The following is a 113,472-nucleotide window of genomic DNA, read 5'->3' on the forward strand; positions in this document are numbered from 1 at the left end:
GGGTTTTCTCCCTCCCTCCCCCCTTTCAAGAGGCCGGTTTCCAGCTATCCCCAACTCCGGGGGGTGGCCCCTCCCTTCCCAACCGGCCTCCCCCCCTCCCGAGGCCCTACAGCACCTTCTGCAGGAAGGCCTGGGCGCGAGGATTCGCGTTGCTCTCGGAGAAGAACTCCGACGGCGGCAGGTCGGCGGCGATCTTCCCGCCGTCGACGAACACCACGCGGTCGGCGACCTTGCGGGCGAAGCCCATCTCGTGCGTGACGACAAGCATCGTCATGCCGTCCTTCGCCAGCTCGGACATGATGTCGAGGACGTCCTGGACCACTTCGGGGTCCAGCGCCGACGTCGGCTCGTCGAACAGCATCAGCTTCGGGTCCATCGCGGCCGCACGGACGATCGCGACGCGCTGTTTCTGGCCGCCGGACAGCCGGTTCGGATACGCGCCGGCGCGCTCCAGCATGCCGACGCGCTCCAGCAGAGCACGCGCCTTCGCCTCGGCCTCTTCCTTGCTCCGCTTGAGCACATTCATCTGCGGCAGCACGACATTGCGCAGCGCGGTCATGTTCGGGAACAGGTTGAAGTGCTGGAACACCATGCCCATCCGGGACCGCAGCCGGTCGAGGTCGACGCCGCGGCCGGTCAGTTCTTCGCCGTCGAAGGACACGCTGCCCGACGTCGGCGTCTCCAGCAGGTTGAGACAGCGCAGGAAGGTGGACTTCCCGCCGCCGCTGGGCCCGATCACCGCGACCACCTGGCCGGGTTCGATCGCGAAGTCGATGCCGTCGAGCACCTTGACGTCGCCGTAGGACTTGGTCAGCCCGTGGACTTCCAGGAGCGCCATCAGATGTACACCGCCATCTTCTTCTCGAGGGTGCGCGTCGTGAAGCTGATCAGGTTGGTGAGCAGGTAATACAGCAGGCCGATGAACAGGTACACGGTCAGCGCGTCGAAGGTGCGGGAGATGATGGTCTGCCCCACCAGGAACAGCTCGTGAATGGTCACGAAGGACACCAGCGCCGAGTTCTTCGTCAGCGACACGAATTCGTTGCCCAGCGGCGGAAGCATCCGCAGGAACGCCTGCGGGATGATCACGTGCCGCATCGCCGACACCTGCGACATGCCGCACGACCGCGCCGCTTCCAGCTGTCCGCGATCGATCGATTGCACCGCGCCGCGGAAGATCTCGGTGACGTACGAGCCGCTGTAGAGGCCGAGCGAGATGATTCCCGCTGTCATCGGCGGAAGCTGCACGCCGAGCTGCGGCAGTCCGAAGTAGATGAAGAACAGCTGCACCACGAACGGCGTCCCGCGGATCACCGACACGTAGACGTTGCCGATCCACCTGATCGGCGCGATCTTGCTGAGCTTGGCGAATCCGCCGAGCGTGCCGAGCAGCAGGCTCAGCGCCAGCGCCAGCAGAATCACCTGGAGGCTGACCAGCAGGCCCTGCCAGAGCTGTCCCGAGGAATCGACGATGGTGGAGAAGTTGAACAGCGAGTGCCCGCCCGGCTTCGCCGCGGTGCTCTCCGCGCCGAACCATTTTTCGGTGGCCTGCTTGTACGAACCGTCGTCGTGCATCTGCTTGAGCGAGGTGTTGAACGCGGTCCGCAGTTCGGTGTCGGCCTTCTGGAAGGCGTAGCCGTAGTTCTCCTCGGTCAGCCGGTCGCCGACCTGCTTGAGCCCGCCCTGCTGCGCGATGAAGTACTTGCCCGCCGGAGCCCCGGTCACGACCGCGTCCGCCTGGCCCAGCTTCACCGACGAGAACATCTGCTCGTTGGTCTGCGCCGTGATCAGCTGCGCGGCGGGCTGGTGCTGGGCGAGCCAGTCGACGGACTTCGTGCCCACCTGGACCGCGACCCGCTTGCCGGCCAGATCCTTGAGGGAGCCGACGGAATTGTCCTTGTCGCTGACGAAAACCGCGAGACCGCCCGGATAGTAGATGTCCGAGAAGTCGACGGCTTTCTGCCGTGCGGGGCTGATGTAGATCGCCGACGCGCCGACGTCGATCTGGTTCGCCTGCAGCGCCGGGACGATGTTGCCGAACGGCATCTGGACGAAGTCGACCTTCTTGATGCCCGCCCGCTGCGCGAGGTCCCGGACCAGGTCGATGTCGAAGCCGAGCTGGCCGCCCTTGGCGTCGGTGAACTCGAACGGCGGGAACGTGGCGTCGGTGCCGACCCGGAGCGAGGTCTGCCCCGACCGCAGCGCGGCGAGCTTCCCGTTCTGCGGTTCGGCCGCGTTCGCCGTGCTCGCCGCGCTCGTCGGCAAGAACGCGAGCAGACAGGCCAGCAGCACGGCGCCGAGCCGCGGCCAGATTCGCTGAGGGGGCATTTCAGTGTCCTTCCGGGACCGGACGGCTCGTCACGAGCGTGTGCGCGAGGCGGGCCGCGATCCGGGCTGTGCGGGTGTCGACGTCGTAGACGGGGTTCAGTTCGGTGATGTCGGCGAGGGCGAGCTTCGGGTCTCTCGCGACCAGCCGGCACACCTCGAGGACGACCGCGGCGGGTACGCCGAGAGTCGAAGGAGCGCTGACCCCTGGCGCCTGCGCGGCGGGGAGCACGTCGAGATCGATCGACAGGTACAGCGCGTCGACGTCCGCGACGAAGGCCCGGACGAAGTCGAGAACTTGCTCGAGATGGCGTTCCTGGCAATCGACGTCCAGGAGGTGGCGGACGTTCAGCTCGGCGGCTGTCTCGAACAGCGCGGCGGTATTGCCCGGCTCGCTGATTCCGACCACGGCGTAGGCGAATTCCGCGCCGCGTTCGGCTTCCCGGGCGGCGATCTGCCGGAACGGGGTGCCCGAGGACGCGCGGTCGGCGGTCCGCAGGTCGAAATGCGCGTCGAGGTTGAGGATGCCTAGGCGGCGGCCGTCCAGCAGGCCGCTGCGGGCGAGGCCGAGGTAGGAGCCGTACGCCGTTTCGTGGCCGCCGCCGAGCACGAGCGGGAGATGCCCGTCGGCGAGCTGCTTCGCGACCAGCTCGCCGAGGTTCTCCTGCCCCGCTTCCAGCTCATCGCCCTCTACGGAGACGTCCCCCGCGTCGCTTACTACGACGTCGGGCTGGATCGCGAACGACGCCAGTGCTTTGCGGATCGCGTCCGGCCCGGCCTGCGCTCCCGGCCGTCCGCCGTTGCGCCGGACCCCGGCGTCGCTGGCGAACCCGAGCAGCGAAACGCCTGGGGCACTGGAGAATTCGTTGACGGCGTGGTGCCAGCGGCGATGTTCGGGACCGCGGCCGTCCTCGCGTCCGGTCCATGGGGTGGTGCTCACACGTGCTCCTGCAATCGGCTGATGTCCTGCGCGGCGGCGTGGGTGAGCGTGACGAGGGAATCGCGGCGCGGCCGCACGCGGAAATCTGGGGCCATCGTGCTCACCGTGCCGACGAGGTTCCGGTGCCGGTCCAGCACCGGCACGCTCACGCCCCACACCCCCGGGTCGACCTGGCCGACGCTCTCCGCGAAGCCCTGGTCCCGCACCCGGCGCAGCTCGCTCTCGAGCTTCCCGACCTGCTCGCCGTTCAGCCCGTGCACCTCGGCCGTCGCCGCGACCCGGTCCTCCGGCAGGTACGCCAGCAAGGCCTGCGCACTCGCCCCGAAGACGAGCGGTTTGCTGAGCCCCGGCGAGAAACTGCATCGGATGACCCGGGTCCCCTCGGCCGCTTCGACGCAGAGCACGTCGTTGTCGCGAGCGATGAGGAACGCGGCGAGTTCGTCGGTGTCGGCCGCGAGCTGCCGCAGCCGCCGCTTGACGCCGCCCTGGCCGAGCGCCTCGCGGCGGTAGTTCTCGGCCATCTGGACGGTCAGCGAGCCCGCGCAGTACCGGCCGCGGGTGCGGGCCTGATGCACGAGGCCGATCTCGACGAACGTCGTCAGGTAGCGGTAGACGGCGCTGGAGGGAATGCCCGTGCCGACGGAGATCTCCTCCGCCGTGGCGCTCTCCCGCTCGGCGAACACCGCCAGGATCCGCGCCGCCCTGGTCCCGGCCTTCCGGTTGGCATCCGCGCTTGTCATGGCGGGCACGCTACGTCGCGGCCGGGCGGGTTCCTAGCGGGTATTCCCAGTTAATGGGAAGTTTATTCCCGGTGATTGGCTGTGTGCGGAGCGTCCGGAGCGCCGGGACCCGTCAGGGGGAGCGTTCTCCGCTGGGCGGGCACGTCGGGTCCCGATAGCCCGGGCCGGTGATCCTGCTGCGGAAGTCGGTGTCGTCTCTGACTTTCCGGGCCTCGGGGAACTGGACTCGGAGCTGCTCGGCGATGCCTTCGATGTCGGTCTGGTCCTTGGGCACCACGGTCACCGAGGCCGGTGCCGCGTCCTCCGACATCAGCTCACGCAGCTCCGGCTCGTTCGCGAACATCTCCCGGAACCTCGCGTAGCCGTCTTTCCGGGTCTGGGTATAGGACCGCAGGAGCCGGGGATCGCCGCGCAGCGCCCGGGCGACAGCCGCCATCTCGGTATCGGTGCGGAGCAGGACGGTCACAGTGTTGGCGCAGACGTCACGGTCGCCGATCGGTATCGCTCGGTCCGGCAACGCATACCCGTCCACGTCGCGTCCGCCGAGCAGCCACCAGGCGGGACCGCCCAGCACCGCGAGGGCAACCACTACGACCGCCGCCGTCCCCAGCCGATACCGGCGAGCCGAACGCGGCGTCGCGGACAATAGCGGGGCCGGTCTTTCGGGTTCACGTTCCGCACCGAGATCCCGGTCACTCATCACGTTCCTGCTTCTGCGTTCGCCTGAATACGGTTGTCAGCCCCTGGTGATCGGGCACGGGGACACCGCCGTTACGGAGAAAAACCTCAATGCGGCGTTCGGCACATTTCGTGCACGCCACGCCGAAACTCCCGCGACACGGGCAAAAGCCGTACGGAATACTCCCCTGGTGTTCCTGACCGTCACCACCACTCACCATCCCGCCTCCGACCTGGGATTCCTGCTGCACAAGCACCCAGGCCGGGTGCAGTCGTTCGAGCTTTCCGCCGGGCAGGCGCACGTCTTCTACCCCGAGGCGTCCGACGAGCGGTGCACCGCCGCGCTGCTGCTCGAAGTCGACCCGGTCGCCCTGGTTCGCGGCAAGGCAGGCGCCGGCGACGGGTTCACCCTCGGCCAGTACGTGAACGACCGCCCCTACGCGGCGTCGAGCCTGCTTTCGGTGGCGATGAAGGAAGTCTTCCGCACCGCGCTCACCGGCCGCTGCAAATCGCATCCGGAGCTGGCGGCCCGACCGATCCCGCTGGACATCCGGGTGCCCGCCTGCCCGGGCGGCGAGGAATTGGCGCGCCGGATGTTCGAGCCCCTCGGCTGGACGGTCGAGGCGACGGTGCTCCCGCTGGATCCGCACTTCCCGCAGTGGGGCGATTCACGCTATGTCGACCTCCGGCTCACCGGCGAGTTCCGGCTTGCCGACGCCCTCAACCACGTCTACGTGCTGCTGCCGGTCCTCGACAACGCGAAGCACTACTGGGTCGGCGAAGAGGAAATCGACAAGCTGCTGCGGGCCGGCGGCGACTGGCTCGCCGGGCATCCGGAGAAGGAGCTCATCACCCGCCGCTATCTCGCGCACCGTCGCGCCTTGACGACCGCCGCGCTGACCCGGCTGGCCGAAGTGGACGATTCGGAGCCCGAGGAGATCGACAACGCGCTCGCCGCGCCCGCCGTCCTCGAGGCGCCGGACCGTCCGGTGCCGCTGGCCGAGCAGCGGCGCGGCACGATCATGGCCGTGCTCCGGTCGCTGGATGTGCGCTCGGTCGGCGACTTCGGCTGCGGCGAGGGCGCGCTGGTGCGCGACCTGCTGGCCGAGCGGTCGGTGGAGCGGATCGTGGCCGCGGACGTCTCGGCTCGCGCGCTGCAGGTCGCGGCGCGGAAGCTGCGGCTGGAGCGGATGCCCGAAAGGGACCGGGCCAGGCTGGAACTGCTGCAGTCCTCGCTCACCTATCGCGACGACCGGCTCGCCGGGCTCGACGCGGCCGTGCTGATGGAGGTCGTCGAGCACGTCGACCCGCCGCGGCTCGAAGCGCTGGAGCGGACGGTGTTCGAGTTCGCCGCCCCGCGCGCGGTCGTCGTGACCACGCCCAACCGCGAGTACAACGTGCGGTTCGAATCGCTGCCCGAGGGCAAGCTGCGGCACCGGGACCACCGTTTCGAGTGGACGCGCGCCGAGTTCCGCGCGTGGGCGGACCGGGTCGCGAACAGCTACGGCTACGGCGTGCGGATGCTGCCCGTCGGCTCTGACGACCCCGAAGTCGGCCCGGCGACGCAGCTGGCCCTGTTCACGAAAGGCGGTGCGGCATGAGCACGCTTGAGATTCCCGATCTGTGCCTCGTCGTGCTCGTCGGCGCGAGCGGGTCGGGCAAATCAACTTTCGGCCGCGAGCGGTTCAAGGCCACCGAAGTGATCTCGTCAGACTTCTGCCGGGGGCTGGTGTCCGACGACGAGAACGACCAGTCGGCGACCAAGGACGCCTTCGACGTCCTGCACTACATCGTCGGCAAACGGCTCGCCGCCGGGCGGCTGACCGTGATCGACGCGACCAACGTGCAGCCCGACGCGCGCAAATCGCTGGTCGCGCTGGCCAAGGAACACGACGTGCTGCCGGTGGCGATCGTGCTGGACATGGCGGAGTCGCTGTGCGCCGCGCGCAACGAAAGCCGCGCGGACCGGACCTTCGGCGCGCAGGTGATCCGGCGCCAGCGAGACCAGCTGCGCCGCGGGTTGCGGAGCCTGCCGAAGGAGGGCTTCCGGACGGTGCACGTGCTGCGCACCCCGGAGGAGGCCGCCGAGGCGACGATTACGCGCGTCCCGCTGTACAACGATTTGCGGCACGAGACCGGACCGTTCGACATCGTCGGCGACATCCACGGCTGCCGTGTCGAGCTCGAGGCGCTGCTCACCGAGCTCGGCTACACCGTCGACCGCGACGACCAGGGCCGCGCGATCGGGGCGCGGCATCCGGGGCGGCGGGCGGTGTTCGTCGGCGATCTCGTCGACCGCGGCCCGGACACGCCGGGCGTGCTGCGGCTCGTGATGGGCATGGTGCGCGCCGGGAATGCCTTCTGTGTCACCGGAAACCACGAGCACAAGCTGCTGCGCGCGTTGCGCGGACGGAATGTGCAAGTCACGCACGGGCTCGCGGAGTCGCTGGAGCAGCTCGCCGCCGAACCGGCCGAATTCCGTGCCGAGGCACAGGAATTCATGGACGGACTGATCAGCCACTACGTCCTCGACGGCGGACGGCTGGTCGTCGCGCACGCCGGCCTCACCGAACGTTTCCAGGGCCGCGCGTCCGGGCGCGTGCGGAGCTTCTGCATGTACGGGGAGAGCACCGGCGAGACCGACGAATTCGGCCTGCCTGTGCGCTATCCGTGGGCGAACGAGTACCGGGGCCGCGCCATGGTCGTCTACGGCCACACCCCGGTGCCTTCGCCGGAGTGGGTGAACAACACCCTGTGCCTGGACACCGGCTGCGTCTTCGGCGGAACCCTGACCGCGTTGCGCTACCCGGAAAAGGAGATCGTCTCCGTCCCGGCGGCCGAGGTCTATTACGAGCCGGCCAAACCGTTCCCCGCCAACCCGGCGGCGGAACCGGTCGCGCACCGCGACCCGGGCGTGCTGGACGTCACCGACGTCCTGGGCCGCCGGGTGATCGAGACCGCCTACCAGAAGCGGATCGGCGTCCGCGAGGAGAACGCCGCCGCGGCGCTGGAGGTGATGTCGCGGTTCGCGATCGATCCGCGCTGGCTGGTCTACCTGCCGCCGACCATGTCGCCGGTCGCCACCGCGACGGCCGACGGGCTGCTGGAGCATCCGAGCCAAGCGTTCGACTACTTCCGCGCGGAAGGCGTGGATTCCGTGGTGTGCGAGGAAAAGCACATGGGTTCGCGCGCGGTCGCACTCGTGTGCCGCTCGCTCGACGCGGCCCGCGCCCGCTTCGGCGCGCCCGGCGACGCGCTCGGCGCGGTGTGGACCCGGACCGGACGCCACTTCTTCGACGAAACGCTGACCGCCGAAGCGGTCGACCGGATCCGTGCTGCCGCGGAAAAAGCCGGCCTGTTCGACGAGCTCGGCTCGGACTGGTTGCTGCTCGACGGCGAACTGTTGCCGTGGAGCGTCAAAGCCGAGCAGTTGCTGCGCGAGCAGTACGCGGCTGTCGGCGCCGCTGCCCGGTCCGCGCTTCCGGCCGCCGCGAGCGCGCTGGCCGCCGCTGACGCCTCCGGCCTCGACGTGTCCGCTTTGCTGGAGCGCACGACTTCCCGCGCGGCCAACGCGGATGCGTTCGCCCAGTCGTACCGCCGCTATTGCTGGCCGACCGACGGCCTCGACGGTGTGCGCTTCGCGCCCTTCCAGGTGCTGGCGTCGGCTGGTCGCGCTCATCACAAGCAAAGCCACGACTGGCACCTGGCGCTGGCCGACCGGCTCGTCGAAAGCAGCGACGGTTTCCTCGCCCCGACCGGGCGGATTTCGGTCAGCACCACCGATCCCGCCTCGGTCGAGGCGGCCGTCGGCTGGTGGACCGGACTCACCGCTCGGGGCGGCGAGGGCATGGTGGTCAAACCGGCCGCCAACCTGGTGCGGGGGTCGCGCGGCCTGGTTCAGCCGGGCCTGAAGGTCCGCGGGCGCGAGTACCTGCGGATCATCTACGGCCCCGACTACACCGAGGAACGCCACCTGTCCCGGCTGCGGCAACGAGGCCTCGGGCACAAGCGCTCCCTGGCGCTGCGCGAGTACAGCCTCGGCCTCGAAGCACTGGACCGGCTCGCGCGCGACGAGCCGATGTGGCGCGTGCACGAGTGCGTTTTCGCCGTGCTGGCACTGGAATCCGAGCCGGTCGACCCTCGCTTGTAGACAGTCGAGGCTCGCAAAACCGGTGCGTTTTCGCCGATACCGCGAAAACGCACCGGTTTCACCCGCTCACGCCGTATACGGCGACCGCTGCTCCAGCGACGGGCTCACGTCCGGACGCCGGCCCTCCTGACCGGGCACCGGCGTGACCGTCGGAGCCTGCAAATCCGTCTCCGACCTCCGCGCCAGCCGCTCGTCGCGGTGCGCGATCGCGTCCGCCACGTCCTGCTCGCCGCGGATCCGCGCCAGCGCGCCCAGCGTCGCCGCGTGCGCCAGCGCCAGGATCAACAGCAGCACGCCCACCCGTCCGACGACGCCGGGCAGGTCGCTCCCGCCGATGTCGATCGTCGAGATCAGGGCGAGGATGCCCAGTGTCCCGAGGTGGAACAACACGGTCACCAGGCGGGTCATCGAGGCGCCGGCTCCGGGGTCCCCGTAGGCGTTCGCGAGGTAACGGCGGCCGCTGCGGTAGATGATCTGGCCGTCCACCAGGACCAGCGCGATCCCGATCGCGAGGAACGAGAGGTAGGCGTTGGTGCTCATGCCGGGTGCTCCTTTCCCTGCCGTGCTCCAGTTCCCTGGTTACCCGCCGCGCGGCGCCGGAAACGGGCCTTTCGGGTGCCGCCCGCTGCCGCCCGCGCGTCCGGCGGGCGATGATTGGCCCGGCGCCGCGCCGGGTAACCAGAAGCGCATGGTTCAGCGCGAAGCGGACGAAAAAGGCATGCTCACCGCGGCTGCGCCAGTGGTCGAGCTGCGCCTGCCGGCGAACGGGGAACTGCTGTTCCTCGCCAGGCTGGTGGCCGAGGACCTCGCTTCCTCGGCGGGATTCCGGCTCGACGAGGCCGCCGACCTTCGGCTGGCGGTCGACGAAGCGGTCGCGGCGCAGGCGCGGCGGGCGGACGACGGCGCGGTCCTGGAATGCGCGTTCCGCTGCGGCAGCCGGATAACCGTCACCGTCACCACCACGTCGTCGTCGGCGTTCCCGCCCGGACCGGACGAGGTCGGCTGGCTTGTCCTGCGCGCGCTCACCGATTCGCTCGACGCCTGGACCGAACCCGCGCCAGGCGCGGACGGCTGGCGGCTGTGCGTCGAATTCGCCAAGGAGCCGTACCCCGCGATGCCCTGAGTTTCGCTTCCGTCCGAACGGGAAATCCGTCCCGCATGCGCCGAGTGGACGAACTTCTCGCCGAACACGGCACCACTTTCGCCGAAGAGGCGGGCATCAAGCTGTCCGACAAACCCCAGCCGCTGTACCGATTGCTGGTCCTCGCCACATTGCTGTCCACGCGAATCAGCGCCGACCTGGCCGTAGCCGCCGCGCGGGAACTCTCGCGTTCGGGCTGGCGTTCCCCGGCGGCGATGCGCGATTCCACGTGGCAGCAACGCGTTGACGCGCTCGGCCGCGCGCACTACGTCCGGTACGACGAAAGCACCTCGCACCATCTCGGGGAAGGCGCCGATTTCCTCCGCGACCGTTACGGCGACGACCTGCGCCGGATGGCCGACGCCGCCGACAGAGATCCGCGACGGCTGGAGAAACTCCTCGCCGAGTTCCCGCGGATCGGCCCGACCGGCGCGCAGATCTTTTGCCGGGAAGCACAGGCTGTCTGGCCGTGGCTGCGCCCGTATTTCGACCGCAAAGCCTTGGCCGGCGCGAAGAAAGCCGGTCTGCCCGACGATCCGCGACGACTGGCGAAGCTGGTTCCCGGCGACGATCTCGCCCGGCTCGCGGCAGCGTTGGTACGGCGAAGCCTGCAGCGTTAGCCCGGGTGCTCTTCGACGCCTTCCCGCACGATCGCCACCGGGCAGGGCGCGTGGTACGCCATCGCGTGACTCACCGATCCGAGGAACGCGCCCCGCAGCGCGCCGCGGCCATGCCCGCCGACCACGAGCAGCGTCGCCGCCTCCGCGTGGTCCAGGAGCACCTCGGCCACGCTTCCCAGCGCCACTTCCCGTTGCACCACGACGTCCGGATGCAGCTCGCCGAGACCGGTCAGCGATTCCGCGAGCAGCCGCTGCCCCTCGTCCTGCGGGCTCTGCTGCCCCTCGCCGCCGGAGCGGGCGGGGCCGAAGACGTCCTCCGGCGGCTCCGACCACACATGCACCGCGTGCAAGCCGCAGCCATGCCGGTCGGCGAAGTCGTACGCGTACCGCACTGCCGCGACGCTGGCCGGCGATCCGTCCACCCCGACGACGACCCGCCGGGCTTTCTCCCTCCCCGGACGCACCACGACGACCGGGCGCGCGCTCGTGTGCACCACCTGCGAGGCCGTGGACCCGAGCAGCAGCCGGGGCAGCCCGCCGCGCCCGGACGCGCCGACGACGATCAGCTCCGCCTGCCGCCCGATGTCGGCCAGCTCCCAGCTCGCGCGCCCGAACCGCACCCGGGTGCGCACCGGCAGCCCCGGCCGCTTCCGGACGACCTCGGCGGCGACGCCGGCCAATTCCTTCTCCGCGTAGTCCACCACGGACTGGTCCGCCACGATCTCGCCCGCGACCGGCGTGATCACGCCGGGAACGAAGTCCACGTTCGGCATCGGCAACGTCATCGTCCGCACGAGGACCAGGCACGTCCCGAGCGCGTCGGCCTCGGCGGCAGCCCAGTCCACGGCCAGCCGGGCGCCTTCGGAACCGTCGTCCCCGACGACGACTCCCGGCTCGGCCCGGTTCTCCTCGTCCATCACCCGCCTCCGTTCGCGCGCTTGTGCGCTAGGTACCCGGTCGCCCGGCGCGGCAATCGGGCTCCGCCCGGCCCGGCTGCTTCCACACTGGTCAGCGAGGCGCGGGAGGCACGGGCGGTTCCGGCGGCGGCAGCGGACCCGGCCCCGGACGCGGCGGCGGGGCGGGCTCCGGAGGGAAGGGCGGCACCGGTGGCGGCGGCGACGGGACAGGCTCCGGTCCGGGCGGCACGGGGTGCACCATGACGGGCTCCTTCCTCAGTCGGCTCGAATCCCCGGGTTACCCGGTGCGGTGCTACCGGACACGTCGGATCCCGGCGAAAGGCGCCGAAAGGCGAGCCAGTGCTCCGTTTCGCGCCCCCGGCGCGGCAATTCGCTGCTCAGCAGGCAAAGACCTGCGCACGCGATGCGGTCCGGACTCGCTCGGTTCGGGCTCCTCCTCGCCGGGCACAAGCCTTAGCGGCGGGGCCTGAACTTCGCCGGCTCAGCCGTCCCTCAGACGGGTCCCCATCTACTCCACCGGGCACAAGCCTGAGCGGCGCGGCCTGGACCTCGCCGATTCAGCCGCCCCTCACACCGGGTCCGGCTCCCCCATCTGCTCCACCGGCACGTCCAGCTCCTCGTGCCGAGACGCGAGCGTCCCCGCCAAATGCACCAGCTTCACGTTCAGCTGCTGCGAAGTCCGCCGCAACACGTCGAACGCCGCTTCGGCGTCCAGCCCCCGGCGCGCCATGATGATGCCCTTCGCCTGGCCGATCACGTCCCGGCTGTCCAGCGCGCGCCGCAGCTGCGCCTGGTGCAGTTCGCTTCGGGTCACCGCGTCCGTTTCGGCCACCGCGAGGGTCGCGTGGCTGGCCAGGAGCAGCACGACGTCGCGGTCGGCGTCCGTCAGGCCGCCGGGAGTGCGGGAGTAGAGGTTGAGCGCGCCGGAGAACCGCGCCGCGGCGTCGTCGGCCAGCGCCGTCGCCAGCACCGCGCGCCAGCCCGCCTCGGCCACCGCCGGGGCCCATCGCGGCCACTGCTCGTCGCTGCGCAGGTCGGCGCTTTCGATGAATTCGGGCCGGCCGGGGACCGCGGCGTCGTGGCACGGGCCTTCGCCCAGTTCGTACTGCAGCAGGTCCAGGTCGGCAGCCGCCGAATCGGTGTAGGCGGCGGTGTGGAAATGCCCGTCCGGCGCGCGCAGCGTGATCGACACCAGTTCGGCGGCGGGCACCAGCGACGCGGTCGCGTCCACGATCACCTGCAGGACCTCGCCGACGGTCCGCGCGGCCAGGAGCATCTCGGTGAGCGTCCGGAACTGTTCTCCGGAAGGCCGCGACTCGTCCTCGAAAGCCAGCGCCGCCGACGCGGAATCGGCGACCGGCACGCCCTCCTCTTCGAGCACCCGGCGGGCAACTCCGCCCTCCCGGCAGGCGAACACCGCTTGGCTCGGCTGGGCCGTCTTGCGCAGCGCGGCGAGGTCCTGGCTCGAGAACGAGGTCAGCTCGCTCAGCTCGAAGACCACCGTCCGCGGCCCCGCGGACAGCACCTCGCCCACCTCGGCGCGCACTTCGGCCGGGTCGCCGCTCAGCCGCACCACGGCCGCATAGTCGATCGACGCTTCCACGCTTCCCTCCCGGCCGACCCGGTTCGCCAGCAGTCGTCCCCGCCTAGCTACTCGGATCCCGGACTGGACAAGCACCAGTGCCGCCAGGTGCACGTGCTGGGGAACAACCGCCGCGACCTGGCCCGACGGCGCACTTTTCGCCCGGCTCCCCGGAGACCGCGGGAGCTGGGCGCAAAGCGGATCGCTAGCCGATCCCGGCCGCCAGGTCCCGCGCGGCGGAGCCTCCTCCGACGGCGTCGGCAAGGCGTTCGACCACCCGCATCTCCCGGTCGAGCCCGAGGACTCGCAGCGGTCGCAGCATCGCGCGCTGCCGGGCGACCACGACGAACGCGACGCCCGCCGCTTCCGCCTCCCGCGCGGCCTCGGCCAGCACCTCGAGCCCGCTGACCGAGCAGAACGTCACTTCGGCGACGTCGACGATCAAGGCGGGCGGACGCAGCGCCGTTTCGTCGGCCAGCGCCTCGCGCAGCCGGCCGGTGGAGCGCAGGTCCAGTTCGGCGGAGACCGCGACGACGGTTTCGCTCGCGGTGGTGGTGATCAGGGTTCTCGCCGGTGTCCCCGGCAGATACGAAAGCGTTTCATGCACGATGGAGCCCTCCTCGCAGACGCGAGACCGGGCCGCCGTTCGCGGCCCGGCCCTGGGCCCGAAACGAACGGGCCCCTGGGATCAGGCGACGGCACGTGGGCTGAACCGCTCCTGGCAAGACCCTACCGCAGCACGGAGGCAGCCGCACTGCCCGCGGCCCGCCGAGGGCATCGAGCTCGCCGGAGGAACTGTGGACAATGGACAATCTCGCCCACCAGGACCGGAATGAAACCGTTCCATGCCAACAACTATTGAAAGTCCATAATGGACCCTAAGAACCACGTCGCCGGAGCGGACACGCGGACTCCCCTGTCCGCCCAGGTTTCGCCCGAACCGGCCCGGGTACCCGAACAGCATGGCGACCACCCGCGCGACCGCGAGCCCGGACTTGTCCGATCTGCCCCCGGCCGACGTCCGCCCGCAGCGGGCGTCGGTCCGTGACACCGGGCGCATCGTCGCGCGGGTGGTCGCCCCCACGGTCGGCAACGGACTGGTCAAACGCCGTCCGCGCGCGATGGCCGCGGCACAGAAACTGGGGTTCGACCGCTCGGCGATCGGCCTGCTGCACGACCTGCGCGAACGCTACGGCCCCGGCCCGCTCGACCTGCCGATCCCCGGCCGGTCGTTCCGCCTGGTGCTCAACGCGGACCACGTCGGCGCGCTGCTGGCGGGCACCCCCAGTCCGTTCAGCCCGGACACCGCCGAAAAAGCCGCGGCCCTGCGCCATTTCCAGCCGCACGGGGTCCTGATCTCCAGCGGGGCCACCCGCGCCCGGCGGCGAAACTCGCCGACACCGTCCTCGAACCCGGCCGCGCCGCGCACGAACTCGCCGGCTGCTGGGCGGAAACCGTCCGCACCGAAGCGCACGAAATGCTCTCCGGTTTTCCCGATCTGGACGCGGCCCAGTTCATCGAGCATTTCCGGACGATCATCCGCAAGATCGTGCTCGGCGGCGACACCACCGCCGACCGGCGCGTCACCGATCTCCTCGACCAGCTGCGGCTCGACGCGAACTGGGCGTTCGCGCACCCGCACCGGGAGGAGCGGCGCCGCCAGTTCCAGTCCCTTCTCGACCGTCAGCTCGGCTTAAACCGCCCCGGCAGCCTCGGCGCGGCGATGGCGCATCAACCAGCCGGTCCGGAAGCCGACCCGACTGGCCAAGTCCCGCATTGGCTGTTCGCTTTCGACGCCGCCGCGATCGCCGCTCTTCGCGCACTCGCCTTGCTCGCAACGCATCCCGACGAATTGACCGAAGCCCGCCGCGAAGTCGCCGAAGCGGATCTCTCGAAGCCACAAGAGCTTCCGTACCTCCGCGCCTGCGTTCTGGAGTCCGTCCGGCTCTGGCCGACGACGCCCGCGCTGCTGCGCGAAAGCACCGAGGACACCGCCTGGGGCCCGGCAGGCACGGCATTCCTGATCTATACGCCGTTCTTCCACCGCGACCCGGAAACGTTGCCGTACGCGGACTCCTTCGTCCCGGACCTCTGGCTCGACGGCCGCGCGCAAGCAAACCCTGCGCTCGTGCCGTTCAGCGCTGGACCCGGCGTGTGCCCGGGCCGAGACGTCGTGCTGTTCACGGCCTCGACACTGCTCGCCTCATTGCTGCAGCAAGCGGGCTTCGCGCCGCGGGGCACCGCCGCCGACCTTCAGCCGGGACGGCTCCCCGCGACGCTGAACCACTTCGGTATCCGGTTCGCGCTCTCCTGAGGCTTACTACTTCAACCGCTCGAGGAGCGCGTCGCAGAACGCGGGCAGGTCGTCGGGATTGCGCGACGTGATGACTCCGTCGTCCGTCACGACCTCGCGATCGACCCATTCCGCGCCGGCGTTGCGCAAATCGGTCCGCAGCGACGGCCACGAGGTCACTGTCCGGCCGCGCGCCAGCCCGGACTCCGCGAGCAGCCAAGGGCCGTGGCACACCGCCGCGACCGGCTTGCCCGCGGCGGCCGTTTCCCGGACCAGCGCGACCATCGGCTCGCTGGTGCGGATCTTGTCCGGCGAATACCCGCCGGGCACCACGACCGCGTCGAAGTCCGCCGCGGCCACGTCGTCCACGGCCTGGTCGGTGGTGATTTCGGTGCCGTGCAACGCGGTGAGCTTCTTGCCCCGCGCCAGGCCGACGACCACCGCCTCGTGCCCGGCGGCGCGCAGCCGTTCGCACGGCACCAGGAATTCGTCGTCCTCGGTCATTTCGTCCACGAGCACTGCCACGCGGGCCATGCCGGTCTCCTCTCTGAACGGGTCCGTTGCCGCCCGGTTACCCGCCGTCCGGCCGGGCCATGCCCGCCTGTGCGGTGTCCCACGACAACGCTTCCCGCGGTTGCGCGACGCCCTCGCGCAACCGCGGAAACCGCGTCAGCCCGGGCTTTCGACGTCGCCGCGCCACGACCCCGTTTCGCGTCCGCGCTGTTCGATGAACTGCTTGAACCGCAGCATGTCCCCCTTCACGCGCCGGTCCAGGATGCCGAGCTTGTCGGCGGCGTTCTCGGCGAACCCCTCCGGGTCGATCTCCATCTGCGCGGTGACCCGTGTCTTGGCGTCCGCCAGCCGGTGGAACGTGATCACCCCGGCGTGGTCCGGCCCGGAATCCGAGCGCCACGCGACCCGTTCGTCCGGGTGCTGTTCGGTGATGGTCGCGTCGAACTCCCGGCCGACGCCGCCGAACCGGGTGGTCCAGTGCACGTGCGTCGCGTCGAGCTGGCGGATCTCCTCCACGCCCTCCATGAACTCGGGGAACGATTCGAACTGCGTCCACTGGTTGTACGCGGTCGACACCGGGACGTCGACGTCCACGATTTCGGTGATCGTGCTGCTCATCCACTCCTCCTCGCAGTGCGGGTACCGGACCCGGGTGCCCGGGGCGCGGAGGGGCGAAACCGGCACGATTGCCCGGCCGGGCACCGGGTACCCGTTCAGCGGAAAGGAGGCGCCCATGCGAGTCGTGATCGTCGGCGGCGGGTTCGCCGGATACCACGCCGCGCGGAAACTGCTGCGCACCCTCGGCGACCGCGCCGAGATCGTCGTGCTGAACCCGACCGACTACTTCCTGTACCTGCCGCTGCTGCCGGAGGTGGCCAGCGGGATCCTCGACCCCCGGCACGTCGCGGTGTCCATTCCGGACACTCTGCGCGGCGTGCGGCTGGTGCTGGGCACCGCGGAGTCGGTCGACTTCGACGCCCGCACCGTCGCTTTCGCCGACCCGGAGTACCAGGAGCGGAAGCTGCACTACGACCGGCTGATCCTCGCGGCGGGCAGCGTCAACAAGCTGCTGCCGATCCCCGGGGTCGCCGAACGCGCGCACGGTTTCCGAGGCCTGCCCGAAGCTTTGTACCTGCGCGACCACGTGACCCGGCAGATCGAACTGGCCGCCGCGACCGACGACCGGGCCGAACGCGACGCCCGGTGCACGTTCGTCGTCGTCGGCGCGGGCTACACCGGCACCGAGGTCGCCGCGCAGGGACCGGAGTTCACCGCCGCCCTCGCGCGCCGCCACCCCGAACTCGACGGGCAGCCGATTCGCTGGCTGCTGCTGGACGTCGCCGACCGCGTGCTGCCCGAATTGGACCCCCGGCTCGGCGCCACCGCCGACCGGGTGCTGCGCGAGCGCGGCGTCGAGGTCCGGATGAAGACGTCGGTGGACCAAGCGGACGTCGAAGGCGTGACGCTGACCACCGGCGACGCGGTGCCGACGCACACGCTCGTCTGGTGCGTGGGCGTCCGTCCCGATCCGCTGGTCTCCGACCTCGGCCTGGAAACCGTGAAGGGCAGGCTGGTCGTCACGCCGGAGCTGAACGTGCCCGGCCGCGACGACGTGTTCGCCTGCGGCGACGCGGCCGCGGTACCGGACCTGACCCGTCCCGGCGAGACCACTCCGATGACCGCGCAACACGCGCAGCGGCAAGGAAAACTCGCCGGGAACAACGTCGCCGCTTCGCTCGGCGTCGGCACCCGGCGCCGGTACCGGCACCACGATCTCGGCTTCGCGGTCGACCTCGGCTCGGGCCAGGGCGCGGCGAATCCGCTGCACGTCCCGCTGGCCGGGCTTCCCGCCCGGCTGGTGACCCGCGGCTACCACCTGCTGTCCCTGCCGGGGAACCGGCTGCGCACGGCCGCCGACTGGGCGCTGGAGAAGGCCGGCCGGCGGCAGACCGTGCAACTGGGGCTGGTCCGTTCCGGCGAGGTGCCGCTCGACACCGCGTCGCCCGAGCTGCCTCGGACCAGGTGAGAAGTTCCCGAACGTGGGGAGGAAGAATCCATAATGGACACACACGAACTGCGCGCGCTGCTGACCGACGGACCGTTCGTCTCGGTGCACTTCGACGAATCGCACGACACCGAGGACGCGGCCAAGCAATTGCGGTTGCGGCTCAAGGAAATCGAGGCCGCGCTCGGAGACCAGGGCGCCGACCGGCCGACCGTCGAGGAAGTTCTCCGCACCGTGGAGGAAAGCCCTCCGCCGGTCGGGCGGGCCGGACGCACCATCGTGGCCGCGCACGGCACCGTCCTGCTCGACCGGCGGCTCGCCGCTCCGCCGCCGGCGCAGGAGGCGCGCTACTCGGACCTGCCGTACTTCCTGCCGACGGTGAGCCATCTCGAAGAAGCCCCCGCACATCTCGTGGTGCTCGTCGACCGCACCGGCGCCGACATCGAGGTGCACCGACCGGACGGCAGCGTGGAAACCGAAACCGTGCGCGGACAGGAACACCCGGTGCACAAGGTCCGCGGCGGCGGTCCCGCGCACCGCGACATCCAGTCGCACGCCGAGCAGACCGCGCACCGCAACATCTCGGAAGTCGCCGGCCACGTCGCGAAGGCCGCCGAACGCGTGCACCCGCGAGCGATCGTCCTGGCCGGCGAAGTCCAGGCCCGCACCGAACTGCGCGAGCGCCTGCCGGAACCGGCGCGCTCGCTTGCTGCGGAGGTCGACGCGGGCGGCCGGGCCTCCGGCGCCGACCGCTCCGAACTGGACCGGGCCGTCCACGAACTGCTTACCGGGCAACGGTTGCGCGAACTGGACGACCTCGCCGACCGCTTCCGTGCCGAAGCCGCACGCGAATCGGCGCTGGCGGTGAGCGGGTTGTCCGCCGTGACCGCCGCGCTCGCGGAGGCGAACGTGGCGACGCTGCTGGTCGGAGACTCCGGAGAAGCCAGCGTGTACACCGGCACGGAACCGACCCAGGTCGGCGTGGCCCGGCCGCGGCTGGACGCACTCGGCGCCGACGATCCGGCCCGCCACCGCGCGGACGAAGCACTGCCGTACGCGGCGGTGGCAGTCGGTGCGGACGTCGTGGTGATGGACGAGCGGCTTGATCTGGCCGACGGATTCGGTGCGCTGCTGCGGCATCCGTGACGCACACAGCTGGGCCCGGGTGCCTCGACACCCGGGCCCAGCGTTCTGTCCACAGCGGACGGTCACCGCAACGCAGGCAACAACTCCCGCTCCGCGAACTCCGTAAACCCCGGCTGATGCTCCGCCCCGCCGATCTGCACCAACGCCAGATCAGTGAAACCGGCCTGCGCGAACTCCTTCACCGCGTCCACAATGGGCCCCGCGTCCGGACCGCACGGAATCCCCGCCGCCACATCATCCTCGCGGACATACTGCGTCGCCGCGTCGAACGCCCGCGTCCCCGGCAACTCGGCGTTCACCGGCCACCCCGAGCCGAACCACCGGAACTGCTCGTGCGCCCGGCGGATCGCCGCGCCGCGGTCCGGGTCCCAGCTGACCGGCAGCTGGCCGATCTTGCGCGTCGGCGGCCCGAGCCGGGCGTGGTCCCATTCCGTGCACAGCTCCGCGTTCGGCTCGACCGCGACCATCGCGTCGGCCACCGGCGCGAACCGCTGCACCGATTTCGGGCCGGACACCGCGATCGCGATCGGCACGCGCGTCGGAGACAGGTCCCACAGTTTCGCCCCGTCGGCGCGGTAGTGCTGGCCGGTGTAGGTGAAGGTCCCGCCGTCGAACAGGCCGCCGATGATCTGCACTGCCTCGGCGAGCCGGTCGTGCCGCACCGACACCGACGGCCAGCCCTGCCCCACGACGTGCTCGTTCAGGTTCTCCCCCGAGCCGAGCCCGAGGGTGAACCGGCCTTCGGACAGCAGCTGCACGGTCGCGGCCTTCTGCGCCACCACCACCGGGTGGTAGCGCATCGTCGGGCAGGTCACGAGCGTCATGAGTTCTATTCGCTCGGTCGCCTGGGCCACCGCGCCGAGCACGCTCCACGCGTACGGCGCGTGGCCTTGTTCGGCCAGCCACGGCGAATAGTGGTCGCTGCAGGCCGCGAAATCGAATCCGGCCTGTTCGGCGGCGGTCGCGCAGCCGACCAGCTCGCGCGGTCCGGTCTGTTCAGTCATCAAGGTGTAGCCGATGCGCATGTTCTCCCCGTTCAACGGGCTCTTCTCGGGGCGGCCGCGACCGCCCCGGAACCTCTTTCTCCCCGCCCGGTTACCCTGTCCCGGCCCGGTTCACCCGTCCCGTCCGTTCGAAAGAGACTTTGCCGGTCAGGACCCGGCGAGCGCCGCCGCGACCGTCGGGTACAGCGGGAGGCTCTGCTCCAGGCCGGTGAGCTGAATCGGCCGCATCGTCGCCCGGCCGGACGCGACGATCCGCAGGACGGCGTGCGAAGCCCGGTCCTGCGTGAGGGTCACCAGCGCGGTCAGCCCGGCCGAAGCCAGGAATTCCACCGCGGCGAGATCCAGCACCAGCACCTGCGGAGCCATGGCCAGCACCTCGTCGACCGCCGCGGTCAGCAGCGGCGCGGTGACCATGTCGACCTCGCCGTACACCGTCAGCACCGCGGCCGGGGGCCGATCGTCGCGCTCGACACGGAATTCGCGCACCGGGTCGCTGCCGGGGTCGATCGGCTCGTCCATCGTCATGGTCCCGTCGTCGGTCGCCCTGCCCGGCCGGGCAGGCGGGAGGCGCGCGCGGCCGGGATGCCCGGCCGCCCCACCATGATGCCCGTCCTCCCGCCGCGACGCAGGCGAGCGGCGATCGATCCGCTTCGTCCGGTTCCGCCGCGGCAGTGACGCCGGCGCTCTTCCTTACGCCATTTGCCTGATCTCTTGCCTTCGAATCGATCAATGCGGTGATAAATTCACGTCGCGGGACCGGGAAATGCCCGCCGCCCGGTCCGCGGCCTTCCGGAATTCCCCGCGGATCCCATGTTTCACTCGACCGAGTGAGGGTATCCGAGAGCAAGCACGTCTCATTCCCCACCGAGAGAAGGAAGACGAGGTTCTCCCCGTGATTGTTCTCGGCGTCATTCTGCTCGTGATCGGGTTCATCTCCTCGATCCAGATTTTGTGGAGCATCGGGATCGCCCTCGTGGTGATCGGCGCGATCCTGGCGGTGCTCGGCGGGACCGGGCGCCGAATCGGCGGCCGCGCGCATTGGTACTGATCCCGCGGAAACGGAAAAAGGCGGTTGAGGCTCCGGGACTCGTCCCGGAGCCTCAACCGGTTTCGGTCAGACAAGCGGCCAGTTCCCGCGCGGCCCGCACCGTCGTCAACCCCCGTTCGCGGGCGCGCGACAGGACCGCGCTCGTCGTGTCCGCGATCGCGTCGACCTTCGCCTTCGCCGCCGCCTCGTCCCACCCGAGTTCCTCGCGGCCGACCGCGTGGATGATGCCGCCGGCGCTCGCGACCACATCCGGAATCCACGTGATTCCCCGGTCCCGCAACACCATCGCGACCTCCTCGGCGACGAGCTGGTTGTTCGCCGGACCCACGATCAGCGCTGCCCCGCAGGCCGCCGCCGACTCCGCCGTCAGGAGTCCGCCCGTCGCGGCAGGCATGAGAATGTCCAGTTGCTCCCGCACCAGATCCGCCGTGGTCCAGGTCGCCCCGAGTCGTTCCGCGACCGGCCGCGGAGCGCGCTGTCGACGTCCGTCACGACGACGTCCGCGCCCTGCTCGAGCAACGATTCGCAGATGAGCCGCCCGACACTCCCGAACCCGATCACGCCCACCCGCAACCCCGCGACCGAACCCGGCGCGACCCCGGCCCGAAGCGCCGCCAAGACTCCCCGCGCAGTGGCCGCGCTCGACGTCCCGCTGCCGCCTTGCGCCTCCGGACGGCAGAACGCCCAGCCGTGCGCGAGGCGGTGGATCTCGGCCATGTCCTCAGAGGTCGACCCGATGTCCGGACCGGTGCGATATCGCCCGCCCAGCGCGGAAATCGCGTCGGCGATGTCGGCGATCAAGTCGCGCCGCGGCACTACGTCCGCAGGCAGCACCGCGACAGTTTTGCCGCCCCCGTAAGGAAGCCCCGCCAGGGCGCACTTCATCGTCATCGCCTCCGACAACCGCAGCGCGTCGTCCGCTCCGTCGCGCCACGACGGATACGGCTTGATCCGGCACCCGCCGATCGCGGGCCCCCGCTCCGTCGAATGAATCGCGACGGCGATCGCGACCCCCGACCGGGCGCCGCGAACAACTTGCAGTGCTTCCCCAGCGAAACTCCCTGTTCGGTTCATGGCCGCCAGCCTGCCCCTTCCGTCCCCAGTCCTGGGATACTGACAGTGATATGTTCGGCAAATGCCCGAACTTCCGAACCTGGATCGGATCGACAGCCTCATCGTCCACGAACTCCAGCAGGACGCCCGGATCCCGATGCGCGACCTCGCCGAACGCGTCGGCGTCGCCGCGTCCACCTGTTCCGAGCGCATCGGCAGGCTGCAGGCCCGCCACGTGCTGACCGGTTTCCACGCCGAGGTCGACCTGCCCGCGCTGGGCAGGTCGGTGCAGGCCATGGTCTTCGCCCAGATCCGCCCGCTCAGCCAGCCGATCATCGACCGCTTCCGCCGCGACGCGCTCGCGATGCCGGAGGTCATGGCGGTCTTCGTCCTCGCAGGCGGCGACGATTTCCTGCTGCACGTCGCGGTCCCGGACGTCGCGCGGCTGCACACGTTCCTCGTCGAGGATCTCAGCAGCCGCAAGGAGGTCGTGCAGTTCCGCAGTTCGATCGTGTTCGACCACAGCGGGAAGCGGGCGATCGAAAACCTCGCCGGGGAGCAGTGACCGGGGCGCGCCCCGACCTCCCCGGCCGAACTCGCCAATCCGGTCGCCAGCCTTTCGTAAAGACCAATTAATCCGCCGCGCCACAAGAAACCTGCCTCGCGGAACCGCTTTCCCCATAAGAAAACCTTAGAGCTTTCCCGACCATTAGGTCGCGTGCGCTTCTTTACCTGTTTCCCCATGCCGAAGTGCGCCCGTTCGGACGTTGGAAGGCCAATCCGGCCGCTGCTAGTGTCGCCAGCACGGGCAGGGGGCCGCCGTCGCGCGGAATTGCCCGGAACAGCCACTGGCGCAATCGAGCCTCCGAGGGAGTCGGCATGACCGCTGTCACCGTGCCCGAACATCGCTATCTCATTCCGTCCCAGCCCCGCCGCAAGACACTTCGAGAACTTCTGGACATCGCCCTGCGAGTGGAGTTCGCCACCATTCCGCCCTACCTCACCGCGATGTACTCGATCAAAGACAAAGCTTCCCCGGCCTATCAATTCGTGCGCGGAGTCGCACTCGAGGAAATGCTCCACCTCAATCTGGCCGCGAATCTGCTCAATGCCGTCGGCGGCACACCGACCCTGGTCGCCGAGGCAGGAGCGGCGCATCCGTTTCCGCCGAGCTATCCCACCTACCTTTCGGAAGACGCCGAGGACGGCGGACCGTATCTGCAGCTGATGGCGGCGTCGCCGGAGCTGTTCCGCGGCACCTTCATGCGGATCGAGCAGCCGGCCCAGCCGGACGCGGTCGCGCAGGAGGAGGATTTCTCGACCATCGGCCAGCTGTACTCGGCGATCCTGAAGAAACTCGAGGAATACGACCGCACGCCCGGGCGCACCTACGACGTCTCCCGGCAAAGCGAACAGTGGAACTTCGGCAACAGCGGCGGAACGGTGGTCCTCGTGAAAGATCTCGCGTCCGCGAAAAAGGCGGTCAACGAGATCGTCGAACAGGGCGAGGGCGCCGACATGAGCGGCGAACTGAACGATCCGAAATACCGGGTCCGCGAGCCGTGGGGCCAGTACGAGTACTACGGCCCGCGCGCCGACGGCACCTACGGTCCGGTATTGGGCACTCCGCTGGAAATGTCGCATTACTTCAAGTTCAAGGCGATAGCCGACGGCACCGTCCCGCTGCCCCCGACGTATCCGATGATCGCCAATCCGGCCAAGGCGAAGTACGAAAACCAGACGGCCGCCGCGCTCAGCGACCTGTTCGACCACGCCTACAGCGCGATGGTCGACGATCTGCAGAAAGCGCTGCGCGGCGACCGGGATCTCTTCTTCACCGGCGTCGTGCCCGCGATGCGGGTGAGCCTTCCGTCGCTCGCCGCGCAGCTGATGCAGACCCCGATCGCCGCCGAAAGCCACACCTCCGACGATCCGACCGCCGGGCCGGCTTTCCGCTATCTCCCGGTGAAAGACCGCCGGAAACCTCAGGAACTCGACCAGCTCGTCGAGGATCTTGCCCAAGGCGGGTCGCCGACGCTCGCCGCCACCCTGCGCCGGATCCAGGAGAACCGGCCCGGGACGAGCACGGAGGCGGACCATGTCTGAAGCGTCGGCCCAGCTCGGCCGCACGGTGTCGATCTTCCCGGCGATCGGCGTCGCGAGGCTCGGCAACACCGGTCCGGGCGACAGCACCGAGGACTACTACCTGCCGCCGGACGGGATCGGCCGGCTGCCCCGCGAAAGCACGGGCGACCTGCCCTTCGAACCGGCCGGCTTCCGGGACCGGCACGGCCGCCTCCGCAAACAGGCCGCGACCTTCGCCCTCTACGCCGCCGACCGCCAGGAACCCCTCACGATCGGCACCCGGCTGCCGCTGTCCGACGGCAGCACCGCGACGATCGTCGACATCGTCTGGACAGCGCATCTGGCGAACAAAAAGCCCTCCTGGTACCAGATCCAGGACCGAATCGGCGAGACCGGCTATCCGGCCGGGCACCCGCTGCGCAACGAGGACGTCCAGGGCGAGGCGCGCAAGAAGCTCATCATCGACCCCGGCCCGCGCACGGTGAGCAGCCGCGGGGCCAGGATCGGCGAGTTCGACCGGAACGACGGCCACGGCCGCAGCACGTTCCCGCCGGACAGCCCGGATCCGGCGAGGCAGCGGATCACCACGCTCGGCCGGATCACCGCCGAACCCGACGGCAGCCTTCTTCTCCTCGGCGGCTCAGGAATCTCCTACTCCACCGCCGCCGAGCCGAGCATCCCCGACGACGACAACAACGACGGCTGGTGGGACGACGTCTCCGACGGCCCGGTGTCCGCGACGATCGTCGTGCGCGTGCTCGATCAGCACGGCACGGTGCTCGGCTCGGACCAGGAGATCCGCCTGGACGACAAGGCGTGGGCGATCGTCGCGCCGCCCGCGTACGCCCCGGAGATCGTCAACGTGGTCACCCTCTACGACACGATCTTCGACATGGCCGTCCGGTTCACCGGCCTTCGCCCGGACCTCTACGACAACGGCCAGTGGCAGGAGACGTACCAGCCGCACTACCCGACGGAAATCGAACCGATCCTGCGCCGCGCGGTCGTGCTCCCGTGGGTCGTGGCGGTCCCGCCCAAGGTGCACACCTTCGACCTGGCCCAGCTAGGCGCCAAAGACCCGCGCTACGACCAGATCCGCAGGCGGCTTTTCGAGGTCCTGCGCCCGCCCACCGCTCCCAACACGCTTGCCTCGGCCAAAACCGGCTACCGGATGATGCCCTACATCGTCGGGGAAGACGCCGCCGGCGACAGCCAGCTGACCGCGAAGTTCCACTCCCTCACCGCGACCCAGTACTTCCTGCTCGGCCAATGGGCCGACGGCAATTTCCGGACGGCCGACCAGCCCCCGAACCCCGGCTCCGCGGCGGAACGCCGGCCCGGCCACCACCTGACCGAAGCCGCACTGGGCAACTGCTGCGGCCCGCCGTTCGCGCCCGGAATCGAGATGTCGTGGCTCTCCCGCGTCCCGGCGGTCTACGCCGCGCCGTTCCGGCTCCGCCCGGTCCCGCACCTGCCGGTCGAAGCAGGCCGGCTGAGCCTGATCGCCGACCCCGCGCGCGGACTCGAACCCGGCGACGTCACGAAGTACCTTTCCGTTCCGTGGCAAGGGGATTTCAACACCTGCTCGGTCCTTCGGGTCGACGAACACTACCTCTGGTGGTGGCCGGCGCACCGCCCGATGTTCGTCTACGCCCGGCGCGACAAGCCCGACCCAGCCGACTGGAACCACGTCGGCTGGGTAGGCACGGTCCGCGACCAGACGATGAAGGGCTATGTGGCTTTCGCCGACAACCTGGGCATGGCCCAGCACTGGCACGAACTCGGCTTCGTCGCCCGCAACACCCGCCCCCGGCCGTCCGACGACACCCAGCCGCCGGAACCGCAATTCATCGAGGTACGGCGGACGTTGCCTCGCCCCGGGTACGTTCTCGACGACCACAACCAGCCGCATGCCTAGGGTTTTCAAGGCGGCGGTGCTGGGGGCGGGACCGGCTGGGTCGAGCGCTGCGATCGCGTTGAGACGGGTTGGGTGCGAAGTCGTGCTGATCGACCCGGACGGTTCCTCGTGGGCGGGTGGGGCGGTTTGCGTCGACGGTTCGCGGGCGGGGGTTCGCCACCGGACCAGCGAGTTCGGTCCTGCTGCAGCCGGATCACTTTGCCCGGCGACCGACGCCTCCGTTCGGCCTGTTGCGAACGGCCCGCTCGGCAATCGCGAAACCACCGATACGTCCCGCAGCACGTCGTTCGGGACCGGGTCGCTGGGCGCGTCCGGAAAATCCGTACCGTCCACGGTCTCCCGGCCGCCCTTCGACCTCGACCGCACCGGTTCCCCCCTTGCCGCCGGAGCCCCCACGATCGCCGGACCACCCTTCCGCCCCGGCGCCCCGCACGCACCCGGAGAATCCGTCCCGCCCTCGATCGCCGGAGCCCTCGCCCGGCTCGGCCTCAGCACCGCCGCCCTCGACCGCGACCACCTGCGCTCGCTCGGCACCGCCTCGGCCTGGGGAACTCCCGAACTCGAGTACCGCGACTACCTCCGCGACGGGCTCGGCCCCGGCTGGCACCTCGACCGCACCCGGTTCGACCGGATGTTGCGCACCGCCGCGGTCGCCGCCGGAGCCGTCTTGCTCCTGGACCGCTGGTCCTCCGCCCGCCGCACCGCGACGGGCTGGTCGCTCACCTGCCACGAAACCCGCCTGACCGCCGACGTCGTGGTCGACGCCACCGGCCGCCGCGCCCCGTTCAGCACCGCGCAAGGGGCCCGACGCTGTTTCGCCGACCGGTTAGTCGGCATCGCCGCAACGGTTCCGGATCCAGCCGCCCGCGGGCACGTCATCCTCGAAGCGGCGGACAACGGCTGGTGGTACGCCTCCCCACAACCCGGCGACCAGCTCACGCTCGCCCTGCTTTCCGACGCCGACCTCGTCCGCCGCGAAGGCTGGGCCAGGCCAGCAGGCTGGCTGACGGCCCTCGGCGAAACCCGCCACCTCGACGTCCCGCCGGACGAACCGTCCCTGACCGTCCGCGACGCCCGCTCCCACTTGCTCACCCCGAGCGCCGGGCGGGGCTGGGTGGCCGCCGGGGACGCGGCGATGGCGCTCGATCCGCTCAGCAGCGCCGGAGTCACGCTGGCAATCGAGTCCGGGCTGGCCGTCGCGGACCTGATCGCGGCCGGGCACGTCGACTCGCTCCGGCACCAGCGCCAGCTGCGCCGCCGGTTCGACGCCTACCTTCGGCAACGACGCGAGGTCTATCGGGCGGAGCAGCGATGGGACAGTCCATTTTGGACCCGACGCCGAGAGGGGGCCGCCGACGCTCGACACCTCGTCCTCCGCTGACCACGGCGCGGTCGCCACCGCGTCACGCGAGCCTGGTCCGGCCCGCCGCCGGAGGTTTGCCGGGCAGCCCCTCGGCGACCAGCCGGAGCCTGCCGGGCGACCTCTCAGCGGTCGGCAGAGCCTGCCCCACAACCCCTCCGCAGCCAGACCGCCCCACAACCCCTCAGCAGCCAGCCCGAGCCTGCCCCACAACCCTTCAGCGGTCAGCCCAAGCCCGCCGCACAACCCCTCAGCCGTCAGCCCAGCTCCGCCTCCGGACGGATCTCGATCCCCGACCCCGGCTGGTGCAACTCCAGCACCACCAGCTCATTCTTCCCCTTCCGCCACAACGACTTCGGCGCATAGAGCGTCTTCTGCGGCCCGATCTTCCAATACCGGCCCAGATTGAAGCCGTTCAGCCACACGACCCCCTTCTCCCAGCCGGGCAGGGCCACGAAACCGTCGGCCGGATCGGCGACCACAGCACTCGCGCGATGGAACGCCGGGCCGGCGCCAGGCGGTCCGGGCGAGAACCTCAGCCGGGACAGGTCGTCCAGCGGCAGCGGCCGGATCTCCCATCCGAACAGTTTCTGCTGGGCGTTCATCGCGACCCAGCCGTCGATGCCCTTGCGATCCGCCAGATACGGCCCGTAATTCACCCGGCCCATGGCGTCGACCAGGATGTCCAGGCGCGTCCGCGGTTGGGTCAGTTTCAGGTTCAGCGTCGCGTCCGGACGGTTGCGGTCCAGGACACCCAGCTGCACACCGTCGACAAACACCAGCGCCCGGTCCGCCAGCCCGTGAATGCTCAGCGGACCGGAATGCGGTCCCTGCACGGTCGTGCGGTAGTGGATCAGGCCGGTCGACTGGCCCAGCCGTTCCATGGATACCGGTTGCACCGACCGGGCCACTGTGGACAGTGCGGGCAGAGAGTCCAAAAGGGACACTGACTCGGACGGACTCACGGTTTGCGCGGGCAGGCGCGGCGATCGAGCGGGCGGCGGAACGACCGGTTGCTTAGTGTATTTCGTGAGCACAGCCTGCAGCGCGGTGAACTTCGCGCCGACGTCGCCCGCCTCGCCGACCGGGGAATCGTAGTCGTAGCTGGTCACAGTGGGCTGGTATTGCAGACCAGCCGTGTTGGCGCCAGCAGTGAAGCCGTAGTTGGTACCGCCGCAAGCCATGTACAGGTTCACCGACGCACCAGTCGCCAGCAGCTGGTCGATGTGAGCAGCAGTTTGCTGCGGATCGGTGGTGTGGTGCGGTTCGCCCCAGTGGTCGAACCAGCCGTCCCAGTATTCGGCCATCATCACCGGCGCTCCGGGGCGGAAGGCCTTGAGCGCGGCAATGCTCGGAGCCGGGTCGCCGTCGCCGGTTCCGACTTCCAAAGTACCCGGCAGTTCGCCGAAGCGCATGAAGAACTCGGAAGCACCGTCGGCGACGAAAAGAAGGCTGGTCATTCCGCGCGAACGCAAGCTGTCCCGCAAGTGCGCGAGATAGCTCGTGTCATTGCCGTAGCTGCCGTATTCGTTTTCGATCTGCACGGCGACGATCGGCCCGCCGTGCTGTGCTTCCAGCGGGGCGAGCTGCGGGATCAGCTGGTCGTACCACGCGTCGACAGCCTTGAGGTAAGCCGGATCGGCGCAACGCAGTTCCATGTTCCGGTCCGCGAGCAGCCAAGCGGGAAGGCCGCCGAATTCCCATTCCGCGCAGATGTAGGGACTCGGGCGGACGATGACCTGGAAGCCTAGTTCCCCGGCAAGGCGGATGAACGCCGCGAGGTCGCGAGGGCCGCGGAAATCGGCTCGGCCCGGCGTCGGCTGGTGGAAATTCCAGGCCACATAGGTTTCGACGGTGTTGAGGCCGAGCGCTTTGAGCCGCGACAGGCGGTCGTGCCACTGGTCCGGCCGCAGCCGGAAATAGTGGATCGCGCCGGACACGACCTGGAATGGCTTGCCGTCCAACAGGAAGTGGTCGCCGGACACGGTCAGGCCGCGACGGCCTGCCGCGCCCGCCGGTTCGGCGAACACCGTGCTCGCGGCGACTGCGGCCGCGCCGCCTAGGAAGGTCCTCCTGCTCACGTCCATCGCTCCTCCGCTCAGCCGACCGTCGCCGCGCGGACCTGGACGAGGAACGCATCGAGCACGCCGTCGCCGACAAGAGCCTGCCGCACGCCCCACCGGTTGCTGTCGCCCGTCTTCACTGCCTCCGCACGCGTGACCAGCGCGTCCGCGGCAGCCGTCAGTTGCTCGGCTTTGGCGTCGTCTCCGCGGGTCGCTGCGGCGAGCGCGTCCAGCCGGGTCACCATCGCGTCGCCCCACAACGCGGTCGCGTCCAGCCAGGGACCCGCCTCGCTGACGAAAGCGCTCTGAACCTGTCCGGCCCGGATTACCGTGGGAGCGTTACGGATCTGTTCAGCATACGCACGCAGCTTGTCCAGTGCACGACGATCGCCAGCGTTCCAATGTTGCCAGAAGTCGGCCACCTTAGCCGCGAGAACCGGTGCCTGCGGCTGCCACGGTGTCGGCCCGAAGACCGGTGCCAGGTGTTCGAGGTCCGCGAACACCTTCAGCGCCGCCGTCGCACGGGAGTCGCCGCCCGCGAGCCGAGCCAACGCCTGCGGCCACGACCGGTCCGGCGAGTATCCCGCGTCGTTCCAGGAGAAATCGGCGACACCGAACTCGGCGACCTCGCTGGCTGCTTCCTGGTTCATCGGATTCGAGACGATCCCGTTGAGATATTTCGACAGTCCCGCTTCGCGATGCGCGTACGGCGCGAGCAGCAACCGTCCGGCCGACTGCTCGTAGTCGTTGACCGGGTAGTTGTCCCAGAGGAACACTTTCCGTCCGTACACTGTGGACACCTGCTGGGCTTCGTCGTTCGTCACGCTCGGCGGCACTACCGCGGTTCCGGTCCATTGCACGACGACCGACGGGTCGAGATTCTCCCGCAACTGAGTCTTGTACGGCGAATCCTTGAGGTCGCTGTATTCCGTCGGCACTGTCTGCAAAGGACGGACACCGTCGTGGTTCTTGACGAAATTCTTGGTGATCTCATTGAGCAGCGAGACCTGCGCCTTGCCCGCGGCAGCCTGCCCGGGAGCCCCGAACGCCGTCTGGTCGCCAGCGCAGTTCCACTTGGTGTACGAGATGTCGTCGAACGGCAGCGAGAACGACCGCACGCCGAGGTCGTAGACAGCCTGGAATTTCGCTTTCACCGCCGCGACATCCTGCGGCGACGAGAAGCAGATCGACACACCGGGCGACAACGCGTAGGTGAAGTCGACGTGGTTCGCGTTCGCCGTGCGCACGAGCTGGCCGAGCGCTTCCAGCTCCTGCTGCGGATACGGATCCCGCCACCGATCGCGCAGATACGCGTCGTCTTTCGCGCTGTAAATATAGGTGTTCGCCTTGGTCTCGCCGAGGAACTTGATCTGCCGAACCCGGTCGGCGTTAGTCCACGGTGGACCGTAGAAGCCTTCGATCGACCCGCGCAGCGCCATGTTCGGCCAGTCCTGCACCGCAACACCGCTCACCGCCCAGCCGTGTCCACTTCGGACAAACAGCTGCCGCAAGGTCTGCACGCCGTAGTACTGTCCGGCACCGTCACGGCCGTTGATCGTCACCCCGCCGCGCCGCACGGCGAGCGAATAGCCCTCCGCCTGCGTCGGCGCGTCCCCGCCATTGGCGAGACGGACGACGAACCCGCCGGCGCCGATCTTCTTCACCCCGTGCTGTTTCAGCAGGGAGATCAGGAGATCCTTGGCCGGACCGTCAGTGGTGCTGTCCGTTACGAGCGTCACCGAGGACGGCAACGGCACGTCGGCGGCGGCGCGGGTGATCTGTTGCGGCGTCGGGGAAACGACCGGCACCGAGCCCGGCCTGGCGGCAGCCGGCTGGACGACGGTGAGGACACTCGTCGCGACGACAGCGGCGAGCCAGGCTCTGCGGCGTAGAGTCATGACTTCCTCTCAGGCGGCGGGGACAGTGCGGTACAACGCGAAGGTAGCCAGATACGGCGTCGCCCGCGACTGCGTGACGACGACGCGCAGGTGCCGGGCAGTGATCGGCGATGGAAGGGTGACGAGACGGTTGGCGCCGATCGTGGTGACGGTCGCGATTGTGCGCCAGGAACCGTCCACTTCGGCCTGCACGGTCGCGCCTTCGACGTGCTGACCGCGGGTGATGTCCTCCCCCAGCCGGATCTGGTCGAAGGCGACCTCCGAAGGCAGCACGACGTCCATCGTCCCGGCGAGCGCACCGCGCGGCGGCGACCACGACGTGGTGAGCGAGGAATCCGTGACCGCGTTCAGGCCCCGCGCACCGGCGGCAAGGTTCTGCGCCTGCGTCCTCGCGATCGCCTGCCCGAACGACGCCAACGCCGCACTGTCCGCCGGAGCGACGCGGCCGTCCGGTCCTGGCGGAACGTTCAGCAGCAGCGAGGCGTTGCGTCCCACCGAGGCGCGATAGAGATCGACGAGTTGCGCGGGCGTCTTCGGCTGTTCGTCCGGGTGGTAGAACCAGCCCGGCCGGATTGATACGTCAGCTTCGGCCGGCGCCCATTCCAGGTACCGCACGGACGGGTCGGCGAGCACCTGCCGCGAACCGAGGTCGGCGCCCTCCGCACCGCCGACGAACAACTCCTCGTTGTGCGCGGTGTTCGGATCGCCGGTGGCAGGCAGGGAACTCCATTCCGTCTGGCGGGCCTGGCCTTGCTCGTTGCCGACCCAGCGGACGCCCGCCGGTCCGGCGAACGTGACCGTGTCCGGCGACAACGCGTGAATCGTCCGGAACCAGGTCGTGAAGTCGTAGTTCTCGCTGATTCCGTTGCCCCGCCAGGGATTCGCCCCGTCCAGCCACAGCTCGTCGATGGGACCGTACTGCGTGAACAACTCGTATATCTGATTCAGGTAGTAGGTATTGTAATCGTCCTCGGAGACCGTGAACTTCGGCAGTTTTCCGGCCGCGAGCGCCGCCGCCCGGTCGTCGTTCGGGACCAGCGACGGGATCGTGCGGACCTTCGCCGCGCTGCCGGTGCCGTATCGACCCTGGCCAGCAGGCGTATTCGCCCGGTCGTCGTAGGTCGCCTGCTCCTCGATGCTCAACGGCTGCCCTGCGGCCACCTTCGCCTCGACCCGCTTCACCTGGTCAGCGAAGAACTGCGCGGGCAACTCGGCACCGTCGGCTGGCGACAGGTACACGCCGACTTTCAGCCCGGCTTTCCGCGCTGAATCAACGTAATCGCGCAGAATGTCCCCTCTCGGATTCGCGCATCCGGAGGCACGGACCTGCCAATACGCGGACGGATCCTGCGCCCGGCTGCCCTGCGCGGACGCACGGGCCTTTGCCACCGCGTCGTCGGCGCACCCGGGCGTGACCCACCACGGGCTCGCGACGACGGAGTGGTTCGTGTAGCGCGTCGGGTAGAGGACGAAACCGTCGTGATGCTTCGCGGTCAGCATCACCTGCGTGACGCCGGCCGCCTTCATCGACCGCATCCACTGGTCGGTGTCGACTGCGGGCGGCGCGAACGTCGACTCCTTTTCCGCGCCTGAGCCCCATTCCCGGTCGGTGAAGGTGTTCATGCCGAAATGCGTGAATGCGGTGACCGGCCGCTGCTGCCAGGCGACCTGCCCGGCGCGCGGCACGGTCGCGGCGGCCTTGGCGAGGATCCGGTCCATGCCGTCGCACGACTGCACGGCCTGGATCGCCGCCGGGCGGACCGGTCCGTGGCAGCCAGCGGGGTCCGCGGCGGCGGGAGCGGCCGTTCCCCCGGCCGCCAGTACCGCGGCAAGCGCCAGGCTCGCGGGAATCGACACGGCGGTCCTCCTGTCGGATCCGTGACCGAACAGTGACGGCGGGGAGCGTAAGTCGGGCATCCATCGGATGTCTAGACCTGATCGGCGGAGGCGGTCCAGCTTTCACCCAGGCGTCGAGGCTTGGATCAGCGCTGTTCCAAGCCCTCTGCCTGGATCTCGGCGGCGGCTGCAACGAAGGCCCAGTGATCTGATGGATCTCCGTGTAGTACCACGGTCACCTAGACAAGGGAGAAGGTATGGCAGCAGCTTCGGGTGAGATCTCAGTTCCGGCGGCACTGACCAGCACCATCAACCGCTGGAGGGAGCAGGGCGCGCCGGACCAGCCGCCGATCCGCTGGTCCCGGGAGGCCTGGCGCAGGCATTTCCCGAGCCACCGCGCGTTCCTCGACGCTCTGCCCGACCGCATCGACCGAGCCGAAGCCACCCGCCACGCGGCGCACGCGATGACTCCGGAGGGTGCTGAACGGGCGTTCCTGGCCGCGATGATCTGGGGATACGGACGCGTCGGCTACGGCCCTTGGCGCACCGCCCGCGTGCTGACCGAAAACCCGCACGCGCTCGATCGGCTGGCGGAGGCGGCTGCCGTCGCGCGTGAGCACGGCGGATTGGCGGCGTTCCGCGACCTGTCGGAGAAGCCGCTGCGCTACCTTGGCGTCGCCTTCGGCACCAAGTACCTGCGGTTCGTCACCGCCGCTCATTCCCCGGACAGGGCCCCGATCCTGGACGCCGTAGTCCGCCGCTGGCTGGCGACGCACACCGGCCTGCACCTGATGATCGACGAGTGGCGGCCCGCGGTCTACGAAAGGTATGTCGGGTTGCTGACGTCCTGGGCGGCTGAACTCGGGCTGACCACGGACACTGTGGAAGAGCTGATCTTCCGGTCCGCGGTCAGCCGCGAGGGGTCCGGCCAGTGGAGCGAATCGTGGGCGGGCGGATCGGTTTCGCCGGAGCAGCGGGCACAAGCCTCGCTCCTCGAACTGGAGCGGGTGTTCGACACGGCCGATGCTGCGGCTGCGCAGGAGGCCCGGCCGCATCTGGACGCACTGGAACGCATCATCCGGCAGGGCTGGACCGGTTGAGATCTCACGCGGGGGAGCTGAAACGGCCACCTCGGGCACGCCCGCGACAGCGACACGCTCAGAGACCCGATCGAACCTCAGCCGACAAACCGCGGTCAACGGCTCAAGAAGCGCTCCAACTCCCCGCTCACGAACTGCGGATTCTCCTCGACCAGCCAATGCCCCGCATGCGGCACATCCGCCGCCTGGACGATGTCGGTCACTCGCGGAGCCACGGTCGCCCGGATGGCGTCGAGCTGGCCTTGGGCGGTCAGAAGCAACGTCGGCACCTTCACCGGTGCCGCGGCGACCGTGTCGCGGACGTCCTTGTCCAGCGCCCGGTAGAGCTCAAAGCCACCGGACAGGACCGCGGGCTGGCTATAGGTCCGCGTGTACTCATTGACTTCGGCGTCGGTGAACGGAGACTTCTCGGAGGTGCCGCCGAATGCTGTCCCGCCAAAGGAAACCTGCGGATAGAACAGCGAGAGATACTCCCGGACATCATCCCCGACCACCGCCTCGGGAACCCGGCGCTGGGAATGGAAGGCGATGTGCCAGCTCAACGTCCGATAAGCAGCCGCATTGATCGCGGGACCAGGCAGCGGCAGATCGAAATAGCCGAGCCGGGAAGTGTCGCCGGGGAATTGACTCGCGTACTGGAATGCCACCGCAGCACCGAAATCGTGCCCGATGACGGCGGCGTCCCGGATCTTCAGCCGCTCGGCGATCAGGGTGTGCACGTACCGCGCCAGCGTGGCTTTGTCGTATCCGCTCGGCGTGCCGGTGCTGTCGCCCAGCCCGGGAAGGTCGATCGCGTAGACGGTGTGGTGCTTCGCGAGCGCGGGCATGACCGGCCACCAGCCGTACCAGGTCTGCGGCCAGCCGTGGATCAGGACGACCGGGCTTCCGCTCCCGCCGGTGACGTAGTGCATGCGGACGCCGTCGACGTCGGCGAATTCGTGCCGGAAGGCGCCCTGGAACGCGGGGTCGTTCTGGGTGGCGACGGCATAGGGAGCGGCGGCGGGCGGCGCGGAACAGCCGACGGTGCCGATCGTGAGCACAAGGGACAGAGCAAGCGCCGCGACAGAGCGAGGCACCAGCCGGGATGCGGTGATCATGCGGCCCAGTTTCGCCAGGCCGCCCCGGCGATGGCACGGAAACTTGCCGTTCCGGCAAGGGGTTGCGTCCGGTGCCCGTTCGATCAATTCCTTTTAGCCGAACAGGCAAGAACCGGTTCGGCGCACATCCGGGCGGGTAGGGATGGTGCTGAGGGCGGTCGGCACGATCGCCGCAACCGGAGGGATTGCTCGAAATGACCATGCGGAAATTCTGGGCCACCGCTGCCGTCTGCGTCGCCGCCACCGGCGGTTCTCTGCTGCTCAGCGGCACCGCGTTCGCCAGCCACCTCGAGTACAAAGGGCCGTATGAAACCCCGGACGATTGCGTCCATGCCCTGCGCGCGCTGCCGCCGGACCCGACGGTCGACGGCGCCGAGTGCATTCCCATGAACGGCAAGCACTACATCGAAATCTCGCACACGAACTGAGCCGGAAAGGGTTTCCCCGGCCGGAAAGGCCGGGGAAACCACCTCAGCCGGACGAAACCGAAGCCAAAACCGCGCTCGCCGCCTCCACGTGGTGGCAAGCCGCGCCCGATGCGGGAGCGGGCACTTCTTCCCGGCACAACCGCTGCTGCTCCTCCCCCAGCCCCGCATAGACCGGGCACCGGGTCCGGAAGACACAGCCGCTCGGCGGGTCCGAGGGGCTCGGCAAGTCGCCGGCCAGCCGGATCCGACCAGAGCGGTCCGCGCCCGGCGACGGAGAAGGCACGGCCGACAGCAGCGCCCGCGTGTACGGATGCCGAGGAGCCGCGAAAACGTCCGAAGTCGGGCCGTGTTCCGCCATGTGCCCCAGGTACATCACCGCCACCTGGTCCGCGAAGTGGCGCACCACGGACAGGTCGTGCGAGATGAACAGATACGCCACCCCGGTCTCCTGCTGGATGTCCTGCAGCAGGTTGATCACCTGAGCCTGCACCGAAACGTCCAAAGCGGACACCGGCTCGTCACAGACGATCAGCCGCGGATCCAGCGCCAGCGCACGCGCGATGCCCACCCGCTGCTTCTGCCCGCCGGAGAACTCGTGCGGGAACCGGTTGTAGTGGTCCGGCCGCAGGCCCACCCGGTCCATCAGGTCCCGCACCCGCGCCTTCACCCCGCCGGGCGGCGCGATGCCCTGCGCGAGCATCGGCGCGGCGATCGCGGCGCCCACGGACTGGCGCGGGTTCAGCGCGGAGGCCGGGTTCTGGAAGACGATCTGCACTCGTCGCCGGTATTCCTGCAGAGCAGCCCCGCGCAGGGTCCCGATTTCCTCCCCGGCCAGCCGGATGCTGCCCGACGTCGGGTCCAGCAGGCGCATCACGAGCCTGCCGGTCGTGGACTTGCCGCAGCCTGATTCGCCGACCAGGCCGAGCGTCTGCCCGACCCCGATCGAGAAGCTGATCCCGTCCACGGCCTTCAGCGCGCCCGCCGAACGGAACAGCCCGGAGCGCACCGGGAAATGCTTCACGAGGTCGCGGACCTCCAGCAGCTCGGTCACGCCGCCTCCCCGAGCCGACCGAGATGGCACCGCGACAGATGTCCGGAGCCGGACAGCGACGGCACCTCGGTACGGCACCGGTCGTCGGCGACCGAAGACGCTTGCGGGCACCGGTCCGCGAACAGGCACCCCGCGGGGAGCTCGAGCAGCGCGGGCGGGAAGCCGGGGATCGGCCGCAGCCGTCCGGTTTCCTCGGCCAGCGACGGCATCGACGCCAGCAACCCCTGGGTGTAAGGGTGGCCCGGCTCGGCGAAGAGGTCGCCGACGGACGCGACTTCCATGCACATCCCGCCGTACATCACCGCGACGCGGTGGCATACCTGTGCCACCACACCGAGATCGTGCGTCACCATGATCACCGCGGCGCCGGTCTCGGCCTGCAGTTCGCCGATCAGGTCCAGGATCTGCGCCTGCACGGTCACGTCCAGCGCCGTGGTCGGCTCGTCCGCGACGAGCAGCTCCGGCTCGCACACCAGCGCCATGGCGATCATCGCCCGCTGCCGCATCCCGCCGGAGAACTCGTGCGGGTAGCCGGCCGCACGACGGCGCGGGTCGGGGATGCCGACCCGCCCCAGCATGTCGACGGCGACCTCGGCCGCGGCCTTGCGCGACACGCGGTTGTGCGTCCGGTACACCTCGGCGATCTGCGAGCCGACCGGATAGAACGGATGCATCGCCGACAGCGGATCTTGGAAGATCATCGAGATCCTCTTGCCCCGGTAGGCCAGCATCGCGGGTTCGGAGAGAGCGTTGAGGTCGGTCCCGTCGAGCAGGATCTCCCCGGTCACCTTCGCCGGAGTCCCCTTGAACAGGCCCAGCAGCGCCTGGCTGGTCACGGTCTTGCCGGACCCCGACTCCCCGACCAGCCCGATCGTCTCGCCCTTGCCCAGCGTCAGGTCCATCCCGTTGACCGCGTGCACCACGCCGTCGTCGGTCGGGAAGCTGACGCGCAGGTCGCGGACCGCCAGCAGCGGCGGCGTTTCGGTTGCAGACACGTGCCCTCAGACTCTCACTCGGGGGTCGATCACCGCGTAGCACAGGTCGACGACCACGTTGGCCACGATGATGAAGAACGCGGCCATCATGGTGATAGCCATCGTCACCGGCAGATCGCCGGACTGCGCCGCGTGCACCGCGGTGAATCCGACGCCCGGCACGGAGAAGATCTGCTCGGTCAGCACCGCGCCGCCCAGCAGGCTGCCGATGTCGAGGCCGAGCATCGTGACGATCGGGGTGATGCCCGCCCGCACGCCGTGCTTGAACACGACGCGCCGGCGCGGCAGCCCCATCGCCCTGGCTGTGCGCATGAAGTCCTCGCCGAAGGTCTCCAGCATCGCGGTCCGGGTGACGCGGATGTACTGCGCGCTGAACAGCAGCGCCAGCGCCACCCACGGCAGCAGGTAGTTGCCGAACCAGCCGAGCGGTCCGGCCGGGCCGAACGGCGACGAGATCTCGTTGCTGGTGAACGGAAGCAGGTGCAGCGTGCTCACGAACACGAGCAGCAGCAACAACCCCGTCACCGGGATCGGCAGCGACACCCCGCCCGAGGCGGCGCCGACGATCAGCTTGTCGGCGGCCCGCCCTTTGCGCAGCGCCGCGAGGAGACCCAGCGACACCCCGGCGACCGTCCACAACAGAACCGCGCCGACCGCGATCGACACTGTGTACGGCAGCGCGCGGGCGAGCACGTCGGTCACCGCTTCGTTGGTCTGGAAAGACTTTCCGAGGCACGGCCACGCGCACACCGTCAACGCGCCGGGAGCGCCGATCATCCGGCTGTGCACGAAACCGGACAGGTAATCCAGGTACTGCACGAAGAACGGCTTGTCCATGCCCAGCGCGATCCGGGCCTGGTCGATCCGCTCCGGCGTGCACTCCTGCCCGCACGCGGCGGCAGCCGGGTCGGCCGGGCCGATCTGGAACAGCGCGAACGTGACGAAGCTGATCACGACCAGCAGGACGATCATCGCGGCCACGCGCCGCGCCAGGAATCCGGTCACGTCCGCACCCGCCTGGTCCACTGTGGACACCGCATCGCCGGGGAATCCTCTCTCCTGCTCGAGTGCTGCCGAGGTACTCGCTGGGGTGCTACTGCCCGACGCCGACGGCCGACAGGTCGATCGACCCGAAGAAGTAGCCGACCTGCGCGTTGCGCACCTTCGAACCGACCACGCTGTAGGTGTAGTTGCGCACCAGCGGCACGAGCGGGTACTGCTGCATGATCTGGTCCATCGCGGTGGCCCACTTGCGGCCGAGTTCCTCGGCGGACCCGTTCTGCCCGCGCAGCTGGTACAGGTCGCCCGACAGCTTGGCGTCGTAGTACCGCGGGATGTTCGAGAAGCCGTACGTCTTGCCGTCGAGGCTCGGGCCGATGTTCGGGTCGACCGTGAAGCGCACCGACGCGCTGTCCGCGCCGCCGCACCAGCCGGAGCGCGCGATGTCGGGCATCTGGTCGCCGGCGAGCACGGTGTAGTAGTTGGCGGTCGGGATCGGGCGCAGCTGCACGTCGACACCCAGCGCCTTCAGGTTCTGCTGCAGGACGGTGCCGACGCCCTTGTACTTCGAGGACGCCTCGGCGTAGCCGTACACCAGCGACTTGGGATAGTTCTTGCCCTGCAACAGCTTCTTCGCCTCGTCGAGCTTCGGCTGGCCCTTCGGGTCCAGTGCGGTGTGCTGCTCGACATATCCCTTCTGCGCGTCGTTGATATACGACTGCGGGATATTGCCGAACCGCTCGCCGCCGTACTGCAGCAGGATCGCGTTGCGGTCCAGCGCCAACGCGAACGCCTTGCGGACGTCCGGGTCGGTGATGGTCGTCGTGTTGAAGTTCAGCACGTCAGTGCAACCGAGCAGACCGGCGGCGGTGCGCTGGGAGATGTCCGCGGCGGACAGTTTCGCGATGTCCGACGGCTGCAGCGCGCCCTGGGTGTCCAAGGTGAGCGCGGTCGGGTCCGCGTTCGACAGCAGCTGCTGGCTGATCGTCGCCTGCGCGGTCGACAACGTGAAGGTGAAGGTGTCGGGCAGCGCCGGGCGATTCGGGTCGGTCGCCGCGTCCCAGTTCGGGTTGCGGACCAGTTTCAGGCTGCGGCCGCGGTCGTAGGACGCGATCTTGTACGGACCGCTCGACACCGGATGGTTGGTGTAGTCGAGCTTGGTGTCCTTCGCCTGCGGCACCGGCGCGGTGTTCGACCGCGACACCAGCGCCGGGAACTCGGCGAACGGCTGCTTCAGGTGGAAGACGACCGTGTGCTCGTCCGGAGTGTCGATGGCCTTGAAGTCTCCGCCCTTGTACGGGCCTTTGTAGCCGTCGTCGGTCAGCGCGGAGTCGAGTTCCTGCGGAGCCTGGGTGTAGACGTCGCGGGCGTAGGTGCGCTCGACGCCGTACTTGACGTCCTGCGCGGTGATCGGCGCGCCGTCCTCGTACTTCAGGCCCTGGCGCAGGGTGTAGGTCCAGGTCAGGCCGTCCGCCGACGCTTTGCCGAGGTCCGTCGCCAGGTCGGGCACGATCGTCGGCGGCTTGCCGGAGGTCTCCTTCGCCATGGTCAGCGTGCGGTAGTACAGCTGGCCCACGTTGGCGGTCTGGACGTAGTTGCTGTTGCCCGGGTCAAGAGTCTGGAAGTCCGACGACATCAGGACGTGGATGTCGCCGCCCTTGGCGCTCGAGCCCTCAGCCACCTTGACGGCGGCGCGTTTGGTCACGTCCTGCTGCCCGTTGCCCGCGCCCGCGGCGGGTTTCGGGCCGCCGCACGCGGTGAGGGCGAGCCCGGCGGCGAGCGCCAGCACTCCCGCCGCAGTGGTGCTCTTCTTCACGAAATACTCCTTATGCAGAAGGGAAATCAGCGACGGGACGCTTTGGGGTCGAGTGCGTCCCGGACAGCGTCGCCGAGCAGGTTGAAAGCCAGCACCGTGATCGCGAGCGCGCCCGCGGGCACCGCCAGGAACCAGGGGTCGGAGAGATACCAGTTGCCCGCCTGTGCCGCGTTGAGCATCTGGCCCCACGACGGCGTCGGGTCTTTCACGCCGACGCCGAGGAACGACAACGCGGCCTCGGCGGTGATGTTGATCGGGATCAGCATGGTCGCGTACACGAGCACGACGCCCAGCACGTTCGGGATGATCTGCTTCAGGATGATCGAGCGACGGCTCGCGCCGAACGCCTTCGCCGCCTCGACGTACTCCTGCTCGCGGATCGAGAGCACTTGGCCGCGCACGACCCGTGCCAGGTACGCCCAGCCGAAGAAGCCGAGGATGATCACCAGCGAGGAGATCGGGATCAGGCTGCCCGAATCGAGCGCGGTGCCGCGCAGCCGGGACTGCAGGATCGGCGTCAGCGACAGCACCAGCAGCAGGTGCGGGAACGCGAGGAACAGGTCCATGATCCGGCTGATGACCATGTCGGTCTTGCCGCCGAAGTAGCCGGCCGCCGCGCCGAGCACGGTGCCCAGCACGACCGAGACGACGGTGGCCAGCAGCGCGATGGTCAGCGAAACCCGCGCGCCGTAAGCCATCCGCGCGAAGATGTCCCGGCCGAGTCCCGGTTCGAGGCCCAGCCAGTGCTCGGATGACGGGTAGCGGTAGTAGTCCAGCGGCAGGCCGGGCGTGGTGAAGCCGTCGAGGAAGTCAGGGCCGGTGTGCGCGGCGAACGGGTCGGAGCCCTCGATGCCGGTCAGCACCGGGGCGAGGATCGCGAACAGCACGATCAGGCACACCGCGACGAGCGCCGCCATCGCGACGCGGCCGCGCCGGATCCGCAGCCAGGCCGTGCCCACGAGGGTGCGGCCGGTGCGGACAGCCGCGACCGGAGCGGGCGCGGCGGCGGCCGTGTCGACACCTTGCACGGGGTTCTCCTCAGCGAGAGCGAAACGATGGCGTTTGGTATACCAAGTGCTCGCCCAAGATCACAAGAGTGTCTTCGAGGATTGTTGCCGTGCTGTGTACTTCTTGGCGCAGCGCGAAATGGCCGCACGTCGCCGGGGCGACGTGCGGCCTACCAAATAAGAGTTTCGAAGCGTCGGCCGAGAAGGAGGCGCGCGGCCACTCGATCGCCGGAGATGCCGGGAGCCGGACTATGGCGTCCGAAAAGGACAGTGCGGCGAGATGCACCGGCAACGCCGCCGCGCACGCTGGGAATGCGGTGGGCGCGGTGGGCCGGAACCGGGTTTCCGGCCGTCGCCTTCGCGCCCGAGTACCGGCCCCGCGACCGGATTCACCCCGGTAGCCGCCCGGATTCCCTGCGCTGCCTCACTACCGCGCAGACCGGACGTCTTCGCGCCTGAGGCGGGACACGCCCACCTCAGTTCAGGCCGACGGCCGCCCAGCTTCCCCGGCGACCCGGGCGCCTCCGCGTCCGGCAGTCCAGCTTCCGTTGCCCGCCAGCGCCGGGACCGTCAGCCCTCGCCGCGCCCCAGCCCGCGCAAATGCCGACCGCTCTCCATGTGCTCCAGCAGCAGCGATTCCACGGTGTCCACGTCCCGCCGGGCGATCGCCTCGTACAGCGCCCGGTGCTCCCCCGCCACCCGCTCCAGATCCTCGTGCTGTCCGAGCAGCCATCGCATCCGGCTGCGCAGCGTCAGCTCCAGTTCATTGAGCAGTTCGTTCCCGGCCATCGCCGTCACGGCCTCGTGGAAGTCCGCCGCCGCGCGGTGCGCGGTGACCGCGTCCCCGGCGGCGGCAGCGGCCGTCTCCTCTTCCAGCGCGGAACGGAGCTGGTCCAGTCCGGCGCGCGAATGCCGGGTCGCGGCGAGCTTGAACGTCAGGACTTCCAGCGCGGCGCGCACTTCCTGCAGGTCCGCGATGTCGCTCGCGGTGAACTCCCGCACCACCGCCCACGTCCGGGGCCGCGGCGTGACCAGCCCTTCCGCGACCAGCGTCTTCAACGCGTCCCGCACCGGCACGCGGCTCACGCCGAGATCCGCGGCGAGATCCCGTTCGACGAGCTTGCTGCCCGGTGCGCGCGCCCCGTCCAGGATCTCGTCCCGGAGCTGCCGGACGACCCGGTCCGTCTCGGATTCGACGCCCTGTTCCGCTGCCATCCGGCCATTCTCGCACCACCGCCCGGACCGTCCACTGTGGCCGGTGCCGCTCAGCGAGGATTCTCCTTCCGCCACGCCGCGTAATCCGCCACCGCCGCCCGCACGTCGAACTCCGGCGCGAAGCCCGTTTCCTCCCTGAGCCGCGAAATATCCAGATACGGCCCGGTCTCCCCGCCGGGCTGCAGCCGGTCCGGCACGCCCGGCACCAGCTCGGCCAGCGCCTCGGCGAACTGCCGGTTCGTCACCGGCTGTCCGCTCGACACGTTGTACGTCTGATATCTCAACGAAGGCGCCGTCGTCAGCAACGCGATCGCGCGGCCGGCATCCGGTGCGTAGCAGCAGTCGAATCCCTCGTCGGCGACCAGCGAGCGCGGCGTGGCGCCGCACAGCCCCGCGTTGAGATATGACGGAATCGGGAAGAACGGAGATTCCGGGTCCACGAGCGGTCCCCACACGGTCCCGATCCGCAGCACCACCGGCTCGACGCCGCTCCCCTGCAGGCTGTGCGTCGTCAGCGGTTCGACGGCCTTCTTGAACGCCACGATCAGATGCGGCAGTTCCGCGGTCGGCAGCGGCAGCTCCTCATGCCAGGACGGCTCGTCGCGTCCGATGTACACGCCGAGGCTGCTCGCGACCGCGAACCGCCGCACCTGCCACGTCAGGGCGGCGTCCAGGGCGTTGGTCAGGCCGGCCAAGTCCGTCCGGAAGAACGCGACCGGGTCGTCGCCCGGGATGCTGCCCGCCAGGTGGACTATCGCGCTGATGTCGTACCGGTCGCCGAGCGCGAGGAAGGCGTCCCGGTCGGTCACGTCCAGCGTCTCCACGGCGACCCGGCCCTCCAGGAACGACGGGACGTCCGTCCGCCGGTGCCCGGTGACCAGCACGTCTTGTCCGAGATCGGCGAGCGCCTTGGCCGTGTGCGCGCCGATCATGCCGAGCCCGCCAGTCACGAGGATCACCGCGGCACCTCGCAGCACGCGGTCGAAAACTTTGTCATGCCGCGACGCTACGGCCCGGCCACCCGCTGATTCTTGAACAAATCGCGCATCAGAAGTGCGTGCCGCCGTCGATGCGGACCTCGGTGCCGGTGATGAACGCCGCGTCCTCGCTGGCGAGCATCGCGACGACCGACGCGACCGTCTCCGGACCGGCGAACCCCTGGCCCAGCGCGGGAAGCAGCTTGCCGAGCAGGGTGAAATCGGCGTCCTCGGGGAAGCCGGGGCCGACGCTCTGCTTGCTCTTGCCGCTGCCGTCGGTCATCCCGGAGGAGATCGAACCGGGCTGCACGGCGGTGAAGCGGATGCCGTCCTTCGCGTACTCGGACGCCAGCGCGTGCGTCATCGACTGGATGCCGCCCTTGCTCGCCGCGTACGCCGCCATGTACGGGTGCGCGAACATCGCGGACGTCGAACTGAAGTTCACCACCGCGGGCGCGGAACCCTCGCGCAGCGCCGGGATCGACTCGCGGATCACCAGGAACGTGCCGACCAGGTTGACGCGCAGCACCTGCTCGAACGCCTCCAGCGGCATCTCGTGCGTGTGCGCCGACCGCAGGATGCCCGCGGCGTTGACGACCGCGTCCAGCCCGCCGAGCTGCTCGACGGCCGACGCGACCCCGGCCTTGACCGACGCTTCGTCGGCGACGTTCACGACCACCGTGCCGAGCCGGTCCGCCGCGTCGCCCGCCTTCTCGACGGTGTCCGCCAGGCCCGCTTCGCTCACGTCAGCGGCGACGACGCGCCCGCCCTCGGCCAGCATCCGCAGGACCGTCGCCTGCCCGATGCCCGAGCCGGCTCCGGTGACCAGCACCCGGCGTCCTTCGTAACGGTTCATGGTCCGCTCCTTTCCTCATCCGTCACTCTACGCCTAGGTGGCACAATGTGCCACTCTGGCGAGACGGGCACCATTGGCAGGAGTCGGGTAGCGTGGCCGTGGTGAGCGGAAAGACCCCGACCCTGACCGAACGGCGCAAAGCGGCGACGCAACTCGACATCGCCCGCGCCGCCGCGCGCCTGTTCACCGAGCATGGCGCACAGGGGACGACCGCGGAAGCGATCGCCGCCGCGGCGGGCGTCGCACCGCGCACGTTCTACCGCTACTTCCGCACCAAAGAGGACGCAGTCGCACCGCTGCTGGTCGTCGGAGCCGATTCGTGGCGGGAACACCTCGCGTCGACGCCCGAGGGCACGCCGCTGCTGAAGGCGGTCGAGGACGCGATCCACAAGACGATCTCCGCCGCGGACGCCACCCGGGAGTTCTCCTGGACGCGCGGCCTGCTGCGAGCCGCGAGCGGCGACGATTCGGCCTTGGCGGCCGTGTGGCACCGGGTGAACGGCGAATCCGAAACCCGGCTGCGGCCGGTGCTGGCACGGCTGGCGCCGGACACGGACGAGGTGACGGTGCACCTGGTCGCGGCGGCGGCGACGGACGCGATCCGGATTTCGCTGGAGATCTGGGCCGGGACTGACGAGAAGGCGGCGCCCGTCGAACTGGCGGTCCGGTGCTTCCGCGGGCTGTCCGCCGGGCTCGCGAGCGGCTAGCACCGCGCTCGCGAGCCGCCGGTCAGCGGAATTCGTGCACGACCTCGATCTCCCCGATCAGATGCGCGTTGAACTCCGCCAGCTCCTCGGCCGGAACCCCCAGCTCCAGGATCGTTTCGCCGCCCGCCTTGCCGTACCGGATAGCGGTCCAGGAACGCCGTTTCGACGCGGAACCGGGTCACGTAACCCGCGCCGTCGTGCCGGACATTCCAGTCCCGCGCGATCTTCACCGCGCAATCCTCGTTCAGCACCGGATAGAAGATCGGCCGCTCCGGAAGCCGCGGCGGCCACGCGCGCCAGCCGGACTGGCGCACCAGCTCCAGTTCGGCCGGGCCGGTCGGACGCCACAGCTCCGTCGTCGGGTTGTCCATCACGTCCCCCTCTCGACGGCGCGGTAACCGCCGAGAGGAAGCGCGAGCGAGCGGTTTACGCGGCAGTCCGGTCTACCAAAGCGATCCACGGGCACCGGCGCTCGGCGGACAGCGTCCAAATAGGACAAGCAGCCAAGAGCCTGCGCGCACCTCACCGGACCGCTTTCCGCCATCACCAGCTGCCGCCCCACGGCCCGGAACGGTCGCGAGCCCGCATCGTTCCCGCCCGCGCCCTTGACAACCCGCCACCCGCCGCGCTTATGGTATACCAAACAACGAAGGGTGTGCGATGAAGCGTTCCGCAGTGGTGGCCGCGGTGGCCTTCACCCCTTACGTGGCGATGATCGGCGGCCTGCCCTGGTTCAGCGGCGACGGCCGGATCTGGTTCCTGCCCGAGATCGGGTTCTGGATCCTCCTCTGGGTGGCCCTCACGCCCGTGTTCCTCGGCGTCGCCGACCGCATCCGGCGCCCGAGCGCCGCCGAAACCGAGCAGGAGCAGCGATGAACGCGGGCGCGGTGGTAGCGCTGGCCGTAGTGGCGCTGGCGGTGGTCATCGGACTGGCCGCGCGCGGCCGGAAGCAGATGAACCTCGAACAGTGGACAGTCGCCGGCCGGTCGTACGGGACGCTGCTGTTCTGGGTGCTCGCCGCGGGCGAGACCTATTCGACCTTCACCTATCTCGGTGCCTCCGGGTTCGCCTACGCCAACGGCGGCGCGGCGTTCTACATCGCCGGTTACGGCACGTGCGCCTTCGTCCTGTCCTACTTCTTCCTCCCTCCATTGTGGAGGTACGCGAAGAAGCACAACCTCGTCACGCAAGCGGACTTCTTCACCCACCGGTTCCGCAGCCCGTGGTTCGGCGCGCTGACCGCGATCGTCGGCGTGGCGTTCATGATCCCCTACATCGAGGCGCAGCTGCTCGGCCTCGGCCAGATCGTCGAGACGACCACCGGCATCAACCGGGTCACCAGCATGGTGCTGGCGGTCGTGCTGATCGCGGTGTTCGTCTACGCGTCCGGCATGAAGGCCGCCGCGTGGGTGTCGGTGCTCAAGGACATCCTGCTGATCGGCACCGTGCTGATCGTCGGCATCGCGATTCCGGTGCACTACTTCGGCGGCTTCGGACATCTCATCGACACCGTGCAGGCACAGCACCCCGGCTTCCTCGGCGTACCGGCGCCGGGCAGTCCGCTCGGCGTGCCGTGGATGATGTCGACCCTGCTCGTCACGAGCGCGGCGTTCTTCATGTTTCCGCACGCGCTGGCCGCGATGTACACCGCGAAGTCCGAGCAGACGATCCGCCGCAACGCGATTTACCTTCCCTTGTACCAAATTCTGATCGCGCTGACGCTGTTTGTCGGCTTCGCCGCGGTGCTGGTCGTGCCGGGTCTGAAGGGCAGCGCCACCAACGGCGCGCTGCTTTCGCTGACAGTGAAGACCATGCCGTCGTGGGTGGTCGGGCTCGTCGGCGGCGCGGGCGCGCTGGCCGCGATCGTGCCGATCAGCCTGCTGCTCCTGCAGTCCGCGACGCTGCTGGCCCGCAACGTCTACCAAGGCGTCCTGCGGCCGAAAACCTCTGAGCTGGGCGTGTTCCGGCTGTCGCGCGGCCTGGTCGTCGTGGTGACCGCGGTGGCGCTGCTGTTCGCGATCTTCCAGCCCGCTCTCCTGGTGAACCTGCTGCTGACCGGCCAGAACGGCGTGTCCCAGTTCTTCCCGGCCATCGTGCTGGGGCTGGTGTGGCGGCGGCTGACCAAAGCGGGCGCGGCGACCGGTCTCGTGGTCGGCGTTGCGATCGTCGCGTGGACGGTCCTTGCTTCAAAGAACACGTTGTGGGGCCTCAATCCCGGACTTCTCGCCATCATCGTCAACGTCGTGCTCACCGTCGGCGTCAGCCTCGCCACTTCCGAGCGGCGCGAGCCGACCGTCCGCGCCGAGGCCGTGGAGGGTGTCGCGTGAATCTGTTGCTGCGCAACGTCCGGCCCGGCGGCGGCGATCCGACGGACGTGCTGGTGCGCGACGGGCGGATCGCCGGGTTCGGGCCCGCCGACTTGCCGACCGGATTCCCGGTCGAGGACGGCGGCGGCGCACTGCTGCTGCCCGGTCTCGTCGACGCCCACTGTCACATCGACAAGACCCTGTGGGGCCTCCCCTGGGTGCCGAACACCTCGGGTTCGGTCCTCGCCGACCGGATCTCGAACGAACAGCGGCGCCGCAAGGAATTCGGGCTTCCCTCGCCCGAACCCGCCGCCGCGCTGCTCGACGCGATGATCGCGAACGGCACTTCATTCGTCCGCACGCACACCGATGTCGACCCCGAACTGGGGCTGTCCGGCATCGAGGCGGTGCGGGAGGCGGCGGCGCGGCATCGCGGCCGGGTCACCGTCGAGCAGGTCGCCTTCCCCCAGGGCGGCCTGCTCACCCGGCCCGGCACGCTCGAGCTGCTGGAGCGGGCCGTGGCATCCGGCGTGGAGAACGTCGGCGGCATCGACCCGGCCGGCTACGACCGCGATCCTCGCGGGCACCTCGACGCGATCTTCGACATCGCCGCACGGCACGGCTGCGGCGTCGACCTGCATCTGCACGACGAAGGTCCGCTCGGGGCGTGGGAAATCGAGCTGATCATCGAGCGGACGAAGGCGCTCGGCCTCGCCGGGAAAGTCGCGATCGGACACGCGTTCGGCATCTGCGGCATCCCGGACGCGCACCAGGACCGGCTGATCGAGGGCCTCGCGGAGCAGCAGATCACGCTCACCACCGCGGCGGTGTACGACCGGCCGGTGCCGCCGCTGGCCAAAATGCGGGCAGCGGGCGCGAACGTCGCGTGCGGCAACGACGGCATCCGCGACCTGTGGGGCCCCTACGGCGACGGCGACATGCTGACGCGCACGATGCATCTGGCGTACCGCAGCTCGTTCCGGACCGACCCGGAGATCGAACTCGCGCTGCACGCGGCGACGTACGGCGGCGCGAAAGCGTTACGGCTCAAGGATTACGGCCTCAAGATCGGCGACCACGCTGATTTCTTCTTGATAGACACAGCGTACCCGGCCGAGGCCGTCGTGTCCCATCCTCCGCGGCGGCTCGTGGTGAAAGGCGGGGCTGTCGTCTCGCGGCGATAGCCCCGCCCCCTCGTTACTCCTGGAACGCCGGGAAGGTCGGAGGGAACAACTCCCCCGCCTCCCGGCGTTCGACATCCCGCTCCGAATACGCGGCGCGCATCTCCTCGAACAACTCCTGCGCACGACGGCGGAGGCCCTGCTCGTCGACGCCGGGCACGTGTCCGTCGACCAGCACCGGCCGCCCCGCGACGACGGAATGCGTTGCCTGACGGGCGGTTCCGCTGAGCAGGAACGTCCGGATCGGGTCGTCCCGCACACCGTCGCGAAGGTCGCCGACATGGAACGCGACGAGGTCCGCCTGCGCACCCGGAGCCAGCTTTCCGAGGTCGTCGCGACGGAGCGCGCGGGCACCCCCGAGCGTCGCGGCTTCGATGTACCACTCCGCCGGAGCGGCGTCGGCGCGGTCGTCCATGACCTTCGCCAGGTGCACGCCGACGTCCATGCCGCGCACCAGGTCCGGCGGGAAGGAATCGGTGCCCAGACACAGGTTCAGGCCTGCTTCGCGGTAGTCGCGGAACGAGCGCAGGGCGTGGCCGTAGCGGAAAGACGTGAGCGGGCAGTGGATGACCGACGCGCCGGCTGCGGCGAGCGTCGCGACATCACCGCGGTCCTCGCCGTAGACGTCGGGATGGCGGTCGAGGACCTGGCCGTGCGGGATCAGCAGCCGGTCGCCGAGAAGGCCGGTGCGGTTGAGCATTTCCAGCGGCGTTGCGCCGTAACGGTCCAGAATCAGTTCCCGCTCCAGCACGCCTTGCAGGCAATGGAGCCGAACCAGGACGTCACGCTGCCGCGCGGCGTCTGCGGTGGCGCGCATGAGGTCTTCGGTGAGGGTTTCGATCCGGCACGGCAACAGAACTCCGTTGACGAGCGGATCCGCCAACTCCGTTACGTGGTCGAGGAACCGCAACGCGTCGGCTAGTCCCTCTTCCCCCCGTGGCTCGTCAAAGGCAACCGTGCGCGTACCGTCCACAGTGGCCACATTGATGCCGGAACGGTAAGCAGGGCCGAGATATCCGCGCAGCCCGAGGTTCCGCGAGAAGTCCGCCATCGCGACAAGTTCCTCGTACGGCTCGGCCCACGACGAGTGGACCTCCGACGCGATCGGCATGAATGTCGTGATGCCGTGCAGCGCCAACTGAACGAGCGCATACTCGCGAATGGTCTGCCGTTCTTCCGGAGTGAAGACGTCGTGACGGCGGTGCGCGAAATAGTCCTCGGACCACTGCAGCCCAGTCGCACGGTCCGCGGCGGCCCAGGAATCGAGGACGAGATGGTCCACATCGGTCAGCGCGTCGAGGTCGATCAGGCCCGGAAGGACGAGCGCTTCGCCGAGGTCGACGTCCAGATCGGTCGTTCCGGCACACCGCGGGCCGACGTAGGTGACGACGTCGTCCTCCCAGACGACCTCGCCGTTTTCGAGCAGGGCGTGCTGTCCGTTCTGGTGGGCCAGCACATGGCGCGCGCGCCAGCGAGTACGCATCGGGTTCCTTCCGTCGGTGCATTTAGGTATACCAAACGGCGGAACCTGGCTACCAGACCTTGCCGGGTACGGGTTTTTCCGGGAACCTGGGGGAAGGTTCGCCGATACTGTCGGTGACGGCGGCGGGAGGGCATCGGATGGAGCCGGGTTTCGCCTCGGAATCGGAGCGCGTCACGGAACGGCTGCGCAACGAAATCCTCGACGGCACGCGGGCTCCCGGCAGCAAGCTGGTCGAACGGGATCTGGCCGCCGAGATGGGCGTGAGCCGGGTGCCGGTGCGGGATGCGTTGCGCGCACTGGGAAACGAGGGCCTGGTGACGCCGCGGCCGCGGTCGTGGTCGGTGGTGCGGGAGTTCACCGCGTCGGATGTCGCGGATCTCAACGAGGTGCGCACGGCCTTCGAGGGCCTCACTTTCCGGCTCGCCGCGCAGCGCCGGACGCGCGAGGGCCTGGCGCGGCTGCGGGAGGTTCTCGACACGGAACTGCGCGCCGCCCGAGCAGGCGACGCGGTTTCGGCTCGCCGCGCGGCCGCGGACTTCCACGAGGTCGTAACGTCGCTGTCGGCGAACGAACTGCTCGGCGAACTGGAGCGGACGCTGCGCAGCCGGATGCGATGGCTGCTCGGCCAACACGACGACCTGGAAGCCATGGCGGCGGAGCACGAGCTTCTGTACGAGGCGATCGTGGACCGGGATGTCGAACGGGTGGAACGCCTTGTGCTGGCCCACCTCGCGACGGGCACCAGCGAGGCGGCGCGGCGGCATCCGGCGGAGGAAGCCGCTTCGGCGGGGTGAATTTGCGTCGCTCGCTGGATCTCGGGGTTTGACGAGTTGCGGGGCATTGCGGCGCGGTGGGGCGGGCGATGCACTCTGCCGGGGTCTCGACGCTGCTGTGCGGGGATGCGCAGGTTGGTGAGATATCAGGAGCTGCTGGGTGCGGCGGGGCTGGTCGCGATATCCCACGTCCTATCGCGATTCGATCAACCTGCGCCGGTGAGATATCAGTCGCGCTCCGTTGTGGACGGTCTGACATTGGTGAGATCTCAACGCCATCCAGTCCGGCGGCGTTGAGATCTCAGGGGCGGTACCGCGCGTGCCCTGTGAGATCTCCAGGGACCCGGCATCAGTCCAGCAGGCTCTCCCGCCCCCGCCGGACCCCCGCCCCGTCAGAGGTCGACAACCGCCAACCCATCGGCCACCACGATCCCGTCGTGCAGCACCGTCCGGTCCTTGCCGCGGTCCATCACGGCGCTCGTCGGAGTTTCGCCGTCCACCAGGACCAGGTCCGCACGGTCGCCGATCGCCACCCCGGGCCGGTCGGCGATGCCCGCCAGCCGCGGGACGTCGTGGCTCATGATCGACGCCCCGCCTATCGTCGCGACCGCCAGGGCCATCTCGATCAGCTCGTCGCGGCGGAAGCCGTGGGTGAAGGCCAGCTGCCAAGTACGGTCGAGGAGGTCGCAGTTGCCGTACGGACTCCAGTAGTCGCGCTGGCCGTCCTCCCCCAGCCCGACGCGCACGCCCGCGGTCGTCAGGTCCGCGAGCGACAACTGCCGATCGACGGACGGCGCGACGGTCGCCATCGCGATGTCCAGCTCCGCGAACGTGTCGATCAGACGACGGCTCACCGCCTCCGAAACCGAACCCAGCTCGTAGGCGTGCGACATGGTCACCTTGCCGCGCATGTCCAGCGCGCGGACCCGCTCGATCACCAAGTCCGTCGAGAACACGCCGAGATGCCCCGGCTCGTGGAGATGGATGTCCACCTCGACGCCGTACTTCTCGGCCAGCCCGAAGACGACGTCCAAGTGCCCCTTGGGATCCTTGTCCAGCGAGCACGGATCGATCCCGCCGACGACCGACGCGCCCGAGCGCAGCGATGCCTCCAGCACGTCGACCGTGCCGGGCTCGCGCAGGATCCCGGCCTGCGGAAACGCCATCACCTCGACATCCGCGTGCCCGGCGAAGCGCTCCTTGGCCGCGAGGACGGCGTCGAGCTTCTCGAGCTGACAGTCCACGTCGACCTGCGCGTAAGTGCGCACGCGGGTGGTCCCGTTCGCGATCATCCGCTCCAACGTGCCCGCGACGCGTTCCGGCAGCGGGACTTCGGCGTTCCGCCAGTTCTCGCGGTCGTTCAGCATCATCACCCACACCCCCGGCGCGCCGGTGTGCGGCCGGAACGGCAGCCCGATCCGCGTCGAGTCGAGGTGGACGTGCACGTCGCTGAACGACGGGAACAGCAATCGCCCGCGCCCCTCGACCACATCCTGACCGGGCACCGCCGCCGGATCATGCGGCCGGACCGCGGCGATCCGGCCGCCGGCCACCTCGACGTCGCTGCGCTGACCGCCCCAGGGACGGACGTCACGGATCAACACGGAGAGCACCTTTCTCAGCGGGAGCACTTTGGTATACCAAGAGTACCGGACGTCTCAGCGGCGCACCCCAAAGCACTGTCGTCCGGACGCCGAACCCGGCACGGGTGCGCCGCCGCGCTCACGCCCGACCGGGAACAGATCCGCCGGACGCCAATCGACGACCACCACCTCGATTAGCAGCGAGACAAACGCGGACTCTTTCCACTCGCCAGCAAAACTGTCATGTGATGCGCGACACAAGTAATACCGGTAAGAAATCGCATCGCTTTCCCGATAGGTGCAGTGCCGCCCGACCGCCGCTCGGCACTCGATTACTGCATTCAGCCCAGTCACACCCGTTCAAGACGTGCATTGCTTCGAGTTCCGCGGGAAAAGATTTCACAAGGAGAAGTTCGATCGTGATCGTCCAGCCGGACATTGCCGGGCCCGTTGACAACGTCGGCTCTCCCCGCGCTGAACTCCCTCGCCGCCGGCCTTGGCGCACCGGAGCCTTGTGCGCCGCCTGGCTGCTGGCGGCGACCTGGCTGCAGCTGATCCGCGGCCCCGGGCATCGCGCACCGGACGTGCCGTGGGCCGAGGACGCCAGCGTTTTCGTCAACCAGGCGCTGCGGCATTCGTTCTGGGACAACCTCTTCGCGCAGCACGCCGGATATCTCCAGGTCGTCGCCCGGCTGCTCGCCCAGCCGGTCCGGCATCTCCCCGTCGAATGGTTCGCGGTCTGGCTCGCGTCGAGCGCGGCGTTCGTCGTGGCGCTGGTCTCCCTGCTGGTCTGGTTCCGCAGCGGCAAGGTGGTCCAGACCTTGTGGGCGCGCGCATTGCTGACCGCGCTGGTGCCGCTTCTGCCGCAGGCCGGATTCGAAGTGAACGGCGCGATCTGCGACCTGCACTGGCATCTCGCGTACGCCGCTTTCTGGGTGCTGCTGGTTCCGCCGAAGTCGCTTCGGGGCCAGCTCGGAGCAGCGGCGGTGGTCGTCCTGGCCGCGCTCTCGGATCCGTTGACGGCACTGGTCCTGCCGATCGCGATCATCGGCGTGCTCCGGACCTCGCGCCGCCGCCTCGCCTTGCTCGCCCCCGCGGCGATGTGCGCCGCGCTGGCAGTCCAGGCCTGGGTGCACTTCACGCAATCAGTGCCGTTCCGCGCGAGCCCGACGAATGTGTGGGACCTCCCCAAGATCTACGGGCTCCGCGTCGTCCTGAGCGCAGTCGTCGGCGACCGCGAGCTCACGTCCGTGTACGTGCCCCTTGGCTTGCCGATCGTCGTGGCCGTCTGCGTTCTCGTGCTCGCCGGGCTGGCGCTCCTCCTGCGCACCGCCGCCCCGCCGGCGCGGGTCGTCGCCATCGCGTCCCTCCTGGCGTCCGTCGCCTATCTGGTCGTCTCGGTCGGGCTTCGCGGCACCGGCGGCGTTCTCCCCCGGGAATCCTTCGGGCTGGGCGATTCCCGGTACACGATCGTCCCGCTTCTGCTGTTGTGGACCGCGGTGATCGTCCTCCTCGACCAGGCGGCGGCCCGATTCGATCCCGCCCGATCCGATCCCGTCCGGAATGTTCGCGGGGCCGGACCGTCCGCGCTGATCGGGATCGTGACGGCCGCCTTCCTCGGCGTCCAGTTGCTCAGCGACTGGACTATGCCCACGGTCCGGTCGTTCGGGCCTTCCTGGAGCGCCAGCCTGCGGTCCGCCGAAGCTGTCTGCGAGAAGCCGCCCGGAGAGCGTGCCCCGCAGCCGGCGCCTCTCGTCGCCGAGAGACACGGAAAGACCTCCGCCCCGATTTTCCCCGGGCCCGACGACGTCACCATCGTTGTGGCGCCTGAACCGCCGCCCGGCGAACCGCTCTTGTTCGGAGTCGTCCTCCCCTGTTCCGCGCTCCGGAAATAGCATCGCGGCGCGCACCGTGTCGAACAGGTGCGCGCCGCAATGCCGGGCGATCCGATAGCCAGGTCAGGTCACAACCACCCGCGCTGGCTCGTTTCAGTGAACACGAAGTGCGTCCCAGGCCCGACGCAGCTCCGCTGTCAATCGATCGATTTCGCGTCGCTGCGCAGAAACAGTCTCAGCCAATTGGTCGGCGTGTCCGGCCTGCGCCGCCGCCTCGTACTGCATTTGCAACACGCGGGTATAGAGCGCGATGCGGTTGTTTTCCATCATGGCGAGCAGGTTCGAATTCGTGTACGGGCGCAACGCGTCCTCTAGCCGCTGGTCAGCGTCCGGAGTCGCGCGATACAGCACGCCCATCCCGAAGACGGCGGGCACCAGCCCGAACCGCCACTGCTCGTTCCCTTTTCTGGCAAGGACATCCTCGACCGCGGTAGCCACGCCGTTGCGCTCGCCGCCGGCGTGCTGCGCGACCGTGAACGCTCCCGCTCCCACGAACCCGGCAGGCGTCAGCTCGTCGTGCCAAGCGGTCGGGCCGTCCGAGCTCGACGCGTGCTTGTCCGCCGGGGCGAGCGGCGAGGGCTCGTAGTACAGGTCCCTCCGCGCGCACGGCCACATCAGGTCGTGCATGACGACGACAGCACCGGGCGCGTTCTCGAAAATCCAGGTCAGCTCGCGCTCGACGACCGCGTAGTTGTGGTCGCCGTCGAGCACGTAGAGGTCGGCGACGGGCAGTTCCGGCAACACCTCCGGCGAAGGCGTCGTCACCAGGTGCAAAGCGGGATTCTCGGCCAGCGTGGCGCGGAGCTGCCCGGTGGCGCCGGGATCGACGCAGTGGACGGTCGTCGCTCCCAGTTCCGCATACATGCCGCTGACCTGTCCCGATTCGACGCCGACCTCGACGACGGAACGGATCTCGCGATGCGCGAACACGACCTCGAAAATCTCCCGGAACACCGCCATCGAATGCAGCAGCAACGGCTGCTTCCGGGCTTCCCGCGTCTGGGCGTACGGATCGTTCCTCGTTCCGGCACGCCGGGCGAGCGACGACGGGCCGTCCATCAGTGCCTCCTCAGCCGACGCGCGGCGATCCGGGCGGCGCCCGCGGTCACGCCCATGACGCCGCGTTCGCGGAACTCGTCCCGCACCTTCGCGGAAAGCCGGGCCGTCCGGTCGGCGGCCGGCATCCGGTAGCCGAGCCCCGACCGGGACCGCGGCAGCATCGCGAACGCGACGGTCACCTGAAGGGAGCTGACAGCCGCCCCCGCCTGTTCCGCGAGCGGAAGCCAGATCGCGGCGAGCGGCGAATGGAACTCGACCATGTTCGCGCCCAGCCAGGCACAGTCTTCGTAGTGCAGCCGGGCGAAGTCGTCCGTGCTGTTCCAGCGCAAGGTCCGAGGGCGTCCGCCCGCGATGGCCCTGACTTCGATCCAGTCCACCCGCACGAGCGCGGGCCTGCCCGGGACCGCCAGCGAGACCAGCTCGATGTCCGTGTCGTAGACCTCCATCCGGGCGAACGAAAGACCGTTGTGGTTGATCCGCACGCGACGGCTCGTCCCGTCGTGCCACTGCCCGTCCGCGGTCCGGTAGCGCAGGGTCGTGGCCGACGACTCCCCCGAGGGCTCGAACATGGCCGGGTCGACGAGTCCATTGTGGATCGCCCGGGCCGCGGCTCCGAGGTGCGGGTCCGCCGCCGCGAGCAACGCGGGCCAGAAGGAATCGCGCATCTGCAGGTCGTCGAGGTCGCTCGGCGAAAGGTACGGAATCGCGGGGACGAGGTCGTCCGGCAGGACCCGGGTGACCACCTCCGAACCGAAGTTGTCCTCGTGTTCCCAGTTGCCGAACACCGAGGCCTCTTCGGCGGTGGGCAGCTTCAGCGAGGAGACGAGGATGTTGGCCAAGCGCTCCTTCGCGGTGTCCACGAGAGCGGGCCACGTCGTGTCGTTCATTGCGACGTAACGGTTCCACTGCTGCTGGAACGCCCGGATTCCGTTCTGCACGGCGGTCCGTTCCAGGTTCTGGGCCTCCCGGCCCGCCGCGACGCCCAGCACCGGCGAACCGTCCTCGGCGAAGTCGACGAGCGAACCGCACAGGGCGTTGACCGACTGTTCCAGGACCTCGGGGCTGCGGACCACCGCGCCGACCGCGTCCGCCGGATGCCCGGACTGGCCGAGATAGCCTTCGGCGCGCAGCCCGGCGAGCAGGACCTGGACGGACCGGTCGTCGGTGGCGAGATAGAGGCCGGCCGGTTCGATGCCGATTCCGGCGAGCCGCAGCACCCGGGCGAGCTGCAGCTGGATCGTGCCGCCCCAGCCGAGATCGACCAGCGTCAGGTCCGGCCGGTCCAGGGCCCCGGCGTCGCGCAACGACCGGACAAGCCGCTCGCGCGACGCCGTCGCGGTCACCGCGAGCCGGTTGACCAGGTGCGGCATCTCGGTCAGCGCGACTCCCAGCCGCTCCGCGATCTCGTCGTTGTCCAGCACGGTGTCGAGGTCCTCGGCCAGGTGCGGCACGTCCCCGACTCGCAGGTGCAGCATCGCCAGCAGCTGTCGGACGGTCAGCTCGTGGCGCTTTCTCACGAACTTGACGATCTCGTCCCGGTCCGCACTCTCCAGCGCCGCGATCGAGGTGACCTGGCGCGAAAGCCAGACCGGCTTCGCGGTCACGTCCCATCCGCGAGCCCGCGCCGCGTTGTTGACCAGCTCGGACAGCAGTTCGCCTTCGCGCATCGGGCACCACACGACGGGAGTGCCCGCCTGGTGCGCCTTGAACGCGACCCATTCGGCGAATCCCGTCAGGACCGGCCCGACGATCGACGCGCCGTAGCGCCAGGCGGTCTTCGTCCCGCCGGTGCCCTCCGGCGAAAAGCTCTGCAGCGTCTTCGCCCGCAGGCTCGTGATGCCGAAGTCGCCGCGATCAGGGTCGAAGTGCGGGGCGTACGCGCCGAACGGGTCGACGGGTTCCTGCTCCCGCTCGAGGATCCGCGCGTAGGCATCGTCGACCCGTTCGTAGTGAACGGTCCGGATGCCGAGCTTCTCCGGAACTTCGCAGTCGGCGATCTCGTTGTCTCCGACGTGCACCACCTGCTCCGGGCTGACGCCGAGTTCGGCCAGGACGATCTCCCACAGGCCGGACGCCTTGTCCTTGCCGTGCTGGTGGGACCGGAAGACCTGGGCGCCTTTCAGCGCTTCGAGCCCCGGCCGGTCGAGCAGGTGCGCCAGCTGGTCCTCGGTGAAATACGTGTCGGAAACGAGGACGACAGAGATGCCGTTGTCCCGCGCCGATTCGATGACGGCCGCGACGTCGAGGTCGACAACCGTGAAGTCCCGCTCTGCGTCGACCTCGGCCTGGACCAGTTCTTTCAGCGAGGCGCCCCGGAACTGCCGAAGCGGCATCGCGCGCCAGATGTCGAAGAGCGACACCTCGCCGCCGGAGGCCTCGCGCCGGGCGTCCCGCTCCGCGACGATCCGCATCCGCCGGAAGGCGGCGTCGGAGATCCAGTCCTCGCACTGTCCTCCGCGGCGGAGGCGGGAGCCCAGGACGCCGAAAAGGTCGGCGGGGCGCGGCGTGCGCCGCCAGAGAATGGTGTCGAAAACATCGAACGAAACAACCGAACAAGAACCGTCCGCGATGACCTGGGCCACCTGCCGGAGTCTTCGGTGCTCGATCTGGTTGTGGTCAGGCATGATTCCCCCTCTTCGAAGCTGTCTTTCTTCGAAGAAAGGTATCGCAGCCCTTTGTGCGCGATTCACCCGGACGGGTTAGTTATCTTGCCGTGACCGCCTCTTCGGCAGCACTCGGCCGCACCGCGAACACCGTGCCCCGCATGGGCGACCGATCGGCGGATCCCGCTGGGCTAAACGACGTAAACTATTCTGAAGTAACCCAGGTCCGCCCGGTTCCGGCCAGCATCAGTCCGCAAATCTTTGACCGGGGGATCGCATTTCTGGTTACAGCATTACAAGTCAACCGGCAAGCAGGCGGAGGAGCCGGGCAGTCTCCGACGCCACCGCGGTCCTCCCCAGCCGGACGTACTTCCTCGGATCCACCGCCTCCGGCTGTTCCTCCAGGAACTGCCGGACCGAGCGCGTGAACAGGCCGTTCAGGTGCGTTGAGATATTAACCTTCGTCATCCCGCTCACCACCGCACCGCGCAGTTCTTCGTCGGACAGCCCGGACGAGCCGTGCAATACCAGCGGGACCGGGATGGTATCTCGCAATCGGGCTACCAGCGAACGGTCCACCTGAGCGGTCCGTTCCACCATCGCGTGGGATGTCCCCACGGCCACCGCCAGTGCGTCGACACCAGTTGCGGCCACGAAGTCCGCCGCCTCGGCCGGATCGGTGCGGGCGCCGGGGGCGTGCACGCCGTCCTTGCCGCCGACCTCGCCTAGTTCCGCTTCCACTGCCACGCCCGCGTCGTGGCACAGGTCGGCGATTTCGCGGGTCGTGCGCAGGTTTTCCGCGTAGGGCAGGCGTGATCCGTCGTACATCACGCTGTCGACGCCCAGCGCGATTCCCTCGTGGATCAGCTCGGGGTCTTCGATGTGGTCCAGGTGCACCAGCACGTCGACGGACGCGCGGCGGGCGATTTCCAGCGACGCCACGGTGATCGGGGCCAGGCCGCCGTGGTAGCGGACGCAGTTCTCGCTGATCTGCAGCACCACCGGCAATCCGGCCTGCTCCGCGCCTTCGGCGATGGCCTCGGCGTGTTCCAGCATGATCACGTTGAAAGCGCCCACGGCGGAACCGCGCTCGCGGGCGGCGGCGAGTAGCCGGGGCAGGTCGGGGCGGGTGATCATGCGGGGGCTCCGTTCAGGAATCGGTGGTAGGCGGGCAGGTCGACCTCGCCGGCGACGGGGCGGAGGACGGCTGCGGCGCCCAATGCGGCGGCGGCGCGCAGGGCTTCGATCAGGGGACGGCCGGCGGCGAGGGCGGCGGCAAGTCCGGCGGTTGCGGCGTCTCCGGCACCGGTTGGGTTGCCGTGCACGTCGGGGATGGCAGGGACCGTGAAGACACCGCCCGGGGTATAGGCGGCAATACCGTCCGCCCCGCGCGAAACGACGACCAACTTCGCGCCAAGGCGGAGAAGCATTCCCGCACCGGCAGCCTCGTCGGCGGCAGAGGTCGCAGCGAGCAGTTCGGCCTGGTTCGGTTTCACCACAGCACCAGCCCGCGCTGCGGCCAGCAACGCCGGGCCGGACGCATCGACCAGTGTCCGCACCCCGGCTTTCTGGGCGATGCGGACCCACTCAGCGACCAGCTCCGGCGAGGCACCGCGCGGCAGGGAGCCAGAAATTACCAGGAACCTCGCACCAGACAAACATTCGGCCAGGCGCCTGCCGAAAGCTGCCCATTCCACTTCGGACACTTCCGGGCCGGGTTCCGTGTAGACAGTCGGGTGACCGTCCCCGGTCACCGTCACGGTGGTGCGGTTCTCGCCGGAAATCGGGACGCCGTCGAACGGAACGTCCACAGTGGAACCGAGCCACCGGCCCGCATCGCCGCCCAGCGGGAGCACCGCCCGGACCGGGACGTCCAGTGCGGCGAGCACGCGGGCGACGTTCACGCCCTTGCCGCCCGGGCGTCGCTGCACCTCGAGCACCCGGTTCGTCTCGCCGGGAGCGTGGACGCCGATCCGGTAGGTGACGTCGATGGCCGGGTTCGGCGTCACGGCGACGATCATCAGACGAGGATGACCGAGCGCGTCAGCGAGCGCGGGCGGTCGGGGTCCAGGCCGCGCCGGGCCGCCAGCGCCACCGCGAAGCGTTGCGCGACAACGAGTGCGGCGAGCGGGTCCAAGTCGTGGTGCACGAATCGCGCGCCGGTGCGGGCTACGTCCTCGGCCAGGCCGGCGGGCGGCGAGCCCAGCGACCAGACGAGACGGCCCGGCTGGGCGATCGCGATCGGGCCGTGGCGGTAGTCCATGGCGGGATAGGACTCGGCCCAGAATTGGGCGGCCTCGCGGGTTTTCAACGCGGCTTCGCAGGCAAGGCCGACGGCGGGGCCGCGGCCGACGAAGGTGACCTGTTCGGCGTCGAGCAGGTCGTCGATCGGTTCGGCCAACGCCTCCGAGCAGGCCGTCGCGAGCTGGTCGATGTCGTCGCCGAGACCGGCGCGCAGCAGGGCGAGTGCGGTGGTGGCGAAACGCGTCTGCACGACGGATTGCTCGTCGGCGAAGGAAAGTTCGACGACCTCGTCCGCGTGTTCGGCGGCGGGGCTCTCGCCGACCGCGGTGATCAGCACGGTCCGCTGCGCAGGCAGGGCGGCGAGCAGGTCGACGATCTCGGTCGTGGTGCCGGAGCGGGAGATCGCCACGACGCGGTCGTATTCGCGCGACGCCGGGTATTCGGAGCCGGCGAAGGCGTCGGTGCTCCCGTGGCCGCGTTGTTCGCGGGCGACGGCGTAGCTCATCGCGATGAACCAGCTGGTGCCGCAGCCGACGACTGCCACTCGTTCGCCCGGCCGGGGCAGAGCGGCGGACGGGGCGAGGGCGGCTGCCGCGCGCCACATTTCGGGCTGGGAAGCCAGTTCGGCGGCCACGAAGGAGCCGGGGGCATCCGGAAGGGAGGACACGGGATGGAGGCCTTTCGATCCAGGGCGGGAAGCGTGATCGCAGTCGGCACTCTACTTGAGTGTTTTTGATTGGTCCATGCGCTACAGAGCAGATTCAATCATCCAGTTGCGCGGGACCGGCCTTTAGGATGAGCGCCGACCCGCCTCCGACCAGGAACGAGAGACCTGGCATGACGCCCCAGCAACGCCTCAACGCCCTGCTCGAATTGGTGAGCGAACAGGGCAACGTCACGATCGCGGAGATCGGCGACGCGCTCGGCGTCTCCCCCGCGACCGCGCGGCGGGACCTCTCGATCCTCGCCGACCAGCGGCTGATCACCCGGACGCACGGCGGGGCCGCCGCGCTCGGCACCGGCTACGAGCTGCCGCTGCAGTACAAGATCGCCCGGCAGGCCGAGGCCAAGACCGCGATCGCCGTCTGCGCCGCGGATCTGGTGCGGCCAGGCGAAACTGTCGGCATCAACGGCGGCACCACGACCACCGAGGTCGCCCGCGCGCTGGGCAAGAGCGAGCGGTTCGTCCGCGCCGACGGCGAAACCGGGCTGACCGTCGTCACCAACGCGCTCAACATCGCCTACGAGCTGTCCGTCCGCGCGCAGGTCAAGATCGTCGTGACCGGCGGCGTCGCGCGGCGGCAGTCCTACGAGCTGGTCGGCTCGCTCGTCTCGGACGCGCTCTCGGCGTTCGCGCTCGACACGGTCATCCTCGGCGTCGACGGCCTGAGCGCCCAGTACGGCGCGACCACGCTGCACGAGGGAGAAGCCGAGGTCAGCAGGCAATTCAGCCAGGTCGCGCGGCGCGTGATCGTAGTCGCGGACTCGACGAAGCTGGCCAAGGCCACATTCGCCCGCATCTGCCGCCTCGACGCGATCGACGTCCTGGTCACCGACGCCGAGGTGCCCGCCTCGTTCGCCGCCGACCTGGCCGCGGCCTCCGTGAAGCTCGTCGTCGCCGGATAATCAGGCAGCCCGTTGCGCATTTCTGATTGATTTGCCATCATGCAGATCAATATCACGCAGAGGTGAGGTGGCGACGTGGTGAACCGCGGGGTGCTGCGGGTCGGTGTGGCCGGAGTCGGCCTGCGGGCCGAGATCGCCCGGCACGTGGCGGAATCCGGGGTCGCGGCGGAGATCGTGGCCGCTTCGGATCCCGACGAGCGCGGCCGGGCACGAGCACGCGAGATGTTCGGCGCCGTCGAGATCGTGTCCGGGCACCGAGAACTCGCGAACCTGGTCGACGCCGCGATCGTGACCTCGCCGGACTGGACACACGCCGAGATCGCCGTCGACCTGCTCCGCGCCGGAGTGGCGGTGTACCTCGAAAAGCCGCTCGCCACAACGCTTCCCGACGCGGACGCGGTCCTCGCCGCCGCGCAGGAGACCGGCACCCCGCTCTACATCGGACACAACTTCCGGCACGCAGGCGTCGTCCGCACACTGCGCGACGTCGTGGCGCGCGGCGAGATCGGCGAGGTGAAAGCCGTGTGGTGCCGCCATTTCGTCGGCAACGGCGGCGACTACTACTTCAAGGACTGGCACGCCGACCGCAGCCGCGTGAACTCGTTGCTGCTGCAGAAAGCCAGCCACGACCTCGACGTCATCCACTACCTCGCCGGCGGCTTCACCCGCCGCGTCACCGCGATGGGCGACCTGGCCGTCTACGGCGAGATCGCCGACCGAAGCGGCCAGGGCGACCGGCTGGCCGACGACTGGTTTTCCTTCGACAATTGGCCCCCCGCCGCGCAAACCGGCCTGAACCCGGTCGTAGACGTCGAAGACCTCTCGATGGTCCACATGCGACTCGACAACGGCGTCCTCGCCAGCTACGAACAGTGCCATTTCACGCCTGATTACTGGCGCAACTACACCGTGATCGGCACCGAAGGCCGCGCGGAGAACTTCGGCGACACCGGCGGCGGCGTGGTGAAGGTGTGGAATCGCCGCCGCGAATGGTCGCTGGACGGAGACCGCGAGCACCCGATCGACGGTGTCGCATCAGGACACGAGGACGCGGATCTCCGTACCATGACTGAATTCCTGCGTTACGTCGTGCACGGCGACCCGCCGGAACTGTCGCCGATCGCCGCCCGCGAAGCCGTGGCGGCGGGCGCACTCGCCACGCAATCCCTGCGCTCCGGCTCCGTGCCGATCGATATTCCGCCTCTCCCCCCAACGGTAGCCGCCTATTTCTCCCCGCCGGAAGGAAACCGCAGATGACCTCGCCCTCCCGCCGTCCCCGCCCGCGCCGCTAGCGCGAGGGAAGGAAAGAAGACCCCATGCGCGTGCGAACCCTGACCCGGCGCGGGTTTCTCCGCGGCGCGGCAGCCATGGCACTGGTGCCCGCCGCCGCGGCCTGCGCCGAAGCCCCCGCCGCCACGTCCGGACCGGTCACCGTCGAAATGTGGCACGGCCAGAACGACACCGGCCTCAAAGTCCTCAAGCAGCTGGTCGCCTCGTTCCAGCGCGAGCACCCCGACATCCGGATCGACCTCGGCGGCGGCGTGCTCGCCGACGCAATGCTGCAGAAGGTGACCGCGGCACTCGCGTCCGGCTCCTACCCCGACATCGCCTACGTCTTCGGCTCCGACCTCGCCAGCATCGCCCGCAGCCCGCGCGTAGCCGACATGGACGACGTCGTGCACGGCCAGTTCTGGAAGCCCGCCCTCGAAGCGGTCACCGTGAACGAACGCGTCCGCGCGGTCCCCGCGATGCTCGACTCGCTCGCCGTCGCCTGCAACAAGAAACTGTTCCAGGACCGCGGCGTCCCGCTCCCGGACGAAAGCTGGCGATGGCCGGATTTCGCGGCTGCCGCGAAGAAACTGACCAATCGCGACCAGGGGCAGTTCGGCACCGCCTGGCCCGGCGCGGGCGACGAGGACACGGTCTGGCGGCTGTGGCCGATGATCTGGGACCTCGGCGGCACCATCGTCGGCCAGGACGGCCGCAGCATCGGTTTCGCCGACAGCGGGGTGCGGGCGCTGGACGTGCTCCGGCAGCTGTCCGCCGACCGCAGCGTCTACATCGACCCGAAACCCGGCTCCGAGCAGATGTACCAGGCCTTCGCCTCGGGCCGGATCGCGATGGTGCCGACCGGGCCGTGGCAGCTGCCCGACATCGTCGACGCGGGGCTCGACTACCACATCGTCCCGCTGCCCACCTTCACCGGAAAGCCGATCACCATCTCCGGACCGGACACCTGGACGGTGTTCGACAACGGCGACCGGCGCCTCGCCGCGGCCAAGACGTTCCTGCGGTGGCTGACCGCCCCGGCGCAAGACGTCGTCTGGGACGTCGGCGCGGGCAGCCTCCCGCTGAGCGCCGAATCGCAGCGCCTTCCGGAATGGCAGCGCAAAACCCAGGACACCGCGGGCCTTTCCGTGTTCGTCAAGTCGCTCGAGAACTCGCACGTCCGCGCCAACCACCCCGCCTACCCGCAGGTTTCGCAGGCCGTCGCCGCGGCGATCGTCTCCGTGCTGCTCGGGCGCGCCACCCCCGCCGACGCCATGCGCGACTGCGCTTCCGCGGCCAACGCCGCCCTCATCATCCCCCGTTAGGACCCCCGCTCATGTCCGTACATCCCGGCCCGATCACCGTCGCTCCGGCCGCCGCGGCGAAGACCCGGCGCCGCCGCGAGACCGCCGCCGCCTGGGCCTACCTGAGTCCCTCGGTCGTCGTCATCATCGGCCTCGGGCTGGTGCCCGTGGTGTGGTCGCTGGTCCTGTCGTTCCAGGCCGACGACCTCGTCACGCCGTCCCGGTTCGTCGGCGTCGACAACTACGCGGCGCTCGCGCAAGACCCGCACTTCGGCCAAGCGGTCGGCAATACGCTGCTGTACACGGCGTTATACGTCCCGCTGAGCATCGTGCTCGGCCTCGCGCTGGCGCTCGCGCTGAACCGGCGGGTGCGCTTCATCGGCGTGTACCGGACGCTGATGTTCGTTCCGTTCGTGTTGTCGGCGACCGCGCAGGGCGTGCTGTTCTCGTTCATCCTCGACCCCGAATTCGGCGTCGCCAATTCGCTGCTGCACCGGATCGGCCTGAGCCCGCAAGGGTTTCTGACCGATCCGTCGCAGGCGCTGCTCATCCTGGTCGCCATCACGCTGTGGAGCGGCACCGGATTCTGCATGGTGGTCTTCCTGGCCGCGCTGCAGGACGTGCCGCCGTCGCTCGTCGAGGCAGCGCGGCTGGACGGAGCCGGTCCGTTCCGGATCCTTCGGCACGTCACCCTTCCCGCGGTGCTGCCGGTGACCACGTTCCTGACGCTGTGGCAGCTGATCCAATCGCTGCAGGTGTTCGACCTGACTTACGTCACCACCAAAGGCGGGCCGCTCGGCTCGACCACGGTGATCGTCTACTTCATCTGGCAGCAGGCGTTCCAGAACTTCACCGCCGGATACGGCGCCGCCGCCGCGTACGTGCTCGCCGTCGTGCTGCTGGCGCTCGGGCTGGGCGTCCGGCTGCTGCGCCGCAACAAGGAGGTCCGATGACGACCCGCGCGCACGTTGCCCCGGTTTCCGCGTCTCATCTGCCCGAGGTGATCCGCGAGCGCAGGCGCTGGCGGCTTCCGTTCAGCCCGTGGCATCTGCTGCTGGCCCCGCTGGCGCTGGTGTTCGCGGCCCCGCTGGTGTGGCTGCTGCTCAGTTCGGTCATGAGCAACGCGGAGATCAACCGGTTCCCGCCGTCGCTGTGGCCGTCCGGGATCGATTTCTCCGGCTACCGGTACGTGCTGGAGAACGCGCTGTTCCTGCGGTGGTTCTCCAACTCGCTGATCGTCTCGTTCGTGACGGTGGCGGCCAACCTCGTCTTCGGCTCGCTCGGCGGGTACGCGTTCGCGCGCATGCGGTTCCGCGGTTCGAAGGTGATGCTCGGGCTGATGATGGCGACCATGGCGGTGCCCTTCCAGCTCACCATGATCCCGACGTTCCTGGTGATGAAGAAGCTCGGCCTCATCGACTCGCTCGGCGCGCTGATCGTCCCGTCGCTGGTCACGCCGTTCGCGGTGTTCCTGCTGCGGCAGTTCTTCCTGTCGCTCCCGCGCGAGCTGGAGGAAGCGGCCTGGATCGACGGCTGCTCGCGGCTGCGAGTGCTGGTGCGGATCGTGCTCCCGCTGTCGCGGCCGGCGCTGAGCACCGTCGCCGTGCTGACCTTCCTGAGCACCTGGAACGACCTGACCTGGCCGTTGATCGCGATCAACCACGACACCCAGTACACGCTGCAGCTCGGCCTGACCACCTTCCAGGGACAGCACCACACCAACTGGGCGGCGGTGATGGCCGGGAACGTCATCACCGTGCTGCCGGTGCTGCTGGCGTTCCTGGGCGCGCAGAAGACGTTCATCCAGTCCATCACCTCCAGCGGCCTCAAAGGCTGAACCGCACTCCTCCAGAGGAACCACGCATGCCGCACCGCTTCGACCTGCTCGTGCTCGGCGACGCCAACCCCGACGTCGTCCTCGGGCCGCTGACCGAGGATCTCGACTTCCGGCAACGGGAGAACCTCGTCGGCCACGGTTCGCTCACCCTCGGCGGGTCCGCCGCGATCACCGCCGCCGGGGCCGCCCGGCTGGGGCTGAAAGTCGCCTTCGCCGGGCGGATCGGCGACGACGCCGCCGGTCGCTTCGTCCGCGACATCCTCGCCGACCGCGGCGTCGACACGCGGGCCCTCACGGTGGATCCGACGTTGCCGACCCCGCTCACCGCGATCCTGACCCGCGACGACAGCCGGGCCATCATCACCAGTTCCGGAGTGCTCGACGCGGTGTCGGCGGCGGACGTCCCCGCTGAGTTGCTGGCGAACGCCCGGCACGTGCACGCCTCGTCGTACTTCCTGATGCCCAAGCTGGCCGCCGGGCTGCCGGAGCTGTTCCGCACCGCCCGCGCACACGGCGCGACGACCTCTTTGGACACGAACGACGACCCTGCGCGGCAGTGGGATCCCAGCGGCATCCCGCTGGTACTTCAGGAGACCGACTTCCTCCTCCCCAACGCCGCCGAAGCGCTGCAGCTGTCCGGGAAATCCAGCCTGCTCGACGCCGCGGCGCACCTCGCCGCACAGGGTCCGACCGTCGTCGTCAAGAACGGCGCCGACGGCGCGATCGCCCACCGCCGCGGCGAAACCGTCACGGCTCCCGCGTCCCCGATCACCCCGCTCGACACCGTCGGTGCCGGCGACAGCTTCAACGCCGCATTCCTCGCCGCGACGCTGCGCGGTCTGCCGCTGTCCGACGCGCTGCGGGCCGGGGTCTACGGCGGCGGCCGTTCGACGCTCGCGCGCGGCGGCATCGACGGCCAGCCGACCTGGAACGACCTCAATCTCGCCGAAACCACTGAAACGGAAACCGCATGACCACCAAGATCACCTTCATCGGCGCCGGAAGCGTCGTGTTCACCCAGGGCCTGCTCGCGGACCTGTTCGCCTACCCCGAACTGGCCGAGGTGCACGTCGCGCTGCACGACATCGACCCGGAACGCCTGCGGATCGCGCACGCGGCGGCCGGTCGCATCGCCGAAGCCCGCGGGGCCAAGCCCGTCCTCACCGCGCACGCGGACCGCCGCGAAGCCCTGGAAGGCGCGGACTTCGTCGTCAACATGGTCCAAATCGGAATGGGCGAGGCCACCCGCGTCGACTTCGACATTCCCGCTCGCTTCGGCGTGAAGCAGACCATCGGCGACACGCTCGGCGTCGGCGGGATTTTCCGCGCCTTGCGCACTTTCCCGTTCCTGCGCGAACTCGGCGAGGACATCGCGCAGGTCTGCCCGCAGGCATGGCTGCTGAACTACACGAACCCGATGGCGATGAACGTGCAGTACCTTTCCGAGACGCTCGGCTCGGACCGCGTCGTCGGCCTCTGCCATTCGGTGTACTGGACCGTGCACGACCTGGCCGCCCTGCTGGAAGTCCCGCTGTCCGAGGTCACCTACCACGCCGCGGGCATCAACCACCAGGCGTGGATCCTGCGGCTGGAACACCAGGGCGCGGACCTGTACCCGCGACTCGCGGAACTCGCCGAGGACCCGCAGCTGCGGCGGCGCGTGCGGTTCGACATGTTCCGGCGGCTCGGCTACTACCCCACCGAAACCAGCGAGCATTCCTCCGAATACGTGCCGTGGTATCTCGGCCACCCCGGCGAAATCGAACGACTGCGGCTGCCGATCGGCGCGTATCTGGACGTCGTGGCGGAGAACGAGGCCGAATACGAACGCACGCGCCAGGCCGTCGAACACGACGAACCGCTCACCGTCGAAGGCACCAACGAATACGCGCCGCAGATCATCCACAGTGTCGTCACCGGCACGCCGCGCACCGTTTACGGCAACGTGCTCAACCGCGGGCTGATCCCGAATCTCCCGGCGACCGGAGCCGTCGAGGTGCCGTGCCTCGCCGACGCCACCGGCATCCGTCCCACGCGGGTCGCTCCCCTGCCGCCGCAGCTCGCCGCGCTCAACCGCACCTACCTGAGCACCACCGAACTCGTGGTGCGCGCGGCGGTCGAGGACGATCCCCGGCACATCCGCCACGCCGCGATGGCCGACCCCGCCACCGCGGCCGCGCTTCCGGTCGAACGCATCTGGGAACTGTGCGACGAAATGGTGCTCGCGCACGGCGACGCGCTCCAGCCGGGATTGCGGAAAACACTGGGCAGCTAACGACTCTTGACGGCGCGGCGCGGTGATCCGCTAAACTTCTGGTGCCTGCCGGACGGGCAGGCGCCAGAAGTACGCCCAGCCGGTAATGCGGATGTTCCCGCGAGCCCGGACCCAGTCGCCAGGATGTCTTCGGCATATCCGAGGCGGGGCCGTACTCACCAACGCTGGAGTCACCAGATGCATTCGCTTCCTGGTCGGATTTCTCGCGGAACCGTGGCCGCCGCCCTGCTGATCGGCAGTTCGGCGTGCGCGCTCGGGGCGGGCGGCACCGCGGAAAGCGCGCCGCTGCCCTCGCCGCACAGCCAGGTCGAGGACGTTCCGCTGCCGGCCCCGCACGCCGGGTTCGACTACCAGATCGGCGGCCCCTACCAGCCGCCGGCGGGCGTCCAGGTCGTCAGCCGCGACCACAGCGCCCCGGCGGCCGCCGGGCTGTACAACATCTGCTACGTCAACGCTTTCCAGGCCCAGCCCGGGGCCGAAAAGGACTGGGGCGACCTGGTTCTGCGCGACGGCGACGGCAAGGTCGTCATGGATCCCGACTGGAACGAGGCGCTGCTCGACCTGCGCACCGCGGACAAGCGGGGCCGGATCGCGGACAAGGTCGGCACGTGGATCGACGAGTGCGCCGGCAAGGGCTACCAGGCTATTGAGCCGGACAACTACGACAGCTACACCCGGTCCCAGGGCCTGCTCAGCGCGCGCAACGCTCAGGACCTCGTCAAGCTGCTTTCCCAGCGCGCGCACGGAAAAGGCCTCGCGATCGGCCAGAAGAACACGTCGGAGCTCGCTTCGTCGCGAGTGGACAACGGTCTTGACTTCGCCGTCGCCGAGGAATGCGGCGAGCAGGACAATTGCGCGGAGTACACCCCGTATTTCGGCGACCGGGTGATCGTCATCGAATACTCCGAGGACGGTCTGCGCAACGCGTGCGCCAAGTGGGGAGACACCCTGAGCGTCGTCCGCCGCGACCGGGACGTCACGCCGAAGGGCGATTCCGCCTACGTCCGCGAAACCTGCTGAGACTTCCGTCATCCTGCCAGCGCCGCCGCGCGAGTGCTGGCAGGGTGGCGGAATGGACGACGAGTACCCGTTCGACAACGCGAGCGCCCCGGCGAGCGACCGGATGTCCGCCCTGGAGGCCAGCTACGACGCGACAACCGTCCGGCACCTGGGAAATCTCGGGGTCGGCGCGGGCTGGTCCTGCTGGGAGATCGGGGCGGGCGGCGGATCGATCGCCCGATGGATGGCCGAGCGGGCCGGACCGGACGGCCACGTCCTGGCCACCGACCTCGACACGCGGCTGCTCGCCGACCTGCCCGCGAACGCGTCGGCGGTGCACCACGACGTGCGCGAGGAGCCGTTGCCGGACCGGACATTCGACCTGATCCACGCCCGGCTGGTGCTGATCCACTTCCCGGAACGCGACGAACTGGTGGCGAAACTCGCCGGAGCCCTCGCCCCCGGCGGCTGGCTGGTCCTCGAGGAGATCGAGCCGCGCGGGCAGACCGTGCTCGCCACGCCCGACGACGAGAGCGCGGCGGTTTTCGGGTCTGTGCAAGGCCGGATCCTGGATCTGCTCGAACGAGCGGGCAGCGACGTCGAGTGGGCCGGGCGGCTGCCGGACGTGCTCGCCGGGGCCGGTTTGCGCGAGGTCGGCAGCGCGCGGGTGACGACCCGGTGGCCGGGCGGCGGGCCGGAAATCCGGTTGCTGGCCGCGAATTCGGTGGAACTGGCCGAAAAGCTGGCCGCGGACGGCATGCGACCGGAGGAGCTTGAGCAATTCCGCCGGGTGCTCGCCGATCCGCGGTTCACTGTGTCGTCCTATCCCCTCGTGTCGGTGTGGGGACGCCGTTAACGACGACGCGAGATCGCGACACCCGCCAAGCACAGCACCCCGCCGATGAGCCCGTACGCGCTCGGGGTTTCGGCGAGCAGCAGCCACGACAGCAGCACGGCCACCGCTGGCACGGCGTAGGTCACCATCGTCAGGCGACCGGCGTCCGTGCGGCGCAGCGCGTACGCCCACGCGGTGAAGCCGACCGCGGTGGGGAACACTCCCAAGTAGACGCTGCCGAGCACCGCGCCCGTGGGCGCCACCTGCACTTCGCTGATCAGCTGCGGTGCCCAGGGCAGCAGCACCACGGTCCCGACGACACAGCCGAGCCAGATCGCGGTCAGCCCGTCGACGTGGCGCAGCGTGATCTTCTGGACCATGACTCCGGCGGCGTAGAGCACGGCAGCCAGCAGGCACAGCAGGACGCCGGCCCAGTCGTTGCTTCCGGTGGCTCCGGTCGCGATCAGCGCGGCTCCGCCCAGCGCGACGAGCGAACCGATGACGAGCGAACGCGAGAAGCCTTCGCCGAGGAACTTCCCGGCGGCGACGGCGACCATCAACGGCGCGAGGTTCACCAGCAACGCCGCCGTCCCGGCGTCAACGTGCCGCTCCCCCGCGTTCAGGACGACGGTGTACGCGGCCAGCCACAGCACGGCGTACGCCGCAACCAGCAGAAACGCCTTACGCGACAGCCGGACTCGAACCGCGCCCTTGGCCACGGCGAACACGGTGAGCGTCACGGCCGCGACGGCGAGCCGCAGCAGCGCCAGCGGTGCCGGCGACAGCGCGTGCCCCACGCTGCGGATGGCGACGAACGACGAGGCCCACAGCACCACGGCGAGCCCGGCGGCGGCCGCGATCTTGCCGAGGTCGTTCTTGACTGCGGGCTGGGCGGTTTCCACGAGATCGGTCACCTGGCCATCGTCACCTCGCCCGTACGTACAGCACAAGCGATTAGTTCTGTACCTCCGTTAAGGGCCGCTGTACATTCGAACCATGCTGGACCTCCCCCGCCTCCGCGTGCTGCGCGCAGTCGTCGCCTCCGGTTCGATCCGCGCGAGCGCCGCCGCGCTCGGCTACACGCCGTCCGCGGTGAGCCAGCAAATCACCACGCTGCAACGGGAGACCGGGCTGCAGCTGTTCGAACGGTCCGGCCGCGGCATCGAGCCCACCGAGGCCGGCCGGACCCTCGCCGCCGAAGCCGAGGCGCTGTTCGAGTCCTTCAGCCGGGTTGAGCAGGTCGTCGCCGAACTGCGCGCCGGACGCGTCGGCAGGCTGTCGATCGGCTACTTCGGCTCGGCCGGCTCGACGTGGCTCGCCCCGACCGTCGCCGCGCTGCGCGCCGAGTTCCCCGGCCTGCGGCTGGACCTGATGCTGACCGAGTTCGCGCCGGGCGACCCGGACATCGACATCTTCGTGGAGGAAACCGGGGCCGAGCACCCCGGGTCGGTCGTCGTGCACCGGCTGGCCGAGGACCCGTACCTGGCGGTCGTCCGCCTCGACGACCCGCTCGCCGGGCTGCCGGAAGTCCCGCTGGCCGCGCTCGCGCAGCGGCATTGGGTCGACAACGACCTGCGCGAGGGCCCGTGCCGGCAGGTGCTGCTCAACGCCTGCACGCAAGCCGGGTTCTCGCCGAGTTTCGTCGTCGAAACGCACGACTACCGGACCGCGATGTCTTTCGTGGCAACGGGAATCGGGCTGACCGTGGTGCCCGCGCTGGGAATCGGCGAACTGCCGGACGGCCTCGCCACCGTCGCGCTGTCCTCCCCCGCGCCGGTCCGGCACCTCAGTCTCGCGGTGAAGAAGCCGATCGCGGACCACCCGGCCGCCCGGCGCGCGGTGGAACTGCTGAAAAGCCTGGTGTGCCCGGAGAAAACCAGCGTCGGCTGACCTCCCGGGCCTGACCCGATGCCCGGCGTGCCGCCGAAGTCCGTGAAGGACTCCTTGAGGGAATCAGAGTCCGTGAGGGGCCCCTTCACGGACAGCCAGGCTCGCCAGATCGCCGAGACTTCTCCCCCGCCGCCCGAAAGCCGTGAGGGGAACCCCGAGGGAATCAGCGTCTGTGAAGGTGGCCCTCACGGACGGCCGAGTCGCGAACGCCGAGGGTTCCGCCCGCCCCTCCGGGGAATCTGCTGCCGAGGGAGTCGTGAAGGGCCCCTTGAGGGAATCTGATTCCTTCAAGGGGCCCTTCACGGCACCGTGACCGGGGCGCGAATCGGGCAACCGGGCTTTCCCTGGTAACGAATGCACCACATTCCCGACGCGAATGCGCGACCGTGACCCCGAACGGACCAGCCGGTACCGGGTTCGCGCCGGACGACGGGTGGAAGAGGGCTCACCGGAACGGGTTGATGGCCTTCCGCCAATTTCTCCGGCTCTTTCCGCGCCGACCTGGGCGGCCGACCGGAAACCGACATCGTTACACCCCGATCGGGTAGGGATAACTCACGCGCAGTCCTCGTTAACGCGGCCCAAACCCGCCTCCGTCACCCTGACGAGGAGCGGCGAACCCCCGGGTTGGCGGATTGGCCGGGGGACCCCCTCCGTGCGGGAATGGTGTCACCGTCCGACATCGAAGTCGCCCGGTTTTCCTCAGGGAAAGGGAAGGGTTCGCTTTCATGGACGTCCGGTACGAGGCTTTTTGCTTCGCCGATCCGCTGTTCTTCGACGAACCGCGGGAAACCCCGGGCGCGGCAGGAGACCTGGCCGCGAGCCTGCCGCTGCCGGGACCCGAGTGGACGGCCGAGCAGCACGGGATCTGGCGTTCGCTGCGCCCGGCGGGCCGGGAACTTCCCGCCCAGGGCTGGAAAATCCACGTCTCCGCAGGTCTGGACAACGCCGGGCGCGTACTGGCCAAGGTGCATCAGTACTGTGTGGAGCGCCGGGTCGCGTACAAGCACCTGCGCTCCCGGGCGATCCTGATCAGCCGCAATTCGAAATACGCGCCGCGCGAAGGAAGCGGCAAGCTGATCACGATTTACCCGGAGTCCGATGAGGCGCTAGCCCGGATACTGCGCAACCTTTCCGCCGAGTTGGAAGGCGAGCACGGCGCGTATATTCTGAGCGATCTCCGCTACCGCGAAGGCCCGCTTTACGTCCGGTACGGCGGATTCGCCGAACAGTGGACCGAACACGCCGGAACCCGGGTGCTCGCAATCCGCCATCCGGATGGCACGCTCGTGCCCGACCGGCGGGAACCGTCCTTTTCCGTGCCGGACTGGGTGTCCATTCCGGCCTGTTTGTCCGACAGCCTGGCCGCGCGCAAGAACGGCGCCCGGTTCCCGTACCGGGTGACCGGTTCCCTGCACTTTTCTAACGGCGGCGGCGTTTATCTGGCCGAACGAGGGGTCGACCGGAAAACCGTCGTGCTGAAGGAGGCGCGCCCGCACGCCGGGCTGGACCGGGACGGCACCGACGCGGTCGCCCGGCTGAACCACGAGCGCGAGGTGCTCGAACGGCTGGCGGACGTTCCGGGGATCCCCCGGGTGTACGAACAGTTCACCGTGTGGGAGCACCATTACCTGGCGATGGAGCACCTGCCCGGCATCGCGCTGAGCAGCTGGCTCGCCCGGCACTACCCGCTCACCAGCGGTTCGCGCGGCGAGGCCGATCTCGCGGCTTACCGCGAACGCGCTTTGGCCGTGCTGGCGCAGGTCGAGCGCATCCTCGCCGACATTCACCGGCACGGGATCGTCTTCGGCGACCTGCACGGGAAGAACGTCCTCGTGGACGAGCAGGACCGGGTGTCGCTGGTCGACTTCGAGCTGGCCGTCGACGCCGATTCCGGCGACCGCCCGGGGCTCGGCGCGCCCGGCTTCCGCGCCCCCGCCGACCGGCACGGGTTCGAGATCGACGAGCACGCGCTGGCCGCGCTCCGGCTGTGGCTTTTCCTGCCGCTGGTGATGCTGCTGGAACTCGCGCCGAGCAAACTGCGCGGGATCGCGGACTTCGCCCAGCGGCGGTTCGGCCTTCCCGAGGAGTACGCCGACCGCGTGGTCGCCACGTTGGCCCCGCGCGCCGAACCGCCCGCCGCGACGCACACCGCGCTGGACGAGCCGCGGCCGGACTGGTCGCTGGTGCGCAAGCAGATCGCGGAAGCCATCCTCGCGAGCGCCACGCCGGACCGCGTCGACCGGCTGTTCCCCGGCGACATCGAACAGTTCCGCTCCGGCGGCGCGGGATTCGGCGTCGGAGCCGCGGGCGTGCTGCACTCGCTGCACGTCGCCGGAGCAGGCCGTTATCCCGAATACGAGCAATGGCTGCTGGCCGCGGTCCGGCGACAACCGCCCTCTCGGCCCGGTTTCTTCGACGGCAGCCACGGCATCGCGTACGTCCTGGAGGAATTCGGCTACGCGGCGGAGGCCGACGAACTGCTCGCCGCGTCGCAGTCGCTGGCCGGCCAGACCACCGACCACGGCCTGGAAAGCGGGCTGGCCGGGATCGGCCTCGCCCGCCTGCACTTCGCGACGGCCCGGGGCGACAACGAGTTCGGCCGCCAAGCCCTGGACATCGCCGTCCGGCTCGCGACCGCATTCGAGACCGCCGAACCGCCCGGCCGCTTCGCCAGAGCCGGACTGCTGAGCGGCTGGTCCGGACCGGCGTTGCTGTTCCTGCGCCTGTACGAGCACACCGGCGAGCCGTCCTGGCTCACCCTCGCCGACCGGGTGCTGGCCCGCGACCTGGAGGAATGCGCCCCGGCGTCCGACGGATCGCTGCAGGTCCGCGACGGCGCCCTGCGCACGCTCCCCTACGCCGCGATCGGCAGCGCCGGAATCCTGCTGGTCGCCGAGCAGGTCGCCCGGCACCTCCCGGATTCGGCGACGGCCCGGAGCCTGCCCGGTTTGCGGGCGGCGTGCCGCGGCGAGTTCGTGATCCACCCCGGCCTGCTGTACGGCCGGTGCGGACTCGCCGCCGCGCTGTCCTTCGCCGACGAGCCGGACCGGGAAGCCATCGACCTGCACCTGTCCCGGCTGTCCTGGCACGGCATCCCGTACCACGGCGGGCTGGCCTTCCCCGGGAACCAGCTGCTTCGCCTGTCGACCGACGTCAGCACCGGCAGCGCGGGGGTCCTCCGCACGCTCGCCGCACTACTGGACCGCGCGGAACTGCTGCCCTTCCTGGGCACCGCGCCGTCCCCGCACACCTCCGGCCGATGAGCGCCGGCGGACCCCGAGAGAAGGGAACACCCATGGAACACGTCCTGGAGCTGCAGGCGTTGGAGGCCCCGGAAGCCCTCGAAGGCCAGGGACTGGACCACCACGGCCACAGCCACTACAGCGCGTACTGCGGCGACAGCACGCTCAGCCTGCTTCTCTGCTACTGACCGCGGGCGGGGCGGGAACGGCGCAGGCCAAGTGCGCCGTTCCCGCCCCGTTCATTCTGCCCCGACGGCCCGCGGCGGTCGCGTCGAGGCGGACGTCGACGGTCCGGCAGCGCGGGTGCGGCTGGTTCGCCTCGCGCGTCTGGCCGACCACGGGCCCGGCGGGGCCCAACGAAGATCACCACGCGAGCGGACCTTCGACGGCAATCACGCCAGCCACCTCGACACGTTCACCGCCGCAGCCCTGGCCCACCACAAGCCCGACGACACCCACGCGAGCGGACTTTCAACGGCAACCACGCGAGAGGAGCGACATGGCCGGATCCGCCGATCGCCTGCTGCTCTCCGCCGCCCTGCTGGACCGCCCCCGGCTGGCCGCAGTCGTCCTGACGTCGCTGATCTCCGCCGGAGCCGGACTGCTCCTGCCCGGAGCACTGGCCGCCGCGACCGACGCGGTGCTCGGCGGACGAAGCAGCACCGGCGCGGTGGTGTGGCTGCTTGTCGTGGGCGTCGCGGAGATCGCCGCCGATGCCGTCGCCATGCTTCTTCCCGCCCGGCTGACCAGCAACGCGAGCGCCTGGCTGCGCCGCAGGGTGACCGACCGGCTGCTCGCCCTCGGCACCCATTCGCCGTTCGCCCCCGGCGACGCGGTCAGCCGGGTGAGCGGCGATTGCGCGGCGGCAGGCGGCATCGCCGCGGTCATGGTGCAGCTGATCGCGACCGGGCTGATGTCCTCCGGCGCGGTCGTCCTGCTCGCGCTTCTGGACTGGCGGCTGGCGCTGGTGTTCCTCGGCAGCCTCCCGTTCGCCTTGTTTCTGGCGCGGTCGCACCTGCGCGGAACAGCCAAGGACGTTCTCGCCTACCAACAGGTTTCCGGCGAACTGTCCGCCCGGCTGCTCGACGCGGTCGCCGGACTACGGACGATCGCCGCGTCCGGCACCGCCGACGCCGAGGCCGCCCGGGTGCTGCGACCGCTGCCGCGGCTGAATCTCGCCGGCCAGGGCATGTGGCGGACCCAAGCCCGGATGGTGTGGCGGGCCGGCCTGCTGCTTCCCACGGTCGAGATCGTCACCCTCGCCGCCGCCGGTTTCGGTGTCCTGGACGGACGGTTGAGCGCCGGGGACGTCCTCGCCGCACTCGGCTACGTCGCTCTCGGCCTCGGCCTGGTGACGCAGATTCCTTTGCTCACCACCCTTTCCCGGATCCGCTCGGCCGCATACCGGATCACCGAGGTCCTCGACACCGAGCCACCGCCTCGCGGCGCCCTCGGACTGTTGCCCGGAAACGGCACGCTGGAACTTCGCGGCGCCACGGTGCACGGTGCGCTGGCCGACGTCGACCTCACTATTCCCGGTGGTTGTTTCGCCGCCGTGGTAGGGAGTTCCGGCTCGGGAAAGTCCACTGTGGTCAGTCTGCTGGCCGGTCTCCGCCGCCCCGACGCCGGACAGGCCCTGCTGGACGGTCGCGACCTCGCCGTGCTGCGTCCCGACGAACTCCGGGCCGTTGTCGGGTATGCCTCTGCTGAGCCCGCGCTGCTTGGTGTCACCGTTTCCGATGCGGTCGGCTACGGATCCTGGGCCAGCGTCCCGGCGGTGGACGCGGCCTGCCGGACTGCGCGTATTCACGACGTCCTTGTGCGGTTGCCCAGGGGTTACGACACGCTGCTCTCCGAAACTCCGTTGTCCGGCGGGGAAAGCGCCCGGGTGGGCCTCGCTCGTGCGCTCGCGCGGAACCCTCGGGTGCTCCTGCTCGACGACGCCACCGCCAGTCTGGACACGATCACCGAACGCGCCGTGACGGCGGAGCTGGGCCGCCGGACCCGGGTGGTGGTCACGCATCGGGCCGCGATGGCCGCGCGGGCGGATGTGGTGGTGTGGCTTGCGGCGGGGCAGGTCCGCGCGGTCGGGCCGCATGCGCGGTTGTGGCAGATGCCGGGGTATCGCGCGGTGTTCACGGAGGAGACGTGATGCTGCGGAATAGCGTCGCAGGGCAATGCTGCGACGACGCAGAACCCAAGCTGCGGAGTTTCCCCAAACCAAGCGCTGCGCGGCGATTCGCTGACGTCACGTCGACAGACGAAGCGTGCATGATCCGCCCGCACCTGCCGCAGCGTCACCACAGCGTGCTCGCGGAGCAGCCATGACTGTCGGCCGCCTCTACTGGAACGCCCTCGCCGGGCAATGGCGCGGCGGGCTGGTTCTCCTCGCTTGCTCCGTCCTCGAAGGACTGCCCGCGTTCTTCTCCGGACGCCTCGTCGAACTGGCCGTCAACAGCGGGTTCGCCGCGGGCAAACCCGGCGTCGGCCTGGTCTGGCTCGGAGTGTTCGGCCTCGCCGCTCTCGCGGGCGCGTTCGGGTCCCGGCTGGTGTGGCGGCAGCTCGGCAAGGTCGTCGAGCCTCTTCGCGACGCGCTGGTGACCGCCGTCGTCCGCGGAGTGCTGCACGATCCCGCACCGCCGCGGAGCGGGCCGGACGCGCGCGGGGTCGCCCGGATCACCCAGCACGTCGAGGTCGTGCGCGACGCCACCGGCGGGCTCCTGGTGCAGGCCCGCGGCATGATCGTCACCACCGCGGCGGCGATCGCGGGACTGATCACAGTCGCGGGGTCGCTGGCGCTGCCGGTCGTAGTCCCGGTGGTGCTCGCGCTGGCCGGGTTCGCCGCGCTGCTGCCTTCCCTTGCCCGGAGGCAACGCGCGCTCACGCTGGCCGACGAAGGCACTGCGGCCGCGACCGGTTCGATCTTCGCCGGGATGCGGGACGTCGTCGCCTGCGGAGCCGAACCGGTCGCCGCGCTGACTGCCGACCAGGCGGTGGACCGTCAAGCCGCCGCGGCGGTACGGGTAGCTCGGTCGGCGGCGCTGCGGTCGCTGATCGTGGCGCTCGGCGGGTTCGTCCCGCTGGTGCTCGCGCTCGCTCTCGCGCCGTCGATGGTCGCCCGGGGCGAGCTGACCGCCGGGGCCGCACTGGGCGCGCTCGTTTATCTGGCCACCACTCTGCAACCCGCGTTGCGCGGGCTCGCCGCCACTGCGTCCACGGTCGTCCTTCGCCTGCTCGTCGCGCTGCGGCGGCTCGCCGAAACCACCGCCCCGCCGGAACGCCCTCCGGCGACCGAGAGCCCCGCCGGAATCGGCCTCACCGTGCGCGACCTGACGTTCCGTTGGGGTGCGGCTCCGGAACCGGTCGTCCGAGGCCTGAACCTCGATCTGCGCCCGGGCGAACATCTGGCGGTGGTCGGTCCGAGCGGCATCGGGAAGTCGACGCTGGCCGGTCTGCTCACCGGCCTGCTGGTGCCGCAACACGGCGAAGTCCGGCTGGGCGGCGTGCGAGCCGGAGAACTGGCCGACCGGCCTCGGCATCTGGTGTTAGTGCCGCAGCAGGCTTACGTCTTCGCCGGGACGCTGCGCGAAAACCTGTCGCTGTTCCACCCAGAAGCCTCCGACCGGCGTCTCGTCGCAGCCGCCGAAGCCGTCGGCGCCGCCCCGCTGCTGGCCCGCCTCGGCGGCCTGGACGCCGAACTCGGCCACGGCGCGGAGGGCCTGTCCGCCGGGGAGGCACAGCTCCTCGCCCTGGCGAGAGCCTATGCGTCGCCGGCCGGAGTCGTCGTCCTGGACGAGGCGACGTCCACTTTGGACCCAGCGGCGGAGGTCCACGCGGAACGCGCTTTCGCCGCCAGGGGAGGCACCCTGGTGGTCATCGCACACCGGTTGTCGTCCGCGGTCCGGGCGCGGCGGGTGCTGCTGATGGACGGGCGGGACACGCTGCTGGGCCGCCACGACGAACTTCTCGCCGCAGCACCGAGGTATGCGGAGATGATGCGGGCTTGGTTGCCGGAACAGGCTGGGTCACGGCTCGAGGCCAGCTGAGTGGGCGGCGTTGAGTGGGGGCGTTGAGCGGGGGCATTCGCGGATATGCCAGCAGCCGATTGAATGTCTGCTCCGCCGCCTCTGCTGTTAGGCCATGGCCGCGGCCCAGGCTCAGGGACTCGACGCTGTGCACGGTGCCAGACCTCGCCGGAGTCAGGGTGAAGCCATGGCAGCAGCCGAGGTCCGGCAAAGGCAGCACATCCCGCTGAGCGCGACGACCGAAGTCCGGCAAAGCCAGCACTCCAGCTGAGCGCGACGGCCGAGGTCCAGCAAAGCAGCGCGCCTCACCGGGCGCGACAACCGAGGTCCGGCATAGCCAACGCTATCCGGCCGGGCGCGACAGTCGAGATTCAGCAAAGCCAACGCATCCGACCGGGCGTGACAGTCGAGGTCCTGATGTTCCTCGCCAACGGCAGGTCCCGACACCGCACGGCCTGCCGTCGCTCACCGTTTCGCCTGTCCCCCAGCGCATACCGCATCACCGGCACGCGGCTGGTCGCGAACCTCCCCCGCGACCAGCCGCCGACGGAACCCCGCTCAGACCTTGCGCGGCACCGACGCGATGAGGGTCTTGCTGCCGTTGCGGCCGAGGTAGATGTCGACCTTGCCGAAGCCGCCGGACGGGCCGGGTTCGGTCCAGCCGAAGGTTTTCGGGGCGTCGGACGCGGTGCGGGTCTGGACGTCGAACAGCGTGCCCGCCTGCCGGAACTCGAAGGTGACCGTGGTGCTGCCCGCCGTCGGGTCGTCGATGACGAATCCGCTGACGCCGACGGCGCGGTTGTACCAGGTCAGCGTGCCGCCGGTGCGGCCGCCGCTGATGCTGCCGCCGAAGTCCGACGTCGGGTAGCCCGCTGCGTTCGCGGCGCCCGCGCCGCCGAGTGCGGCGACTGCGGACAGGACAAGACCGATGGCGATGCGTTTCATGGCGTTTCCCCCAGGGATGGTCGATTCTGGGCGGAATCGTACGTGGCCGCAGCGTGCAGCGCGGGATTATGCGTGAAGTCCCCGGGGCGGCGCCGGTCTCGTACCGGCGACGCGGTCCTGTGCGGGTCAGACCACTCCGGCCGCGATCAGCTGTTCCCAGATCACCCCCTGGTCCACTACCTCGACGCCGAGTTTTTCGGCCTTCGTGAGTTTGCTGGCGCCGACGTCCGCGCCGGTGATGAGCAGGTCCGTGCTCGCCGAGACTGACGACGCGGTGGTCGCGCCCGCGGTCTCGCACAGGCGCTGGAACGTGGGGCGCGGCACCTTCTCCCCCGATCGCGGGTCGCTGATCGCGCCGGTGACCACCACGGTCTTGCCCTCCAGCGGCGCTCCCGCGACGACCGCGGGCGGGAGGTCTTCCTCCAGCACGTCGAGGGACACCCCGCGTTCGCGCAGGCGCTCGAGTTCCGGGCGCAGCCGGGTGAGGTGTTCCACCAGCGAGGCGGCGACCTTCGGTCCGATGTCCTCCACCGCGACCAGCCCGTCGACGCCCGCGTCGAGGACCGCTTCCAGCGAAGCGAATCCGGCCCGGCACAGCCGCGCGGCGGTGCCTTCCGACGCCATCGGGATCGCGAGCCCGATCAGCGCCCGGCGCAGCCCGACCTGGCGGCTGGCGTCGATCGACTCGATCATCCGCGTCGCCGAGACCTCGCCAATGCGGTCGAATTCCAGCAGGCGTTCCTTGGTCAGCCGGTAGAAGTCCGACGGGTGTTCCAGGATTCCGGCCTCGGCCAGCCGTTCGATCCACACGCCGCCGATCGCGTCGATGTCCGCGGCCGCCCTGGACGCCCAATGGATCAGCCGGCGCACGGTCTGGGCCGGGCAGGAAACGTTGGTGCAGAACAGTTCCCGGCTGTTGCCCTGTTCGGTGAGCGGCTGCTCGCACGACGGGCACGTCGAGGGCGGCACGATCTCCTGCTCCGCGCCGGTCCGCTTCGACTCGTCGAGCACCCCGGCGACGAACGGGATGACGTCGCCGGCGCGCCGCACCAGCACGGTGTCGCCGATCTTGATGCCGCGGGCGCGGATGACCTCCTGGTTGGCCAGGGTCGCGCGCGTGACCGTGGTCCCGCCCACGAACACCGGCTCCAGCCACGCGACCGGCGCGATCTTGCCGGTCTTGCCGACGTCCCAGACCACATCGGACAGTACGGTCGTCTTCTCCTCGGCGGCGAACTTGTACGCCAGCGCCCCGCGCGGCGAGCTCGAACGGGTGCCCGCGGCGGCGTACGCGGCGCGGTCGGCGAGGCGCAGGACGGCGCCGTCGATGTCGTAGTCCAGGTCGTTGCGCTGCTGTTCGATCGTGGTGATCACCTCCTGCGCGGAGGCCGCGTCGGCGCAGCGGCGCATGTCCGCGGCGGTGAACCCGAGCGCCAGCAGGCCGCTGCCCAGGTCGGTCTCCGCGCTGCCGGGCTCGGTGTCCAGGTCGAAGGCGAAAAACCGCAGCCGGCGCTCGGCGACCGCGGCCGGGTCTTTCGCGCGCAGGGTGCCCGCCGCGGCGTTGCGGGGGTTGATCAGCGGTTTGTCGGGGTGCGCGGTGTTGTAGGCGGCGAACGTCGAGCGCAGCATCACCGCCTCGCCGCGGACCTCGACCCGTCCCGGGGCGCCGACCTGATGCGGGATGCCGTCCGCCAGCGCCCGGACCAGCATGGTCACGTCGTCGCCGGTGGTCCCGTCGCCGCGGGTGACCGCTCGGGCCAGGCGGCCGTCCTCGTACACCAGGGCCAGCGAGAGGCCGTCGAGCTTGGGCATCACGACCACCGGCTGGCCGGGGAACCGGCCGAAAAACGCCTCGACCTGCTCCGGCTTCGTCGCCTTCTCCAGCGACAGCATCGGCCGCGAATGCCGGATCGGCGCGTGCAGCACCGCGGGCCCGCCCACCTGGTCCAGCGGATTCGGGTCCGGGGCCAGCTCCGGGCTCGCCTCGATCAACCCGCGCAGCTCGTCCTCGATCGCGTCGTACTCCGCGTCCGCCACCACCGGCGAACCCCGGTAGTACGCGTCGCGCAGCACTACGACCTGATCAGCGAGCTCCTGAATACGTTCCCGAACGTCCACGACCCGGAACGCTACCTGGCCCCACCGACAAAACCCGGCTCCGACTCAAACCGGGAGGTCAGGACGACAGGGGGACGGCGGGCGGTTCAGGTCCGCCGCTCGGGCCTCGCCGGAGCGGCGCGGCGGTTGTTCCGGATGGTCTGCGCGGCCTCGGCGCCACCTCGCCAGTGCAGCCGGGAATATTCTCCACGTGCTTTTCCGGAATGCTCGCTCCAGCCGTCGGCAATTCGGTTCCGCGAATCCGCCGACGCGCCGTGTCGCGAAAAGGGAAGATCGGGCGATGAAGCGCCAAGCAGGCAGCGGACTGTTGGAGGAGCTGGCGCGACTCGCCGGGCGAGCGTGAGCGTCGGTGTGCCCGCAGCTGATTCCGGACGAGTCCTGATCGTCTGTGGAATCCGAAGAGATTTGCGCAATGCGTGCCGGTTGAATGCTGCCGTCTCGCACCGTGGCGGAAATAGAGATTGCCGCTTCCGGGCGCGAATTCGTCAAGGCCCGGGGCAGGGGTGCGGCGTTCGATTACAGCGAGCGGCGGGCGGCGAACCTGGCCAGCGCGAGTCTCGCGCGGTTGCCGTCCGACGGGTCTGTGCGGCCTCAACCCGCTCGGCTGACGCCGCCGGCAAAGACAAGACTGTTCTTTCGACGGATTGCCGCGCACCCTCGATGCCATCGTTCGCCCGACAGCGGGGAGTTCAGGGGTGCCGACCGAAAATGACGTCGATCGTGAGCTTGTTCTCGAGCAGGAGTACGTGACCGCCTTGTACGGGAGGCTCGACGCGCTGCGCGAGCAGGCGGCAAACGGTCTCGAAAGCTCAGACCCGGAGGCGGCAGAGCTCTGGCGGGCTGAACTGGCTCGTCTGGAGGCCGTCGAGGAGGGGCTTTGCTTCGGACGGCTGGAGATGCACGACGGGAGCCGGAGGTACATCGGCCGGGTGGGGTTGTTCCGCGACGGGGCGGACGAGCCGTTGCTGCTCGACTGGCGGGCTCCGGCGGCGCAGCCGTTCTACACCGCGACGATGGCGGAGGCAGACGGGGTTCGGAGGCGGCGGCGCATCACGACCCGGGGGCGGGCGGTTTCCGCGCTGGACGACGAGTTGCTCGATCCCGACGCCGCCGGCGCCGGGACGCTGGTCGGCGAGGCCGCGTTGATGGCGGCGCTCACCGCGGAGCGGACCGGGCGGATGGGCGACATCGTCACGACGCTGCAGGTCGAGCAGGACCGGATCGTCCGCGACGGGTGCGCGGGGGTGCTGGTGGTGCAGGGCGGGCCGGGGACCGGGAAGACCGCGGTGGCGCTGCATCGGCTGGCGTATCTGATGTACACCCGGCCGCCGTTGCGCACGCGAGGGGTGCTGGTGATCGGGCCCAGCGACGTCTTTCTCGACTACATCGGGCAGGTGCTGCCGGGGTTGGGCGAGCAGGCCGTGGCGACCGCGACGATCGCCCGGTTGCGGCCGGACGCCGAGGTCAGCCGGGTGGATCCGGCCGAGGTCGCGGAGGCCAAAGGGCGGGCGGAGGCGGCGGATCGGATCGTCGCGGCGGTGTGGGGCCGGGCGGGGGCGACCGGCGAGGCGGTGGAGGTGGAGTTCGAGCAGCAGGTGGTGCGGCTGGAGCCCGCCGAATGGCGAGAGGCGGTGGAGTTCGCTTCCGGCAAGGGGCTGCCGTACCACCCGGCGCGGTTGGTATTTCAGCAGCGGATGGTGGAACTTCTCGCGCGGCGGTTGGCCGATCAGATGGAGGACGTGGTGTTCACCGAGAGCGGTCAGGCCCTCGACGGCGGGAGCGCGGACGGTCGGCTCAGCGCGGCCGACCTGCGGGCGCTGGCTGCGGCGGGGGTGGTGCTCGGGCCGGATCAGGACGACGGGCCTCGGCGGTTGCTGGACGAGGTCGATCTGGCTGACCTGCGCAAGGCGTTGCTGGCCGACGTCGCGGTGTGCGGGGTGCTGGACGAGCTGTGGCCCGCGCTGACGGCGGAGGGGGTGGTGGCTGAGGTGTTCGGCGAGCTGAGCGACGTCCGGCCTGCGGACGAGGCGGCGGGAGAAACCAGTGCGGGAAACGATGAGGCGCCGAAAACGGGCGAGCCGGGCGGGGGCTGGAGTGCGGCGGATATTCCGTTGCTGGACGAGGCTTCCGCGGTGCTCGGCGAATCCGCGGGGACGTTCGGGCATGTGGTGGTCGATGAGGCGCAGGAACTGTCCGCGATGGCGTGGCGGATGGTGATGCGGCGCTGTCCCGCGAAGTCGATGACTGTCGTCGGAGATCTTGCGCAGACCAGCGATCCGGCGGGAGCCACGTCGTGGGAGCAGGTGCTGGAGCCGCATGTGGCGGATCGCTGGCGGTTGGCGGAGTTGAGCGTCAACTACCGGACTCCGCAGGAGATCATGGCAGCTGCGAGCGAGTTGTTCGCGGCGCAGCACCCTGGGCTCCAGCCGCCGCGGTCGGTGCGGTCTGCTGGTGAATCGCCGTGGCGCCAGCAGAGCACGCTTGCTGAGATGGCAGGGGTCATCCGTGATATTGCAGGTGCGCGTCGTGGCGGGCAGTTGGCGGTCATTGCTCCGGCGTGCCATCTCGCCGCACTGCGGGACGAGTGCGGCGCGACGGTGCTGACACCTGGGGAGGCCAAGGGGCTGGAGTTCGATTCGGTGCTGATCGTCGATCCGGGGCGGATTCTCGACGCTCCCCTGGGGCGCAACGATCTCTACGTCGCGATGACGCGCGCGACCCGGCGGCTGGGGATCGTCCATCTTGGACCGGTGCCTGCCGAGCTGGCGCGGATCCGGGAGCGGTAATTCAGGAAGCAGTGCCCGTTTCGAGTTCCTTCAGGGCGCGGGCCAGGCGCTTGATCATGGAGCGTCCGTCGTCGACCTGGAGGCGGGCGAATTCGTAGCCGAGGACGCCTTCGCCGGTGATGCCGATCTGGCCCCGGAGCGCCTGCGCGACCCCGGAATTCAGCTCGGGTTCGGAGACCCAGGCGAGCTGGTCGAGAGTCCAGGAGTGCACCGGCTTCCCGGGAGCGGCGCGGACGATGCCGCCGACGGTGAACAGGGCGACCCGGTGCGAGGTGAGGGAGAAGACGAACCGGCCCGGCGTCGGGATCGGGACTTGCGGGGCTTCGGCTTGCCCGCGCCGCGCGGCAAGCGCCATGCCGGCCGCGCCCGCGAGTCCGGCGATGCCCGCCGCGCCGCCGATCATCGTCTTCCGCACGCCGCCGACACGGAAGGCGATGAGCGCGTTCAGCACGCGCTCCCCCGGCGCGAACTCTCCGGCCAGGCGGCTCTCGACCTTTTCCCGCAGCGTCACGATCCGCAGCCTTTCCCTACTCGTCAATGGGTTCCGCTGTCGATCACGACCTGGCGGTGCCAGGAGATTATGCGTGCGGGGGCGCTGTGGGTGACGGGATTTTCGCCGACAGGCGGGCGGTTGTCGAGACGGGGGATTTCGCCGGTGCGGGGTCGGTATTGCGCGGCTATCCGCACCGGCTAGGTCAACGACGTCTTCGTTCGCCCACGGCGACTGTTGACCGGGACGCGAGATCTCCGCCACTCACCGCTCCAGCAAGATTTCCGCCGGTGCGGCAGGACCCCCGTCATCCGAGCGCGGTACGACGTCTGGGCTGCGGGGCACCTCGTACGAGTCGTCCAACCCCGATGAAGTGGTCGATCTCGCCTCGCCTTCGCCTAAGACCCTTCGGGTCACGGACCGCGCAGGTTTCCAGTGGGATGTCGGCAAAGACCTCGACGAACCGCGAGCCCGCTTCCTCGTGGCCGAGGCGGCCAGAGGGAAATCGGCCGTCTCAGTCCTGCCGTGCGGAGTGGGCGCGTTCCCGGGCTTCGAGGATTTCCGGGACGTGGGTTTCCGCCCATTCGCGGACCGCGCGCAGCGGTCCGAGCAGGGACAGGCCGAGGCCGGTGAGCCCGTATTCGACGCGGGGCGGCTGTTCCGCGTAGTCGACGCGGGCGAGCAGGCCGTCCTCTTCCATCGCGCGCAGCGTTTCGGTCAGGACCTTCGGGGTGACGCCCTGGATTTTCTCCGCCAGGGCGGTGAAGCGCAGCGGGCCGTCCTCGAGCGCGTTGACCACGAAGACCGTCCACCGCGCCCCGATCCGGTGCAGCACCACCCGCGACGGGCAGCTGGCGGACATGACGTTGTAGCCCACGGCGATCCTCCGGGTCCGGTTACGTTGAAGTACCTGGTTACTTTTCCATAGCCTACGTCGGCCACGACAACCGAGGAAACGGAGAAGGACCATGGGCAACGGGCTGGCCGGGCAAACGGTGCTGGTGCTGGGCGGACGGCATCTGGGCACGGCGATCGCCGAGGCCGCGACGGCCGAGGGCGCGCAGGTGCGCGTCGCGTCCCATCGGCCCGGCGGGCTGCACGTCGACCTGCGCGACGAGGCGACCATCGCCGCCGCGGCGGCCGAACTCGGGGCGGTCGATCACGTCGTCAACACGGCCGCGGCGCCCCACGCCGTTCCGGTTCGCGAACTCGACCGGGACAAGACCGTCGACGCCTTCGCCGCCAAGGTCATCGGGCCTCTGCTGCTCGCGAAGCACTTCACGATCCGGCGGTCGCTCCTGCTGTTCTCCGGGCAGGTCGGCTGGCGTCCGGCGCGCAGGAGCGTCGTGACGGGCGTGACCAACGGCGCCGCCTCGTTCGCCGCGCGGCACCTCGCCGCCGAACTCGCGCCGGTCCGGGTCAACGCGTTGTCGCCGGGAATCGTCGACTCCGGAGCCTGGGACGCCAAGGGCGACGCCAAACCGGACTTCCTCGCGAACGCCGCCGGGCGAACCCTCGTCGGCCGCACCGGCACGGTTGCCGACGTGACCGAAACGGTGCTCTGGATGCTGCGGGCCGAATTCCTCACCGGCGAAACGATCCACCTCGAAGGCGGCCGCCCCTGAGCGCGATGCCGGAATGCCGGAAGAACCGGTACCGGCAGGCGGAAGCCCGCCGGTACCGGCACATCGTCAAGGCCGGACGAACGGCGACAACGGGTTCCACAGCCCGTCGCACCGGTGCTGCCGCGGGATCTCAGTCGTGAGCTGGCTGTCCCCCGCCGCGTTCAGGGACATCACGACCGGATTGCTCTCGGTGAAGGGATCCCACCGCGGAGTGCCGTCCACGGTGGGGTTGCCGGTGCGGGCGAAGCCGGTCCATTGCGCCACCAGCTGGTCGGAGAGCACCTTCTGGTTGGGGGTGAGCTTCATTCCCGGCGGCGGCGTCAGCAGCATCCCCTCGGCCACGTGGTAAGCGCCGTTCGGCTTGGTGGGGTCGAGGAAGAACACGGGCGGCACGTCGGTGTCGTCCATCTCGTAGGCGAAAACCGGGATGTGCCGCGACAGCCGCTCGTCGTTGAGCACCGCGGGGCAGACCGAGTTGGAGTCGGCCACGACGGTCCGGAAGGCGAGGAACGGTGCCGGGTTCGGGAATCGTTTCAGCGGATAGAGTTCGCTGACCTCCTTGGCGTGCTCGCCGTACTGCTGCGCCACCAGTCTGCGGTAGTCCTCCGGGGTCGAGGCGGACGGCAGCTGGACCTCGTCGCGGGCCACGCCGTGCATCAGCGTCACCTTGTTGACCCGGCCCTTGGCGAACGCCTCACCCGGCGACAGCGTCAGCGTCGTCCCGTTCACGATCGGCGCGATCGTCCCGCTGTCCGGTTTCATCCCGTTGCCCGCCTGCTTCAGCAGAGCCGCCACCGGGGCCTTGCGCAAACACGCACCGGCGTCGGCCTCGCAGCCGAGCGCTTTCGCGAACCGCGCCCCGGCCTGCTGGGCCTGCTCCTCGTCGGGCAGGTCCGCCTTGCAGTCCTGCGGCTGCCACTGGATGTCCGTGCCCAGCAACGAGTTGTACTCGCCGTTCTGGCTGATGCCGCGCTGGAACAACCCCGCCGCGGTCGGCGAGACGGTGTGGTCGCAGACGCTCGACCCGCCCGCGGAAGCGCCGTAAATCGTGACGTTGTGCGGATCCCCGCCGAATTTCGCGATGTTGCGCTGCACCCAGCGCAGCGCGGCCTGCTGGTCCTGCAGCCCGTAATCGCCCGAGTGCTCGCCGTACGCCGCGTGCGCCAGGAACCCGAAAATCCCGAGCCGGTAGTTGACCTCGACGCTGATCACGCGCCCCTCGGTCACGAGCCGGCTCGCGTTCTGCGCCTGCAGCAACAGGAATCCGCCGCCGTGCAGCTGCACCATCACCGGAAGCTTCCCGTGCCCGGCGTCGGCGGGCGCCCGGACGTTCAGGTTCAGGCAGTCCTCGGTCTCCGATCCCGGGCCGAGGCCGGCCGGCTGCGGGCACGCGTTGCCCGGCGCGGTCGCCGCGAACGGCTTGGTCCACTTGGCCGGCCGCTGCGGCGGAGCCCAGCGCAGGGCGCCCACCGGAGGCGCGCCGAACCGGATTCCTTCCCACGACCGGACGTCCGGGCCGGCGATCCCGCACACCGGGCCGTCGTCGGTCGCCACCGTCGTGTTCGGCGAGCACGACGGCGCCGGTGGCGGCGCGGCCTCGGCCCGGTGGCCTGCCACAGCCGCCGCGCCAGCCAGCGATGTCGCCGCCAGCGCGACCGCCGCCAGCGCGACGCCTGCCTTCCCGTCAAGTCTCATCCGTCCTCCCTAGAGTCGGTGTTCTCCGGGCTGGATGCCCTGGCCGCTGATTCGGATCCGGTGCGCACCGTCGCGATCGGCCCGCGTCAGCGGGAAATGATCGCGACGGACCGGATTCCGTCATTTCCCCGGCGGGGAAAGGGGATTCGGCTTCTCCGACTGGGTGCTCCACGACCGCGAACGCGTGATCGGAGCCCGGCCGGCGCGGCGCGGGACGGATCTTCACCCGGCCGGTCGCCGCCACGGCCCGACCCGGTCGTCCGGATTCCCTCGCCCTGCCTCGCCGGGTGCCGGGACGAAAGACGAGCGGCGACCGCGCTCCGGACCGGCGTGCGCTCGGCCTTCGCCCGAAAACGGCACGGACACCCTCGTTCCCGCCCGGTTTCCAGTCTGGGCGCGGCGGGAAAACGCACAACCTCCGTTCGGTCGCGCGGAAGGTGTCAAATTCCCGGGCAGAATGGTCTTTGTCGGGGGTCGGCATCCCGTTCGACGAATGCGGTCGCTCCGGGTCGCGGCGACGCCGGAATCCGCGGGAAAACGCGAGCGGACCCGGCGGGCGTCCGGTCCGCAGTCCGATTCGGGCCGCCCGCCCTCACGTCCGGGACCTCCGGCCCTCCCGCCGGGAACGGCGCGGCCCTACCGTAGGCGGAATCTCGAAGACGAGAACCGGACTGCCCGGCGTTCGAGGGCAGGCTTCCGCGCCCGCCGGAAGCCGAAGGCGAGCGGTGGGGACACCGGCGGTCAGCAGGGTTGCCCGCCGGGCAAGCGGTGCAGCGGATGCACCTCCCCGGCGTTCCACTCCAGGGCCGCGTCGAGCTGTCCGTCCGACAGCCGGGCCAGGCGGGCGAGTTCGGGCAGCGAAACCTGCCCGGCCGATCGGCTGGCCAGGCACAGCAGGCCGAACCACCACTGCCCGTCGACCCAGTTCCGGCGGGCGCGCTCCACCAGCCGGGCCATGTGCTCGTCGCCGCACGCGTGGACGAGCCGCTGGCCGTGCCGCGCGAAATCCGCGGAATCGACGCGCGAGGAATCGGGAACGAGCGCGGTCTGCAGCTTCCCGAGCGGGACCTGCTCGCCGCAATGTTCGCAGGCTTTCCGGCGCGGGGCGCGGAAAATCATTTCAGGGGACGAATGCGACATCAGACACTCCGAACAGTCACGGGTTCCATGTCGCAGATGTCAGAAAGCCAGGGGCTAGGGCACGCGGCATCTGCGCGTCCCAGGCGGGGCCGCCGTGACCCCGCCCCGGGAAACCCACCGTAACCGCGAGCGCCCGGCATTGCCAAGACGTCCGTTGGGGCCGCCGCGCCCGCCCGCCCGCGATTCCGGTGCACAGAGCGGGACCGCGGGCATCGTTCCGGGTGGATTCGCGCGCGTCAGGGTGACGCTGCGCGACCGGGAGTCAGATGGCGTCGCCGTCGCCGAGGACCTGCTCCGGCCGGAGTTCGCTGCGCACCACCGAGGCGGCCACCTCGCTGAGCCGCTCGCGGTTCTTGCGGCTGTAGGCGCGCAACCGGTCGAACGCCGTCTCCATCTCCAGGCCGCCGGCATGCGCCAGCACGCCCTTCGCCTGTTCGATGACGACGCGGCTGTTCAGCGCGTACTGCAACTGCTCGGTCAGCAGTTCTCCCCGCCGGATGGCGCGTTCCTGCAGGATCCCGATCGTCGCGATGTCCGCCAGCGCCCTGGCCACGCCCAGCGCGGGCCCGGACACCGGGCTCGTGCCCCGGCCGAACAGGTTCAACGTGCCGATCACCTGCCCGCGCAGCCGCAACGGCAGCGCCTGGACGGAACGGAACCCCGCCGCGGCCGCCTCCGGGGCGAACACCGGCCACCGGGCCGTGTGCGCCGTCAAGTCCTCGATGCGCACGAGTTCGCCGCTGCGGTAGGCGTCCAGGCACGGCCCTTGCTCAGTCTGCAGCTGCAGCAGCTCCAGCGCGCGGCTGCTCTCGTCCGACGACGCCGCGACCTCCAGGCCGCCGCGCTGGTCCGCGAGCAGCAGCCCGGCCGCCGAGGCGCCGAGCAGCGTCACGCAGTATTCCGCGAGCCGGTGCAGCAAATCCGCCACGTCGTATTCGTCGACCAGCGTGTCGGCCATGTCCACGAACGCGCGCAACAGCTCGTTCTCGCTGGATGACGCGACCACGCCCGCGAACCTGTCGTTCATCGGTACCTCTTCCCTCTTCTCGGCGGCGTCCGCCCGCCTGCCTTGCCGGGAACCCGGCGGTCCGCGCGGCTTTTCACGCTTCGAGCTCTCTCGGGTGCAATCGCCGGGAGACGAGGTCGCGCGCGACCTCGTCCAGCAGCCTTCCCTTGGCATACGCGTACGCCCGCAGCCGGGCAAGTGCCTGTTCCGCCGGGATGGTGAACTCCGCGATCATCATCCCGGTGGCCTGGTGCACCGCGGCCCCCTCCCGGGCCAGCCCGTCGCAGGCGTGCCCGTCGAGTCCGTCGGAGACCACGGCCAGCAACACGCTGGTGACGAGGTCGGCCCCGCGCAGAATCGTCGCCAGATCGTCGTCCGAGAGCCACCCCGGGGCGCGCCGGTAGGTGTCCACCGCACCGAGCGTCACCGCACCGCGCCGCAGCGGGAACGCGAATATGCCTCCGATTCCGGCGGACCCCGCTTCCGTGGCGAAGACCGGCCACGCCGCGGGAAGGTTCCGGGCCAAATCCGGGACCAGCACCGGCCTGCCGCTTCCGAACGCTTCGAAGGACGGGCCCTCGCCCAGGCTGAACTGGACCGCGTCCAGATGTTCGATCACCGGATCGGTGGCGAGCACGAGCATGCGATGCCTTCCCTCGACCATGAGCGAAACGGCGGCTCCGTCGACCGGCATCAGCTCGACGACCGACCGGCACACCCCGGCCAGCGGGACCGTAGCGTCGCGCCCTTCGCGCAGCGCGGCCAGCAGCTCGGGAAGCAAAGGCGAAACCGCTTCGGCGAAATCACCGACTCCCGTCACCGCATGTTCACCGCCCTCCCGGATCCGGCACCTGCCGAGTTCCGCAATAGCGTTGAACGGCTTCCCCAGTCTACCCCGGTCCGGCCGCCCGCCGCCGGAGCCTCGCCGGAGCGGGAGCCGCTGCGGACGGCCGGCGGCGTTCCGTCCGCAATGGACAGTCGCCGCGCGAAGCGCCGTCCGGCCGCACCCCGAAGAGTCCACAGTGGACGATCAACGGACCGGAAACGTGGTCAGAGGGCGGCGGCCTCCGGCGCTGCCCCGTCCCGCCCGTCGTGCCGAGCGGTGCGCGCAGAGGACTTCCGGCCCTTTTCCTCCCCGGACGGGCCTGCGACGGTGGACCCGGAACGGAGCTGACATGACCGAGACCCCGCGGCAATGGACACTCGCGATCGCGTTCGACCAGACGGCGCACTACACCCGTGCCCAGGCGGTGCTGCGAACCGCCGACGGGGACGAATTCTCCGGCCACGGCCTCGCGCACGGCGCGGTCGAGGGGCGCGGGCTCACGCACGTCGCCGGCTACCTCGCCGCCGGGCGCGCCCTCTGCGATCTCTCCCAGGAGCTGATGGAAGCGGTCGCCATGGACGTCGACGCCGAACTGAACCAGCTCAGCGCGGCGGGGCAGGCCGTCCGGGCCGCCGACCACCGCCCGGACCCCCTCCGAGCGTGACCTCCCCTGGCGCGGATTCCCCTGCCCGCCAGGCGAAAAGCCCTCCGGCGACACCGCTCGTCCGGCACTGGGGTCCGCACCGCTCGGCCCTCGCTCGCGGGACGCGCCTGACGCGATCTCCCGCGAAACCGCCCTCTCCCGCTCAGCTCAACGACGCCGACCAGTCCAGCCGAACCCCGCCCCCCGGACGCGCCCCCACCGTGAACTCCCCGCCCGCCGATTCCGCCCGCTCCCGCAGATTCCCCAGCCCGCTCGGCGAAACGTCCTCCGGCAGTCCCTTCCCGTCGTCGGCCACCGAAATCCGCACCACCTCGTCCCGGACCGCTACGGAAACCGACAGCGCCGAGGCGTCCGCGTGCCGGACCGCGTTGCTGACCGCTTCTCGCACGACCGCTTCCACGTGCTCGGCCAGCTGGGCGGGCATCGCGTCGAGCGGACCGGCCATGCTGACGGTCGGATGCAGCGGTGCGTCGTCGGTGAGTTCCGCGATCGCGTCGTGCAACCGGTGCCGCAACCGCACCCCGCCCGCCGCACCGCCGTGCAGATCGAAAATCGCGGTCCGGATCTCCCGCACGATCTCGTGCATCTGATCGATGCTCTCCTGCAACCGCCGTTGCAGCTCCGGCGTTTTCGTCCGCCGCTGCGTGCTCTGCATCGACAACCCCACCGCGAACAACCGCTGAATCACATGGTCGTGCAGATCCCGGGCGATCCGATCCCGATCGGACAACACGTCCCGCTCCCGCGCCGCCCGCTGCTGCGCCGCCAGCTGCAACGCCAACGCCGCCTGGTCGGCGAACGACGCCAGCACCGGCAACTGCGCGGTCTCGAACCACGCCGACCCCGGATCCCGCAACGCGATCAGCACCCCGGCGGTGTGATCGGCCGCGCGCAACGGCACCACCAGCGCCGGACCTCGGCCGCGGCCGGCGAACAGCTCGAGCTCGGCCATCCGGCGCGGGGTCCGGTCCCGGAACACCGCGCCCGCCACCGTCCCGGCGACGGGCATCCGCAGCCCGATCAGGTGGTCGCCGCCGCCCGCGCACACGGTGACAGTCAGCTCGACGGAATCGGCTTCCCAGTCCTCGTCGGCGCCGAGCCTGCCCGTGCCCGGCAACGCCAGCATCGTGACATCCGAACCCGTCAGCTCCAGAGCCCGGCCAGCGATCAGCTCCAGCGCGTCCACCGGATCCGTGCCGCCGAGAAGTTCCGTGGTCACCTCGCTCGTCGCACCGAGCCAGCGCTGCCGCAGCCGGGTCTGCTCGTAGAGATGCGCGTTCTCGATCGCGATCCCGGCCGCCGCGGCCAGGGCCCGCACGACCACCTCGTCGTCGTCGGTGAAATCCGCCCCGTCCTTCTTCTCGGTGAGGTAGAGATTGCCGAACACCTCGTCGCGCACCCGCACCGGGACGCCGAGGAACGAGTGCATCGGCGGATGGTTCGCCGGGAAGCCGACCGACGCCGGATGCGCCGAAATCTCCTTCAGCCGCAACGGTTTAGCGTCGTCGATCACCAGCCCCAACAGGCCGTGGCCCTCCGGCAGATGCCCGATCCGCTCCCGCGTCTCGGCGTCGATGCCCAGGTACACGAACTCGGCCAGCGTGCCGTCGTCGCCGAGCACGCCCAGCGCGCCGTAATGCGCCTCGCCGAGGTCCACCGCGGCCTGCACGATCCGGCGCAGCGTGGCGTCCAGTTCGAGTCCCGACGCCACCGCCAGCACGGCTTCGAGCAGGCCGTCCATCTTGTCCCGGGTGCCGATCAAGAGCTCGATCCGCTCCTGCAGGTCGCGCAGCGTCTCCCGCAGCCGCAGCTGCGACAGGGTTCCGGACAGCTTCCGGGCGCCCTCTCCGGTTTCCGGCATCAGACCTGCTTTCGGAGCTCGGCGTCCTCAGACAGATGACTTTCGCCCCTGTGCGCCCTCGCCCGGCGGACGCATGCTGGAGCGAATGACCACACACGACACAGTGTCCCGCGTTTCGCGGTCCCGGGGAGAAGGATGACCCTTCAGGTGGCGCCGTCCGGCCGGCTCCGCGCCGAACAAGTGGTGTCGGTGCTGCGGAGCGCCACGCTCGCCCCCTCCACGCACAACACCCAGCCCTGGCTGTTCAGCGTCGGGCCGACCGGCATCGAAGTGCACGCGGACGCCGACCGCACGCTGCCCGTCGCCGACCCGGACCGGCGCGAACTGCTGCTTTCCTGCGGCGCGGCCCTGTTCAACCTGCGCGCCGCGATCCACGCGACCGGCGTCCATCCGGCCGTCAGCTACTTCCCCCGCCGCGGCGATCCCGACCTGCTCGCTCTCGTGCGCCCGCGGGCAGCCGCGGCGACCGACCGCAAGCTCGCCTCCCTGGCCGAGGCCATCCCGCTGCGGCACACCAACCGCACGCCGTTCACCGCCAAACCGGTTCCCGGCGGGACGCTGGGCGCGCTGCGGCACGCGGCCGAGGTCGAGCACGCCTGGCTGCCGCGGCTCGACGAGGACCAGCTCGCCGGGCTCAAGGAGCTGATCCGCGAAAGCCACCGGCTCCAGACCGGGGACCCGGCTTTCCGGTCCGAATGGCAGCGCTGGACCGGGCGCGGGCGCAACCGGCGCGACGGCGTCCCGTTCGCGGCCGGAGGAGCCATCACCGCCGACGACACCTGGGTCCTGCGCGATTACGGCGGCGGCTCCCGCGCACCGGGCGCCGAGCCGCTGGTCGTCGTGGTCGGGACGTTCGCCGACCAGCCGATCGACCGGCTTCGCGCCGGACAAGCCATGCAGCGGGTCCTGCTCACCGCCACCGCCGAGGGGATCGACGCCTCGTTCATCTCCCAGCCGGTCGAAGTGCCCGCGATCCGCGCCCGCCTCCGGGACCTGCTCGGCGGCGGACTCTGGCCGCAGATCGTGCTCCGCCTCGGCTACGGCGCCCCGGTGCCCCGGACGCCGCGCCGCGCGCTGGAGGACGTCCTCGTCGCGCCGTCTCCGCTCAGCGTCTGATCCGGCCGATCCGCCGATCGAATCCTCCTTCACCGCGCAACCGGCCCCCGACCCGGCGACAGACCGCCGGTTCTGGCCCCATCTCGTCCGGTACCTCGGCCACGACGCCGCGCCTGTCCCGCGGACTCCCTCGCCGTTCAGCGGCTAACCACCCGGCCGACGCGGACGGCCGCGCAACTCCGTCGCGAGCACTGCGGCCTGCGTACGCCGTTCCATGCCCAGCTTCGTCAGCAACCGCGACACATAGTTCTTCACCGTCTTCTCCGCCAAGAACATCCGCTCGGAGATCTGCCGGTTCGTCAGCCCCTCCCCGATCAACCCCAGCAACGTGCGCTCCTGCTCGGACAACTGAGCCAACGGACCCCGCTGCTTTTCCGCACTGTCGCGCAACTTCGCCATCAACGCCGCCGCCGCATGCGCGTCCAGCAACGACTTCCCCGCCCCGACGTCCCGGACCGCCGAGATCAGATCAAGCCCCTTGATGTCCTTGATGACGTACCCGGCGGCGCCGGCGAGCACCGCGTCGAGCATCGCCTGTTCGTCGGTGTAGGAGGTGAGCATCAGGCACTTCAGGTCCGGCGACAGCGTCCGCAGTTCGCGGGCCAGCTCGATGCCGTTGCCGTCGGGCAGGCGCACGTCAAGCACCGCGACGTCCGGGCGCAGCGCCGGAATCCGCGCCAGCGCCTGCGAAACGTCGCCGGCCTGGCCGACCACGGCGATCCCCGGGTCCTCCTCCAGCAGGTCGGCGACCCCGCGCCGGACCACCTCGTGATCGTCCACCAGGAATACCCGCAGCATCGGTTCTTCTCCCACCTTGGGTCCGTCCGTCGAGAGTACGGCGCTCCGGCGCTTTCGGAGGTCGTCAATCCCCCGGCGGAGGCGGGGTTTTCACCGGCACTGACCAGCTCAGCCGGGAACCGCCCGCCACGGTCAGCGTCCCGCCGCGGCGGCTCGCCTGCTCCGCCAGCGCGGCCAGCCCGGGCGCGGCGGCCACCGCGAGGTCGTCGGCGCCCTCGTACCGGACGGTCACCGTCGTCCGCGCCGCTTCCGCCTGGATCTCGACCTCCACCGATTCGGCCGGCGTGTGCCGGGCGACCAGCCGCAGCGCGTCGGCGAGCAACCGCACCACGACGTCCGAGGGCGCCCGGTCGAGTTTCCCGGTCAGCTGCGTGGACACCGCCAGCCCCAGCTCCTCGCGCGCCTCCGCCAGCACCCGCAGCACCTGGTCGCGGATCGGCTCCGGGGCGGGCGGCAGGACGTCGTCCAGCCGGAAAACGGTTTGCTGCACGTGATTGATCACGTCGTCGAGGTCGGCGATCGTTTCGCGCAGCCGGGCCGCGACCACCGCCGATTTGGCCAGCCCTGCCGTGGTCTGCAGCGACAGCCCGGCGGAGTAGAGCCGGTTCAGGATCTCGCCGTGCAGCCGCGCCGCGATCCGGTCGCGTTCGTCGTGCAGCGCGGCGTCCTCGCGTTCGGCCCGCACCTGCGCCAGTTCGAGCGCCACCGCCGCCTGATCGGCGAACCACGCGGCGATCTCCAGGTCGTCGGCGGTGAACGCCGGGCGGCCCGCCCGCCGGGCGACGGTCAGCACCCCGGCCACCGTCCCGTTCCCGGCGAGCGGCACCAGCATCACCGAATCGAGGTTCAAGGTCAGCACGGACGGAACGGACAGCCGCGACAGCTCGTCCGGCCACGAAGCGATCCGCGGCTCGCCGCGCGCGAACACCGTGCCGGCCACAGTGGACTCGGTGGGCAGTTCCCGGCCGGCCAGCTGCTCCGCGCCCGCCCCGACCGCGCGTTCGACGAAGAGGTAGCCGTCCCGCTCCGCCGGGCGCGTCACCGAAACCAGGTCCGCGGACGCGAGCGACCGCGCGTAGTCCACGACGCGGCCGAGCGGATCGCCGAGGTCCGCCGACAGCAGTTCCCGGGTGACCGCCGCGGACGCGCGCAGCCATTCCTGCTGGTTCCGCGCGGTCTCGTACAGCCGGGCGTTCTCGATCGCGCTGCCCGCCGCCGCGGCGAGCGCGAGCGCCAGCTGTTCGTCCTCCTCGCTGAACCGGCCCTGCGCCGAATCGGCGAGGTAGAGGTCGCCGAAGACCTCGCCGCGCACCCGGACCGGGACGCCGAGGAAGCTCGTCATCGGCGGATGCCCCTCGGGGAACCCGGTCGAGCGGGGGTCGTCCTGCAGCCGCGCCAGCCGGACCGGGCGCGGGTCCTCGACGACCGCGCCGAGCAGGCCCTTGCCTTCGGGCAGCCTGCCGATCCGCGCGACCGCCTCCGCGTCCATCCCGGTGTGCACGAATTCGGCCAGCCGCCCGTCCGTTCCGACCACCCCCAGCGCCGCGTACCGCGCCCCGACCAGATCGCACGCGGACTCCACGAGCCTGCGCAGCAGCGCGGGCAGCGCGAGGCTGCCGGTGATGGACTGGGTCGCGCGCAGCAGCCCGCGCAGCCTGCCCTGCGTGCTGATGACCTCCTGGGCGCGCTCCACCAGCTCGCCGAGGAGCTGGTCCAGTTCCATCCTCGGCTGATCGGGGAACGTCAGCCTCGTTTCTTCGGGTGCGTCCCGCTGGTTCACCCCGGCTCCTGCCCGTCCGGCCCCCGCGTCCCGTCCGCGCGGCGCCACTGGGAATTCAGTCTCGCGGCTCGTGCGAGGGGCCGTCAAGCGCGCGAAAAGGTACCGGCGGCGATTTTCGGCGCTGCACGGGAAAACGCGCGTGCCGGGTTTCTCCCGGCCGGGAAATCACACCAGGAACCGTCGGGGCCGCACCCGGCCCGGGGGCGCGATTCCCTTGGCCGACCGGCGGAATCGGGCGCGTCCGGCGGTGCGGCGCAAGGCCGGACGGAGTGGCCGGCCTGCCCCGGATCGGGGCCGCGAACGGCGGCGGAATGGTTCTTCCGGCGGAAATCCCGGTCTTCGGACCGGCCCTGGCGGAATTGCCGTTGCGCCATCCGGGTATTTCCCGTATCGCCGCGGTTGTTGCCATTTCGCCAGATGTCGGCGCAGCCGGTCAGCGACGCGCCTCCGGCCGCACCACGAGGACCGGGCACGAGGCGTGGTGGATCAGCGCCTGGCTGGTCGACCCCAGCTGCATCCCGGCGAACCCGCCCCGGCCGCGGCTGCCGACGACCATCAGCTGGGCCCGCTCCGACTCGTCGAGCAGCACCTGCCGCGGCCAGTCGCGGACCAGCTTCCGGCGCACCTCGACGTCGGGGTACTTCTCCTGCCAGCCGTCGAGCCGGTGCGCGAGCAGCCGTTCCTCGACCGGCTGGCGGCGGGTTTCCCGCTCCGGCACCGGACGCGCGGTGCGCTCCATCGCGTCGCAGACGACGTCGGCCCAGGCGTGCACCGCGACCAGCGGGACCCGCCGGAAGCTGGCCTCCTCGAACGCCGCCGCGATCGCCGCCTCGCTGTTCGGGCTGGTGTCGACGCCGACCGCGACCGGGCCGTCGAGCGGAACCGGGCCGTCGCCGCGGCGGCCGCGGACCACCGCGACCGGGCAGCCCGCGCCGCTCACGACCGCCGCGGTCGCCGCGCCCGCCAGCATGCCGGCGACCCCGTCGGTCCCGGTGCGGCCGAGCACGACCATCCGGGCCTCCCGGGACCGGTCGATCAGCAGGGCGGGCGCGGAATCGGTGTAGACCTCGTTGCGGACGCGGAGCGCGTCGGCCGCCAGGTCCTCCCCGGCGGGCGCGAGGAGCCCGCCGTCGGAGGGCACGTCCTCGAAAAGCGGTCCAGGCCCGGCGAATCCGGCGGGCACCGCGGTCTGCAGGCAGTGCACCAGCTCCAGTTCGAGATCGCGGCCCGCGGCGAGCCGGGCGGCCCACCGGACCGCTTCGGCCGCGCCGTCCCATCCGCCGATCCCGACGAGCACCGTGCGGTTCCGGCCGGTCACCTGTCCGACCCGTCGCCCGCCGGGTCCGCCGCCACCACGCCGGGCACCGCGAGCGCCAGCAGCTTCGCGACATCGCGGTCGGCTTCCTCGTCGTAACGGTCGGTGATGCGCACGATCCCTTCGTGCACCTCGACTTTCCAGCGCCCCGTCCCGCCGTAGACCTCGAGCCGGTGCCGGACGTCCGCGGCGATCGCGGCGTCGGCGCGGGCGAGCACGCGGACCACGTCGCCGCGCGTCACGATGCCGACCACCCGGGAGCCCTCGACGATGGGCATCGCCTGGCTCTTGGAGTCCACCAGCTCCCGGCAGACGTCGGCGAGGCCGGCTCCGGGCGGCATCCCGGAGGCGGGCGAGGTCATCACCGCGCCGACGGTCGTCTCGATCGCGCCGGGGTGGTACGGACGGCACCGGGACGCCCACGACCGTCCCGGGCCCCGGTCGCGGCCGAGGTCGGCCTGGGTGACGATGCCGACGAGCCGCCCGTCGTCGTCCACCACCGGCAGCGCGGGGAAGCCGCGCTCGGCGAGAAGCTCGGCAGCCTCGTCGGCGGAGGTCCACGGACGCACCGTCTCCGCAGGCGAGGACATCAGATCGCGTGCGCGCATCAGACCCGTCCTTTCCTGGCACTGGCTCGAAACTAGGCGACCGACGGCACCGGGCACGCCGGTCCGGAGTCACCGGCGCGAAGGACCAACGTCATCTGTGCCGCGCCGGGGACGGTTCCCGGCGCGGCGGGAACGCCGGGCCGCTCCGCCGTTCGGCGCAGGGGCGTTCCGTTCGGCCTCGGTGAGCACGACCGCGTCCGGGCCGGGGTAGATCGTCGAGACGTAGCCGCCGAGGAACCAGCGGACCGTGAACGGCGGGCCGCCGTCCGGGGTCCCGACCGCCACGACGCGGCCGTGCCGGTCCGGGAATTCCGCCCGGCCGCTCTTCACCACCAGCCAGTCGCCGGGCTGTGCGCGCATCGCTCCTCCTCGGTCCGGACGGATCACCGCCGCGGGGAAAGTTCCGCCGCGGCAACGCCTTGTGCGGTCAGTGCGAGCGCTTTGACAGGACGGCGGCCTGCCTCGCCCAGTCGTTCCGGTGCCCGGCGCAGTCGCTCAGCAGCGCGGCCGGGAGGCGATGGCCTCCTCACGGCGGCTGACGATCCCGGCCTGCTGTTCCCGGAACGCTGCGGGCAGCGCCGCGACCGCGTTCTCGACCAGGGTGCCGGGCGGGTCGTGATGTCCCGTGCTCGCAAGGCTTTCCCCGCTCTCTCACCGAAGCTCCCCGCGGACGACCGCGACCGGGCACGCCGCGTGCGCGAGCAGCCGGTTCCCGGTGGACCCGAGCAGCCCGCCAGTGACCGGGCCCCGGCTGCCGATCACGACCAGCTGCGCGCCCTCGACCGCCAGCAGCGCACGTCCCGGCGAACGCTCCCGCACCGCCCGGATCCGCACCGCGACCTCCGGGTACTTGTCCGCCCACGCGGCAGTGCACTCCCGCAGCGCGCGATCCTCCTCGGCAGCCCGTCCCGGCCGGTCGGACCGCCAGGCGCGCACCGCCACGAGCGGCACCTGCCTGCTCGCCGCGACCTCGAAGGCGAATTCCCCGACGCGCTCGTCGGCGTCCACCCCGACCACGACCGCCCCGCCCGCCGCCGCGCGCCCGCGCACGACGACCACCGGGCAGTACGCGCAGGCCGCCGCCCGCAGCGCGACCGAGCCGATCGCCGCCCCGCGCAACCCGCCGAGCCCGTGCGCACCCAGCACCACCAGCGACACCGACCGCGACCTCTCGACAAGCAGGTCAACGGCGAGCCCGGCCCGGACGACCGGCTGAGTCTCCACCCCCGGCGCCGACTCCTCGGCGACCTGCGCGGCGCGGCTCAGCCACCGGTGCGCACGGGCGAACCGCTCGCGAGCTTCCTGGTCCTCGGCCGAGGTCCCGGCTTGGAACAGCTGCAGCAGACAGCCGCGGCGCACCGCTTCGCCGGCCGCCCAGCGGACCGCCGCGAGCGAAGCCTCCGACTCGTCGACCCCGACCAGCACCGCGCTGCCGGGTTTCTTCCGGGACACCGCCGCCGCCCCTTCCCGCCGCCGGTTCCGGCAGCCGCGTCCACGGTGGCCCACCCTGGTGGGCTCCGTCAGGGGCCGAAGTCCCTTCCCGCAGGGACGAAAGCGCATCTCCGGGGTGGGTGGGGGTGGTGGGACGGGTCTTTTAGCCGGGGTCTTTTCCGACGGGCGTTCAAGCCGGGGCCGGGCTCGGGGCCGCAGGTGCGAGCGGGACCGTGCTGGCGAGCTGCGGGGCGCGTTCCGTGGCGGGCGGATTCCGGCGGCTGCGCGGAGGCGATGGGGTTGCCGGGCCGCCGACCGCTCCGATCATCCAGCCGGGCCGCCGCACCGCCTCGCTGCCGAGCCGCCGGACTCCCGGCCAGGAATCATGCCCAGCGGGCACACCACGACCGGATCCGCATCGATCCACTGTGGACAGATTTCAGTGGCACCACGGCCTCAAGACGCACCACGGACGTCAACCGAACCGACCAACCCACCGCCACAAGCCAGGCGTCTCACGACCGGTCCACTGTGGACAGATGCGGTCACGGATCGCCGCCCGCTCCGCGATGCCCGTCTTCCGGCCCCACACTCCCCGTGCGCGATCCGGCGAGCAAGTCCGTGCCAGGTATCGCCGCCAGCACTCCGTCGTCCGGCCGCTCCGCCCGGCACGGGAAGCGGCCACCGTCCGAAAAGGACAGCGGCCGCTCTTCCCGTCGGGCGACGGGGAACCGGGAGTCACCCGGGCACTGCGCCCGCGGCCGGTTCGTCGGCCAGGGCGATCCGGGCGTCCACTCCCACCCGCAAATGCTCCTTCACCGCCACCACGCCGTCCACGCGGCCGACCAGCGCCAGCATCACCGGGATCACCGGCAAGACACTTCGGCGCTCGACCGTGCCGGTGAGCGACACGACGCCGTCGCGCACCACGATGTCCAGCGACGCCGGGTCGAGGCACAGCTCCCGGTCCAGGACCTCGTCGCGCACCTCGTCGCGGATCTCGTCGTCCGGCCGCAGGAACAGCCTGCCGAGATCGCCGCGCGAGACGATGCCCGCCAGGGTTCGGTCGGCGCCGAGCACGGGCAGGCGGTGCACCTGGGCGGCATTCATCCGCCGGACCGCGCACACGACGTCGTCGTCCGCCCCGACGGTCACCGGCGGCGTCGACATCACCTCGGCCACCGCACCGGCCTTGCGCCGGACGAGGCGTCCGAAGCGGCGGGACTGCCGCCGCGACAGATCGCCGCGCGTGACGAAGCCGAGAACCCGGCCGTCCTCGCCGACCACCGGCGCGCCGCCCACGCCCCGCCGCTCCAGCACAGCGGCGGCGGCGGTGAGGCGCGTCCCCGGTTCGACCGCGGCGACGTCGGCCGTCATCACCGCGCGGACCTCGCGGGTTCTCTTCATCTCGGTCTCCTCACAGCAAGGGATCGGGGCGAATGTCCGGCAGCGGCCCGCGTTCTTCGGCCGAGCGGGCCGGGACGATGACCACCGGGCAGCGCGCCTGCCGCAGGCAGTACTCGGAAACCGAGCCGACCAGCAGGTGCAGCACCCGGCCGTGCCCGTGGCTGCCCAGCACGAGCATCGCCGCGCCCGCGGACGCGCGGACGAGCGCCGGACCGGGTGCGCCGTCGACGGCGGCGGTCCGCACCCGGGCCGGATCCGCGCCGGGCCACGCCCTGGCGACCGTCGCGTCCAGCTCGTGCCGGTACCGGGCCGCGATCTCTTCGTGCGAGCGGGCGACTGCCGATTCCAGGTCCGCGAGCAGGTCGAAAGTCCAGGCGCGCAGGACCGCGACCGTCCGGCCGCTCGCCGCAGCCTCGGCGAGCGCCCAGCGCACCGCGGCGGAACTGCCTGTCGAGCCGTCGGCGCCGACGACGATCTCGTGTTCGTCAGCGGCGGTCATGGTCCGCTCCTCGCATCCGACCGGCCCGCCGGGCCGTCCCGCCGGCGACGGTCATGAACTGCTCCTCTCGCGTCCGGCCAGCGTGCGACCTGCCCGGACCGAAGGCACCCGGACTGTCCACAGCGGACCAGACGGCTCCGCGGCCCTACTCGACGTCGATCTTGATCCGCTTCTCGTGCGGCTGCCCGGCCAGCGGCATGGAGATCTCGAGAATGCCGTCGGTGTAGCGCGCGGCGACCTCCGCGGTCACCGCCCCGGCCGGCACGTGGACCGTGCGGCTGAACTTGCCGTAGGAGAATTCGCTGCGGCCGTCGAGGTGCTTGCGCTCCTCGCGGTCCGCCTCGACGGTCAGCATCCCGTCGTGGGTCGTCACGGAAATGTGCTTCTCCGGGTCGAATCCCGGCAGTTCGGCGCGGACGGTGTAGGTCCCGCCGTCGGTGAACTCCTCGATGCGCACCGGGTTGTGGTCGGCGAACGGCCACGGCCGGTCGAGCCAGGCGGCGATGTTCGGCAGCGCCATCCGGGAACCGGGCAACAGTGACGTCATGTGCGCACTCCTCTCTCGGAAACGGTGTCGCCCTTCCAGGAAACGCTTCCGCCCGCCGCCGCGACGCGGCCGGACTGCCCGAAGACGAAGGCCGAAAGTCACAGACCGGGCGGACCTCGCTCCGCGAATGCCGGGCACTGTCCACTGAGGACTTGGCTCAGCGGGCCACCGCCACCGGACAGGCCGCGTGCGCCAGCAGCCAATACCCCGTCGAGCCGAGCAGCCCGCCCGCCACCGGACCGCGCGCCCGAGCCCCCGCGACGATCAGCTGCGCACCAGCGGAAATCCCGGACAGCGCCCGCGCCGTCGAGCGCACCCGCACGACATGCACGCGCACCGGCACGACCGGATGCTTGCGAGACCACGCAGCCACCTGCTCGCGCAGTCCGGCTTCCCGGCCAGGGCGACCGTCGTGCCACGCGTGCACCGCCTCGATCCCGGCTCCGCGCGAAACGGCGGCCTCGAAGCCGAAAGCGAGTGCGCGCTCGCCGCCGTCGGAATCGTCGAGGCCGACCACCACCGGCCCGCCCACCGCCGCGCTGCCCCGGATCACCACCACCGGGCAGCGCGCGGACGCGGCCGCTCGCAGCGCCACCGACCCGATCGCCCCGCCGCGCGCCCCGCCGAGCCCGTGCGCGCCCAGCACGAGCAACCCGGCTTCGTCGGACAGCGCGGCCAGCAGTTCGGCCGCGGTCCCGAGCCGCACGCACATCCGCACCGGAACCGCGGGCGCGGCCTGCCGGGCGGTTTCCGCCGCCTGCCGCAGCAACCGGCGGGCGGGCTCCATCAGGAGCTCGGCGTCGCCCGGCGGTTTCCCGTGCGGCAGCAGGTCCGGGTCGTCGCACAGCTCGGCGTGGAACACCACGAGCCCGGTGCCGCGCCGTCCGGCCTCGACCGCCGCCCAGCGGACCGCCGCGAGCGCGGCCGCGGACCCGTCGACCCCGGCGACCACCGGCCGGCTCACCGCCATGGCTCCTGGTTCTCCTTGTCCCCGCGCTGTTCTCCGGTCCGCCGGCAGATCGCGGCGCCGTGCTTGCCGCGTTCGGCGGGCCGGCCGCGGGCAGCCCCCGATGAGGGGGACCTCCGCTCCTCGTCCATCACATGCCTCCTCCGGCCGGTCACTGGTCGTCCAGCGGCCGACGCTAGGCCGCCGCGCCCCGGCCCCACTGCGGGCGGACGTCCGCGGCACGGGAGTCTTTGGTCCCAGCGCGAAAGGCGCTGCGGCCCTCCGCGCGGGTTCGGCGAGCAGGTCGCGGCTCCGCCCGCTGGCACGGCCTGCGCCGATCAGCGGACGGGACGCCGGAAAACCTTCCGGTACAACAGAATCTGCCCGCTTTCCCCGCCATCCAGCGGACACCCCGCCGACCCGAGCGAGGGCACGGCGTGGCCCGATCAGCCGATGTTGGGCCGAAAATCTGTGCTCAGCAAGAGCATTCCGCCTGCGATGCCGTTCCTGTCCAGCGGACGTCCAGCCAAAAACCAGTCCGGCACAAGCACACCGCCCCGCGGACACCCCACCGCCCCGCGCGACAACACAGCCTGCACAGGCCAGCCGTCATCGGACCGAGAACCAGCCCAGCAGAAACGCACCGCCCCGCCAGTTTCGCCGCCGCCGAACAAGGCCCCCCGAAAGCCCATGCGGTGCCGCCTCACCGACAGCTCAGCGCGCCGCCCGCCGCATTGCTCCATTCCCCCGCGCGAAGTTCCGCCTTCCGGCCCACCTCGGCGTCGCCGCTATTCCACCGGACGGCCGGGTTTCGCACTCCGCCAATCAGCCGCCACCGTTTCGCGGAGGATTCGCTGTGCCGTCATCCGGGTCGCCTGCAGCGACGAATGCGCTTCCCGCGAATTGAACACCCGGCGCGGGGCCGCGACGCTCAATGCGGCCACGGCGGTCCCGGTCACGTTGAAGACCGGGACCGCCGCGGCGAGCAGGGCGCCGGGGACTCGCGGGTTGAACGACACCTCGCGCCGCCGGATCTCGCGCAGTTCCGTGCTCAGCCACGCCGGGAGCCCGCCGCCGTTCTCGTCCTCGCCGCGGTAGCCGGCGAACACCGCGAACCGCGCGGCGAGGCCGGGGTCGAACGCCATCAGCACTCTTCCCGCCGCGCTGTTCGCCAGCTGGGAATCGTTTTCTATCCGTTCGGCGAGCGAACAGTAGCCGCTGCTGTAGATCAAATGCACGAAATCGACGACATTGCCGCTGGCCACGCCGAGGCCGACCAGGTAGCCGGTCCGCCAGTGAATGTCGATCAGCGACGGGAGAATGCCTCTTCGAAGACGTTGCAGTTCCTGCGTGGAACCGGGTCTCGCGAGCCGGCACACGGCTTCCCCGTGCCGGTAATGATATCCGGCCCGCACGACCATTCCGTATCCCTGCATCTCGGCCAGCAGCCGGTGCACCGTGCTTTTCGGCAACCGGGTCGACCGCGAGATCTCGCTCAGCGTTTCGATCCCGCCCGAATCGCGAATGGCGCTCAGGATCGAAAGCGCGCGGGGAATCGGCCTTCGCGGCACCACGCTCGTACAAGCCCACCGTCCGTTATCGTCGCTCACAGTCACGACCGCAACCTCCACCGAATCCACAAGTCCCTCGTGCGCGCGACGCCGGGGAGTCCCGCTCCCGCGCGCGGGGCGCCGTCCCGGCACCGCCGCCCAGTGCGGTCCCGTCGCGCTCCGCCGCTCCCGGGCGGCACCGCGCCTCGCTGCCGCCCGATTCGTCCGCGACCGGCGTCTTTCCTGATGCAGTCCTGTTCTCGCGCCGGGCGCGCGCAAGCTTCATGCTTGCCCAGGAGCGCGTCCGGCACAACCGGACGCACCCGTTCACTGAAACAGATCGCCCCAGTGGCGCAGCGCGTTGGCCTGCACGCCTCGCCAGGCGACCTGCCCGTCCCCTGAACCGGGCGCGACTGGTCACCCTGCGTGACCATTGCGCGTTTGCGCGCCATCGTGTTCGCGGACCGTGACAATTGCGCATCCCACTGTTTTCGTCCGTCGAAGAACCTGACGGAAACATCGCACGAAAACCCGGCGCCTCGTCCACCAGGCCGGAGAATATTCCGGGCAATCCCGCGTTTTCGCCGGGACGCGGCGGCGGATTCCGGGGCGGCGCCGCTTCGGCCCCGGCGTCCCCGCGATCGGCGGGCGAATCCGGCTCCGAAACCACGATCAGGCGGGCCGGCCACGACGGCGGGGGTTGGCGTCGTCCGTGCCGGCCTCGGGAGAATCAGCGGGACCGGTTCCGGCTCCCGCCGCGCCTCCGCCGAAAGACCATACCAGCACTCGGTCGACGGCGAGCGACCAAACGAGGACGCAGAGCGATGTTCCAGCTCCCGGAACAAGGCCTTGACTTCCGCACGACGAACGAACAGGCAACCGGCGGGACCGCGTCAGCCAGCTACGCTATCCATCGCGATCATGGTGGCATGCAACGCGTTCTTCTCCGCCATCGCGCGACCGGCCCGCGAATCCGAAGCGGGCGCGCGGTCTTCCCGACGCGAGCGGAGTGTCCGTCACGCAGCCTCCGAGCCGGCGACCACTCGCTCGCAGACCCGCAGGATCGTGCGACGGTCGACCACGGGCCAGGGCTGGCCGGCGGAAAGCCGCCGAAGCTCCGCGTCCGGTTCGAAGACCACGGCCTTGCCTACGCACGGGAACATCTCCGCGTCCGAGGCGGAATTCCCGATCGCGAGGAAGTTCTCCGCGCCGAACCCGGCCGCCTCGGCCAGGCAGCGCACGAACGCGAGTTTGCCGCCGGGCGCGCCGGGCGCGGACAGGAGACGTCCGGTGAACCTGCCGTCGGCGACTTCCACGACCGCGCCGTGCCCGCCGGAGAGCCGGAGGTCGATCGCCGCCTCCTGCACCGGGAAATCGTGATTGCCCGACAGCAGATGGACGCGGTATCCGCTCGCCCGCAGCAGCGAAAGCAGTTCCGGGACAAAGGAAAACAGCTTTCCCCGGCTCGCCCGCCAGGTTTTCTCCGCGGCGAAGCGGGCCTGCGCGACCGACGCCCCTTTCATCGCGAGCGCGTACAGCCGGTAGATCTCGTCCATCAGCCCGGGCGGCGATTTCTCCTCGGCGGCGAACTGGTCGATCGCCTCCAGGCAGGACAGCCCCGCTTGCCGGTCGCAGGTGCCGTCGTCGAGCAGAACCCGCAGATAATGCCTCGAAGTGTGCCCGGGAAGGAGAGTTCCGTCCAAGTCCAGAATGGCGTATTTCGTCGCGCAGCAGTTCATGAGTTCACCCTGATCCGTCGCATCCACGAAAACGGCCCCGCTGAGAGCGCTTTCCGCGATTTTCCGGGCTGACAGTACAACGGCGCGGGTCCGGGACCGGCCGCTTGTTCCATGCCCCGGGACACCACTGTCCCGTCCCGGATCGGCCCCCGGAAACGGGGTAATAATCGGAAAACATCCTCGAGGGCTTCGATCCGGGGACTCGAATCGCCAGCGTCAGCCGATCAACCGGCGGGCGATCCCGGCGCGGGTGGTGAGGTCGAGTTTGTTCAGCACCCGAGCCACATGGGCGTCCACCGTGCGCGGGCTGAGGAACAGCTCCGCCGCGATCTCCTTGGTCGTCAACCCGCGCACCACCATTTCCGCCACCTGACGCTCCCGGCGCGAAAGAGCCCGTCCGCCCGCCGGCGACTCCAGCTTGCGCCGCCCGGCCAACCGCCGCTGCACCTTCGTCGTCTCGCGCAGCGACGCGCTGGCGCCCGCGCTCCGGAACACCTCCCGAGCCTCGCCGATCCGCTGGGTCGCGGCATCGAAGTTTTCCTGTCTGCCCAGCACTTCCGCGACCAGCAGAACCGCGCGGCCGCGGTGCAGCGCCATCGCCGCCCGGCCGAACGCGACCGCCGCGGCCGAAGCGTCCGTCAGCGCGGCAGCGAGGTCGGCCTCCGCTGCCAGCACCGTCGCGCGCGCCAGCAGCGCGATGCCGAGGTCGCTGTTCAGGCCGGTCGCCGCGGCCCGTTCCATCGCCTCGGACGCCCGCCGGCGCGCCTCCGCGGGCGCTCCTTCGGCGAGGGCGACCCGGCAATCCCGCGCCAATCTGGCCACCAGCAACGGATTCGCGGTCCGCTCGACCGGCTGCTCGACGGCGCCGGGCAGCATCCCGAGGTCGAAGCCGGCCTCGGCGAGGATGTGCTCCACCGTCCGCCGCCACCACTCGACAGCCGGTCGCGGCATCTTCTCCACGGCTCGCCATTGTTGTTCGGCCGCCGTGCGATCTCCGGTCGCGAGCAGGACCCGCAGCCGGATCGCGGCGGCCATCGGCACGACGTCGTGGTGGCCGAACCGGGTCGCGGCGCTTTCCGCTTCGGTGGCCGCCTCCGCCGCCGCGGCGAGCCGGCCCAGTTTCCAGAGCACGAAGCCGCGCACTGAATACAGGAACGGCAGCCCGGCAGCGCTCAGCGGCAGCGCCCGGTCCACCAGGGCGAGCGCACGCCGGTCGTCGTCGAGGAAACTGGAGGCCCAGCACAACGCGGGCACGGTGTAGAGCACCGAACGCAGCTCGCTGTCGTCGAGCAGGTCGAATCCGTCGGCCGCGGCCTGCTGGGCGTGCCGGGCTTCGGCGGTCCGCCCGGCGCAGGCCAGCCCGATGGCGGCGAGCGCCGCGATCGCGGATCGCACCGCAGGCCCTGCGCCCGGGTCAGCCGCGGTCCGGCGAAGCCGTTCCTGCGCGCCCGCGGCGTCTCCGTCCAGCAGCTCCAGGTGTGCCAATTCGAGCTGCGCCCGCGCGTCCGCCTTCCCCGACGCGGCGATCGCGGCCTCGGCGATCGCCCGCGCGCGCCGGGTCCGGCCGAGTGCGTGCTCGCACCGCGAAAGCAGCGCCAGCACGCGAGGCGACTCGGGCAACGCGGCCAGCAGCGCACGCGCCCCAGCCGGTTGCCCGGAGGCCAGCAGCGCTTCGGCGCGCAGCACCGACAGGCGGCAGTGCTCGTGCCCGCCGCGCATCCGCTCCGGCAGGTTCGCCACCGCCGCGCCGAGCCAGCGGGCGCACGCCGCCGGATCGGTCCCGAGCACCTCCTCGCCCGCCGAAGCCAGCTCTCCGACCGCGACCAGATCGTGGCGGTACAAGGATTTCTCGAGATGGTAGGCGCGCACGGTGAGCGGCGCGTCGAGTTCGCGCAGGTACGCCGCCGCACGGTGGTGAGCGCCCGCCGCCCAGCCTCGTCCGGCCAGCCGCGCGGCGGCGGCCCGGACCAGCGGATGCCGGAACCGCAGCCCCGCTGCCCCGCCGGCCAGCACGCCGCGGCACAGCAGCCGTTCGATCGCGTGGCCGACCTCGGCCCTCGGCAGCACGGTCATCGCCTGGACCAGGTCCGCGTCGATCGCGGTGCCGCCGCACGCCGCCGCCTGCACGACGAGCCGCTCCGGCTCCGGCAGCGCAGACACTTCGGAGAACAGCACACGTTCCGCCGGCAGCATCGGCCGGTCTTCGGCCGCCAGGCGGTCGTCCTGTCCCGGCCACTCGTGCGGCGGCAAATCGGCCAGCAGCAACAGGTACAGCGGGATGCGCTCGGCCGCGGCGGCGATCCGCGCCCGCTCGACGTCGTCGTGCCCGGGCAAAAGCCGGGCGACCTCGTCGTCGGTGAAAGCGGGCAAGGTCACGTAACGGGCTGGGACTCGCTCGGCGTGCAGCAGGCGGGTCAGCGCGGGCTGCTGCTGCCCGTCGCGCACCGACAGCACCAGCCGCCGGTCGCCGTCCGGTCTTCGGACCAGCGACATCAACAGCCGCAAGGACTCTTCGTCGGCCCACTGCGCGTCGTCGACGACCACCAGCGATTCCGATCCGAGCACCTGCGCGAGACGACGCGCGAACCCCGGCGGTCCCCCGGGTCCGGCCGCGGGCACCGCGCACACCGGATCCGGCGCGCGCCGGGCGACTTCGGCCAGCAGCCGGGTTTTCCCGATCCCCGGCCGCCCCTCCACCACGGTCACCGCGGCCGAACGGTCCAGGCACGCGGCCAGTTCCGCCGACCTGCCGACAAACTCCTTCTCGAGCACGCTCTCCCCCTTCGCCCGACCAGCGAATTGCGGTAATTCTACGGATGCTCGCACCCGTTATCTTCCGGTTTATTTGATGCCCGGGACAAACCGGCAAATGAGCCGGGCAAGCGGGAACAGGTTAGTGCCCGCGCCCCGGCCCGGGCTATCGGCCAACAGGGAGAACCTCGGCCGTGCGCCGAACCCGCCACGAATCTCGCAGGAGGATCGGTGAGCAGCAGCGGACCTGGGCGTCTACCGCGACCGGGACGGGGGCCGGGCGTTCGATCGGAACGCGCCGCCGGATCGTTACCGAAATGGCCCGGACACTTTCCGCAGCCGGACGGACACACTTCGCCCGCGATTACTCCGGCGTTCTTGCGGATCACCATTGGTGAGCGCTCTCGCGGAAGTGCTCGCACAACTGCTCCGATCGGCCGAATTGCGCGTCCGGCCGCCGATAACCGCTCAACGGAAAAGCGCTCCGAACGGCGACGGCACAATTGCCCTCACGCGGGACGGCGGCGGCCGGAATGAACGGCAAACGGGTTCTGGTGGCGGGAGCGGGGCTGTCCGGCTCGCTCGCCGCGATCCACTTCGCCCAGCTCGGGCACCGCGTGGAGATCCACGAACGCAGGCCGGACCCGCGCGGGGCCGGCGCGGGCGGCGGGCGGTCGATCAACCTCGGCCTTTCCCAGCGCGGAATCCGCGCGCTGGACCAGGTCGGCCTGCTCGGCCCGGTGCTCGCCGCGGCGGCCCCGATGCGCGGCCGGGTGATCCACCAGCGCGACGGCGAGCTGGACTTCCAGCCCTACGGCTGCCACGAGGACCAGATCCTGCGCTCCGTGCTGCGCGACGACCTCAACCGGATCCTGCTCGCCAAAGCCCTGGAATACCCGAACGTCAGCGCCCGCTTCGGCGTCACGCTCACCGACCTCGACCGCGGGTCCGCGACCGCGAAACCGGTCTGCACTTTCGACGGCGAAAGTGGTCTATACCATACTTCCGCCGATCTCGTCGTCGGCGCGGACGGCGCGTTCTCGGCCGTGCGCACCCGGTTGCTGCGCGGCCTGCCCGCCGACTTCCGGCAGCGGGTCCTGCCCTGGGGCTACAAGGAGTTCGCGATCGCCGCCGGCCCGTCCGGCGAGGTGCGCAGCAGTCCGGACGCGCTGCACGTCTGGCCGGGCGACGACGGCCTGATCGTCGCGCACCCCAACATCAACGGCTCGCTCACCGCGACCGTCTTCCTCCCGCTGGCGGGCGAGCAGAGCTTCGCCGCGCTCACCACCGAAAAGTCGGTGCGCGCGCTGTTCGACACCCGGTTCCCGGACGTCCGGAAGCTGGTGCCCGACATCGTCGAGCAGTTCCTCGCGCACCCGACCGGACATCTCGTGACCGTCCGGAGTTCACCGTGGCAGCACGAAGGCCGCGTGGTGCTGATCGGCGACGCCGCGCACGCGGTGTACCCCTTCTACGGCCAGGGCATGAACTCGGCCCTGGAGGACTGCGCGGTGCTGCGCGACTGCCTCGCCAACGACGACTGGGCCGAAGCGCTCCGCACCTTCGAACAGCTGCGCAAGCCGCACACCGACGTCCTCGCGGACCTGTCCGAGCAGAACTTCGACGAACTGCGCACCCGGGTGGCCTCGCCGCTGTTCCTGGCCCGCAAGAAGGCGGACCTGGTGCTCGGCCGCGTCTTCCCGAAGCGCTGGATGCCGCTCTACACCATGGTTTCGCACACCACGATCCCGTACGCGGACGCCTTGCGCCGCGCCCGGCGCCAGCACGCCGCGCTGGCCTGGGGCGGCGGTGCCGCCGCGCTCGCCTTGGCCCT

General features: G+C 70.3%; 97 protein-coding genes and 2 pseudogenes (1 of these 99 cut by a window edge). 40 read left to right on the forward strand and 59 right to left on the reverse strand.

What is annotated here, in order from left to right; all coding sequences use genetic code 11:
- Window positions 1-106: 106 nt before the first annotated feature.
- From ACZ7OI_RS09540 to ACZ7OI_RS09560, 5 genes are all read right to left on the reverse strand, one after another.
- On the reverse strand, window positions 107-838 hold the full coding sequence (locus ACZ7OI_RS09540) for an amino acid ABC transporter ATP-binding protein (RefSeq protein ID WP_470263723.1): 732 nt from the start codon (window positions 836-838) through the stop codon (window positions 107-109).
- A complete protein-coding gene (locus ACZ7OI_RS09545; protein WP_470263724.1) occupies window positions 838-2,328 on the reverse strand; it encodes an ABC transporter substrate-binding protein/permease in 1,491 nt (496 codons plus the stop codon). The genes ACZ7OI_RS09540 and ACZ7OI_RS09545 overlap by 1 nt, the downstream gene beginning before the upstream one ends.
- A gap of 1 nt (window position 2,329) precedes the next feature.
- Window positions 2,330-3,265 (reverse strand): formimidoylglutamase, encoded by a 936-nt coding sequence (hutG, locus tag ACZ7OI_RS09550; protein ID WP_470263725.1) that lies wholly within the window; start codon window positions 3,263-3,265, stop codon window positions 2,330-2,332.
- Window positions 3,262-4,005 (reverse strand): IclR family transcriptional regulator, encoded by a 744-nt coding sequence (locus tag ACZ7OI_RS09555; protein WP_470263726.1) that lies wholly within the window; start codon window positions 4,003-4,005, stop codon window positions 3,262-3,264. The genes hutG and ACZ7OI_RS09555 overlap by 4 nt, the downstream gene beginning before the upstream one ends.
- A 112-nt stretch (window positions 4,006-4,117) precedes the next feature.
- Window positions 4,118-4,705 carry a permease-like cell division protein FtsX gene (locus ACZ7OI_RS09560; RefSeq protein WP_470263727.1) on the reverse strand — a complete coding sequence of 196 codons (588 nt, stop codon included), beginning with the start codon at window positions 4,703-4,705 and terminating at the stop codon, window positions 4,118-4,120.
- Between the two features lie 169 nt (window positions 4,706-4,874).
- Here ACZ7OI_RS09560 and ACZ7OI_RS09565 point away from each other — a divergent pair, with 169 nt between their 5' ends.
- Together ACZ7OI_RS09565 and ACZ7OI_RS09570 are read left to right on the forward strand one after the other, a co-directional pair.
- The gene (locus tag ACZ7OI_RS09565) at window positions 4,875-6,284 is read left to right on the forward strand and encodes a 3' terminal RNA ribose 2'-O-methyltransferase Hen1 (RefSeq protein WP_470263728.1); all 1,410 of its coding nucleotides are present in this window, start codon (window positions 4,875-4,877) and stop codon (window positions 6,282-6,284) included.
- Window positions 6,281-8,833, forward strand: a complete 2,553-nt coding sequence (locus ACZ7OI_RS09570; protein ID WP_470263729.1) for a polynucleotide kinase-phosphatase — start codon at window positions 6,281-6,283, stop codon at window positions 8,831-8,833. The genes ACZ7OI_RS09565 and ACZ7OI_RS09570 overlap by 4 nt, the downstream gene beginning before the upstream one ends.
- A gap of 66 nt (window positions 8,834-8,899) precedes the next feature.
- Here ACZ7OI_RS09570 and ACZ7OI_RS09575 read toward each other — a convergent pair whose 3' ends face one another.
- Complete coding sequence (locus ACZ7OI_RS09575; protein WP_470263730.1) at window positions 8,900-9,373, reverse strand: hypothetical protein; 474 nt, start codon at window positions 9,371-9,373, stop codon at window positions 8,900-8,902.
- A 148-nt stretch (window positions 9,374-9,521) separates the two neighbouring features.
- Here ACZ7OI_RS09575 and ACZ7OI_RS09580 point away from each other — a divergent pair, with 148 nt between their 5' ends.
- Window positions 9,522-9,956: an ATP-binding protein gene (locus tag ACZ7OI_RS09580; RefSeq protein WP_470263731.1), complete on the forward strand. Its 435-nt coding sequence runs from the start codon at window positions 9,522-9,524 to the stop codon at window positions 9,954-9,956.
- 35 nt (window positions 9,957-9,991) lie between these two features.
- The gene (locus ACZ7OI_RS09585) at window positions 9,992-10,594 is read left to right on the forward strand and encodes an endonuclease (RefSeq protein WP_470263732.1); all 603 of its coding nucleotides are present in this window, start codon (window positions 9,992-9,994) and stop codon (window positions 10,592-10,594) included.
- Here ACZ7OI_RS09585 and ACZ7OI_RS09590 read toward each other — a convergent pair.
- From ACZ7OI_RS09590 to ACZ7OI_RS09600, 3 genes are all read right to left on the reverse strand, one after another.
- Entirely contained in the window at window positions 10,591-11,511 is a 921-nt protein-coding gene (locus ACZ7OI_RS09590) for a universal stress protein (protein ID WP_470263733.1), read from the reverse strand. The two genes, ACZ7OI_RS09585 and ACZ7OI_RS09590, sit on opposite strands and share 4 nt — an antisense overlap.
- Window positions 11,512-12,079: 568 nt before the next feature.
- Entirely contained in the window at window positions 12,080-13,114 is a 1,035-nt protein-coding gene (locus ACZ7OI_RS09595; RefSeq protein WP_470263734.1) for an ANTAR domain-containing protein, read from the reverse strand.
- Between the two features lie 184 nt (window positions 13,115-13,298).
- Window positions 13,299-13,700 carry an STAS domain-containing protein gene (locus tag ACZ7OI_RS09600; protein ID WP_470263735.1) on the reverse strand — a complete coding sequence of 134 codons (402 nt, stop codon included), beginning with the start codon at window positions 13,698-13,700 and terminating at the stop codon, window positions 13,299-13,301.
- A 355-nt stretch (window positions 13,701-14,055) separates the two neighbouring features.
- On the opposite strand from ACZ7OI_RS09600, the gene ACZ7OI_RS09605 reads away from it, so the two are divergent.
- Window positions 14,056-14,790, forward strand: a complete 735-nt coding sequence (locus ACZ7OI_RS09605) for a hypothetical protein (protein WP_470263736.1) — start codon at window positions 14,056-14,058, stop codon at window positions 14,788-14,790.
- Window positions 14,791-14,816: 26 nt separating this feature from the next.
- A complete protein-coding gene (locus ACZ7OI_RS09610) occupies window positions 14,817-15,407 on the forward strand; it encodes a cytochrome P450 (RefSeq protein ID WP_470264305.1) in 591 nt (196 codons plus the stop codon).
- A 6-nt stretch (window positions 15,408-15,413) separates the two neighbouring features.
- On the opposite strand, the gene ACZ7OI_RS09615 is transcribed toward ACZ7OI_RS09610, so the two are convergent.
- Window positions 15,414-15,920 carry a type 1 glutamine amidotransferase domain-containing protein gene (locus ACZ7OI_RS09615; protein ID WP_470263737.1) on the reverse strand — a complete coding sequence of 169 codons (507 nt, stop codon included), beginning with the start codon at window positions 15,918-15,920 and terminating at the stop codon, window positions 15,414-15,416.
- A 135-nt stretch (window positions 15,921-16,055) separates the two neighbouring features.
- Window positions 16,056-16,517 carry an SRPBCC family protein gene (locus ACZ7OI_RS09620; protein ID WP_470263738.1) on the reverse strand — a complete coding sequence of 154 codons (462 nt, stop codon included), beginning with the start codon at window positions 16,515-16,517 and terminating at the stop codon, window positions 16,056-16,058.
- A 115-nt stretch (window positions 16,518-16,632) separates the two neighbouring features.
- Here ACZ7OI_RS09620 and ACZ7OI_RS09625 point away from each other — a divergent pair, with 115 nt between their 5' ends.
- Together ACZ7OI_RS09625 and ACZ7OI_RS09630 are read left to right on the forward strand one after the other, a co-directional pair.
- The gene (locus ACZ7OI_RS09625; RefSeq protein ID WP_470263739.1) at window positions 16,633-17,925 is read left to right on the forward strand and encodes an NAD(P)/FAD-dependent oxidoreductase; all 1,293 of its coding nucleotides are present in this window, start codon (window positions 16,633-16,635) and stop codon (window positions 17,923-17,925) included.
- A gap of 33 nt (window positions 17,926-17,958) precedes the next feature.
- Complete coding sequence (locus tag ACZ7OI_RS09630) at window positions 17,959-19,050, forward strand: Rv2629 family ribosome hibernation factor (RefSeq protein WP_470263740.1); 1,092 nt, start codon at window positions 17,959-17,961, stop codon at window positions 19,048-19,050.
- Between the two features lie 62 nt (window positions 19,051-19,112).
- Here ACZ7OI_RS09630 and ACZ7OI_RS09635 read toward each other — a convergent pair whose 3' ends face one another.
- Both ACZ7OI_RS09635 and ACZ7OI_RS09640 read right to left on the reverse strand, forming a co-directional pair.
- Window positions 19,113-20,075 carry a TIGR03557 family F420-dependent LLM class oxidoreductase gene (locus ACZ7OI_RS09635; RefSeq protein WP_470264306.1) on the reverse strand — a complete coding sequence of 321 codons (963 nt, stop codon included), beginning with the start codon at window positions 20,073-20,075 and terminating at the stop codon, window positions 19,113-19,115.
- Between the two features lie 126 nt (window positions 20,076-20,201).
- A complete protein-coding gene (locus ACZ7OI_RS09640) occupies window positions 20,202-20,579 on the reverse strand; it encodes an STAS domain-containing protein (protein ID WP_470263741.1) in 378 nt (125 codons plus the stop codon).
- A gap of 367 nt (window positions 20,580-20,946) precedes the next feature.
- Between ACZ7OI_RS09640 and ACZ7OI_RS09645 the strand changes: the two genes are divergently transcribed.
- Entirely contained in the window at window positions 20,947-21,102 is a 156-nt protein-coding gene (locus ACZ7OI_RS09645) for a hypothetical protein (RefSeq protein ID WP_470263742.1), read from the forward strand.
- Window positions 21,103-21,154: 52 nt separating this feature from the next.
- Here ACZ7OI_RS09645 and ACZ7OI_RS09650 read toward each other — a convergent pair whose 3' ends face one another.
- Together ACZ7OI_RS09650 and ACZ7OI_RS09655 are read right to left on the reverse strand one after the other, a co-directional pair.
- Complete coding sequence (locus tag ACZ7OI_RS09650; RefSeq protein WP_470263743.1) at window positions 21,155-21,496, reverse strand: Rossmann-fold NAD(P)-binding domain-containing protein; 342 nt, start codon at window positions 21,494-21,496, stop codon at window positions 21,155-21,157.
- A complete protein-coding gene (locus ACZ7OI_RS09655; RefSeq protein WP_470263744.1) occupies window positions 21,469-22,176 on the reverse strand; it encodes a Glu/Leu/Phe/Val dehydrogenase dimerization domain-containing protein in 708 nt (235 codons plus the stop codon). Before ACZ7OI_RS09655 ends, ACZ7OI_RS09650 begins: the two co-directional genes overlap by 28 nt.
- 61 nt (window positions 22,177-22,237) lie before the next feature.
- Here ACZ7OI_RS09655 and ACZ7OI_RS09660 point away from each other — a divergent pair, with 61 nt between their 5' ends.
- The 4 genes from ACZ7OI_RS09660 (at window position 22,238) to ACZ7OI_RS09675 (ending at window position 27,539) form a co-directional block, all read left to right on the forward strand.
- Entirely contained in the window at window positions 22,238-22,720 is a 483-nt protein-coding gene (locus ACZ7OI_RS09660; protein WP_470263745.1) for an Lrp/AsnC family transcriptional regulator, read from the forward strand.
- A gap of 314 nt (window positions 22,721-23,034) precedes the next feature.
- Window positions 23,035-24,261, forward strand: a complete 1,227-nt coding sequence (locus tag ACZ7OI_RS09665; RefSeq protein ID WP_470263746.1) for a ferritin-like domain-containing protein — start codon at window positions 23,035-23,037, stop codon at window positions 24,259-24,261.
- The gene (locus ACZ7OI_RS09670; protein ID WP_470263747.1) at window positions 24,254-26,158 is read left to right on the forward strand and encodes a LodA/GoxA family CTQ-dependent oxidase; all 1,905 of its coding nucleotides are present in this window, start codon (window positions 24,254-24,256) and stop codon (window positions 26,156-26,158) included. Before ACZ7OI_RS09665 ends, ACZ7OI_RS09670 begins: the two co-directional genes overlap by 8 nt.
- Window positions 26,151-27,539, forward strand: a complete 1,389-nt coding sequence (locus tag ACZ7OI_RS09675) for an NAD(P)/FAD-dependent oxidoreductase (RefSeq protein ID WP_470263748.1) — start codon at window positions 26,151-26,153, stop codon at window positions 27,537-27,539. Before ACZ7OI_RS09670 ends, ACZ7OI_RS09675 begins: the two co-directional genes overlap by 8 nt.
- 236 nt (window positions 27,540-27,775) lie before the next feature.
- On the opposite strand, the gene ACZ7OI_RS09680 is transcribed toward ACZ7OI_RS09675, so the two are convergent.
- The 3 genes from ACZ7OI_RS09680 to ACZ7OI_RS09690 are packed head-to-tail and all read right to left on the reverse strand — an operon-like array spanning window position 27,776 to window position 33,336.
- Window positions 27,776-29,605, reverse strand: coding sequence for a glycoside hydrolase family 35 protein (locus tag ACZ7OI_RS09680; protein WP_470263749.1), 1,830 nt, complete (start codon window positions 29,603-29,605; stop codon window positions 27,776-27,778).
- Window positions 29,606-29,616: 11 nt separating this feature from the next.
- Complete coding sequence (locus ACZ7OI_RS09685; RefSeq protein WP_470263750.1) at window positions 29,617-31,479, reverse strand: beta-N-acetylglucosaminidase domain-containing protein; 1,863 nt, start codon at window positions 31,477-31,479, stop codon at window positions 29,617-29,619.
- A 9-nt stretch (window positions 31,480-31,488) separates the two neighbouring features.
- Window positions 31,489-33,336 carry an alpha-L-fucosidase gene (locus tag ACZ7OI_RS09690; RefSeq protein ID WP_470263751.1) on the reverse strand — a complete coding sequence of 616 codons (1,848 nt, stop codon included), beginning with the start codon at window positions 33,334-33,336 and terminating at the stop codon, window positions 31,489-31,491.
- Between the two features lie 236 nt (window positions 33,337-33,572).
- On the opposite strand from ACZ7OI_RS09690, the gene ACZ7OI_RS09695 reads away from it, so the two are divergent.
- Entirely contained in the window at window positions 33,573-34,415 is an 843-nt protein-coding gene (locus ACZ7OI_RS09695) for an 8-oxoguanine DNA glycosylase OGG fold protein (protein WP_470263752.1), read from the forward strand.
- 95 nt (window positions 34,416-34,510) lie between these two features.
- On the opposite strand, the gene ACZ7OI_RS09700 is transcribed toward ACZ7OI_RS09695, so the two are convergent.
- Window positions 34,511-35,512, reverse strand: a complete 1,002-nt coding sequence (locus tag ACZ7OI_RS09700; RefSeq protein ID WP_470263753.1) for an alpha/beta fold hydrolase — start codon at window positions 35,510-35,512, stop codon at window positions 34,511-34,513.
- A gap of 194 nt (window positions 35,513-35,706) precedes the next feature.
- Here ACZ7OI_RS09700 and ACZ7OI_RS09705 point away from each other — a divergent pair, with 194 nt between their 5' ends.
- The gene (locus ACZ7OI_RS09705; RefSeq protein ID WP_244223705.1) at window positions 35,707-35,940 is read left to right on the forward strand and encodes a hypothetical protein; all 234 of its coding nucleotides are present in this window, start codon (window positions 35,707-35,709) and stop codon (window positions 35,938-35,940) included.
- A 43-nt stretch (window positions 35,941-35,983) separates the two neighbouring features.
- Here ACZ7OI_RS09705 and ACZ7OI_RS09710 read toward each other — a convergent pair whose 3' ends face one another.
- The 8 genes from ACZ7OI_RS09710 to ACZ7OI_RS09745 all read right to left on the reverse strand — a co-directional run bounded on the left by ACZ7OI_RS09710 (window position 35,984) and on the right by ACZ7OI_RS09745 (window position 44,856).
- On the reverse strand, window positions 35,984-36,991 hold the full coding sequence (locus tag ACZ7OI_RS09710; protein ID WP_470263754.1) for an ABC transporter ATP-binding protein: 1,008 nt from the start codon (window positions 36,989-36,991) through the stop codon (window positions 35,984-35,986).
- Window positions 36,988-37,986, reverse strand: coding sequence for an ABC transporter ATP-binding protein (locus ACZ7OI_RS09715; protein ID WP_470263755.1), 999 nt, complete (start codon window positions 37,984-37,986; stop codon window positions 36,988-36,990). The genes ACZ7OI_RS09710 and ACZ7OI_RS09715 overlap by 4 nt, the downstream gene beginning before the upstream one ends.
- A gap of 6 nt (window positions 37,987-37,992) precedes the next feature.
- Entirely contained in the window at window positions 37,993-39,021 is a 1,029-nt protein-coding gene (locus ACZ7OI_RS09720; RefSeq protein ID WP_470263756.1) for an ABC transporter permease, read from the reverse strand.
- A gap of 58 nt (window positions 39,022-39,079) precedes the next feature.
- Window positions 39,080-40,801: an ABC transporter substrate-binding protein gene (locus tag ACZ7OI_RS09725; RefSeq protein WP_470263757.1), complete on the reverse strand. Its 1,722-nt coding sequence runs from the start codon at window positions 40,799-40,801 to the stop codon at window positions 39,080-39,082.
- 26 nt (window positions 40,802-40,827) lie between these two features.
- Window positions 40,828-41,829: an ABC transporter permease gene (locus tag ACZ7OI_RS09730; protein WP_470263758.1), complete on the reverse strand. Its 1,002-nt coding sequence runs from the start codon at window positions 41,827-41,829 to the stop codon at window positions 40,828-40,830.
- A 549-nt stretch (window positions 41,830-42,378) separates the two neighbouring features.
- A complete protein-coding gene (locus ACZ7OI_RS09735) occupies window positions 42,379-43,023 on the reverse strand; it encodes a GntR family transcriptional regulator (RefSeq protein WP_470263759.1) in 645 nt (214 codons plus the stop codon).
- A 50-nt stretch (window positions 43,024-43,073) separates the two neighbouring features.
- Complete coding sequence (locus ACZ7OI_RS09740) at window positions 43,074-43,982, reverse strand: NAD-dependent epimerase/dehydratase family protein (RefSeq protein WP_470263760.1); 909 nt, start codon at window positions 43,980-43,982, stop codon at window positions 43,074-43,076.
- Between the two features lie 88 nt (window positions 43,983-44,070).
- The gene (locus tag ACZ7OI_RS09745; RefSeq protein WP_470263761.1) at window positions 44,071-44,856 is read right to left on the reverse strand and encodes an SDR family NAD(P)-dependent oxidoreductase; all 786 of its coding nucleotides are present in this window, start codon (window positions 44,854-44,856) and stop codon (window positions 44,071-44,073) included.
- Window positions 44,857-44,957: 101 nt separating this feature from the next.
- Between ACZ7OI_RS09745 and ACZ7OI_RS09750 the strand changes: the two genes are divergently transcribed.
- Window positions 44,958-45,563 carry a TetR/AcrR family transcriptional regulator gene (locus tag ACZ7OI_RS09750; RefSeq protein WP_470263762.1) on the forward strand — a complete coding sequence of 202 codons (606 nt, stop codon included), beginning with the start codon at window positions 44,958-44,960 and terminating at the stop codon, window positions 45,561-45,563.
- Here the strand turns inward: ACZ7OI_RS09750 and ACZ7OI_RS09755 are convergent.
- Window positions 45,560-45,934, reverse strand: a complete 375-nt coding sequence (locus ACZ7OI_RS09755; protein ID WP_470263763.1) for a hypothetical protein — start codon at window positions 45,932-45,934, stop codon at window positions 45,560-45,562. The two genes, ACZ7OI_RS09750 and ACZ7OI_RS09755, sit on opposite strands and share 4 nt — an antisense overlap.
- A gap of 289 nt (window positions 45,935-46,223) precedes the next feature.
- Here ACZ7OI_RS09755 and ACZ7OI_RS09760 point away from each other — a divergent pair, with 289 nt between their 5' ends.
- From ACZ7OI_RS09760 to ACZ7OI_RS09770, 3 genes are read left to right on the forward strand one after another with little or no spacing between them, the layout of a single operon-like run.
- Entirely contained in the window at window positions 46,224-46,439 is a 216-nt protein-coding gene (locus ACZ7OI_RS09760; RefSeq protein WP_162834513.1) for a hypothetical protein, read from the forward strand.
- On the forward strand, window positions 46,436-47,890 hold the full coding sequence (locus ACZ7OI_RS09765; RefSeq protein WP_470263764.1) for a sodium:solute symporter family protein: 1,455 nt from the start codon (window positions 46,436-46,438) through the stop codon (window positions 47,888-47,890). Before ACZ7OI_RS09760 ends, ACZ7OI_RS09765 begins: the two co-directional genes overlap by 4 nt.
- Window positions 47,887-49,053, forward strand: a complete 1,167-nt coding sequence (locus tag ACZ7OI_RS09770; protein WP_470263765.1) for an amidohydrolase — start codon at window positions 47,887-47,889, stop codon at window positions 49,051-49,053. Before ACZ7OI_RS09765 ends, ACZ7OI_RS09770 begins: the two co-directional genes overlap by 4 nt.
- A gap of 13 nt (window positions 49,054-49,066) precedes the next feature.
- Here ACZ7OI_RS09770 and ACZ7OI_RS09775 read toward each other — a convergent pair whose 3' ends face one another.
- Window positions 49,067-50,533 (reverse strand): chlorohydrolase family protein, encoded by a 1,467-nt coding sequence (locus ACZ7OI_RS09775; RefSeq protein WP_470263766.1) that lies wholly within the window; start codon window positions 50,531-50,533, stop codon window positions 49,067-49,069.
- Window positions 50,534-50,670: 137 nt separating this feature from the next.
- On the opposite strand from ACZ7OI_RS09775, the gene ACZ7OI_RS09780 reads away from it, so the two are divergent.
- Window positions 50,671-51,327 (forward strand): GntR family transcriptional regulator, encoded by a 657-nt coding sequence (locus ACZ7OI_RS09780; protein ID WP_470263767.1) that lies wholly within the window; start codon window positions 50,671-50,673, stop codon window positions 51,325-51,327.
- Window positions 51,328-51,698: 371 nt separating this feature from the next.
- Here the strand turns inward: ACZ7OI_RS09780 and ACZ7OI_RS09785 are convergent, their stop codons facing one another.
- Window positions 51,699-52,910: an amidohydrolase family protein gene (locus tag ACZ7OI_RS09785; protein ID WP_470263768.1), complete on the reverse strand. Its 1,212-nt coding sequence runs from the start codon at window positions 52,908-52,910 to the stop codon at window positions 51,699-51,701.
- Between the two features lie 398 nt (window positions 52,911-53,308).
- On the opposite strand from ACZ7OI_RS09785, the gene ACZ7OI_RS09790 reads away from it, so the two are divergent.
- Window positions 53,309-54,784 (forward strand): glucosyltransferase, encoded by a 1,476-nt coding sequence (locus tag ACZ7OI_RS09790; protein WP_470263769.1) that lies wholly within the window; start codon window positions 53,309-53,311, stop codon window positions 54,782-54,784.
- Between the two features lie 93 nt (window positions 54,785-54,877).
- On the opposite strand, the gene ACZ7OI_RS09795 is transcribed toward ACZ7OI_RS09790, so the two are convergent.
- From ACZ7OI_RS09795 to ACZ7OI_RS09815, 5 genes are all read right to left on the reverse strand, one after another.
- On the reverse strand, window positions 54,878-55,843 hold the full coding sequence (locus ACZ7OI_RS09795) for a class I SAM-dependent methyltransferase (protein WP_470263770.1): 966 nt from the start codon (window positions 55,841-55,843) through the stop codon (window positions 54,878-54,880).
- The gene (locus ACZ7OI_RS09800) at window positions 55,843-58,467 is read right to left on the reverse strand and encodes an HAD family hydrolase (protein ID WP_470263771.1); all 2,625 of its coding nucleotides are present in this window, start codon (window positions 58,465-58,467) and stop codon (window positions 55,843-55,845) included. Before ACZ7OI_RS09800 ends, ACZ7OI_RS09795 begins: the two co-directional genes overlap by 1 nt.
- 279 nt (window positions 58,468-58,746) lie before the next feature.
- The gene (locus ACZ7OI_RS09805) at window positions 58,747-59,583 is read right to left on the reverse strand and encodes a class II fructose-bisphosphate aldolase (RefSeq protein ID WP_470263772.1); all 837 of its coding nucleotides are present in this window, start codon (window positions 59,581-59,583) and stop codon (window positions 58,747-58,749) included.
- A complete protein-coding gene (locus tag ACZ7OI_RS09810) occupies window positions 59,580-60,467 on the reverse strand; it encodes a 1-phosphofructokinase family hexose kinase (RefSeq protein WP_470263773.1) in 888 nt (295 codons plus the stop codon). Before ACZ7OI_RS09810 ends, ACZ7OI_RS09805 begins: the two co-directional genes overlap by 4 nt.
- Window positions 60,467-61,294, reverse strand: coding sequence for an SIS domain-containing protein (locus ACZ7OI_RS09815; protein WP_470264307.1), 828 nt, complete (start codon window positions 61,292-61,294; stop codon window positions 60,467-60,469). The genes ACZ7OI_RS09810 and ACZ7OI_RS09815 overlap by 1 nt, the downstream gene beginning before the upstream one ends.
- Before the next feature lie 233 nt (window positions 61,295-61,527).
- On the opposite strand from ACZ7OI_RS09815, the gene ACZ7OI_RS09820 reads away from it, so the two are divergent.
- The 9 genes and pseudogenes from ACZ7OI_RS09820 to ACZ7OI_RS09860 all read left to right on the forward strand — a co-directional run.
- On the forward strand, window positions 61,528-62,316 hold the full coding sequence (locus ACZ7OI_RS09820; protein WP_470263774.1) for a DeoR/GlpR family DNA-binding transcription regulator: 789 nt from the start codon (window positions 61,528-61,530) through the stop codon (window positions 62,314-62,316).
- A gap of 75 nt (window positions 62,317-62,391) precedes the next feature.
- Window positions 62,392-63,573, forward strand: a complete 1,182-nt coding sequence (locus tag ACZ7OI_RS09825; protein WP_470263775.1) for a Gfo/Idh/MocA family protein — start codon at window positions 62,392-62,394, stop codon at window positions 63,571-63,573.
- A 59-nt stretch (window positions 63,574-63,632) separates the two neighbouring features.
- On the forward strand, window positions 63,633-64,910 hold the full coding sequence (locus tag ACZ7OI_RS09830) for an extracellular solute-binding protein (protein WP_470263776.1): 1,278 nt from the start codon (window positions 63,633-63,635) through the stop codon (window positions 64,908-64,910).
- Window positions 64,911-64,921: 11 nt separating this feature from the next.
- On the forward strand, window positions 64,922-65,842 hold the full coding sequence (locus ACZ7OI_RS09835) for a carbohydrate ABC transporter permease (protein WP_470263777.1): 921 nt from the start codon (window positions 64,922-64,924) through the stop codon (window positions 65,840-65,842).
- Window positions 65,839-66,726, forward strand: a complete 888-nt coding sequence (locus ACZ7OI_RS09840; protein WP_470263778.1) for a carbohydrate ABC transporter permease — start codon at window positions 65,839-65,841, stop codon at window positions 66,724-66,726. The genes ACZ7OI_RS09835 and ACZ7OI_RS09840 overlap by 4 nt, the downstream gene beginning before the upstream one ends.
- 26 nt (window positions 66,727-66,752) lie before the next feature.
- Entirely contained in the window at window positions 66,753-67,700 is a 948-nt protein-coding gene (locus ACZ7OI_RS09845) for a carbohydrate kinase family protein (RefSeq protein ID WP_470263779.1), read from the forward strand.
- Window positions 67,697-69,001 carry an alpha-galactosidase gene (gene melA, locus ACZ7OI_RS09850; RefSeq protein WP_470263780.1) on the forward strand — a complete coding sequence of 435 codons (1,305 nt, stop codon included), beginning with the start codon at window positions 67,697-67,699 and terminating at the stop codon, window positions 68,999-69,001. Before ACZ7OI_RS09845 ends, melA begins: the two co-directional genes overlap by 4 nt.
- A 213-nt stretch (window positions 69,002-69,214) precedes the next feature.
- The gene (locus ACZ7OI_RS09855) at window positions 69,215-70,021 is read left to right on the forward strand and encodes an endo alpha-1,4 polygalactosaminidase (RefSeq protein ID WP_470263781.1); all 807 of its coding nucleotides are present in this window, start codon (window positions 69,215-69,217) and stop codon (window positions 70,019-70,021) included.
- 103 nt (window positions 70,022-70,124) lie between these two features.
- A pseudogene (locus tag ACZ7OI_RS09860) lies at window positions 70,125-70,463 on the forward strand (class I SAM-dependent methyltransferase); the annotation flags it as partial.
- Window positions 70,464-70,852: 389 nt separating this feature from the next.
- On the opposite strand, the gene ACZ7OI_RS09865 reads toward ACZ7OI_RS09860, so the two are convergent.
- Entirely contained in the window at window positions 70,853-71,749 is an 897-nt protein-coding gene (locus ACZ7OI_RS09865; protein ID WP_470263782.1) for a DMT family transporter, read from the reverse strand.
- A gap of 82 nt (window positions 71,750-71,831) precedes the next feature.
- Between ACZ7OI_RS09865 and ACZ7OI_RS09870 the strand changes: the two genes are divergently transcribed.
- The 5 genes from ACZ7OI_RS09870 (at window position 71,832) to ACZ7OI_RS09890 (ending at window position 80,016) form a co-directional block, all read left to right on the forward strand.
- Window positions 71,832-72,725 carry a LysR family transcriptional regulator gene (locus ACZ7OI_RS09870; protein WP_470263783.1) on the forward strand — a complete coding sequence of 298 codons (894 nt, stop codon included), beginning with the start codon at window positions 71,832-71,834 and terminating at the stop codon, window positions 72,723-72,725.
- Window positions 72,726-73,453: 728 nt separating this feature from the next.
- Window positions 73,454-75,991, forward strand: a complete 2,538-nt coding sequence (lanKC, locus tag ACZ7OI_RS09875) for a class III lanthionine synthetase LanKC (protein WP_470263784.1) — start codon at window positions 73,454-73,456, stop codon at window positions 75,989-75,991.
- Window positions 75,992-76,023: 32 nt separating this feature from the next.
- Window positions 76,024-76,158, forward strand: coding sequence for a class III lanthipeptide (locus tag ACZ7OI_RS09880; RefSeq protein ID WP_158242558.1), 135 nt, complete (start codon window positions 76,024-76,026; stop codon window positions 76,156-76,158).
- Between the two features lie 311 nt (window positions 76,159-76,469).
- On the forward strand, window positions 76,470-78,122 hold the full coding sequence (locus ACZ7OI_RS09885; protein WP_470263785.1) for an ABC transporter ATP-binding protein: 1,653 nt from the start codon (window positions 76,470-76,472) through the stop codon (window positions 78,120-78,122).
- Between the two features lie 172 nt (window positions 78,123-78,294).
- Window positions 78,295-80,016 carry an ATP-binding cassette domain-containing protein gene (locus tag ACZ7OI_RS09890; RefSeq protein WP_470263786.1) on the forward strand — a complete coding sequence of 574 codons (1,722 nt, stop codon included), beginning with the start codon at window positions 78,295-78,297 and terminating at the stop codon, window positions 80,014-80,016.
- Between the two features lie 537 nt (window positions 80,017-80,553).
- Here ACZ7OI_RS09890 and ACZ7OI_RS09895 read toward each other — a convergent pair.
- Window positions 80,554-80,940: a hypothetical protein gene (locus tag ACZ7OI_RS09895; RefSeq protein ID WP_470263787.1), complete on the reverse strand. Its 387-nt coding sequence runs from the start codon at window positions 80,938-80,940 to the stop codon at window positions 80,554-80,556.
- Window positions 80,941-81,066: 126 nt separating this feature from the next.
- A complete protein-coding gene (gene ligA / locus ACZ7OI_RS09900) occupies window positions 81,067-83,058 on the reverse strand; it encodes an NAD-dependent DNA ligase LigA (protein WP_470263788.1) in 1,992 nt (663 codons plus the stop codon).
- 695 nt (window positions 83,059-83,753) lie between these two features.
- On the opposite strand from ligA, the gene ACZ7OI_RS09905 reads away from it, so the two are divergent.
- Entirely contained in the window at window positions 83,754-85,844 is a 2,091-nt protein-coding gene (locus ACZ7OI_RS09905) for a HelD family protein (RefSeq protein WP_470263789.1), read from the forward strand.
- Between the two features lies 1 nt (window position 85,845).
- On the opposite strand, the gene ACZ7OI_RS09910 is transcribed toward ACZ7OI_RS09905, so the two are convergent.
- The 3 genes and pseudogenes from ACZ7OI_RS09910 to ACZ7OI_RS09920 all read right to left on the reverse strand — a co-directional run bounded on the left by ACZ7OI_RS09910 (window position 85,846) and on the right by ACZ7OI_RS09920 (window position 87,211).
- Complete coding sequence (locus ACZ7OI_RS09910) at window positions 85,846-86,355, reverse strand: hypothetical protein (RefSeq protein WP_470263790.1); 510 nt, start codon at window positions 86,353-86,355, stop codon at window positions 85,846-85,848.
- A 286-nt stretch (window positions 86,356-86,641) separates the two neighbouring features.
- Window positions 86,642-86,806, reverse strand: a pseudogene (locus ACZ7OI_RS09915) (adenylyl-sulfate kinase); the annotation flags it as partial.
- 42 nt (window positions 86,807-86,848) lie between these two features.
- Window positions 86,849-87,211, reverse strand: coding sequence for a winged helix-turn-helix transcriptional regulator (locus ACZ7OI_RS09920; RefSeq protein WP_470263791.1), 363 nt, complete (start codon window positions 87,209-87,211; stop codon window positions 86,849-86,851).
- A 91-nt stretch (window positions 87,212-87,302) separates the two neighbouring features.
- Here ACZ7OI_RS09920 and ACZ7OI_RS09925 point away from each other — a divergent pair, with 91 nt between their 5' ends.
- Window positions 87,303-87,959 (forward strand): SDR family oxidoreductase, encoded by a 657-nt coding sequence (locus ACZ7OI_RS09925; protein ID WP_470263792.1) that lies wholly within the window; start codon window positions 87,303-87,305, stop codon window positions 87,957-87,959.
- A gap of 66 nt (window positions 87,960-88,025) precedes the next feature.
- Here the strand turns inward: ACZ7OI_RS09925 and ACZ7OI_RS09930 are convergent, their stop codons facing one another.
- The 4 genes from ACZ7OI_RS09930 to ACZ7OI_RS09945 form a co-directional block, all read right to left on the reverse strand.
- Entirely contained in the window at window positions 88,026-89,654 is a 1,629-nt protein-coding gene (locus tag ACZ7OI_RS09930) for a carboxylesterase/lipase family protein (RefSeq protein ID WP_470263793.1), read from the reverse strand.
- A 741-nt stretch (window positions 89,655-90,395) separates the two neighbouring features.
- Window positions 90,396-90,794 (reverse strand): hypothetical protein, encoded by a 399-nt coding sequence (locus ACZ7OI_RS09935; protein WP_470263794.1) that lies wholly within the window; start codon window positions 90,792-90,794, stop codon window positions 90,396-90,398.
- A 262-nt stretch (window positions 90,795-91,056) separates the two neighbouring features.
- The gene (locus tag ACZ7OI_RS09940; protein WP_470263795.1) at window positions 91,057-91,821 is read right to left on the reverse strand and encodes a GAF and ANTAR domain-containing protein; all 765 of its coding nucleotides are present in this window, start codon (window positions 91,819-91,821) and stop codon (window positions 91,057-91,059) included.
- Between the two features lie 73 nt (window positions 91,822-91,894).
- On the reverse strand, window positions 91,895-92,620 hold the full coding sequence (locus ACZ7OI_RS09945; RefSeq protein ID WP_470263796.1) for a GAF and ANTAR domain-containing protein: 726 nt from the start codon (window positions 92,618-92,620) through the stop codon (window positions 91,895-91,897).
- Window positions 92,621-92,975: 355 nt separating this feature from the next.
- Between ACZ7OI_RS09945 and ACZ7OI_RS09950 the strand changes: the two genes are divergently transcribed.
- The gene (locus ACZ7OI_RS09950) at window positions 92,976-93,290 is read left to right on the forward strand and encodes a dsRBD fold-containing protein (protein WP_470263797.1); all 315 of its coding nucleotides are present in this window, start codon (window positions 92,976-92,978) and stop codon (window positions 93,288-93,290) included.
- A 142-nt stretch (window positions 93,291-93,432) separates the two neighbouring features.
- Here the strand turns inward: ACZ7OI_RS09950 and ACZ7OI_RS09955 are convergent, their stop codons facing one another.
- Window positions 93,433-95,151: a GAF domain-containing sensor histidine kinase gene (locus ACZ7OI_RS09955; RefSeq protein ID WP_470263798.1), complete on the reverse strand. Its 1,719-nt coding sequence runs from the start codon at window positions 95,149-95,151 to the stop codon at window positions 93,433-93,435.
- A gap of 135 nt (window positions 95,152-95,286) precedes the next feature.
- Between ACZ7OI_RS09955 and ACZ7OI_RS09960 the strand changes: the two genes are divergently transcribed.
- The gene (locus tag ACZ7OI_RS09960; protein ID WP_470263799.1) at window positions 95,287-96,267 is read left to right on the forward strand and encodes an Acg family FMN-binding oxidoreductase; all 981 of its coding nucleotides are present in this window, start codon (window positions 95,287-95,289) and stop codon (window positions 96,265-96,267) included.
- A gap of 144 nt (window positions 96,268-96,411) precedes the next feature.
- On the opposite strand, the gene ACZ7OI_RS09965 is transcribed toward ACZ7OI_RS09960, so the two are convergent.
- The 13 genes from ACZ7OI_RS09965 to ACZ7OI_RS10025 form a co-directional block, all read right to left on the reverse strand.
- A complete protein-coding gene (locus tag ACZ7OI_RS09965; RefSeq protein WP_470264308.1) occupies window positions 96,412-97,065 on the reverse strand; it encodes a response regulator in 654 nt (217 codons plus the stop codon).
- A gap of 64 nt (window positions 97,066-97,129) precedes the next feature.
- Window positions 97,130-98,845 carry a sensor histidine kinase gene (locus ACZ7OI_RS09970; RefSeq protein ID WP_470263800.1) on the reverse strand — a complete coding sequence of 572 codons (1,716 nt, stop codon included), beginning with the start codon at window positions 98,843-98,845 and terminating at the stop codon, window positions 97,130-97,132.
- Between the two features lie 433 nt (window positions 98,846-99,278).
- Window positions 99,279-100,163: a universal stress protein gene (locus ACZ7OI_RS09975; protein WP_470263801.1), complete on the reverse strand. Its 885-nt coding sequence runs from the start codon at window positions 100,161-100,163 to the stop codon at window positions 99,279-99,281.
- Window positions 100,160-100,768, reverse strand: coding sequence for a CBS domain-containing protein (locus tag ACZ7OI_RS09980; protein ID WP_470263802.1), 609 nt, complete (start codon window positions 100,766-100,768; stop codon window positions 100,160-100,162). The genes ACZ7OI_RS09975 and ACZ7OI_RS09980 overlap by 4 nt, the downstream gene beginning before the upstream one ends.
- 69 nt (window positions 100,769-100,837) lie before the next feature.
- The gene (locus ACZ7OI_RS09985) at window positions 100,838-101,128 is read right to left on the reverse strand and encodes a DUF1918 domain-containing protein (protein WP_470263803.1); all 291 of its coding nucleotides are present in this window, start codon (window positions 101,126-101,128) and stop codon (window positions 100,838-100,840) included.
- Window positions 101,129-101,419: 291 nt separating this feature from the next.
- Window positions 101,420-102,220, reverse strand: coding sequence for a universal stress protein (locus ACZ7OI_RS09990; protein ID WP_470263804.1), 801 nt, complete (start codon window positions 102,218-102,220; stop codon window positions 101,420-101,422).
- Between the two features lie 717 nt (window positions 102,221-102,937).
- On the reverse strand, window positions 102,938-103,606 hold the full coding sequence (locus ACZ7OI_RS09995) for a CBS domain-containing protein (RefSeq protein ID WP_470263805.1): 669 nt from the start codon (window positions 103,604-103,606) through the stop codon (window positions 102,938-102,940).
- Between the two features lie 10 nt (window positions 103,607-103,616).
- On the reverse strand, window positions 103,617-104,105 hold the full coding sequence (locus ACZ7OI_RS10000) for a universal stress protein (protein ID WP_470263806.1): 489 nt from the start codon (window positions 104,103-104,105) through the stop codon (window positions 103,617-103,619).
- Between the two features lie 145 nt (window positions 104,106-104,250).
- On the reverse strand, window positions 104,251-104,652 hold the full coding sequence (locus tag ACZ7OI_RS10005; protein ID WP_470263807.1) for an Hsp20/alpha crystallin family protein: 402 nt from the start codon (window positions 104,650-104,652) through the stop codon (window positions 104,251-104,253).
- Between the two features lie 157 nt (window positions 104,653-104,809).
- Complete coding sequence (locus tag ACZ7OI_RS10010; RefSeq protein ID WP_470263808.1) at window positions 104,810-105,622, reverse strand: universal stress protein; 813 nt, start codon at window positions 105,620-105,622, stop codon at window positions 104,810-104,812.
- 764 nt (window positions 105,623-106,386) lie between these two features.
- Window positions 106,387-107,214 (reverse strand): IclR family transcriptional regulator, encoded by an 828-nt coding sequence (locus ACZ7OI_RS10015; protein ID WP_470263809.1) that lies wholly within the window; start codon window positions 107,212-107,214, stop codon window positions 106,387-106,389.
- 950 nt (window positions 107,215-108,164) lie between these two features.
- Window positions 108,165-108,887 (reverse strand): HAD family hydrolase, encoded by a 723-nt coding sequence (locus tag ACZ7OI_RS10020; RefSeq protein ID WP_470263810.1) that lies wholly within the window; start codon window positions 108,885-108,887, stop codon window positions 108,165-108,167.
- 216 nt (window positions 108,888-109,103) lie between these two features.
- A complete protein-coding gene (locus ACZ7OI_RS10025; RefSeq protein ID WP_470263811.1) occupies window positions 109,104-111,659 on the reverse strand; it encodes a helix-turn-helix transcriptional regulator in 2,556 nt (851 codons plus the stop codon).
- 512 nt (window positions 111,660-112,171) lie between these two features.
- On the opposite strand from ACZ7OI_RS10025, the gene ACZ7OI_RS10030 reads away from it, so the two are divergent.
- On the forward strand, window positions 112,172-113,472 hold the 5' portion of the coding sequence (locus tag ACZ7OI_RS10030) for an FAD-dependent oxidoreductase (RefSeq protein WP_470263812.1). The gene runs 64 nt beyond the window's last position; only the first 1,301 of its 1,365 coding nucleotides appear in the window; it begins with the start codon at window positions 112,172-112,174; the stop codon falls past the right edge of the window.

The organism is Amycolatopsis sp. NPDC114503, assembly GCF_055633655.1.

What these genes read in the sequence shown, in the direction of transcription:
- ACZ7OI_RS09540 (WP_470263723.1), bottom strand. Translation starts at nt 838, where the DNA reads ATGGCGCTCCTGGAAGTCCACGGGCTGACCAAGTCCTACGGCGACGTC.
- ACZ7OI_RS09545 (WP_470263724.1), bottom strand. Translation starts at nt 2,328, where the DNA reads ATGCCCCCTCAGCGAATCTGGCCGCGGCTCGGCGCCGTGCTGCTGGCC.
- ACZ7OI_RS09555 (WP_470263726.1), bottom strand. Translation starts at nt 4,005, where the DNA reads ATGACAAGCGCGGATGCCAACCGGAAGGCCGGGACCAGGGCGGCGCGG.
- ACZ7OI_RS09560 (WP_470263727.1), bottom strand. Translation starts at nt 4,705, where the DNA reads ATGAGTGACCGGGATCTCGGTGCGGAACGTGAACCCGAAAGACCGGCC.
- ACZ7OI_RS09570 (WP_470263729.1), top strand. Translation starts at nt 6,281, where the DNA reads ATGAGCACGCTTGAGATTCCCGATCTGTGCCTCGTCGTGCTCGTCGGC.
- ACZ7OI_RS09575 (WP_470263730.1), bottom strand. Translation starts at nt 9,373, where the DNA reads ATGAGCACCAACGCCTACCTCTCGTTCCTCGCGATCGGGATCGCGCTG.
- ACZ7OI_RS09580 (WP_470263731.1), top strand. Translation starts at nt 9,522, where the DNA reads ATGGTTCAGCGCGAAGCGGACGAAAAAGGCATGCTCACCGCGGCTGCG.
- ACZ7OI_RS09585 (WP_470263732.1), top strand. Translation starts at nt 9,992, where the DNA reads ATGCGCCGAGTGGACGAACTTCTCGCCGAACACGGCACCACTTTCGCC.
- ACZ7OI_RS09590 (WP_470263733.1), bottom strand. Translation starts at nt 11,511, where the DNA reads ATGGACGAGGAGAACCGGGCCGAGCCGGGAGTCGTCGTCGGGGACGAC.
- ACZ7OI_RS09605 (WP_470263736.1), top strand. Translation starts at nt 14,056, where the DNA reads ATGGCGACCACCCGCGCGACCGCGAGCCCGGACTTGTCCGATCTGCCC.
- ACZ7OI_RS09610 (WP_470264305.1), top strand. Translation starts at nt 14,817, where the DNA reads ATGGCGCATCAACCAGCCGGTCCGGAAGCCGACCCGACTGGCCAAGTC.
- ACZ7OI_RS09615 (WP_470263737.1), bottom strand. Translation starts at nt 15,920, where the DNA reads ATGGCCCGCGTGGCAGTGCTCGTGGACGAAATGACCGAGGACGACGAA.
- ACZ7OI_RS09620 (WP_470263738.1), bottom strand. Translation starts at nt 16,517, where the DNA reads ATGAGCAGCACGATCACCGAAATCGTGGACGTCGACGTCCCGGTGTCG.
- ACZ7OI_RS09625 (WP_470263739.1), top strand. Translation starts at nt 16,633, where the DNA reads ATGCGAGTCGTGATCGTCGGCGGCGGGTTCGCCGGATACCACGCCGCG.
- ACZ7OI_RS09630 (WP_470263740.1), top strand. Translation starts at nt 17,959, where the DNA reads ATGGACACACACGAACTGCGCGCGCTGCTGACCGACGGACCGTTCGTC.
- ACZ7OI_RS09635 (WP_470264306.1), bottom strand. Translation starts at nt 20,075, where the DNA reads ATGCGCATCGGCTACACCTTGATGACTGAACAGACCGGACCGCGCGAG.
- ACZ7OI_RS09640 (WP_470263741.1), bottom strand. Translation starts at nt 20,579, where the DNA reads ATGACGATGGACGAGCCGATCGACCCCGGCAGCGACCCGGTGCGCGAA.
- ACZ7OI_RS09650 (WP_470263743.1), bottom strand. Translation starts at nt 21,496, where the DNA reads ATGCCTGCCGCGACGGGCGGACTCCTGACGGCGGAGTCGGCGGCGGCC.
- ACZ7OI_RS09655 (WP_470263744.1), bottom strand. Translation starts at nt 22,176, where the DNA reads ATGAACCGAACAGGGAGTTTCGCTGGGGAAGCACTGCAAGTTGTTCGC.
- ACZ7OI_RS09660 (WP_470263745.1), top strand. Translation starts at nt 22,238, where the DNA reads ATGCCCGAACTTCCGAACCTGGATCGGATCGACAGCCTCATCGTCCAC.
- ACZ7OI_RS09665 (WP_470263746.1), top strand. Translation starts at nt 23,035, where the DNA reads ATGACCGCTGTCACCGTGCCCGAACATCGCTATCTCATTCCGTCCCAG.
- ACZ7OI_RS09670 (WP_470263747.1), top strand. Translation starts at nt 24,254, where the DNA reads ATGTCTGAAGCGTCGGCCCAGCTCGGCCGCACGGTGTCGATCTTCCCG.
- ACZ7OI_RS09675 (WP_470263748.1), top strand. Translation starts at nt 26,151, where the DNA reads ATGCCTAGGGTTTTCAAGGCGGCGGTGCTGGGGGCGGGACCGGCTGGG.
- ACZ7OI_RS09680 (WP_470263749.1), bottom strand. Translation starts at nt 29,605, where the DNA reads ATGGACGTGAGCAGGAGGACCTTCCTAGGCGGCGCGGCCGCAGTCGCC.
- ACZ7OI_RS09685 (WP_470263750.1), bottom strand. Translation starts at nt 31,479, where the DNA reads ATGACTCTACGCCGCAGAGCCTGGCTCGCCGCTGTCGTCGCGACGAGT.
- ACZ7OI_RS09695 (WP_470263752.1), top strand. Translation starts at nt 33,573, where the DNA reads ATGGCAGCAGCTTCGGGTGAGATCTCAGTTCCGGCGGCACTGACCAGC.
- ACZ7OI_RS09700 (WP_470263753.1), bottom strand. Translation starts at nt 35,512, where the DNA reads ATGATCACCGCATCCCGGCTGGTGCCTCGCTCTGTCGCGGCGCTTGCT.
- ACZ7OI_RS09705 (WP_244223705.1), top strand. Translation starts at nt 35,707, where the DNA reads ATGACCATGCGGAAATTCTGGGCCACCGCTGCCGTCTGCGTCGCCGCC.
- ACZ7OI_RS09735 (WP_470263759.1), bottom strand. Translation starts at nt 43,023, where the DNA reads ATGGCAGCGGAACAGGGCGTCGAATCCGAGACGGACCGGGTCGTCCGG.
- ACZ7OI_RS09745 (WP_470263761.1), bottom strand. Translation starts at nt 44,856, where the DNA reads ATGAACCGTTACGAAGGACGCCGGGTGCTGGTCACCGGAGCCGGCTCG.
- ACZ7OI_RS09755 (WP_470263763.1), bottom strand. Translation starts at nt 45,934, where the DNA reads ATGGACAACCCGACGACGGAGCTGTGGCGTCCGACCGGCCCGGCCGAA.
- ACZ7OI_RS09760 (WP_162834513.1), top strand. Translation starts at nt 46,224, where the DNA reads ATGAAGCGTTCCGCAGTGGTGGCCGCGGTGGCCTTCACCCCTTACGTG.
- ACZ7OI_RS09765 (WP_470263764.1), top strand. Translation starts at nt 46,436, where the DNA reads ATGAACGCGGGCGCGGTGGTAGCGCTGGCCGTAGTGGCGCTGGCGGTG.
- ACZ7OI_RS09775 (WP_470263766.1), bottom strand. Translation starts at nt 50,533, where the DNA reads ATGCGTACTCGCTGGCGCGCGCGCCATGTGCTGGCCCACCAGAACGGA.
- ACZ7OI_RS09780 (WP_470263767.1), top strand. Translation starts at nt 50,671, where the DNA reads ATGGAGCCGGGTTTCGCCTCGGAATCGGAGCGCGTCACGGAACGGCTG.
- ACZ7OI_RS09795 (WP_470263770.1), bottom strand. Translation starts at nt 55,843, where the DNA reads ATGGACGGCCCGTCGTCGCTCGCCCGGCGTGCCGGAACGAGGAACGAT.
- ACZ7OI_RS09800 (WP_470263771.1), bottom strand. Translation starts at nt 58,467, where the DNA reads ATGCCTGACCACAACCAGATCGAGCACCGAAGACTCCGGCAGGTGGCC.
- ACZ7OI_RS09805 (WP_470263772.1), bottom strand. Translation starts at nt 59,583, where the DNA reads ATGATCACCCGCCCCGACCTGCCCCGGCTACTCGCCGCCGCCCGCGAG.
- ACZ7OI_RS09810 (WP_470263773.1), bottom strand. Translation starts at nt 60,467, where the DNA reads ATGATCGTCGCCGTGACGCCGAACCCGGCCATCGACGTCACCTACCGG.
- ACZ7OI_RS09815 (WP_470264307.1), bottom strand. Translation starts at nt 61,294, where the DNA reads ATGTGGCGCGCGGCAGCCGCCCTCGCCCCGTCCGCCGCTCTGCCCCGG.
- ACZ7OI_RS09820 (WP_470263774.1), top strand. Translation starts at nt 61,528, where the DNA reads ATGACGCCCCAGCAACGCCTCAACGCCCTGCTCGAATTGGTGAGCGAA.
- ACZ7OI_RS09830 (WP_470263776.1), top strand. Translation starts at nt 63,633, where the DNA reads ATGCGCGTGCGAACCCTGACCCGGCGCGGGTTTCTCCGCGGCGCGGCA.
- ACZ7OI_RS09835 (WP_470263777.1), top strand. Translation starts at nt 64,922, where the DNA reads ATGTCCGTACATCCCGGCCCGATCACCGTCGCTCCGGCCGCCGCGGCG.
- ACZ7OI_RS09840 (WP_470263778.1), top strand. Translation starts at nt 65,839, where the DNA reads ATGACGACCCGCGCGCACGTTGCCCCGGTTTCCGCGTCTCATCTGCCC.
- ACZ7OI_RS09845 (WP_470263779.1), top strand. Translation starts at nt 66,753, where the DNA reads ATGCCGCACCGCTTCGACCTGCTCGTGCTCGGCGACGCCAACCCCGAC.
- melA (WP_470263780.1), top strand. Translation starts at nt 67,697, where the DNA reads ATGACCACCAAGATCACCTTCATCGGCGCCGGAAGCGTCGTGTTCACC.
- ACZ7OI_RS09870 (WP_470263783.1), top strand. Translation starts at nt 71,832, where the DNA reads ATGCTGGACCTCCCCCGCCTCCGCGTGCTGCGCGCAGTCGTCGCCTCC.
- lanKC (WP_470263784.1), top strand. Translation starts at nt 73,454, where the DNA reads ATGGACGTCCGGTACGAGGCTTTTTGCTTCGCCGATCCGCTGTTCTTC.
- ACZ7OI_RS09880 (WP_158242558.1), top strand. Translation starts at nt 76,024, where the DNA reads ATGGAACACGTCCTGGAGCTGCAGGCGTTGGAGGCCCCGGAAGCCCTC.
- ACZ7OI_RS09885 (WP_470263785.1), top strand. Translation starts at nt 76,470, where the DNA reads ATGGCCGGATCCGCCGATCGCCTGCTGCTCTCCGCCGCCCTGCTGGAC.
- ACZ7OI_RS09890 (WP_470263786.1), top strand. Translation starts at nt 78,295, where the DNA reads ATGACTGTCGGCCGCCTCTACTGGAACGCCCTCGCCGGGCAATGGCGC.
- ACZ7OI_RS09895 (WP_470263787.1), bottom strand. Translation starts at nt 80,940, where the DNA reads ATGAAACGCATCGCCATCGGTCTTGTCCTGTCCGCAGTCGCCGCACTC.
- ACZ7OI_RS09925 (WP_470263792.1), top strand. Translation starts at nt 87,303, where the DNA reads ATGGGCAACGGGCTGGCCGGGCAAACGGTGCTGGTGCTGGGCGGACGG.
- ACZ7OI_RS09930 (WP_470263793.1), bottom strand. Translation starts at nt 89,654, where the DNA reads ATGAGACTTGACGGGAAGGCAGGCGTCGCGCTGGCGGCGGTCGCGCTG.
- ACZ7OI_RS09935 (WP_470263794.1), bottom strand. Translation starts at nt 90,794, where the DNA reads ATGTCGCATTCGTCCCCTGAAATGATTTTCCGCGCCCCGCGCCGGAAA.
- ACZ7OI_RS09940 (WP_470263795.1), bottom strand. Translation starts at nt 91,821, where the DNA reads ATGAACGACAGGTTCGCGGGCGTGGTCGCGTCATCCAGCGAGAACGAG.
- ACZ7OI_RS09950 (WP_470263797.1), top strand. Translation starts at nt 92,976, where the DNA reads ATGACCGAGACCCCGCGGCAATGGACACTCGCGATCGCGTTCGACCAG.
- ACZ7OI_RS09955 (WP_470263798.1), bottom strand. Translation starts at nt 95,151, where the DNA reads ATGCCGGAAACCGGAGAGGGCGCCCGGAAGCTGTCCGGAACCCTGTCG.
- ACZ7OI_RS09960 (WP_470263799.1), top strand. Translation starts at nt 95,287, where the DNA reads ATGACCCTTCAGGTGGCGCCGTCCGGCCGGCTCCGCGCCGAACAAGTG.
- ACZ7OI_RS09965 (WP_470264308.1), bottom strand. Translation starts at nt 97,065, where the DNA reads ATGCTGCGGGTATTCCTGGTGGACGATCACGAGGTGGTCCGGCGCGGG.
- ACZ7OI_RS09980 (WP_470263802.1), bottom strand. Translation starts at nt 100,768, where the DNA reads ATGCGCGCACGCGATCTGATGTCCTCGCCTGCGGAGACGGTGCGTCCG.
- ACZ7OI_RS09985 (WP_470263803.1), bottom strand. Translation starts at nt 101,128, where the DNA reads ATGCGCGCACAGCCCGGCGACTGGCTGGTGGTGAAGAGCGGCCGGGCG.
- ACZ7OI_RS09995 (WP_470263805.1), bottom strand. Translation starts at nt 103,606, where the DNA reads ATGAAGAGAACCCGCGAGGTCCGCGCGGTGATGACGGCCGACGTCGCC.
- ACZ7OI_RS10000 (WP_470263806.1), bottom strand. Translation starts at nt 104,105, where the DNA reads ATGACCGCCGCTGACGAACACGAGATCGTCGTCGGCGCCGACGGCTCG.
- ACZ7OI_RS10005 (WP_470263807.1), bottom strand. Translation starts at nt 104,652, where the DNA reads ATGACGTCACTGTTGCCCGGTTCCCGGATGGCGCTGCCGAACATCGCC.
- ACZ7OI_RS10010 (WP_470263808.1), bottom strand. Translation starts at nt 105,622, where the DNA reads ATGGCGGTGAGCCGGCCGGTGGTCGCCGGGGTCGACGGGTCCGCGGCC.
- ACZ7OI_RS10020 (WP_470263810.1), bottom strand. Translation starts at nt 108,887, where the DNA reads ATGAACTGCTGCGCGACGAAATACGCCATTCTGGACTTGGACGGAACT.